Origin of the sequence: Tumebacillus flagellatus (assembly GCF_000714935.1) — a bacterium.
Lineage (GTDB): Bacteria > Bacillota > Bacilli > Tumebacillales > Tumebacillaceae > Tumebacillus > Tumebacillus flagellatus.
Window position 1 is genome coordinate 1 of sequence record NZ_JMIR01000003.1, and the last position, 113,231, is coordinate 113,231.

Consider the following 113,231-nt stretch of genomic DNA (forward strand, 5'->3'; position numbering starts at 1 on the left):
ATTCAGAGAGCAACTTCCCCCGAAAGCGCACCTCCCCGCCGACCTGCCCGCCGTAAAACTCCGGCACCAAGCCGTTCAACGCGCGCAAGAGCGTCGACTTGCCGCAGCCGGACGGGCCCGCCAGCAACACAAATTCGCCCTGGCGCACCGACCAATCCAGATCGTCGAGCGCCGGGCGTTTCGCGTCCGGGTAGCAGTAGGTGAAACCGTTGAGGGAGAGTTCATGAAGTTGCATCGGGGTTTCGTCTCCTTTTTTTCAGCAAAAGCGGCGGGAGCGCCAGCAGAATCAGCAGCGCCGCCGCGTGCGCCAGCGTCGGCCACGGCCCTTCAAAGCCGATCATCGTGCGGATGCTCGGGTAGAATTCCATCGACATCCACGCCGTCGACCACGACCAGACGACGAGTGCGACCACGCCCAGAAAGCAAAGCCACGCATACAGATCAAACTTGCTCCATCGCTCCTTGGTGTACGACGTGCGCTTGCCTTGGCCGAATCCCCGCGCCTCCATCGCTTCGGCAACTTGCCACGAGCCTTCCAGCGAGGACAGCAACAGGACGTTCAGCAACGGACGGCGCGCCGCAAGCCGTTGCAACACACCGCCCTCGTCAAACTTCACGCCCCGCGTGCGCAACACATCGCCGATCTGCTGCGATTGCTCGCTGAGATACGGAATCAAGCGCGTCGTCATCATCGCCGTGACGGCGGAGCGCTTGGCGACCTTGGCGGACAAGCCCAGCGCTCGGTCCGCCGACAGCCAGTTCCTCATCAGCGCGAAGATCGCAAAAAACACCAGCATCCGAAGCCCCATCACCAACCCGTACAGCAACGCTTCCCACGTGATGCGAATCTGCCCGAGGACGGGGAGGTTCGCCGTGCGGCAGAGCAACGTGGCGCCGTTTTTGTTGACGAGGGTGTTGATGACGAGGATCATCAGCAGGATCGGAATCGAAAATTTCAGCGTGCGGGCGTACGTGCGCACGCCTCCGTGCAGGACGAGCGCAAACAGCAAGACCAGCCACTCGACACCGAGGTACAACGGATGGTTGGTCACGACTGAAATCCAGATCAACAGCACCGGGTACAGCAGCAGCGTGACCGCATGGCCGCGCGGTGTTTTTTTCAAGGGCGAAGTCATTCTGCGACAGGGACGGCGAGCGCGTTGCCGCTGTTCACGACGACGCCGATTTTGCCGTGAAGTTTGCCAGGGCTCGTCGTCATGATGTCGATCGCTTGGTCAAGACCCGCTTCCGTCGCGCCGATCACAAGCCACGTCGGCGTCGTGCTTGCTCCGCCGTTGCTGCCCGCCGCGAGGATCGCCGCCTGGCCCGTTTGATCGGTCGATTTGCCTTGGTACGTCAGGAGTTGCACGCTGTTCGCGCTGAACTTCGCGTACAGACCGGTGTGCGTCGGCGAGCCGAACAGCGTCTGCACAGCCGCTTGGTTGCCGAGTTCGCTCCACGTGCCGAGCACGATGACGTTTTGCGACGGATGCGCGACATTGCCGTCCGCGTAGGCCGCCGTCTGGACGTTGCCCGCTCCGAATCCGCGCAGCGCGTTGGCGAGGCGGTCGGCGTCGGAAGCATGGTTGCCGCTGTAGTAAATCGTCGTGCCCGGTTGCGCTCCGTTGTAGCCGGTCGTGAACGGATGAGGATAGGACGCGACCACACACGGCGTGCTGGACCCGTCGCCCGCCCAATCGTGATAATCCCACCAGACGCTGTCGCCCGCTTTCGGTTTGACCGCGTCCGCTCCGACTTGCGCGACGGTGCCGTTGACGTAGTAAAACCAGTCGCGCTTCTTGCGGGTGAAGATCGATTTGTTCGTATAGCCGGACTTCGTGCCGTTGATGCCGTTGACGAACGACCCGCCGTACGCCGTCTCCACGTCCAGATGATCGCGCATGGTGTCGAGCAGCGTTTGCTCGCTCGACATCGCCACCGGTTGATCGAAGACCGTGTTCGAGCCGAAGTATTCCGTCACGCTGAGCTCATATTGCCCGGAAGGCGTGCCTCCGGACGTTTTGCTCCCGCCTGACGCGCCGCTTCCGCCGGAGCCCGCGCTTCCATTGGAGGAAGCGCCTGTGCCGGTGCCGCTGTTTCCAGTGGAGCCGTTACTTGCGCCCGTACCCGTGCTCCCAGCGGAAGAGGAGCTGTTGCCTGCGGAAGTTGCGTTTGCCGAGTTCGTTCCCGCGGTGTCTTGCGCGGCCGGTTTCGTGTCGGCGGTTTTTTTGGCATCGGCAGCTTCTTGGGATTTTGGTTCTGCTTCCGGTTTTTTGTCTTCTGCGACCGGTGTCTGCACTTCTTGCTTGGGGAGCGCGTCCTGTTTCGCGGCTTCAGACGGGGTTTTGCCGCACGCGGTCCCGACCAGCGCAAGCAGAACGAAAAGCCCAAGACCTGTTTCTTTCCTCATCGCGGTTCCAATCCTCCTCTGCTTTCAAGAAAAGCTTTCAAGAAAAAGGAGCGAGGCCCGCGTCGAGCCTCCACTCCTCCTTACGTATATGTCAGTCGTTGTCTGCTCAGTCGTTGCCCAGAGCGCCCAGCACCACGGCGACTTCCGCACGGTTGGCGTACGCTTTCGGACGGAACGTGTCGTCGCCGTTGCCTTTCATGTGGCCGGACTTCACGGCAGCTGCCACGTACGGTTTCGCAAAGTCGGACACTTGCGCTGCGTCATCGAACGCAAGGGTGCTGTCCGCGAGCGGCGCTTTTTTCGTCAGACGGTCGATGATGATCGCCAGCTCTTCTCGGGTGACCGGGTCGCCCGCGCGGAACGTGCCTTCCGCGTCGCCCGTCATGATGCCGAGGCGCTCCACTGACTGAATGAACTTATTGCAGGGGTCATCCGACGCCACGTCCGAGAATTGCTTTTCGCCGCCAAACTCCAAGCCGCCGGCAATCGGCGCGATCATCTTCGCCAGCTCCCCGCGCGTCACGGCACGGCCCGGCTCAAAGTGACCTGCACCGTCGCCGACCACCATGCCCGCATGCGCAAATTGCATAATGTTTCCTTTCGCCCAGTCGTAGCCGTCGAGGTCGGAGAATTTCGCGTTGTCATCGCCGGCGAGCAAGTTCAAATCGCCGGTACGGATGAGCAGCGGCAGGCCGGTTGCCGGATCGACTTTGTCGACTTTCAGGGTCAGGAGACCCGGCGCGGTGACTTTCACGTTGGCGACGCCGTCCTTGTCGGTGAGGTAGTTCACTTCTTCGCCGTTGACCGATGCGCCTTCGACCGGAACGGTCGTGACCGTCGCGTTCCAGTTTGCGTCATACGTGGTCTTCTGCGCGGTGACTTTCACTTGCACAGTGTCGCCGACTCTCGGCTGTTGGTTGGAGATCTGCACTTTCGGGTAGAGCGTTTGCGTGTAATCGGAGAAGCCCCAGACGACTTCGTCGCCGTCGTGCAGTTCCGCTTGATCGGCCCCGACTTGCGCCGCTTCGCCGTTGATCCAGAACAACCACGAGGTGTTGTCGTTGATCGACTTCCCGGCGATGTCGCCGATTTTGTCGACGAACACGCCGAATTGGCTGGTCGTCGCTTTGTATGCAAATCCGTCCTTCGCCGCGATGTCGACCAAAGCGCCCAACGCGTTCGGCTTGTCCATCCGAATGGTTTCGCCGGCGGTGTTTTGGTACGACTCTTCGCCCACGCTGACGTATTCGGTTTTGCTGAACCCGTTCGGGCCGACGACGCGGACTTTGACATGCGCGGTGTGTTCGGATGCCGCGTGCACGCTGAGTGCCGGAGCCATCAGGCCTGCGATCAGTAGCGAAGATGCAGCGAGTTTCACGAGCTTGTGGTTCATTGAAGTTATGCCCCTCTCCCAGTCAAACATCTACAAATGAAACAACAAATGAAAAAACTCCCAAGCCGATCGGCCGGGAGAACAGTTCAGAAGTTATGTACCCTGAACCTTCCCTCCGAAGGCAACGGAAAAAATGCCGTCCACTGAAGCAGGTCTCCTGGCTCACGGGTCAACCGACGTCCGCCCCTTCTCATGCCGTTGCTTTCACAGGCACAATGGGAAACATGCGAAGTCGTAACCGTTTACAGTAGCGGGGGCTGCAGCGGATTTGCACCGCTTTCCCTACACTTCATGGCATCCTTGCTATGATAATACAAAACTAGTGTATCATTGCGTGAAAAAAAAGACCAGTGCCGCCAAAGGCATGGTCTCTTTTTCCAAACGGAATTACTGCTCTTCGTACTTGTCGAAGCGCATGTGCGGGACCGCTGCGAGCGGCAAGAACGCCGAGCGCCCGTTGATCAGCGAATGGTCGATCAGCGAGTTGTACGAGTGCACGAGGTCGAGCACGCGCTTGAAGTCGCCTTCGTCGTTGAAGTTGCCTTCCAATTGCACGTCGAGCAGGCCCATCGCGAACTTGCGGTCTTCCTTCGCTTTGTTCAGCGCGCCTTGCAGACGCGTGACCATCTCTTGGTTCTTCATCGCTTCTTGAGCTTTCAACTCAACAGTAAACGCGCCGATGGCGAAGTTTGCGGCTGCAATTGCGGATTGGATCACCATAAACTCGTTGCTGCGCAGAATTTTTTCTTCTTGGGTTGCCATGTGCAATCACCTCGCTTCCCATCTTACCCCATTTTCTCTAGCCAATCAACGAATAGCCGCCGTCGACGATCAGAGTTTGACCGACGATCATGCGGGACTGTTCGGAGCAGAGGAACAGCACGGAGTCGGCGAGGTCTTCCGGCGTGATCATGCGGCCGGCGGGCGTGCGGTCGATCGCCGCTTGGATCATCTCTTCGCGGTTCGGGAAGTGCGTGAGCGCGTCGGTGTCGACAGCCGCTCCAGAGACGGCGTTGACGACGATCTTCTTCGGAGCGAGTTCGACGCCGAGGTAGCGGACGATCGATTCGAGCGCCGCTTTGGACGTGCCGACGTTGATGTAGTTTTTGAGAGCAAAGCGGGAGCCGAGCGACGAGATCGCCACGATTGAGCCGCCGCCGCGCGCTTCCATCATCGGAACGGCGCGTTGCGCGAGGAAGAGCAGAGCTTTGGCGTTGATGTCGAGCGTCCAGTCCCAGTGTTTTTCCGTGACTTCCATCGCCGGGAGTTGCACGCCGGATGCGGCGTTGGAGACCAAGATGTCGAGGCCGCCCATCACCTCTTGGATTTCGTCGAACATCAGTTGGTGCTTCTCCAGATCGCCGACGTTGGCTTTGATGATATGGCAGCGACGGCCGAGGGCTTCGATCATCGCTTTGGTTTCTTCAGCAGGCTTGCGGTTGCGGAAGAAGTTGATGACGACGTCTGCGCCTTCCTCTGCCAATTTCAACGCAATCGCACGACCGATGCCGCGGGAGCCTCCGGTGACGAGTGCAATTTTGCCGGTAAGAGATGACATGATGTGGTACCTCCGGGAGAGTGAATTAAGATCAGGTATTAGGAGTTCTATGTACGAGTTGATTATATCATTCCCGCCGGAGGAAGTCGATTTTACGAAAAAGCCAACTCTCGGAAGCGGGAGAGTTGGTTTTTGAATCCGCTATTGGAGTTGATCCGGGAAGAACTCCATCTCCGGATAGTCAATTTCGTGGTGCTCCAGCATCTCTTTCGGAGCAAGCGGGTCGTCCAAGTCGACGGTAAGTCCGTACCGTTTTGCGAGTTTGGCGAGGGCGAGGACTTCGACGGCAAAGTATTGCTCAGGGGATTGGTGATATTCAGGATTTTTTCTGTGAGCCTTCAGAAGTTCCAACAGCCCATTTTCCACTTGATTGGCGTCTCCTTTTACGATCCCGTTCAATACAATGCCAAACCCTGAATGCAACTCTGCATCAACTTGTTCATCCTCTTCCTGCACGTCTAAGCTTTCAAGATGAAGCAACGGTTTTATATGCTTATCCGCTTGATTTTCATCATGCAAAATTAGAAATTTCAGCGCATATCCTAGATGATTGGAGAACGGGTGCCCGTATTCATGTTCCACTTCGGGACGACCTCCAAGCTCTTGAGCAAATGATACAATCAATTCTTCATTGTCGCTAAGGATTGCCCAAAAAAGCTTTTGAAAATTACTCATCGAAACGTACGACTTATTGACAATCATCGTTTTTTCGTCAAATGCGCGCAACAAAAACATTCGCAGCACAGCTGCCTGATAGAAGTATTGTTTGGACTTGGAAACATCTCCATGTAAAAGGAGTTCGCACATCGCCAACTCTGCATAACTGCTTGAGATCGAGCTATAAGTTGAGTCGATGAAATTCTCTTTGACCCGTTTCTGTTTCAATTTCTCAATTGCAAGGCGGATCGAATCCTTGTGGTCTTCCATGATCTCCGGCAACAAGTTCCAGTGCTTATCTTTCTTCAAGAAATCCCGCTCCTTACTGTCCAAATCCACCTGGATCGGAGAACCATTTGTTGAAGCCAGTCGATTTGAGACGATTGAGTTTAGTTCGTATCATATCAAAATTATCTTTAAGCAACTTCCCGGCTTTTCTGACATCCGGATCATCAGAACGCATCATCTTGGTGATATTTTTCTCAATCCATTCACGACTCATTTGTTTTGCACCATCGACAGTCTTTCCAAGTCTAGATGTTCCAAACTTTGACTCATTCACAATGATATCTATTAGAATGTCCTCAATATCACCATCTTTGCCGTATTTAACATACACCCCGTCAAAACCGTTATTACTACCAACTTTTGAAGGAAGTTTTTCATATCCAGCTTTTTTCAGCACCACGTCTGCGAGTTCTTCAGCGATTTGTCCCTTCTCTGCATTACTTGAAGCAGTCCCCGCTCTTTTTTTCAATTCTTGATACTCGGGATTTTTAGTTGCCAACAGCATTTGGTCATTCTCAAGGTTCAGATACCCCGAGACCGCCACTCCGGCCCCGTAGAGGGCTTCCGCAGCCGAAAGGGCTCCCACGACTGCAAGGGCTGCTCCCTCTGGAATTCCAACCCCGGTGGAAGACAGCAAGACTCCGCCGCCTTCCTCAACGACCGCTTCCATCAAGGCGCCGATCGCACCGACCACGCCTAGACCGACTGCAACCTCGTCCCCCAGAACTTTCCCCTGGAGGTACTCGGTGCTTCGCAAGTCAGCCTCATCATCAAATAACTTCTGCAAAAAACCAAACGTCGCGTTATTCCCTAACGCATAAGCCGCCCCTCCCAGGAATTCAAGGAAGTGTTTGCTCTTCTCCTTCCAAGTCGATGAAGCAGGTGCCGGTACTTTCGAATAGCCGTTGATCTTATCTTGTAAAGCATGAAAAACCAAATGATCCGAAATCGTCTGAATCTCTCGAAACGCTCCAGCAGCTCGTTGATCTGCCGCCAACGCTTCCATCTCCGCTGCATAACGGAGGTCGTGCGCTCGTTGTCGAAGATAATGAGCTTCCGATTGATTTTCCTGCCTGCTCTCGTCAAGATACATGAGTTGAGACTCCATTTGACTGGCTTGTCTTCGCAGTTCGAGAATGGAGTCATAGCTGGTTGCAAGGGTACCGAATTCGCTGGAAATCCGCTCTAACGCACCGGCAGCTTTCAGGAAATCACCATGCAAGAGCTCGCAGACTTTTTGGTAAACTGCAGACGCACTGCCCCGCCAAGAACTCTGCAGGTTCTGCGACTCTGCCAAAAAACGGCCTGCTCGCCCCCTCAAATCATCCGCTCCTGCGGAAAAGCGATTCGCGGCGTACCGAAGGTTGTAGGGGTCTAGTTGCAACACAGATAGATCACCCTTTTTTTGTCCGTAATTATAGCAAAAAAAGCCAACTCTCTGAAGCGGGAGAGTTGGCTTTTTGGATTCCGTTGCGTTTGGATACCTACTGCTTGGTCAGCCCTTGCACTTTCGTCAACTCGGCTTTCAGCGACGCGTCGAGGGTTTGCATCAGTTTCAGCGCTTCTTGGTTGTTCGCTTCGATCTTGGCGGCGATGTCCTTGATCTTCGCGGAGTCGGCCGTCTGGACGGCGTCGTGGAGTTGCTTGTGCAGGTCTTTGCCCGTCTTGCGGAGGTCTTTCAGCTTGGTCATCGAGTCTTCGGAAGACTTCAGGTCGGCTTTGATCTGCTTCTTCAGATTCTTGTCGGTAGAAGTATCCGCGAGGTCTTTGAGTTGCTTGTGCGTTTCGCGGATCGACTTGCCGGTTTCCCATAGCTGCTTCTTGGTCGCTTTCATCGCTTGGAAATCGACGCCGGAGTCCTTGATCGCCTGTTTCTGCTGCTCGGTCAACTGAATCTTCTTATGCTCGCCTTGGTGCCCGTGCTCTTGCACCTGCTGAGTTGCCGACGGGGTCTGCTGCGTCGTGGAAGCGTTGTCATCGGTCGCTGCAAACGCCGCCGCGCCGCCTCCCAGTGCCAAAATCGCCGCCAACGTTGTGCCTGCGAGAAGTTTTTTCATAACCGTATTGTCCACCTTTCGTCATGTAAGTGAGTTCCTCTTGACTTCAGGTTACCCACCGAATGTGGAATAAATATGGAAATGAAATAGAAAAAACAGCCCCGCCAAGGAGCTGTTTTTTCTGAATCGTCTAGTTCTCATGCCGACTGCCTAGTGAGTCCCGAAAGGCTTCGTCTCGCCCATGACCATCTCGCAGTACTGGGTCTCCGTTTTCAAGAGACGCGCGACCTCTTCCAGCCGGTCGCCGCTGCGGAACACCGCCAGCGTCCGCCCGTTTTGGACTTCGTTGCACGCTTTGGAAATCGAGGCTTCCGGAATGCCGTAGGAACGCAAACGGTCTTCCACCGTCACCATCGTGCGCTGATGGTTGGTGCCCGGCAGTACATTCAATTGCGGTGCTTCGATCTCGCCTTGCACCGGGGTCGTATCGGACACGATATTTTGGATAAACGGCGTCACGCCGGGGTAGAAGCCTTCGAGGCCGTCTCCATTTTCGTCCCCTTTGTTTTGCAGGTAGAGCACCGTGAAGTCGTTCATCCCTGCTTTGAACAAGTTCTGAACAGAATCATGAGCTTGCTGGTAACTCGAAAACGCAGCCAATACAATCGGTTTTGCCATTTGAGTTTCACCCTCTCTCACACGATTGCTTCTAGTATCTGTGAGAGCGCGGTTTGCTATTCTCGAAACGGCAGCTCACTCCCCGTTCGCCTCTTCCCAAACCTTGGTCCAGCGCGCCCGTGCTTCCGGGTCGAACGGGCCCTCCTGCGCTTCGAACAGCGCGACCAATTCGGCGGTCGCTTCGGCGATTTTGTGCAAGATGTCGGACGGGTACTTCATCGCGTGCGCATGCTCGGTCAACTCTTCTTCGTCCACCACTTCGTACACGCCGTCGACGCTTGCGATCAGGTCGACATCGTAGTCGATGAACTTGTACAGATTGCGCTCTTCTTCAAACTCCACCGGGCTTGCCACGTTGCAATAGTACGCCGTTCCTTCCTCGCGGCAGAGAACCGCGACGTTGAACCACTTCTCCGGGTGCACCCAATAGATCACCGGAAACGGGCTCGACCACTCGCTGCCGTCCGCTTCCACGACCGGCGTGTGGGGCTCAATCCACATCACGCCGCGTTCACCCGGCAGCTCGTACAACTTCACCCAGCGCCGATGCTCCCGCCCGTCATGTTTGTACGCTTGCATCCAAACCTCTCTCATGCGAACTCCCATCTCCTCCAGAAATTCTCCCTATCTTTCCTCCGTGCCGGCTGATAGAATGATATCTTGTTGACATAACAAAAACTCTGCCAGACGAAGGAAGGTGCATCTCGATGTTGACCATTCTGACTGTACTGCTGCTCATCGCCGTCCTGATCTCTGCCGTCCTCGGTTATGCGCATTGGAACACGTTCCGTCCGGTGGTCCGCGAAGTCGAGATGACGATGGACGCGCGACTGGGCGACCGCGGTGAACTGCGCATCGTTCAGCTTTCGGACTTGCACATGGAACGCCAATCGATCAAACCGGAGCTCATGGCGAAGATCATCGCCGACAGCAACGCCGATTTGATCGTGATGACCGGCGATTATCTCGATAACTACGACAACCTCGACAAATTCATGCTCTACCTCGACGAACTGAAAAAAGTCGAGCCGCAGCACGGCATCTGGCTGGTCTGGGGCAATCACGACCACTATCTCGGCGAGCGCATCGAAGAACTGGCGGAGCTGATCACCGCCAAAGGCATTCGCGTGCTCGCCAACGAGTGGGACTGCATCGAATTCGACAACCAGCGTCTGAACATCATCGGTATCGACGACTTCTGCCTCGGCAAGTCGGACATCGCGCGCTCGTTCGACGGCGTGCAAGACGGCTGGAACCTCGTTCTCTCGCATGACCCGAACATCGTGCTGCATCTGGAAGAGCATCATAAAGTCGACTTGCTCCTCTCCGGCCACTTGCACGGCGGGCAGTTCAAAGTCCCGGGCGCTTTTAAATTGTTCCCGATGGGAGAACTCCCGAAACACAACGTGGTCTCCGGCCTGCACATCGTCAACGGAAAAAACGTCTACATCTCCGACGGTATGGGCCAAGCGGCGTTCAACCTCCGCCTCGGCACCCGCCCGGAGATCACCGTTCACACCTTGCGCGCGGCGTGAGGTGTTTTTTGTAGATGTAAGAAAGCACGCGGAGAGAGTCTTCCGCGTGCTTTTTTCTGCTTAGAAACCGGTGGAAATGTACTTGATTTCGAGGAACGGCTCCATGCCGTAGTGACCGCCCTCGCGGCCGAGGCCGGATTGCTTCATGCCGCCAAACGGCGCTTGCACCGCGTTCGCCGGCATCGGATCGTTCAAGCCGACGATGCCGTATTGCAGGCCTTCGCTCATGCGAATCGAACGGCCGAGGTCGTTGGTGTACACATACGCAGCGAGGCCGTAGTCGGAGTTGTTCGCGCGCTCCAACACGTCTTCCTCCGTTTCAAACGTGAAGACCGGAGCGACCGGGCCGAACGTTTCTTCGGTCGCGATGCGCATCTCTTCGGTGACGCCGGAGAGCAGGGTCGGCTCGAAGAAGAAGCCTTGCTCGCCGTGACGCTTGCCGCCGCAGACGACGGTTGCGCCCTTCGCGACCGCATCTTCGACGTGCAGGGTCGCTTTGTCGAGCGCTTGTTGGTCGATCAGCGGACCCATCGTGGTTTCTTTCTCCAGACCGTGGCCGAGTTTAAACTGCTTCGCGATCTCTTCGGACGCCGCTTTCACGAAGTCTTCCGCGATGTTTTTGTGCACGTAGACGCGGTTGGTGCAGATGCAGGTCTGACCTGCGTTGCGGTATTTGGAGTTGATCAAGCCGAAGACCGCTTTCTTGATGTCCGCATCGTCGAACACGATGAACGGAGCGTGGCCGCCGAGTTCAAGCGATACGCGCTTGACGGTTTCCGCTGCGTTTTTCGCGATCAGTTTGCCGACTTCGGTGGAGCCGGTGAACGTCACTTTGCGCACGCGCTTGTCGGTGGTCAGCATCGTGCCGATCTCCGCCGGATTCGACGTGGTGATCAAGTTGATCACGCCCGCCGGGATGCCCGCTTGTTCCGCCAATTCGACGAGGCGAACGGCGGTCAGCGGCGTTTGTTCCGCCGGTTTGAGCACGACGGTGCAGCCTGCCGCCAGCGCCGGAGCGACTTTGCGGGTGATCATGCCCGCCGGGAAGTTCCACGGGGTGATCGCCGAAACCACACCGACCGGTTGTTTGAGCACGGTGATGCGCTTGGTCGGCTCAAGATGCGGGATGGTTTCCCCGTGTACGCGCTTCGCTTCTTCCGCGTACCATTGCACGAAGCCTGCCGCGTTGATCACTTCGCCCTTCGCTTCCATGAGCGGTTTGCCCATTTCGGACGTGAGCAGCGCCGCGATCTCGTTGCGTTGCTCCATGATCAAGTTGTACCACTTGTAGAGCATTTGCGAACGCTTGTGTGCCGGAGTTGCCGCCCAAGCCGGGAACGCGCGGTGCGCCGCTTCAATCGCTGCGTCTGCATGAGATGCGTTGGCGTCGGCTGCGTGGCCGACCACTTGACCCGTCGCCGGATCGGTTACTTCAAAAGTGGAATCGGTTGCGATCCACTCACCGTTTATGTAGAGCTTGCTGGTCGTTGTCATAGTCGAAAAAGCCCTCCTTTATTGTCTTCACAATGAATGTCAGGTGTGTTGGAGAACGAACACCGGATATCCCCGCTCCCACCACTTGAGCAGGATGGCCCACCGCTCGCGTTCTCTCTCTGCACTGTTACACTTCTCGAATGAATCCGCTTTCTCCTCCACGATTTTCAGACATTCCTCAGAAGGTTGTAAAAAGTCGAGGAAATGCCCCGCACAGTGCGACAGAACGAATTCTACGCCGTCAAACACCAACTCTTGCCCCCGCTTGTAGTCGAACACGCCGCCGCCCGCGCAGAACGCGCTGTCCGCTTCCTCCAGCAACGCGCTCTCCTTGATCTGCGGCAACAGTTTCGGATGCAGAGTTTGAATCGACTTCTTCCACGCTTCGCCCTCGGCGTCGTCGAGCGCGATATGCTCGGCGCCAAACGTCACCGGGTCGAGCGAGACGATCGGAACGATCGTGTACTTCACCGCCAACCACCTCCAAAAAAAGCGCAGCCCTCCCGCGAACGAGAGGCTGCGTTGTACAGTTGCTTTTGTAGCAAAAAGCGGTTACTTTTTCTTGCCGATGACTTTCCCGGTGCCGGACGACGACTTCGGCGGCGTGACCGAACCTTTGGACGAAGAAGAAGACCCGGACGACGAAGAAGATCCAGACGACGAAGACGAACCCGATTTCGAGGAAGAGGACGACGAAGAACCGCTGCTGCCGGAGCTGGACGGATAGCTGTAGGACGAGCTCTTCTTGGGGTACGACTGGCTCGGGTATTTCGAGTAATAGTGATATTCCGCATAGCCGTGGTACGACGGGTACGAACGGGAGCCCCAGTTTGACCCGAACATGTTGCCGATCAGCATCCCGGTCAGGAACGGCGACAAGTAGTTCGGATCGTAGTGCTTCTGCACGTATTCCTTGGTGTCAACTTCGATCAGCGAGTCGCTTTGCTTCTCGCCGTCTTCTTGGACGTGGATGATGTCGTTGCCGTAGACGAGGAACATGTCGTTGTCGTCTTGCTTGGACATCTCATCCGGTTTCTGTTGGTCGGCGATCTTCTTCGCGACATCCGGCACGCTGGTGTTCGCGGCGCGGTAGACTTTTTGCATGTTCGAACCGGTGCCGTCTGCGCTCTCCAGGCTGTATTTGTTCTTAATGTAATCCTGTGCGCTCATGCTGGCGCTGGAACTGCCCGTGGAGCTGCTTCCGCCGCATCCGACCAGCACCAAGGAACAGGCGAGCAGCACAGCTGTCATTTTGGTTGCTGTTTTCTTCATACCTCACGCTTCCCCCGTTTCTACTCCCCTTAATTCTCCCACGTTACTCACAGGTTTGGCAAGACCTGTATGTAAGTGGAATTTAGATTGAGCAAATTCACTCCGTAAAAACTTCCTCTCACAAATCCCCCACAGCGATGACGTCACCATGTACAACCCGATGGCGACAGGCGCTTTCCATAGAAAAAACACCATCATCACGGAAACGAACAGAATCGGCACGATCTTGGGCATCACCGCCGACACCGTCTCATCCGGCGGAATCAGCGGAACGAGCGAGCCGAGCGCGCTGACAATCCCGATCACAAACGGCATGATGTGCGCCGCATCCGCTTGGTTCAGCGCGTGCGCCCACGGCAGCAACACCGTCGTGATGTCGCTTCCAAAGTGGGTAAACACCGCGTAGACCGCCGCAAACACCGGCATCTGCAACACCAATGTCCCGAGCATCGAAAACGGGTTGAACTTGTGCTCAACCGTCAGCTTCATCGCCGCTTCTTTGAGCTTGTCAGGGTCGTCCTTGTGTTGTTTCTGCACTTCCTTATACGCTTTCGAGAAGGCGCGGTTGCGGTGCGCAAACCGCGCTTGCCGGACTGATAACGGGAACAGGCACACCCGGACGATCAAGGTCAGCAGGATCACAGCCAATCCCCAATCGTGCACCGCGTTCTCGATACCGGCCAGCACCGGCCGCAGAAGACTTGCCAAGTACAAAATCGGTCCCCAGTTGCTCATCTCCGTTGTTCCCTACTTTCGTCCTGATCACAGTTGTTAGGATCAAAGTCAGCGCTTGCGAATCACCCGGCCTGTGCCGCTGGAGCTTTTCGGCGGTTTGACAGACGGAGTGGTGCGGGAGGGCGACGTATACGGCGGCGTGTACGTGCCCCCGCCCGTCCGTCCCCGATACGTCGGATCGTAGCCGACGCCCGTGTACCCGCCGCCTCGATAGCTTCTCCATCCGCTGCCGAAGATGTTGCTGAGCAGCGACGCCGCGAGAAACCCGTTCAGGAAACTCGGGTCATAGTTTTGACGGACGAATTCCTTGGTGTCCACTTCGATCAGCGCGTCTTCCTTCTTATTCGGGTCTTGTTGGACGTGGATGAGAGTTTGCGGATAGACGAGAAACATCCGCTCGGTGCTTTCCTTGGACATCTCATCGGGCTTCTGCTCGTCGGCAATCTTCTTGGCGACATCGGGCACCGTTTGCCCCGGTGCCCGGTAAACTTTCTGCTGCGTATCGCCGGAGCCTTTGACGTCCTCCAGCGCGTATTGATTCTTGATAAAATTTGCTGAGTTCTCCATTCCACAGCCGACTGTAAAAACGGTGAGTGCCAATGTGAGTGCGATCGTTCTCGTCAGCCTCTGCATGCGCAAGAACCCCTTTCAGGATTATTCGCTGCCCGGGAGAATCATGACTTCGCTCGGTTTGACTTTGCCGCCGACGCGAATGATGATCTCGCCGCTTTGCCATTCAAACAGCATCGCTTTGCCGTCGTCGGAGAGATGCATCCACCAATAGACGATGTCGTAATGGTTGAACGCGCTGGCCCCTTGCACGTTGACGGTCGCTTCGCCGCGTGCCGCTTCAAAGTACGACTCGTCGTCATAGATCATCTCGTGGTTGATCTCTTCCGGATTCTCCAAGCGGGCATCGAGTGTTTCATAGAGAAAAGCACGGATCGACTCTTTCTGCTCGACCATGAGGTAGCCGTTTTTCGGGCCGGACAGCACGTATCCGGTCTTGACCTGACCGCCGCTGCGGTAGGTGGTGATGCCTACTACTTTATAATCCTCCAAGTCATACGAAACGATGTCACCGATTTGCAAGTTCGTCAGGGTGCGTTGGACGACTTGGGTGCCCTCGTTTTGGTTTGCTTTCCAGATATTCTTGATCCGATCAAAAACGCTCATCGTGGAATCGCTCCTCGCTCCAAATAAAGTTCTGCTAGTTAGCTATACGAATCAGTTCGGCTCCGGTTGCACAAGTTCCTGTCCTTTTTTTGGCGGACTTGCCGTATAGATGAAAATCAGTCACAATAGGATCAGGTATACATACATGCACAAAGGAGATTGAACATGAATCAATTGTTAGCCGGTAAGAAATTTCTCATCATGGGCGTCGCCAACGACCGCTCGATCGCTTGGGCGATTGCCAAGCAACTGCACGAAGCAGGCGCAACTCTTGCCTTCTCCTACCAAGGCGACCGTTTGGAATCCCGCGTGACGAAGCTCGTGGAAACCACGATGCCGGGTTCTACGATGGTTCAGGTCGACGTGACCCGCGACGAGGAAGTTGCAAGCGCATTTGCTCTGCTCAAGGAACAATGGGGCACGATGGACGGCCTCGTTCACTCCCTCGCATTTGCCAAAACCGAGGAGCTCGAAGGCAACTTCGTGGATACGTCCCGCGAAGGCTACCTGCTCGCGCAAGACATCTCGGCGTACTCGCTGGTCTCCTGCTCTCGTTATGCGAAAGACATGATGCCGGAGGGCGGCACGATCATCACCATGACCTACCTCGGCGGCGAACGCGTCGTCGCGAACTACAACGTCATGGGCGTGGCGAAAGCAGCGCTCGACCAGAGCGTCCGCTACCTCGCAGCCGATCTCGGCCAGCACAACATCCGCGTCAACGCGATTTCCGCAGGCCCGATCAACACGCTGGCAGCCCGCGGCGTGCGCAACTTCACGTCGATCCTGCCGCAAGTGGCGGAGAAATCCCCGCTCAAGCGCAACATCACCCAAGAAGAAGTCGCCAAGACCGCGCTGTTCCTCGCGTCCGATCTCTCTTCCGGCATCACCGGCGAGATCATCCACGTCGATGCCGGCTACCACATCATGGGGTAATCGATTCAACTCTCTTCTACTTGTAGATGCCAAAAACCGTCCAGCCCTCGTGGCAGACGGTTTTTTTTTTTTTTCAAAGCCGGATCTTGTCGGGGATGATCTGCGAGTTGGAGCGGATGCGGTACACGCGCTCGCTCTCGTCATAGTCGATCCGCAACGGCTCGTCGATGTAGAAATAGGTCGCCCGGTCCACGACGACGGTCAGCCCGTCGCCCTGTTCGAACGCTTCGTCGCCCGCTCTCGGCTCATCCAGAGCCAAGTCATACTGGTAGGTCGCGCTTCAGCCGCCCTCCATCTCCAGCAAAAAACGCACTGTCACGCGCCCGGTTGCGTCGTCGCGCCATCCGAGCAGTTCCTGTTTGGCGCGTTCGGTGACGGTCACCATGCTCATGAAGAATTCCTCCTCTCAATCTTTCGGATAGGGTGTCTCCCGGCGGCACAACCTAACCGACAGGAGGTGAGTGTGCATGTATGTAGGACGCACGATGGAACAACTGCAAAATCTGCCGTACGCACAGTGGTCGATGGAAGAATTGGCGTACCACCGCGACGTGATGACCAACTTGCAAGATTGGCTGAACGAAACCGGAATCTCCACCCTGACCAACGTGGAGGAAGAGATTCAAAACCGCGGCGGTTTTCCGAAGTACGGCGGCGATTATGACGGTCATGGAACTACCATACACTATGATTGATCCACGTGCCAGACGTGGGTTTTTTCTTTGAGCTTTGTGAACATCCTCGTGCTGATCGGGCTTCTATGGAGAAGGAATTCGACGAAGATCGTTATCAAGGCCTCCACGACAACAACTCGTCGATTTCGGCGTAATCGTAAAAAAACCGCCTTCCCGTTACGGGAGGGCGGTTTTTCATCGTATCGGCAGTTCGCTTCGTGGTTGCGCCGGAAGAAACCGCCCTCCCTGCGTGAGAGAGCGGTTTTTTCTAGTTGATCATGGGGAGGCTCAGGATGAGTTCCGCCCCTCCGCGTTCGTGGTTGCGGGCGGTGATCGTGCCGCCGGATTGGTCGACGATCGCTTTGACGATCGCGAGGCCCAGTCCGGTGTCGCCCTTGTCCCCTTTGTAGAAGCGGGCGAAGATCTGCTGCTGGTCTTGGTCGGGGTTCACGAACCCCTCTCCGTCGTCATGGACGGAGACGATCAGTTGCCCGCCGTCTTGACGCAACGTCACGGTCACGTGCGAACGGGCATGTCGAACGCCGTTGCTGAGCAAGTTGATCATCGTCTGCATCAGCTTGTCGCCGTCCGCATGCACCCTGTACTCACCCTCGCCCAACACGTCGATCACGACGCCCTTCTGCAACGCCAGCGAGTTCACGCGCGCCACAGAGTCTTCCACCAGCGACGTGAACTCCAAGTCGACCGGTCGGAAACTGTCTTCGAGCGTCTCCAACTTCGAGAGGTAGATCAGCTCGTCGACGAGCTTTTTCAACCGCACCGCTTCTTGCGAGATCACTTCAAGCCCCGTGTTCGCTTCCTCTCCCGTGAAGATGCCGTCCTTGATGCCCTCCGCATACCCCTGAATCGCCATCAGCGGCGTCTTCAACTCATGCGACGCGTTTTGCAAAAAACGCCGCTGCCCCTGGTCGTACCGCTTCAACTCTTCGACCATCGAAGCGAACGTCCGCGACACGTCCTCCAACTCGTCCCCCGTCTGCACGATCGGCGGCGGTGAGAAATCGCGCTTGGCGAGACGGCTCATCTGGTTTTGCAACAGGCGGATCGGCTTGGCAAGCGACCGGGACAACCACAGACCGAGCACCATCACGACGACGCTGGTGATCAGAAACCCCTTGAGCAGCGACTGAATCAAGTCCTTGGTCACCAGCCGGACGTTCTCAAGCGGTGTCAGAAACACGGCGTCCAATCCCTTGTACTGCGCTTGCGGCATGTTCATCGCGTGAATCAGGTACTGGTTGTTGCCGACCTGCTGCACCGATTGCAGCGTATCGTTATCCGACCCGTCGTTGTCGATGCCGGCAAGTGACACCGGGAAGAGATCTCCCACTTGCAGCCCTTCAACGTTGGTCGCTTCGACGCGGCCGGTTTTCTGGTTGACGATGACCACGGCGAGGCTCATCGTGCGCGTCGCAAACTGGATGCGCAGGCGCGACGCTTTCTTCGCCAATTGCGATTGGTCGTCGTTGCCCGTCGTCAAATCGATCGTGTTCAAAAACGTCCCCGCTTCGTACTGCAGCGAACGAAACGCTTCGTCGGTGATCGCCTGCTTGACCAGCGCGTAAAAAAGCACGCCGCCCACGCTCAGCGCCACCACCGCAATCAAAAGATACGAGAGGATCAGCTTCTGGCGAATCGAGGAGCGGCGCGTCATGATTCTACTTTGTAGCCGTAGCCCCAGACCGTTTTGATCTCACAGTCGGAACCGGCTGTCTTCAATTTCTTGCGCAGGCGCTTCACGAGGTCGTCAATCGCCCGCTCGTCGCCTAGATAGTCATAGCCCCACACCTGCGTCAACAGCTGCTCGCGCGTGAACGCTTTGTTGACGTGGCGGGCGAAGAAATAAAGCAGGTCGTACTCTTTGGTTGTCAGCGGCACATCCTGTCCTTGACAGACCGCCCGGCGCTCGTCCGGGTACAGGGTGAGGTCGCGCAGCAGGAGTTCGTTCGCTCCCGTGTTCTCCTGTTGCGCCGCTTGCTGGAGTCCGACGTGGAAGCGGCGGAAGACCGTCTTGACCCGCGCCAGCAGTTCGCGCGGCGAGAACGGTTTGGACAAGTAATCGTCACTCCCCAGTTCCAAGCCGACGATGCGGTCGATCTCGTCATCCTTGGCGGACACCATGATGATCGGAATCTGGCTTTGCGCGCGCAGCTTGCGGCACACCTCCAACCCGTCGATCCCCGGCATCATGATGTCGAGGATGAACATGTCGGGCTTTGCTTCTTCAAACGCCTGCAACGCCGATTCGCCGTCGCCAAACCCGCGAACGTCATAGCCTTCCGCTTCCAAGTAGCGCATGACGATTTTGCGGATGTTCTCATCATCGTCGACTACGTAGATTTTCTTCTTGGTCTCTTCCATGAGCTATCCTCTCCCGACGAACAGGTCTTACTGCTTCGGTTTGATCTCGCCCATCGCGCGCAACACGCGCTTGCGGATCATAAAGCCAAATCCCGCCATCAAGACCGCTACGGCGAGAAAGACAAACGCTTGGTTCCATCTGATATAGGCAATCGAGATGCCAACCCCTGCAAAGGACGCCATGACGATCAACGTCCAGATGAAGAAGAAGATCTGGAATTTTTTCGCCATCGGCGATTTGTAGATGAGAGACATGATGTGTTTCACTCCTTCAATCACATAGAAAGCAAGATACATAGGTATCATACCATAAAAAAGCCCCTCACTGAAAAAGTGACTCACCGTACAGACAACGACGCCGGGATCAGGTACTGTCTTGGTTAAGTACCCTTTCGAAAGGAACGATACCACTATGAACATTCTCATCGTTCTTCCTCCCAACAATCCCTCCGGCGGCAACTGGACGTATTCGGGCCGTCTGCAGCGGGGGTTGGAGCCGCAGGGCATCCACATCAAGCGTTTGGCGCTCGATGAGGTGACTCCGGAGGATTATCAAGCGGCTGATATCATTCACTCGTACAACGCGTATTTGACGGGGCGTCAGGTGGCGCCGATCGCAAAGCAATATAGCAAACCGATGGTGTTGACGATGACGGGAACGGATGTCAACGAGCATCTCAAACATCCGGAGACTCGACCGAGCATGGTGGAGGCGGTGGAGTATGCCTCTGCGATCGTCTGTTTGACGGATGCGGCTGTGCAGAATCTGGCGGAGGTGTATCCGGCGGCGAGCGGCAAGGCGATGACGATCAACTTGGGCATCGATTTGCCGCAGGGCGCGGGGAAGTCGCGCGCGGACTTTGGCATTTCCGACGATGAGTTTGTGTTCCTGCTGGTGGCGGGGATTCGTCCGGTTAAGCGGCCTTTGAATGCGTTGGAGCCGTTGGCGAAAGTTCACGAGAAATTCCCGCAGGTGCGTTTTTTGTTGGCGGGGCAGAATTTGGATGCGAAGCTGTTTGCGGAGATTGAAACGGCGTTTGGGAAGCACGCGGAGTTTGCCCGCTATCTGGGTGGAATTCCGTATGAGGAGATCGCCGATCTGTACCGGGCGGCCGATGTGGTGATGAATACGTCGTCGTCGGAAGGGCTGTCTCATGCCCTGCTGGAAGCAATGTCTCTGGGGCGCGCGATCTTGGCTTCGAATGTGCCGGGGAACCGGGATTTGATTCAGGATGGGGTGAACGGGTTCCTCTATTCGGACGGCGATGAATTGGTGGAAAAAGCGTCCCTGCTTTGCACGGATGAGGCGGCTCTCGTGAAGGTGAGCGAAGGGGCGTTGGAGACGATCCGCGAGCATTATTCGCTGGAGCGCGAGTTGGCGGCGTTTCGGAAGATGTATCAGGATGTGGTGGAGAAAAAGGTCTGCGGGGCGAAGTGATAAGGACACAGGCTTGGCTGGGCGGCAGCTGCGGTTATTCTAGAAAGCCCCTCCTTCGGCGAAGGAGGGGCTGTTGTTGTTCTCTGGAGTTGTTTTGTGGCTTAGTGAATTGCTTTTTTGCGGAAGCGACCGCCGGTCACGTCGGAGACGTGCTCGATGGCGATGAACGCCTGCGGGTCGATTTCCAACACGATGCTTTTTAGTTTGGCAAGCTCCAAACGGGTGACGATGACGTAGAGCAGTTCTTTGTCTTCGCCGGAGTAGCCGCCCTTGCCGTAGATGTGCGTCACGCCCCGACCCAGACGGTACTGGATCGCGTCGGAGATATCCTCCGGCGACTCGGCGATGATCGTGACCGACTTGGACTGGTCAAGACCTTCGACGGTGATGTCGATCATCTTGAACGCGATGTAGTATGCGATCAGCGAATACATCGCATGGTCCCAGCCGAACACGAACCCGGCGCTGCCGAGAATGAAGATGTTGAAGAACATGACGATCTCCCCGACGGAGAACGGCAATTTGCGCGTCAGAAGGATCGCCACGATCTCCGTTCCATCCAACGATCCGCCGTAGCGGATGATCGTACCTACCCCGATCCCCATCAGCACGCCGCCGAACACGGCAGCCAGCAACGGGTCGACCGTCAACGCTTCCACCGGCACGAGCAGCGAGACGAACACCGACATGAACGCAACGCCGATCAGGGTGGTCACGGCAAATGTCCGCCCGATCTGTTTGTACCCGATCAATAGGAACGGGAGATTTAACACGAAGAGAAACAGTCCGATCGGCAATCCGGTCAGATGACCCAGGAGGATCGAGATCCCCGTGATGCCGCCGTCAATGATCGAATTCGGAACTAGGAAGATCTCCAGCCCCACCGCAAAGATCAAGGAACCCAATACGATGAAAAACATCCGTCTCAGATGATAGGATACGGGTTGGCGCTTGTGCGCCCGAGCGGTCCGTACTTGCGCGGCTGCTCCGTCTCCGATCGCCGCCGTGGCGGAGGTGTGTTCTGCTGCGACTTCAACTTGTGTCTTGGTTTGGTTGTTCTCTTCCATTTCTCTCTCCCTTCTGGTGCTCCATCTGTTCCGCCGTGCGGTCCAGATGACGAGTGATCAAACTCTTGGCTAAAACGGTGTCTCCTGCACGCATCGCTTCGTAGAGCGCGCGATGCTCGTCAAGGAGACCTCCCGCCCGCTGTTCCTCCATCCAAGCCTGCCGAATCACGCTTCGAATCGTCTCGGTCAAGGTGTTCATGAGGTTGTGCAACACATGATTGCCTGATGATTCCGCGATCGCGAGGTGAAATTGCAAATCGGCTCCCACCCGCTCTTCGACCGTCTGCTTGCCGCTCACCGCTTCCATGCGCATCAAGGCAGAGCGCACAGGTGCCAACCGCTCTTCGCCTTGGCGGCGGAAGCGCTCGATCGCCATCTCGACGGCGCCGATCTCAAGCAGCGAGCGCACCTGCAACAAACTGCGAAGATCGCCGCGCCCCAGCAGCAGCGCGGCGTTCATCGGCTCGGTGACCATCGTCTGCACGTCGACATTCTGCACAAACGTGCCCTCGCCGTGGCGCAGGTCGATCAATCCCATCCCGACCAGCGTCGAGAACGCCTCGCGCACGGTCGGACGGGACACGCCGAACTCACGCGCCAAGTCGATCATCGGCGGCAGTTTGTCACCCGGTTGCAGGTGGCCTTGCTCGATCATCCGCTTGATTTGCTCCGCGACTTGCTCGTATGTTTTTTTCGACTTGGATCGGTTGGTTTTCACGGGGCGTCCCTCAGAGCTTTCAGAATTTGATATCTCTATTATACACGAGTTTTACGATAGGAACGTCACCAATTGATGCGCGATGGCGCGATGTCCAGCATCGTTGGGGTGAACGGGCAAAATCGGCGAACGCAGCGCGTCTTCCACTCTCCCCGTCCGGTAGCCGGAAATCAATTCCGGAGCCCGTCCGTCAATCGCGGTTGCCGTGGGCGCGAGGAGCACGCCCATGCGTTTGGCTGTCTCCGCCGTCACCGCGTTCAACGCCGCCACGCCCTCGACCGCGACTTTGGAATTCGGAAACGGATTGTACTGCGTGCAAAGCACGATACGGCCCGCACAGACCGATTTCAGCCCCGTCACCAACGCTCCTAAATTGCGACCGTACTGCGCAAGTGCAGCTTCCACAGAAGCAGCCGGCGCCCCGCGCAACACGCGCAGTCCCGCAAACGCCAAATCGTTGCCGCCGATCCAGACGGTCACGACAGAAGCTTTGCGCAGCGGGCACACCGGATTTCCAAGCACGGCCGCTGTCAGGTCGCCGGAGGTCCAAGCCGGCTGTGCCACTACGTCCAACACGGTCCCGCCGTGCTTCACGCCCGCCTGACGAGATGCCAAATTTACGTAGCGATGCGACGGTGAGCTCGCATTCTCCCCGTAGGTGATCGAATCGCCCAACGCTGTGTAGCTAAGCATATGATGTCCCTCCCTTGCCGAAAAAAAATGAGTTCTCTCTGCAAGATATGGGACTCTCCTCCACTTTGCTTGGACGCTGCCAAAAACGACCGGACCCTGTGCGTGTCCGGTCGTTTTTTCTGCCAACTTCTCGTTACCCGTTGAGCGCCCGCAGGTGGAACTGTTGCCGCCAGCGCGCCAAATCGTCGGCGCGCGATTCGCTGGTCTCCGGGTGCACGGCGTTCGTCAGCACGACGGACGTGGTTTTCGTCATCGGATCGCACCAGATCGAAACCCCCGTGCCGCCTGAGAGCCCGAACGAATTCGACGGGGCCGCCGCTCCGACCGCACACGCGTCTCCCGCCAGTTCCCAGCCGAATCCGAACCGCTTCCCGCCCGCTTCGGCGTGCGCCGACGTCGCCAGCGTCACCAGCGTCGCATCAAAAAACCGCTCCCGCCGCACGATCCCTTTGCGCACCCACAACTCGGCAAACTGGTTCAAGTCGGCCGCCGTGGAAAACAGCCCCGCATGCCCGCCGACGCCGTCCAATCCGTAAAACGCGTTGCCGTCCAGCACTTCTCCGCACACCGTGTTGCCCCGCCACGGGAAATCCGTCCCGTCGCACACCCGGCGCTCCTGTTCGTTGCCGATCTCCGTCGCGGCGCACTCTTCGGCGGGCAACCCCTCGCCCGCAAACGAAGTCGCGTGCATGCCGAGCGGATGGAACACCAATTTTTCGCACACGTCCGAGAGCGGCATGTCCCAGACCCGCTCCAGCAAAAATCCCAACAGCATGTAGCCCAAGTCGCTCTGCATCGCCCGCGTGCCCGGCGCCGTCTCCAGCGGCGTGTCCGCGAGTTGGCGCAAGTACGCTTTCAAGCCGCGCGCCTGCAGGTAGAACGGCTTCCAGCCGGGCAGCCCGGAGGAGTGGGTCAAGAGATGGAACGCGTTGATTTGCGCTTTGGTGTAGCGGTCGATGCCCGTGGCAAACTCCGGCAAGTAGCGAACGACAGGATCGACCAGTGAAAGTTTGCCCATCTGCACCGTGCGCAACGTCGCCGGCATCGTCGCGACCACCTGCGTCAACGCCGCCAAATCAAAGCGCGTGTCCAACTGCATCGCCCGGTGGTTCGGCGTCAATTCCGCCGCGCCGTGCGCCTCGTAAAAAACCGGCTCTCCCTGCATCGACACACACGCGACCACACCCGGAAACACTCCGCGCTCCAACCCTGCTCCAATCGTCCTCCGCATTGAAATCCGTCTCCCTTCACGAAATCTAGTGTTCTGATTTCTATGAAGCGAGCAAGAAAAAAAGACCAAGCCGCGCGGGCCGGGTCTTGGGATCGCAAGAGGGAAACCTATTGTTGTTCGCCTTCGTACACGCGAGCAACTTTGGTCATCAGCTTGGAGACGTCCGCATCGTTCATCGGACGGCCTTCGCGCTGCAGCTTTTCGCCGATGCGCTCCAGTTCTTCGTGGAGAAAGCGCAGAATTTCGTACTTGTTGCTGCCTTGCTTGACGGAGATGGAGTTGGTTTTGAGCTGGTCGACGAACGGAACTTCGTTGTTCTCGTTCGGCACCGCGTTCGCCACCGGCATCGACTTGTCATAGATGGCTACGATGCCCGCGTTGTTGACGACGAAGTAGATCGAGAAGTACGGGTTGTTCATCGAAGTCGGGCCGAACGCGAACGTAGCGGAGACGCAGCGCTCCATGGATTTGATGTCATAGTTGACTTGTACAGGCGGGTTCATCGACATTGGGTTCATCCCTTCTTGAGTGACGGTATCTTAGCAAGCGGAGTTGGGACCCGCTTCGTTAATCACCATAAAGCTGTCTTCGTACGAATCGTAGTCCACGGTGATGCTCTCGACAAACGACGCGGCAAACGCGTCGATGGCGAACTTCAAGCCGCGAACTTCGTGAAACTTGTCATGCTCTCTTGGTTCATCCAGAACCAAACGAAACTTCATGCCGCCTCAGCCGGGCGAAACTTGTACGCGGATGACGACTTCCTCGTCCGCTTCTTCCTTCAAGATCTCCTGGATTTGCTCCAGTGCGAGATCGGTGACTGCGATCATGGGCAGTACCTCCTCTGTGTCGTTCTAGTTTGATTTTACATAGTTTTCACGATTCATTCAAATGGATACGACGAATGCTTGGTATTCTAGAGTCAGAAACCATGGCAAAGGGGATGTTCTCATGGAAGGAAACGCAAGAAACTGCGGGGTTACGATCCATCAACGGTGCCGGGCTCCGTACCTGTTAGGGTGCCTCCTGCCGCATACCCTCATCCGTCCGGACCGGTTGCTTTCCTCGTCCCTTGAGGCGCGCGTCACCTTTGCAAACGGATTTCCGGCTCTGGAACTGCACGCGGGCATCACCGACCTCAAAGGTCATCTCCACCGCTTCCAATTCGTCGTGTCTTATCTTACGCACCAAGAATTCATCATGGCGCTGATGGAAGCGTCCACGCTCTACCTGCTCACCGGCACGGATCACCCCGTCTCGCTCGACCAGCGCGTCCACGACGGCGGCGTTGCCGTGGAAATCACGGAAGCCTTTCGGGAGCAGCTGCAGCGTCCCGTGTTGGTTCGCCAACACGCCTGACTCTAATATCCGCCTTCGTCAAAAAGCACTCGGCCGCGACCGAGTGCTTTTTTTGATCTAGATCAGCCCGCCCAGTTGCTTGACGACCTTCTGGTGGGCGACGGGGAATGCGTAGGATTCCAACTCGTGCAGCGGCACCCATCGGACGTCCTCTGTGACGCGCACCGTGCCGGAGAGCAGCGCGCACTCAAACACGCGCATGTTCCAATGCAGGTGGCTAAAAGTATGTTCGACTTGCGCAAACAGGTGTTTCGGCTCCACGACGACGCCGAAGTCTTCGCGCAAGTGTTGACGCAGCGAATCTTCCAGCGACAGCCCCTCCACGCGCTCGCCGCCCGGAAACTCCCAAAGTCCCGCGAGCAATCCCGTGTCGGGACGACGGCGGATCAGCACCGCGTCGCCGTTGCGCACCAGCGCGGCCGTCATGTCGACCGGGCGCGGGGGTTTTTTCTTCTCTTTGACGGGCAGGTCTTCCTGCACCCCCTCGGCGAACGCTTGGCAATACGCTTGCACCGGACACGTCTGACAGCGGGGGTTTTTCGGTATGCAGATGCGCGCGCCGAGTTCCATCAGCCCTTGGTTGAACGAGGCGGCTCGTCCGGTCGGGATCAAGAATTCGGCGAGGTCTTCGAACGTCTTGCGGGTTTTCGGCTTCATGATGTCTTCTTCGATCAAGTACAGGCGCGAGAGCACGCGAAACACGTTGCCGTCCACCGCCGGAACGTCGCGGTCGTACGCGATCGACTGCACCGCTCCGGCCGTGTACGGGCCGACGCCAGGCAGTGCGCGCATCTCGTCGAGCGTGTCCGGAACGATGCCGTGGTGACGCTCTTTGACCACTTGCGCCGCCTTCTGCAAATTGCGGACGCGGGAGTAATACCCGAGCCCTTCCCAGTGCTTCAGCACATCGGCTTCCGGCGCGTCGGCGAGCGCTTCAATCGTCGGAAACCGTTCCAAGAACCGCTCCCAATAAGGAATCACCGTTTCCACCCGCGTCTGCTGGAGCATCACTTCCGACACCCAGATCGCATACGGGTCGCGCGTCCGCCGCCACGGGAGGTCGCGCTTGTTCGCTTCATACCAATCCAACAATGCTTTCCCGACTCCATCGCGAGTCGCCAATTTGTTCATCTCTGCGAAGTCCTCCGTGATGTGTACGCTTTACGCTCTGATGGCGTGACGACTTTCCAACTCTTGGCAGAACACCGAGACAAGCTCCGGGTCAAACTGCGTGCCCGCACAGCGGCGCAGTTCGCCAATCGCTGCCTCGATCGTCTTGCACTTGCGGTACGAGCGGTCGAGCGTCATCGCCGAAAACGAATCGGCAATCGCCAGAATCCGTCCCGCCAGCGGTATTTCCTCGCCGCACAAGCCGCGCGGATACCCGGTGCCGTCGTAGCGTTCATGATGGTGCATGACGCCGTCGCGCATCACCTGGCTTGTGTAATGCTTTGCGAGTATGTCGTGCGAGATCGTGACATGGCATTTCATCGACACATATTCTTCCTGCGTCAGACGGCCCGGCTTTTTCAAGATCGGGTCGGGGATCAAGACTTTGCCGATGTCATGAAATAGCCCCGCGACCCGCAACTCCGCCTGCATCGACTCCGGCAAACCGAGCGCCGCCGCGAGAATTCCGACGTACTCCGCCACGTCTTCGGAATGCTCCACGGTGTACGTGTCTTTATCTTTCAGGGAGAGGAGGTAGAGTTCCAAGATACGAGACGCGTTCTCAAGGAACGACCGATACGAAACCGTCCGGCGCTGCAGTTTCGCCACGCCGTCGTGTTCGGCTTGCTCCAACGCTTGCTGTGCGACTGCAACCAGCTCTTGGGCCGCACTCGCGTCGCGGGGATACTCCGCCACGCCGATCGAGACCGTCACCGGCAGAGCTTCTTCGTTTTTTTTTGCCAAAAAACGCTGTTCCCGCAAGCGTTGTTGCAGCCCCTCCGCGAGCAGTTCCGCTTCTTGTGCCGTCGTATCCGGCAGCACGACCAAGAACTCGTCTCCTCCGAAACGCCCGATGAAATCGCCGGAACGCAAAGCGCGGCACAACACACCTGCCACGCTCTTCAACACCAGGTCGCCCGCTTCATATCCGTAGTGCTCGTTGATCGGCTTGAAGTCGTCCACATCCAGAAACAGCACAGACACCTCGTGCCCTCCTTCATGCGCCTCCAAGACAGCCTGCCGCAACAACTCGTTGATTTTGCGGTGTCCGTACAGTCCCGTCAGCAAACAGTTCTCTTGGAAATCCGCTTGCGACGGACGCCGGCGTCGTTGCAACATCCGGTATTTCATCGAAACTCCCCCTTTCTTTTTACTTTAATTTTTTTCGTCAAATTACGACATGGTTTTCACTTATTCGATTTCCATCTATATTCTCCTGCCGCCTCTAACAGAAATCCCGATTCCCCAAAAATCTGAAGGTTCGGATTGACTCACCAACTTATCCCAGCTACTATTAGAGATACGCTTTGCCGCAACTTATGTATTTTACAATTTCAAGATATAGAGGAGGAGACGATCGCATGGTCTCCGTTTTGCGTATCGGAAGTTTCCGCTGCGTCTGGTTGGCGCAAATCTTTTCCGAAACGGGCGATTGGATTCGCAACATGGCCCTGCTGTTTTGGGTCTACCGCGTTTCGCATGGCTCCTCGCTCGCGGTCACGGTCATCACCGTGTGCGAGTACGCTCCCGTGCTGCTCGTCACGCCGTTTGCCGGCGTGTGGGTCGACCGCTTGAACCGGGTGAAGACGATGATTGCGTCCGATTTGCTCCGGGCGGCGGCGATGTTGCTGCTCGCGCTCGCCCTGCTCACCGATTGGTTGCCGCTCGCCTATCTGGGCGCGCTGCTCGCCGGGAGCTTTCAATCGTTTTTCGACCCGGCGCGCACGGCGGTCGTCGCCGGCATCGTGCCGAAGGAACACTCGATCGCCGCTACTTCTTTGACCCAAGTTACGCGCAATACGTTACGGGTCTTAGGGCCTATGATCGGTACCGGCGTGTTCGCGCTGTTGGGCGTCTCGATGTCGTTTGGCATCAACACGGTGACGTTCCTGCTCTCGGCCGTCTGTCTAACCGGCCTGCTGAGGCTCCCGCTGGCGTTTGAGCCGCGCCCGCGCCGCCGCATTGCGGCGGAACTCGGCGAGGGATTCCGCTACACCGTCGGACACCGGATGCTTCGTCCGATGCTGATCGCCGGGATGACGCTCGGCATCGGACTCGGTTCGTACAACTCGCTGCAGATCTTTGTCGTCACGTCGGCGCTGCATCTCGACGAGCGCTATGTGGCGATTCTCAACTCCGTGCAAGGCGTGGCGATGCTCACGTCCGCCCTCGTGATCGGCACGATGGCCAAGCGCCTCCAACACCGCCATAAACTGATCATCGCCGGACTGTTCCTGATCGGCATGGGCATCGTGCTCGTCGCCTGCGCGCCGAACTTGTGGGTCGCAGCACTCGCTCGGCTGATCGTCGGATTCGGCGGCACAACGCTCAACATCGGGCTGGCGTCGCTGATCCAAACGTTTGTCGCAAGTGAGTTCCTTGGACGCGTCTCGGGGCTGCTGGAGCCGATCATCATCGGCACGATGATGGTCTCCGCCGCTCTGGCGGGCGCGTTGCTGCGGGAGGTTTCCGTCGTCTGGCTGCTCGCGGGCAACGGCGCGATCGTGCTGCTGGCAGCCTTCGTCGCGCTGGTGTTGTTCAAGTCTGCGGAATCGGCATCCCCCGTCGCGTCCTCCACACCGGCGTCCTCGTAACTTCGGTTGCGACGGATGCTTTTTTTCTATACACTGGTGCACAGAAGGAGTGATTCGGCGCATGTTATTGGACCTCGGCACAACCGCCCCCGATTTTAAGATGGACAGCACCAAGGGTCCTGTCCGCCTGTACGACTACAAGGGCAAGAAGAACGTCGTCTTGATCTTCTATCCGATCAACAACACCCGCACCTGCCAGGCGCAGCTCTCCGCCGCCCGCGACGCGCTTCCGCAATACGCGGAACTCAATACGGTGGTGTTCGGCGTCAACCCCGGCAAACCGGAAAAGCACCGGAAGTTCGAAGCCAAGAACAACTTCGGCTTCCCGCTGATCTACGATGAACGCTGGCAGTTGGCGTATCACTTCCGCATCCCGACCCTGATGGGGTTCATGCAGGCGCGGACGGTCTACATCTTGGACAAGAACATGATCGTGCGCTACGTGTTCCGCGGCTCACCGACGTCACTTGAGCTGTTTGAGGTCATCCAAGGCATCAACGACGGCACCCTGCCGATCCCGGAGCCGCCGCAACCGGCTGACGAAACACCCGCCGCCAGCAAAAAATAAGCCCTCCCAAACCAAACGGTCGTACGAAAAAAAGCGGAGTCCGCACAGGACGCCGCTTTTTCATGACTACGATGCAGTTTTGAGCAACAGTCCCATCCTCCTGAAGGGCTTGGTGACGCTTTCACCGGTCCAACTTTTCGAAGAGACGTTCCAAATAACCGCAAAAGTTTGTTAATTCTTCATGCGAAAAGTCGCCCAGCATCTCTTCCGTGAATTCGTTGCGCGGGCCCTCGATCGCGTTCATGAACTCCTTGCCTTTGTCGGTGAGGAGGACTTTGGTAACGCGGCGGTCAAACTGATCCGGATGGCGAGAGACGAAACCGTCGCGCTCCAAGCGGTCGACCATGCCGGTCATGTTGGCTTTGGTGACGAGCAGGTTTTTGCCCAACTCGGTCATCGTCATGCCTTGGCCGCTCTTGCACAAAACACTGAGCAGTGTCCATTGTTGCTGAGACAGCCCATAGGCGCCTGCCAACCGAGGCGAGTTTCCATGCTTGATGAGCAAATTGTTAATACGAATGAACATATTAATCAAGTTCGCTCGTAACTCCTCGTCACGATTCAAAATATTCATCTCTTAATCTACCCCAAACCTGTTTTTTTATTTATGTGACATACAATATAATACCACACTTCGCCAAACGGCACAGCGTATCTTCTCAGAAAAAGTGTAAAAAATAAGCGCACGGGAGGTGGTAAACATGTGGGAAATGATCACTGACATGATGCCTCGTCGCAAACGCGGTCTCAACACCGTCACGGCGATGGTGATCGGTGCTGGCGTCGGCATCGCCGCTTGGGAAATGATGCGCCGCAACAACGTGGCGGGCGACTCCACCGACGATATGTCGCGCATCGCGGACTCGATGATGGACGCGATCGACATGGACTAACCCGAGTCCTGAGCAAGACCAAACGAAAAACCCCTGTCCATGCGGACAGGGGTTTTCGTGTTAATTTGTGACTTCGACGAAGATGCTGCCGTTGTCGGAGCGCACCGTCAGCGGGTAGGTTCCCGCTCCCATCTGTTCGGTGATCAGAGCGCCGGACTTGGTCGCGCTGCCGGGGCTTTGCTTCGTCGGGCCTTTGATGACGCCCTTGTTCGTCTCGCCGAGGAATTTGAGCGAGGAGTCCTTGGGCAGGTTCAGACTGACCTTCGTGTTCGTCGTCGTAATCATCCACGGCCCGGTCACAAGACCTGCCGCGAAACGAAATTCACCGTCTGTGACGGTGGCGGTCACCGCCGCTTCCAGATCGGTCACCGTCAGCAAGCCGTTGCGGGAATGCAGGACGACGTCGCCGTCCACCGACGTGATCGTCATCTTGCCGTAGTTGGCGGTGAAATCCAATTTCCCGCTGACGTTTTGCACTTGCACGTCGCCGCCGTCCGAATTCACGACGAGATCTCCGAGCACGTCGTTGACCGCCGCACCGCCTCCCTGAGCCGTGACGTTGACGTTTCCGGTCACGCTTGCGGCACTCACCTTGCCGTTTTGCGAAACGGCTGTCAGCGCGCCCGTGAGCCTGTCCACGGAGACCGTGCCGTTTTTGGTGGCGAGGTTGGCGTTGCCGTTGTAGTTCCCCACTGTGATGTCGCCGCGCTGCGTGCGAATCGACAACTCCGTGCCCAGAGGCACTTCCACGCGCAAGTCGACTCGGCGCGTGTCTTTCGTTTCGTCGCCTGCGGGCTTGTCCGCGCGAACGGCGACCGTCATCGTCTCGCCGAAATCGACCACGGGAGCGAGCGACAGCGCTTGCGTCTGCAACATCGCGTCATCCGTTCCGGTGACATGCGCGGTGCCCGAGATGCGCATCACGCGCTCCTGCGTCCCGACGACTTCGACTTTGCCAAGCGGGTTTTGAATCGCAACAACGCGCGTGTCTTGGCGCAGCGTCGCCGCAAACTTCGGAAGCTCGATGTCTTTTTGCGTGACGGAAAAAAGCGAAGTCGGCGTCGGAGCGGGCGTCGGTTCCTCCTGCGCTCCAACGGCTTCCTTGGTCGCTCCAAGGTAGAAGTTGACGGAGAACACAGTGACGAGGAACAAAAGCCCAAGCGAACGCCCGTCGAGCTTCAACCGTTCCGGCAGGCGCTTGCGTCGAATCTTATACACACTGTACACCAGTTCTGCCAACAGACCTCCCGCGACGAACGGCCAATAGTTCAAACTGCCCAAAAACCAATGCCGGTCGGTCGAGAACAGGTCCAGGAAAAGCAAAAGACCAAGTGCGAGCAAGGTGCACGCACTGGTCAAAGTTCCAACTCTACGCATGATTGCGTTCTTCACTCTCTTCTCTGGGCACAAACGAAATGTCCTTGCCCTTTAAAATCCAGAACCCGATCGCCAGCAGCACAAGCGCTGAGAGGAGTTCTCGTATCGTTCCCCTCACAGTGTAATCCATCGGGACCATGTTAAGCAAGTTGCTGACGATTCCCATCATCGCCAAGATCGCGAGCAACCAGCCGAGGTGTCTGTAGGTGACGAAGCGCATCATCTGCGGGATGACCGGTTTGTCTTCGATCGTCGCGCCAAGGTTAATCAAGGAGCGGTACTTCAGAGCGTCAAACTGGCTGTAGAACCACAGGATCGGGAAGCCGAGTCCCAGCGGGAACGTCACGACGCTCGGAATGATCGCCACGAGGAAGATCAGGCCGAAAAACAGCACCATCAAGTTCAACCCGCGCTTCTCCATGCCGAGGTAGTAATGCCCGAGGCCCGGCAGGCAGGAGAACAGCACGGTCAGAAATCCGCTCTTGATCGGACGGTTCAGGTCTTGGTCTTTGTCGCGGACGGCTTGCACCGCTTGTTGGTGCGGCGGCACGGAGGCGCCTGCTTTGCCGGCGGCTTGCAGTTCCGGGCGCACTTGCGGGCGCTCCGGGACGGCTTGGGCTTTGAGCAATTGCTCGGCGACGCACGACTTGCACAGCGCGTCTTCTCCGACTTCGATGATGCACTCGGTGCAGATCAAGTGATGGCAGACGCGGCATTCGCGCGCAACCGAGTGCTCTGGATGATAGTGGCAATGCATGGATGGTTCCTCCTCACTTTGTCAACTTGGCGGTCCATTCGCTGAACCAGGCGTGGACATTCACGTACATCGCTTCCGTGCCGGACGACACGGTTTCGACTTTGTTTTGGATGGTGTGCACGACGGAGTGGTCGCCGGCTTTTGCCGATTGGTACGACCCGAGCATCATAAACCCGGTGACGACCGCTGCGGTGACAAAACGCGTGAAGGCGTCGAGTTTCGGAGAGAAGCGGCGGCGCTTCGGCAGGACCGCGACGTTGTCGGGCACGCTCTCAGGCGCAACGGACACTCCAACAGACTCCGTGGCCGAAAGTTCCCCCATCACCCGGTCGGCAAATCCGACCGGCGGAAGTTCCAGTTCAAACAGCTCTTCCTCGAATCCGAGAGCCGCGACTTCTGCCAGCTGCTCCGCACAGAACTCGCAGACCTCCAAGTGCGCGTCGGCGAAATCACGTTCACGATCGTCGAGATCGTCCTCCAGATACCTGCACAACAGGTTCCCGCTCAAGTGGTTCATCCGCTTCTCCTCCTCTCAAGGCCGTGCGCATCATCTGCTTGGCCCGGTACAACCGGGTTTCCACGGTGCGCGGCGAAATTTTCTGATCTTCGGCAATGTCTTGGTAACTCATGTTCTGGAAGTGGTACATGACCAGGATGCTGCGGTACTTCTCCGGCATCTCCTCGATCACGCGCCGGACTTCCGCTTGGGTCTCCCGCCGGATCAGCGCTTGATCCGGTCGTTCCACCCCCGTGTCGGGAATCCACGCGGCCTCTTCGACCTGCGCGGTTTTTTCCTGCCGCACGCCGTGCTTGCGCTTCCAGTCGATCGAGCGGTTCGTGGCGATCTTGCAGATCCACGTCTTGAAACTCGCTTCTTCCCGGAAATCGCCGAGCGTCCGATAGGCTTTGAGGAATACATCTTGCGCAATGTCTTGTGCTTCGGTGCGATCGCGTACCATGCGGAGAGCAATCGTATAGACCAAGGACTGATACCGCTCCACCAGCAAGCGATAGCAGGTTTCATCCCCCGCCAGAACTTCGCGAATCAATACCAAATCGCTTGCTTCCTGCATGCGGTACCCTCCCTCCTCTCGTGATTGCCTGCTCGCACCTATACTGACGCAAGAGAAGTCGCGAACCCTTCATTTTTTAGAAAAAAATCCGGGAGCCTGATCCGCCCCGGATTTTTCGTGTTTTAGCTCAGCGCCGCAAACACCAACACCAGCACCAAGATCGTCAGCGCCGTGCCGGCCACGTTCAACAACAGCCCGGTCAACGCCAAGCCGCTGCCCTTCATCTCCACGGAACGCTGCTTCACTTGGCGGATCGCCAACGCCCCGAGGACGATGCCGACCGGACCGGTCAAGAGACAGACGAAGTTCAAAAACGGAACGATCGCCGCCAAGAGGGTGCATCCGCCCAGCACCACCGACGTGATGGCGAGTCCGGAAGTCGGTTTTACGCGTCGTACTTCAGTCACTACTTCTGCCAAACAAGGACACCTCGTTTCGAATGCTACTATTCTAGCATAAAGTATACGAAAAAAACGCCGCGCTTCCAATTGGAAGACGCGGCGTTTTCTGTAAGAACCCGCAGAGATTAACGGGAGTAGAATTCGATGATGAGGTGCTCTTGGACCGTTTGCGGCATCTCTTCGCGGTGCGGGAGACGAGCGTAGGTTGCAGCCAGCTCGTTCTCGTTCCAGTCGAGGTACGCCGGACGCGCCGGAGCGTTTTCGAGAGCTTCCTTGACGACGGAAACGTCGCGGGATTTCTCACGCAGCGAGATCACGTTGCCCGGACGGACTTGGAAGGACGGGATGTCCACTTTCGAGCCGTTGACGAGCACGTGGCCGTGGTTGACCAGCTGACGAGCGCCTGCGAGGGTGCGCGCAAAGCCCGCTTGGTACACGAGGTAGTCGAGGCGGGAGTTCAAGATGCGCAGCAGGTTTTCGCCGGTGATGCCCTTTTGACGAGCTGCTTCTTCGTAGTACGAGCGGAATTGCTTTTCCAGCACGCCGTAGATGAACTTGAGTTTTTGTTTCTCTTGGAGCTGAACGCCGTATTCGGAAACTTTCTTGCGCTTGGTCGGGCCATGTTGACCCGGCGGGTACGGACGCTTGTGAACCGGGCATTTCGGGGAGCCGCAAAGAGCTTGACCCACTTGACGGCAAAGTTTGTGTTTCGGACCAGTGACACGTGCCATATCTGTTATCTTCTCCCTTGTTTCTTAAATGGTGTTGTTATCGTGTAAAGCCTCGGTTTGCTCCATCTGCTGGAGCAACCATGCGACAGAATCGGTGATCTGTGCACCCGCTGTCGTCAGTTTTGACAACTCCTCTTCCGTCTCTTCGACGACAGCCGCGAGGAGGTAGATGACGTCATTCGGGGTAAACGCGAGCACATCCGGCTCACAAGTCTCCGACAATATTACAGGATACACTTCCGAACCTATTTTGACAAGTACCTTGGTATGTACGTGACAGCCGTTGCCTTGCCAATTCGTCACCAAAACGTCGACTTCCGCAGGAAATTCCCACTCTGTCAAAACGTGTTCAATGCAGTCGAGGATCGGTTGCGGGTCTTTGTAATGTCCAATGGCCCAAGCTCGCTGCTTGACCAATCCTGCGATGCGGTTTACACGCATGGAGACCACCTCATCCGTCTGCTTTCGCCCACTGAGAATGATTATCAATTACATTTCGTGTCCTCATTGTACCGCACGCTGAGGAAGTTGTAAACGAACATTTTTCAGGATTGCCAGAGCTTGGGATTAATATCCCTCTGTTTGGCGGAGGTGGTTTTTTTTGTTTTTGGCGAGGTAGGCGGCTTCGATGTCGTCCGGGGTGAAGCCGAGCCTCCCGCCAAGCGCCAGCAGTTCGGAAAAAAGCATGGCGTACGTGTCCGGAGAGGGGGTGGCAAGCGCGACGCAATGGGTGAGCAGAGTTTGGAACTGCGCGGTCAACGCCGTGTTGCGATCTGCGTTGACGTCTGCATCTCCGTTCGCTGCAAAGCGTTGCGTTTGCGGGATCGCGACGTCGCGGTAGCCGAGGTCGAGTCCGAGCCCCAGCACGAAATGCAGCGCGTCGACGTACTCTTCCAAGACTTTGGGTTGCGGCGCCGAACCTTTCCGGCTCCAATACTTGAAGCATCGCGTCTCGTTGGCGAGTTCGCAGAGCTCGACTTGCAGGGCGAGGAGCTTCTTTGGAAACGTCTCCTCCCGCGTCAATCCGTGCTCTTCGAGAATCCGTTGGTCCAGCACCTGTTGAATCTCATACAAGCGTTTGAAGTTCATGATGTCTCTCCTCGAAACAAAAAAGTAAGGAAGCCGCCGCAAGGCGACGCTTCCTTACTTGGACATTTTAAAGAACGAGCCGGTCGCGCTCCCGATGATCTTGCCTTGGTCGTCATAAACGCTCGATTCGAGCACGGTGACGGTGCGGCCGTTTTTTTGGATGGAGGTCTTGCAGGTAAGGGTGCCGTTTTTGGCTTCCTTCAAGAAGCGGACATGCAGGTCGAGCGTGACGGTGCGCACGTCCGTCCCGTTGACGCGGAAGCACGTTCCGCCCATGCAGGTGTCGATGAACGTGCTGAGAATCCCGCCGTGCAACATCCCGTAGCGGTTGGAGATCTCCGGGCGCACTTCCATCGTGTAGACGTACGCGTCGTCCTCTTGTCCGACATAGCGGTACGACATCATCTCTTCCACATACGCCAAGGGCGAGGTGTTGGAGCGGATTTTCGCTTCGAGCAGACGCACCATGAACGCTTGGTCGTCCTCCGAGAGCGAATCAAACATGGAAAGCACATGATCGCGATTCGTCAACAGTAACGCCTCCTAACGAACCGATGCTTTCGCCCAGTCTTCCACGTTCCAGACTTGGGTAACCCAGTCCTTGTAGAATTCCGGTTCGTGGCAGACGAGCAGAACGGTGCCGCGGTAGTTTTGCAGAGTTTTCGCCAATTCTTCCTTGGCGGCGACGTCCAAGTGGTTCGTCGGTTCGTCAAACAGAATCCAGTTCGACGGCGTCAGCATCAGCTTGCACAGACGCACTTTCGCGTGCTCGCCGCCGGAGAGCGCCGTCAACTTGGACGTGATGTGCTCGTTGCCGAGGCCGCAGCGGGCGAGGTTGGCGCGCACGTCTTGGTTTTGCATGTGCGGGAAGGCGTTCCAGACGTCCTCCAGAGCGGTTACGCCCGGAGTGGCGTTGACTTCCTGCTCGAAGAAGATCGGAGTCAGGTAATCACCGCGCTCCACTTCACCGGAAAGCGCCGGAATCATGCCGAGGATCGTCTTCATCAGCGTGGACTTGCCCATGCCGTTCATCCCGGTGATCGCGATCTTCTCGCCGCGCTCCAGCTTGAACGTCAGCGGCGGGAGCAGCGGACGGTCGTAGCCGATCACGAGGTCCTTCGCTTCAAACACCAGCTTCGAGGACAGACGGGTCTCTTCGAAGCGGAACGACGGACGCGGGTACTCGACCGGTTTGTCGATGCGCTCGATCTTGTCGAGCATCTTCTGGCGGGATTTGGCGCGGCCCGACGTGGAAGCGCGGGCTTTGTTGCGCTGGATGAAGCTTTCCATGCGGCGGATTTCGTCTTGCTGGCGTTCGTAGGCGTCCTCTTGCTGGGCGCGTTTGGCCAGATAGACTTCGACGAACTTCTCGTAGTTGCCCGTGTAGCGGGAGAGCTTGCCGCCTTCGAGATGGAGGATGACGTTGACCACTTCGTCCATGAACTCCACGTCATGGGAGATCAAGATGAACGCGTACGGGTAGTTTTGCAGATACGTCGTCAGCCATTCGATGTGCTCGACGTCCAGATGGTTGGTCGGCTCGTCCAAGAGCAGAACGTTCGGCTGTTCGAGCAGCAGTTTCGCAAGCAGAGTTTTCGTGCGCTGACCGCCGGAGAGGTCGGCGACGTCGCGGTCGAGGCCGACGGCGTTCAAGCCGAGACCTTTGGCGACTTCCTCGACTTTCGCGTCGATCATGTAGAAACCGGAGTTGTCCAAGCGGTCTTGGATATCGCCCATGTCCGCCAAGAGCTTGTCGTAGTCGGCATCCGGTTCCGCCATTTGCATGCCGATGTCGCCGAGTTCCTTCTCCATGTCGAACAGCGGCTTAAACGCGTCTTTCAACACGTCGCGGATCGTCATGCCCGGTTGGAGCGACGCGTGCTGGTCGAGGTAGCCGACCGTCGCGCGCGACGACCACTCCAATTTGCCGTTATCAGCTTGGAGCTTGCCGGTCAAGATGTTCATCAGCGTGGATTTGCCGGCGCCGTTTGCGCCGACGAGACCGACGTGCTCGCCGTTGAGCAGTCGGAAGTTGACATTGGAAAACAGGTTGCGGGCACCAAAGCCGTGCCCGATATCGTTAACGTTTAAGATACTCATCTCGTCCGTGATCCTCCTACAAAAATCGACCTCACACTAGTTTAACAGAGAAACCCCGCGGGAGGGTAAAAAAGTCTCACCTTTTTTCTTGAAAAAATGTACCTGCGCGCGCTCGGCTTGCCAACTGATTTTTCGATATACTACTTGAGAGTACCTATGAAAAGGGATGAACCCTGCAATGAACTTCAACTTGAGCGGCAACACGATTCTCGTCACAGGCGGCGCGTCCGGGATCGGACTGGCGCTTGCGGAGCGTTTTTTGAAAGCGGGCAACACGGTGATCAACGTCTCCTCCGGGCTGGCGTTCACTCCGATGGCGTCGGCGCCGGTTTACAGCGCGACCAAAGCCGCTATCCACTCGTTCACGATGAGCCTGCGCTACCAAGCGCAAAAGCAAAACATCAACGTCATCGAAGTCGCCCCTCCGGCTGTCAACACCGACCTCGGCGGCGTCGGCCTGCACACGTTCGGGGAGCCGCTGGACGATTTTGCCGACGCGGTGTTTGCCGGGTTCGAGCGCAACCAATTGGAAATCGGCTATCGAATGTCGGAGCGGGCGCTCCGTCTGTCGCGCGATGAGATCGACGAAACGTTCCAAGCGCTGAACGACCGCATCTCCGGCGCAAACCACTAAAGCTCGACCCAAAAGCAATCCAAAAAAGGAAGCCTCCACGCCGGTGCTTCCTTCTCTTCATAGCAAACGAATAAGGAAGCCTCCCGACCGGAGGCTTCCTTTTTCAGCCCTGCGCTTCGATCTACGGCAGTTGCCCGCCGTTAACCAAAGACACAAACGAATTGTAGTCCGCCTGCACTTGCGCGGAGTAGTTCTCGGCAAGTTGCGAGACGGTGGTTTTGAATTGCGGCCAGAGCGCGATGGCGTTCAGCGCGCCGTCTTCGAAGTTGTAGGATACATACGCGGAGTTGTAATCCTTGTCTGCGCGCGCATGGGCGTACGCCAGCGCTTGCGCAGAAGCTTCCGCGAAGTTCTGGAGGTCGGATTTGCTCTTGAAGTCCGCCGGGTCGAGACCTTTTTTCCAAGGGGAGATGCGGTGCACGAAGTAAGAACGGGTCGAACTCTTCAGAGAGCCCACATGGTCGTCGACGTGGTTGAGCAACGCCAAGTTTGCCGTGGCGGTGCGGGTGCCGTGGGTGGCGAATTGAGACGTGTACAGACTTTGCGAGACGGTGTGCACGTGGAAGAGGCTCGGCAGGCGCTCTTCTTTGACTTCCAGAATCACATCGTCGCTTTGTGACGTGGTTGCGCCCTCGACGAGGACGTAGTATTTTTTGACCCCTTGCGAGCCGAGGCCGGAGTTGAGGCGGACGGCGAGGTCTTTGATGTTGAAGTACGACGAGCTTTGCGTCGACGCAAACGACGAGACGCTGGACAAGTAGCTCGACCAGTTCGATTTCACTTCGGTGCTGTCCGTCGAAGTCGGCACTCCGAGATCGGGGTTCGCGAAGTTGAATTTGCGAACGCCGCCCGCGGTGGTCGTCCACTTCGAGAGCAACGTCGAGACGCTGTATTTACTTTCCACATCCGCGATCTTGTTGTCCATGAAACCGGTCAGAGCGGATTTGTCGAGGTAGAGGTCTTTTTCAGTGGAGTTTCCGTTGACGGCGCTCAGTGTGGATTGGTAGGTGGCGAGGAAGTCGCCGACCACGTCGCGGATGTCGGAATCGCTGAGCGACGCGCCGAGCTCCGGCTTCATCAACCACAGCGACGTCGAATAGCGCAGCAAGTCCCAATAAAACGGCCCGATGTACGACTCGTCAAAATCGTTCAAGTCAAACACAACCTTGCCGTTGTCGTTGTCAAAAAAACCAACGTTTTGCGAATGGAAATCGCCGGACAGCCACGTTTGCACGTTCGACGTGGTCTTCCACTGCGCAGGAACCGGAATCACGCCGGTGTCGAGGTCCGCGTAGTAGAGGTGGTTCGTCGCGCGGTAAAACGCAAACGGCGAAACTTTCATGTCGGCGTACTTCTGTTGCTTCAGCGCCGTGTCGCTGTAGAACGAGTTGGCGTTTTGGATCTCCGTCTTCACATACTGGGTGCGCGTCGATGTGTTCGTGAACGCGTCGGCCGGCTTGGCTTGAGCAAGCGGAAGCGCGGCGGTGAGCAGCACCAGTGCGGCAAGGTGTTTTTTCTTCATGCAGAGAGCCCTCCCATGTGGAATCTACCTCCACGATACTAGATTCACAACACAAACAGGGAGTTTCCAATAAAACAACAAAATACATTAACACGACCTCCACAAAGAAGCGCGGACTCCCGAGGGAAATCCGCGCTTCTCACTACTCCGATGGAGGTTTTTTCTCGACCAACCGCAACGGAGGGTTCTCCTCCGGGCTGTCTTCGTCCTGCTCGACGAGAAACTTCAACATCGCCAGCTTGTTGTCCCAGAACTGCTCAAAGTAATTCAGCCAGTCCTTCAACTCGCGGAGGTTGTCCGGCTGCAGTTGATAGCGGGTCTCGCGCCCGACTTTGTGATGCGAGACGAGACCGGCGTCGGAGAGGATGTGCAGGTGTTTGTTGACGGCGGTGCGCGAGATCGAGAAATGTCCGGTCATCTGCGCCACCGACATCTCCTGCTTCCCCAGCAACTTCAACAGGGTGCGGCGCGTCGGATCGGCAATCGCTTGAAAGACATCGACCTTCGCGGCAGACGACATTTACGCCTCGACGATGTCGCGCAACTTGTTGGCGACGATGTTGTCCCAACCCATGTCCATATGCCCGCGAACGACCGTATGCGGTTGACCGTGTTCCGTGGACATGTTCTCATCCCAGCCGGAGTGAATCAAGTTGAACTCGGTCTTGTTGTCGCCGAGGTCCTTCAATTTGAAGGTCAAGTGCCAGTCCTTGCCCCAGTCAAACCCGAGCAGATGCGGCGCGTCCAATTCGGTGACTTTGCAAGGCGACTTGCCGAATTGACCGGCTTCGAACGTGAATTCATAGCCCATCTCCGCTTTCATGTCGTTTGGCATGAACCAAGACGTGATGCCTTCCGCGGTGGAGACAGCTTTCCATACTTTTTCAATCGGAGCGTTGAAGACGACAACTTTCGAAATATCTTCCATTGGTAGAGTACCTCCAGCAGCAATCTGCGTTGTTGTTTTGACACCCTGAGGTGTTATTTCGATTATATGAAACCCATAGGTGTCACGTCAAGAGGGAGTCGGCAATGGAATGTGAAAATACCACATCGCGAACACCGTGCACGCCACGCACACACACCACGCCAAGAGTACCCGGGTGGCGTGCAAACGAATCGTGAGCAGCATCATCAGCCAAATTCCCAGCGACCAGAGGTAATTCCAGCCGTTGTGGTACGTGATCAAGTTCAGTTTATAAAAAACCCATTCGGGCACACCGTTGAGCAAAAAGAACGCCAGCACATACATGGCCTGCCGAGTCCAACGGAACCCAAACGGATAGCGGGCGAGATACCAAAGCGTCATCGGGATCAAGTGCAGAAACTGAATCTGAAAATCGATGAACACGTGATAATGAAACAGCAGATTCTCAGGATAGCGCCACAATCCTTTGTCGAAAGTAAGCACCAATTCAATGAGGTCCCACATGCAAATAAAGAGAGCAGTCGGATAGTGCTCCCGCCATTTTTTCCGTTCGCCGAAGAACCAAAAGCCGCCGACCCACATGAGATTCACGACGATGACGAACCCTGCTTTCACCCACTCCGACATCTTGCTTCCCTCCCGTCTGACGGGAATAGTATGCGCAACCATCTCATAATCAAGCGTGCGCCGGGCACGATGTGTTGAAATCGTAACATCTGCCGCTCCAGTTGCGGAAGCAGGAAAAAACCAAGCAGCTTCGGGTTGCTTGGTTTTTTCTATTGTTATTTCGAAAGATAGGTATCTATCTCTACCAAAATCCCCCTCGAACTCATACGTTATAGCGAATCGATTCCTTACCAGAGGGGAGTATCGCCCGTGAGAACGATCGTGTTTATCGGTTCCAATAAATCCGGCTCCAGCTGAGAAGCGATTCGAGCGGCGGAGAAACTGGGTTTTCTGACAGTTTTGTTCACGGACAAGGAGCCGTTTCTCAACGAGCGTTCCAGTTTCCCGGATGTCCACCAAATGATCTTGTGCGACCTGTCCGACCTCCGCGTGCTGGAACAAAACATCAAACAATTGCAGAACAACGGACGGCAAATTGAACTGATTGTCTCCTTCCTCGAATCACATGTCCACACTGCCGCGCTCTTATCGGAGAAATTCTGCAGGTCGATCCTCTCCACAGAGGCCATCATGAAGATGGAAGACAAGATTCTCACTCGAAAAGCTCTGCAACACACTTCCTACTGCCCCTACTTCACCACGTGGGAGCCCCAAGAATCGCTGTCCGCCTGTCTCCAACGCACAGCGAGCCGCCTGCCGCTCGTCGTCAAATCCCCCACCTCCACCGGCTCCAAAGACGTGCTGAAAGCGGAAACCCAAGCGCAATGGGAATCCGCCCTGACCAAGATGCGCACGAAGTTCCCCGACCAAAAACTGCTGATCGAAGAATACCTGGACGGCCCGCAATTTCTCGTCGAAGCGGTCGTCGTCGAAGGCGAGACACACATGGTTGCGGTGATCGAGCAGGACATTCGGTTGTTCTCTCGATTTATCGTCATGGGCTACGATGTACTGACCTATGCGGACATGGACCGGGAGTTTCGCGAGGAAATCAAGATTGCGGTCGACGAGATCGTGGAAGGTTTCGAGATGCGAAACGGAGCATTGCATCTCGAAATGCGCTATGTGAAGGGCGCGTGGAAGTTGATCGAGGCGAATCCGCGCATTTCCGGCGGTGCGATGAACCGGATGATCGAAGTGGCGAAAGGCATCAATTTGCTGGAGGAAACCTTAAAGTTTCTTTTGGGAGAAGAGCCGAATTTGACCATTCGGCAGGAGCGAAACACCTACACGCAATATGTGACGGTGAACCAGACCGGCATCTTGGAATCGGTGTCCGGACGCAATCGGGCGGCGCGGATGGAGGGAGTGGCCGAAGTGTTTCTCAAACCTCGCCGCGGGCAAAAAGTGCGCTATCCGGAGTCGATGGGGCATCGGTACGCGTATGTGATCGCCACCGGAGATTCCCGTGCACAAGCCCGGGAGAACGCACGACGGGCGGCACGGGAAATTCAGTTCCACACCCGTTAGTTTTTTTCAAAGGAGAGCGAAGATCGTGTGTTTGATCGGTTATTTGCACACTCGGAAAGACCCTCGCAAGATCGGCAAACTGTACGCGTTCGCCGCGACAGCTTTCGCGGAAGGCGAGACCCTGTTTTACTTCACGTCGGGGCGCGTGAACCTGGAGACGCGCACGATTCAAGGGCTCGTCTTGGAAAACGGTGACTGGGTGGAGCGGGAATTCCCATTCCCCCATGTCATCTACAATGACAGCAGCCCCGGCTCCGAAACCGGAGAAGAGATCATCGACGAGTTGCGGGAAATCATCCCGTTTACCAGCCACTCGGTCGGGGACAAGATGACGGTGTATGAGAAATTGATGGACGGCAAGACGTTCGCGTACTACCAGATTCCCTCTCGCGAAGTACAACATCCGGAGGAGGTGCTAGACTTCATGCGAGATCACCGCGAGGTGATCTTCAAGCCTGTGTGGGGGCATAAGGGGCTCGGGGTGGTGCGGCTGACTTCCTTAAACGGCGGTGAGCGCTACCAAGTGACCGAGCAGGAAGAGACAACGGTGGTCGAAGAAGCAAGCCTGCGCGAACTTTTGGCGGAACGGTTGCAGGAAGTCTTGCATCTGGTGCAACCGTTTATCCTCTCACGGACGAAATCGGGACAAGCGTTTGACTTCCGCATTCACGTTCAGAAAAACGGCGAAGGCCGCTGGGTGAACACGGCGACATACCCGCGCATCGCACCGCCGGGAAGCGTCGTGGCGAACTTGAGCAGCGGCGGGTATACGGCGATGCTGGAGTCGTTTCTGGAACAGGAATTCGGAGCGCAGGCGTTTGATATGCGACGGACATTGGAAGTGTTCGGGACACAGTTGGCGGCGCACATGGACGAGGTGTACCGCGAGGAGTTTGACGAGCTCGGCATCGACATCGGGCTTGATCAAAACGGGAAGATCTGGCTGTATGAAATAAACTGGCGACCCGGCGTGCCGCCGACGTTTTATCTGGAGTTGGACGTGGCGAGAAATACGATTCAGTATGCCGCTTATCTGGCGAAGAAGCATGCCAAACTGGTTCGATAGCCAAAAAGCAAGCATCCCGAGCGAGTTCCGGGAGCTTGCTTTCTTTTATATCGGAAAGGGTTCTCTGTAAGCTGAGGGTTTGTTACAGTTCGATGTTCTTGATCACGCGTGCCGGATTCCCGCCGACGACGACGTTGTCCGGCACGTCCTTGATGACGACAGAGCCGGACGCGACGACGACGTTGTTCCCGATCGTGACGCCGGGGTTGATGACCGATCTCCCGCCGATCCACACGTTGTCGCCGATGGTGACCGGTTTGCCGAATTCAAGCCCGGAATTGCGCTCCACCGGATGGAGCGGGTGTGTCGCCGTGTAGATGTGCACGCCCGGCGCGAGGAAGCAGTTTTTGCCGAACCGAATCTCGCAGACGTCGAGAAACACGCAATCGAAGTTCGCATAGAAATTATCGCCCACATGCAAGTTGTACCCGTAATCGCAACGCAGAGCGGGCTCGATGAAAATCGTCCCTTCGACGGTGCCGAACAGTTCCTTGAGCAACTCTGTTCTCCGTTCGATCTCCGTCTCTTCCGTCTGGTTGTACAGCCTCGTCAGCCTGCGCGCGTTCAGGCGTTCCTTGATCAACTGCGGGTCCGCCGCATAGTACAGTTCGCCAGCGATCATTTTTTCTTTCTCTGTTTTCATACTGATCTTGTCTCCTCCAAATCAATCCAGAATCGCTTGTTCACGTTGCCGTCTTCTTCGATGAAATCGACGTCTTGCACACCGCCGTTGTTTCGTATCGTGCGCTCCGAAGCAAGATTATCCGCATTGCAAACGACGAGTGCCTTGGGGATTCCCAACTCGCGGGCTTTCTCCAGAGACAGTGCCAACAGCCGGGTCGCATAGCCTTTGCGTCTTTCGGACGGGCGGATTCCATAGCCGATGTGCCCGCCGCAGTTGAACAAAAACTCTGTCAGCGAATGCCGGATGTTCACCGCACCGACGACGCGACGGTCTTCTGTGACCAGCCAATACGTCGAACCGGGAACCCAACCTTCCGGAAGATTGTCCGTTTTTTCGTCATCCTGCAACGCTTGCAACATCTTTGGAAAATCGGCAGGGTCCCTTCGGATGACCCACGGGATCATGTCTTCCCCGCTCGCCACCCATTCTTGATAAAACTCCACATACGCCTCCTGCAAGTCCGCAGTCGGCCTGACCAGTGACACGTTCATTTCCGTCCAGACTCCTTTCCCTTGCTGCTTACACGCTCACCGAATACAAGCGAACCCTCTCATCTCCGCCCGGGTACGGGATCAGCTGCTCAAACTGCAACCCCAGTTTCTCCAGCAGTTTGCCCGACGCTTCGTTCTCTTCGGACGTAAACGCCGCAATCCGGGTGAAGCCCAACACGGATTTGCCGTATTCCATCACGGCAGAAGCCGCTTCGTACGCATAGCCCTTGCCCCAGTAGCGCGGCAGAAACGCGAAGCCGACATCCGGATCTTCCAAAAAATCCCGCTTGGCAAAGCCGCAGATGCCAATCGGGATTCCGCCGTCCTTCAACTCGGTCAAGTAGAAGCCGTAGCCCCATTTGGCGTACTGCTCGATCGCCCCGCTTGCAATTCGATTGCGCGCTTCCTCCACGGTTCTCACGCCGAAATCGCTGATGTTTTGAATCCAAGACGGGTCGTTCCAGAGTTCCAACATGAACGCCGCATCTTCAACCGTTTGGCGGCGCAGGATGAGTCGTTCGGTTTCAAGTATTTTCATCTGTCATGGCTCCTTTGACTTTCACTTGTCCTCGGTCTTGCATAGAATATGTAAGAAATGAGGTGAGTCCGCCGTGAATGACACGTACCGATATGCGGTCGGGTTTCTTATTTTGCTTCAGGCTGCCGTATTTTTAAATCTTGGACAACCCAGAAACACCGTGACGCGATTTGCCTCCACTTTTTTTACGTTATTCATCGTGATCTTCCTCTTGAATCAGGGGAGGTTGGGCGGTTTCTACCTCTTGCTTGCCTTGCTTGCACCCGAGTTATCGAACCCCGCTGTGGTCGGACCCCTGTACATGCTTGTCTTTTTTATTTTACGGGATGGGAGGCAGTGATCCAATCCTGTTTTGAGCAAATTCGGACTGTCACCCTCGAAGGGTCGTGGGCGTATGGTGTGGATGTGAGTGTTTCCCGCTCAACACCCAAGAAAAGAGGGAGATTGCCGTGGCAGATAGACCGAAGATCAAGAAAGTGAAAATGGAACTCGTGCTCGACCGGGAGCAGCGCGAATGCCTGATCCAGATGCTCAAAGGCGACTGCGAGTGTGTCAGCCTCGACAACGTCTGTTTTGAATACTTCGAAGTCGAAGATATCAAAACCGACTGCTGCACATTCGAAGGCTTCGAATGCAAGGACGGCAAGATCAAGTGCCTGAAGATGTCAGCCTGTGAACCGAAGTGTTGTTGACAATCATCATCGTGGAAAGATTGTTATAATAAGGAATGGAATACAGAAATCTCATGCGACTGGAGCTTGATCACAGTGAAAATCACAACGTTTTTCATGTTTGAAGGCAATGCGGAAGAAGCCATCAACTTCTACACTTCGATCTTCGACAACTCCGAAATCCTGAAGATGACCCGCTATGGTCCGAATGAGGCGGGCCCGGAAGGCACTGTGAAACATGCTGCCTTCACGCTAAACGGACAGGAATTTATGTGCATCGACAGCCACGTGAAGCATGGATTTACATTCACCCCTTCCATGTCCTTGTATGTCACCTGTGACACAGAAGAGCAGTTGGATCGAGCCTTTGCGAAGCTGTCGGAAAGCGGCTCCATCCTGATGCCGCTCGCTTCTTATCCTTTCAGTAAAAAGTTCGGCTGGGTCTCCGATCAATTCGGCATCTCCTGGCAATTGACTCTTGAATAGACGTCGAAAACAAACCAGGGCAAGCATCCGTATGAAGTCTCGATGCTTGCCCTTTCCATTTACAAACTCGTTTCTAAAGCGATTACCAACCGCAAACAACCGAGCACAAGATCGTGCACAATACGCCCGTGTAGTAGGGGTCGTATTGGTCTTGGATAGGTGACGCTGCTCTTTCGGGTTTCTTCACAACCACGTCGAGATCAAACATATTTTCCATGTAAACACCCTCCTCAAGTACGATTTGTAGCTGAGTTCGGATTATCAGGGAGTCTCCCAATCGAACCAGCCTTATCTATACCATAACATAATTGAAATATAAAATTCAACAAAACTTACTGAATTACTTATGTGTGTAATGATTTAAACGCCAACTGTCTGTTCATCTCCTTGGCGCGACATCAAAAAAGCAAGCATCTGCAGTGTTCTGCTTCATGCTTGCTTTGGCCGCAATTTTCATATGGAATTCTGCTTATCGAAGGACGTCTTCTGTCGTCTTGATCTGCAATTTCTCTCCATTGGCGATGGCGTCCTTGCCGGGGTCCTTGACGTACGCCTTGCCCGCTTGGATGACGAGAGCGGAGGTGCCTTTGGGCAGAGTGAGGCCGAATGGTTTTTTGGCTCCGTTGCTCCATTGAGGAGGGCGTCGCGAGCCAGGTCGGACGCGGCGGCGACGGCGAGCTTCACGTCTTGCTTCTCCAGCAAGTCCTCAATGACCGCCGCATGCGTCCACGCCAGCAGCACGTTCAAGTTCTTCATCTTGCCGTACAGCTCGTTGTACTTCGCCGGGTTCATCTGCAATACCTTATATTTCCCATAGCAGATCTTGCGAATCTCCTCGGCCATGCCGGGGATTTTTTTTCGGTGATCTTCTTGGAATCGTCCACGCCGAGCGCCTGCAACAACGGCACCGCTTCCGGGTCGACGATGACACCCGCCGTCACGAGCGGGCAAAAAAATCCCCCTTGGCGGATTGATACAAATAGTACCGAAGAGGATAGAAGAGAAAAATTAGTGGTACACGATGCACCCCTTTTGTTTGAGGGTTTGTAGAATCTGAGTCTCTTTCAGGTTGCGATTCCAACGTAGGTCGAGTTTTTCAAGGTCGCGCAAATTCATGAGTGAACTTGGAAGCGTTTGCAATTCATTTCCTCGCAAGTCAAGCTCGATGAGATTTTGTAATTCACCGATCTCATCGGGCAGTTCGTTTATTTTGTTATTTCTAAGGTTTAGGCTTCTTAGTTTTTTTAAAGCACCTATGGACTTTGGTAATGTTCGTAACTCGTTGTTGCTTACATCGAGTATACGAAGCTCGTCCAGCCCCCCTATACTTGCTGGCAAGCGAAGCAACTTATTCCCATACGCATGTATTTCTCGTAACCCGCGTATGTTTGTGATTGATTCTGGGAGTTCTTCAAGATCATTGTTGTACATTCGCAATTCGATTAGGCTCGCCATTCTCCCTATGTTTTCGGGAAGTCTTTTTAAGTTGTTATCGGTTACATTCAAGTATTTCAGATCTATAAGGTCTGCGATTTGAATCGGGAGTTCTTCAAGCTGATTATTACTTAGATAGAGAAAGGAGTCCAACCCCGATAACATACCTATTTCCGCAGGCAACTTTCTCAACTTGTTATGACCCAGATCGAGCATCCTCAAATGGATTAAGTTTTTGATTAACTCCGATATCTCTTCGATTTCGTTTCCCGCATAATTGAGCACCTCCAGTTCTGGATGGCGGTAGACAACTTCGGGAATCTCTTTGATTTTGTTGTCGTAAAAGCTCAATTCAATAAGCGGGGTATTGCCTGAAAAGATTTCGAGTGGTGTCTTGGTGAGCCCTTTACTGTTAAAATTAAACCTCATCTCTCTCGCTCCTTGGCTAGTCATTATACATAAAGACTTCTTCTGTCGTCTTGAAATGCAGTTTTGCGACATTGCGAAGTGCTTCTTTCCCGTTCGATTGAACGTAAGTGCGTCCGACCTGCACAACCTGTGCATTTGCTCCCTTTGGGAAGGTAACGCCGTGTTGCTTCTTGGCATCTTGATGCCAGCGCAAGAATGCGTCCCGTGCCAAGATCGAAGCGGCGGCGACCGCGATGTTCTGTTCCGCCTTTGGGACTTGGATCAACTCAATGGTACGCCCTAACTTTTTCAGTCGGGTGTTAATGTACTTTTCGTCCGCGAATTTATCGGCAATGGCAAGTTTGACGTACTGGATTTCCAACAGGCTCTCCAACACCGACACATGCGCCCAAGCCAGCAACGAATTGAGATTCTTCCCCTCGCCCTTCATTCGCTCGTAGAGGTCGTTGTACTTGGACGGAACCAACGACAAGATCTTGTACTTGCCATAGCAAATTTTCCGTATCTCAGTAGACATAGACTGAATCTTCGCGTCGTTGATCTTCTTGCTATCATCCACGCCAAGCGATTGCAGCAACGGAACGGCTTCGGGGTCGACGATAACTCCAGCCGTCACCAAGCCACCGAAAAAATCCCCCTTCCCGCTCTCGTCTGTGCCGATCCACGGCTCTTCATACGCAAACTCAACATCCGGCAGCGGCTTTTTGTCCTTTTTTGCGGGTGCCGAGGTAGATGCAGCAGAACCGGCACTCCGCCCCTCCATCGCCGCCGTCACACTCTCCAACGCCGATTTCGCTTCACCGCCCCCGCCCTGCACGACGAGTTTGAGACCTTTCTTCCCGAAATAGACGTTCAACTGCGCCGTCGTCCCCCCGGCGCGCACTTTGAACTGCCGCCCGTACGGGATGTCCTTCTGCTCCAAAATTTCCAACCCGTTCTCCTTGCACAACGCCTCTGCCCGCTGACTTGCCGTGGCGAGATCCACAATCTTCACTCCGGTTCCTCCCTCGTTCGTTTCGCGCAATGTCTATTTCACCCAGTCTACCATGTCCCTTCTTATTCAACCACTCTGTTCACAATGTGTGCTCTCATACATCATGACCCTTTTTTCCGGAGAAGATATTGACAAAGTCGTTTCGAATGTCTACGATCAGAAACGTAATACCCCTTAATTCCAATTCGATAACTAGGAGATATATCAGAATGAAGAAAAAATTCACGCTTCTCGCAACTTCTGTCCTCGCTCTTTCCCTCGTCCTCACCGCATGCGGCACGTCTGACAACAAATCGGACGGCAACAACACCGCCGCGTCCGGCAACTTGCTCGACCAAGTGAAATCGGCCGGCGTGCTGAAGATCGGCACCGAAGGAACCTACGCACCGTTTACGTTCCACGCGGCGGACGGCTCGCTGACCGGCTTTGACGTCGACGTCGCAAGCGAAGTCGCCAAGCGCATCGGCGTGAAACCGCAGTACGTGGAAACGCAATGGGACGGCATGTTCGCGGGTCTCGACTCCAAGCGCTTCGACATGATCGCCAACGAAGTCGGCATCCGCCCCGACCGCCAGGAGAAATACGACTTCTCCGACCCGTACATCGTCTCCAAAGCAGCCCTGGTCGTCTCCAAGGACAACACCGACATCAAGACCTTCGCCGACCTCAAAGGCAAGAAAGCAGCCCAGTCCCTCACCTCCAACTACACCGACATCGCCAAGAAAAACGGCGCGGAAATCGTCGGCGTGGAAGGCTTCAACCAGGCGGTCGACATGCTGAATTCCAAACGCGCCGACGCCACTGTCAACGACAGCCTCTCCTTCCTCGACTTGATGAAGCAGAAACCGGACACCCCGCTGAAAAAAGTCGATGAACAAGCAGAAGGCGGTCAAAGCGGCCTCATGTTCCGCAAAAACAGCAAAGAACTCGTCGACGCTGTCAACAAAGCGCTCGCCGACATGAAATCGGACGGCACCTACCTCAAGATCTCGCAAAAATACTTCGGTGCAGACGTCTCCAAGTAAGGAGCCGACGCCTCTATGGATGACCGCAGTCAACGCATCCTCGAAATCCTGAGCTCGTCGTTCTGGCCGCTGCTCAAAGCCGGCATCGAGTTCACTGTTCCGCTCGCCATTCTCTCCTTCGTGCTGGGCCTCGCCGTCGCGCTGTTGACCGCGCTGGCCCGGCTGTCGGGGAACCGCGTGCTGTCAGGCATCGCCCGCTTCTACGTCTGGATCATTCGCGGGACGCCCTTGCTTGTGCAATTGTTTATCATCTTCTACGGCCTTCCTTCTTTCGGTGTCACCCTCGCCGCGTTCCCTTCGGCGGTGATCGGCTTCACGCTGTCGGTCGGCGCATACGGCTCGGAGATCATCCGCGCCTCCATCCAATCGGTTCCCCGCGGGCAATGGGAAGCGGCGTACTCGATCGGCATGACGTACCGCCAAGCCCTGCGCCGCATCGTGATTCCGCAAGCGACCCGCGTCGCCGTCCCGCCGCTGGCGAACTCGTTCATCTCGCTGGTGAAAGACACGTCGCTCGCGGCGGCGATCACGATGACGGAGATGTTCCGCGTGGCGCAGCAGATCACGGCGACGACGTACGAACCGCTGGTGCTGTACTCGGAAGCCGCTGTGATCTACTTGGTCTTCTCCACCGTATTGTCGTGGCTGCAAGGCTGGCTGGAAGTGCGCTTCTCCCGCCATGTGGCGAAGTAAGGAGGAACCGGGCATGATTCAAATTCGCAACCTGCACAAATCGTTCGACCAACTGGAAATCTTAAAGGGCATCGACCTCGATGTTCAAAGCGGTGAAACGGTCGTCATCATCGGCCCGTCCGGCTCCGGCAAAACCACGTTCCTGCGCTGCTTGAACCTCTTGGAGACGCCGACGTCCGGCGCGTTGACGCTTGCCGACCGCCATTTGCAGTTCACCCCCGGCCGGCCCGTCGCCAAAAACGAAATGCTCGCCCTGCGCCGCGAAACGGGCATGGTGTTCCAGAACTACAACCTGTTCCCGCACAAAACGGCGCTGGAAAACCTCATGGAAGGCCAGATCACCGTGCTCGGCCGCTCCAAGTCGGAAGCCCGCGAGAAGGCGCTGCGCCTCTTGGACAAAGTCGGCCTCGCCGACCGCGCCGACATGTACCCGCACCAACTCTCCGGCGGCCAGCAACAGCGCGTCGGGATCGCGCGGGCGATGGCGATGGACCCGAAAGTCCTGCTGTTTGACGAACCGACGTCCGCCCTCGACCCGGAGTTGGTCGGCGAAGTGCTGAAAGTCATGAAGGAACTCGCCCAAGAAGGCATGACGATGGTGATCGTCACGCACGAGATGAAGTTCGCACAGGATGTCGCCGACCGCGTCGTGTTCATCGACGGCGGCGTCATCGTCGAGCAAGGGCCGCCCGCCGAAATCTTCGGAGCGGCGAAGCACGAGCGGACGAGACAATTTTTGAATAAGCTGAGCCTCTAGGCGCTAAATTGAAGCAGGCGGAACTTACCGTCTGCTTTTTTTGCGGGAAATGCGATAAGATAGAGGCAAGAGAGAGGAGAGTGGGTTCATGACTCTGTTTACCATCATCTTGGTCTTCCATTTGCTCGCCGTCGTGGTCAAACTCGGCGTGCTGTTCTATATCCCCCGCCTGAAAACGGTCGAGCAAGTGCAAAGCTTCCTCGCCCCGTACAAAAAAATCGACCGCGCCGCCGACATCACCCTCTGGGTCTCCGCCGTCGCGATGATCTTGACGGCCGGCTGGCAAATTCTCTTGCAGCTCTGGCTGTTGGTCTCCATGCTGATCTACGCCCTGATTTTTATCATCGTCAAAAAAGTCATCCTCGGCCGCATGAACTCCATCGTGGAAACCAACAAAGTATTCGCCCGCGAAGAGATGTCCAAACTGCGTTTTGAAAACGCCTGTGTCATCATCACCGCCGTCGGTCTGTTCGGCGCAATCGGCTACTTGATGGCGAACAAGCCCTTTTAAGAAACTGCACAACACAGCATACAAAAAGACCCTCCGGCATGGAGGGTCTTCGTTCGTTTAGGATCGTTTTCGGCGGGCGTTCTCCCGACCGATCGCACCGGCCTTCTTCCAGCGTTCCTTCTCCGCGATTTGCGCGCGGACGTCGTTCTTGCGTTCGAGGTACGCCAGTTCGCGCTGGAGCTTCACATAGCTTTGGTAGCGGTCGGCGTCCAGCGTCCCGTCCGCAATCGCTTGCTGCACGGCGCACCCCGGCTCTTGGCGGTGTTCACAGTCGCGGTAGAAGCAGTTCTCCGCCAATTCTTCCACGTCGGAGAAACTGCCGGTCAGCGAACTTTCATCCGATTCCCAAAGTTGCAGTTCGCGCATTCCCGGAGTGTCGATCAGCAGGCCGCCCTGCGGCATGCGAATCAGTTCGCGGTACGTCGTCGTGTGTTTCCCGCGGTCGTCGCCTTCGCGAACGCCGCCGGTCTCCATGCGCTCTTCCCCGCAGAGACGGTTGACGAGCGTGGACTTGCCGACGCCGGACGAGCCGAGCAACGCCACGGTCTTGCCTTCACCCAAGTACGGAGCGAGTTGCTCCAAGCCTTGGTTCAACTCCGAGGACACAGCGTGAATCGGCACGCCGAACGCGACGCTCTCCACATCGGAAATCCGCTCCTCCACTTCGTCGCAGAGGTCCATCTTGGTCAAGATCACAACCGGAGTTGCGCCGCTCTCCCACGCCGCCACCAAGTAGCGCTCCAGACGGCGGACGTTAAAGTCGTTGTTGAGCGCCATGACGAGAAACACCGTGTTGACGTTCGCCGCCACGATCTGTTCTTCCGTCACGTTGCCCGCGACTTTGCGCGAGAACTTGGAGAAGCGCGGCAAAATTCCGTGAACGGTCGCTTTGCGCTCCTCCGGACGGGCGGAAATCACCACCCAGTCGCCCACGGCGGGATAGTCCTCCCGGCCGAACGCGGTGTGCCGCAGCTTGCCGGAGACAGAAGCGAGCAAGTCGCCGTGTTCCGAATAGACGCGATAGAGATGCTTATGTTCGAGGGCCACGCGGGCCACCGTATAGTCAGCGTTGCTTGCAAACGGAGCGAAGTGCTCCATGAAAGTTTCGTTCCAACCCAGAGCTTGCAGGTTTGTAAAAGTCAATTGGGATTCCTCCAGAGGATGTGATCGATTGGGTCTTGCACAACAATCGGTCACAGAGTCATCCCCTAACCACACCAATTCCGAAATTAGAGGATGTCTGCAACCTCACAGTACTTTACAGATACGACAATCAGTTTCATCATCTTACATCACTCCTTCGGAAATGGTAGAAAAAACAGGTAAATTTGGATGTATCCTCTTCTTAGTATACCCGCTTTCGCACGATTTCGCCACTGTTGCAGAGTGTAAACTTTTTACTTATATTAGTAAGTGCAACCCATAAATCTCCCTTACTTATCACGAGGTGCTGTCATGAAGAATTTGCACAACAAGTTGATTTCGCAACGAGCACTCGAACTGGGCTATTCCTGCCGCCTGCTGGTGGAGGACGAAGAAGATTTTTTGGAACTTTCCAACGGAGAGCGCACGGTCATCGTGAACAAGACCCGCTCCCACCGCCTGCCCGCCGTCGCGGGGCTGATCACCAAGAACAAGCGCGTCTGCTCGGCGCTGCTCAAACGCCATGATCTCCCGGTGCCGGACGAGATTTCCGTCCGTTCGTGCACCCAAGAAGCTCTGAATTTTCTGGACTCTCACGGCACGGTCGTCGTCAAGCCCGTCGACACCAACCGGGGTGTCGGCATCACGATGGATGTGCGCACACCGGATGAATTGAAGCAAGCGATCCAAAACGGACAAGCGTACGGACGCGATTTGCTCGTGCAACAACAAATCCACGGCCGCGATTACCGCGTGCTGGTGATCGACGGCGAGATCGTCGGCGTTTTGGAAAACCGCCCGCCGCAAGTGACCGGAGACGGACGCTCTTCCGTGTACGAATTGATCCAAGCGCTCAACGCCGACCCCGCCCGCACCGCCGACAAGGACGAGTTCAAACCGATGCTGGTCGTGCAGATCGACGAGGAAGTCAAACGCATCCTCGCGACGCAAGGCTTCAGCCTCTCCTCCGTCCCTGCTGCCGGCACCACGATCTATCTGCGCAAAAACGGCAACGAGTACACCGGCGGCATGAACATCGACCGCACCGACGACCTTTGCCCGGAGAATGCCGCCATCTGCCTCGAAGCGGCGCGCGTGCTCGGGCTTGACGTGGCGGGGCTGGACATCCGCACGCCGGACATCTCGCGTTCAATGCGCGAGACGGGCGGCACGATTATCGAAGTTAACGTGCTCCCCGGCATGAACGGTCATATGTTCCCGGCGCAAGGCACGCCGAGGGACTCGATCGGGAAGTACCTCCAATATCTGTTTCGTGTCTCGTAAAAAAGGCACACTCCGTCTCAGGAGTGTGCCTTTATGTTTGCCTCTACTTGAGGTCTTTGAGCACTTCGAACAGTTCATCGTTGTCCGGTTGCTCCCCAATCGGGTGCACGTCGATGAAGCGAACGATGCCCTCCTTGTCGATGATGAACAGGGCGCGCTCGGAAATGCCGTCCTCGCGCAGAACACCGAACTTCTCTGCAACTGCACCGTGCGGCCAGAAGTCGGAGAGCAGCGGATAGGAAATCCCGCCGACCGATCTTTGCCACGCCTCATGACTGGGGATCGAGTCTACGCTGATACCCAGAACCTGGGTATTGTGCGCTTCGAAACGGGACAGATCGTCCTCGTACGAAGGCATTTGCGCGCCTCAGACCGGTGTCCAGTCGAGGGGATAGAACGCGATGAATACATTTTTGCCACGGTAGTCCGACAGGTTGACCGTGCGGTCACCGTGTGCCTTGAGCGTGAAGTCCGGTGCCTTGTCGCCGACTTTCAGCGTCTTGGTTTCGGTTGCGCCTTTGGGCATGTCATATCCCTCCTTGTTTCAATTCCTGCATCGTGTTCGATTTCGCTTGAACAGGAGACAGTCTGCCCGAAATTTCCACCGCCGATACGCGGTGTTCGCGACAGAAAGCGGTTAGCTGTATTGCGGGAGAACTTTCTTGCGCTTGTTCACGAACTTGTCCGCCCCTTGCGCCACGAGAGCGCCGTCGGCGGCAGCGATCACCGCTTGTTTAAGCGGCGTGCGGCGGGCGTCGCCCCCGGCAAAAATCCCCGGTGCGCTGGTTTCCATCAGCTCGTTGACGACGATGTAGCCGTCCTCGTCGCGCTTGACGGTGTCGCCGACCCAGTCGGTCGCCGGTTTGTTGCCGCCCGAGTAGATGAACACGCCGTCGCAGGGAATCGTCTCCGTCTCACCGCCCGACTTTTCCACGAGCACGCCTTGGAGCTTGCCGTTTTCCTCGCCGAGGATCTCGCGAACTTTGTGCCCCCTTAGAATCTCGATGTTGCCGTGCCCGTCGAGGTCGTCGAGATGGGCTTGGCCGCGCAGTTTCGTGCCCGGCATCAAGAAGTAGATCTTGGTGGCGAACTGCGCCAGCGTGGAAGCGTCCGACACCGCTTCTTCGTCATCGCCGTAGACGACGACCGTCCGCTGGTTGTAGAACGCGCCGTCGCATGTCGCGCAGTAGGAAACGCCGCGCCCTTCGAACAGGTCTTCGCCCTTGAGCTTGCTCGTCCGCCCGCGTGCGCCGACGGCGATGAACACCGACTTCGCTTTGATCGTCCCGTCCGCCGTCTGAATTTCCTTGATCTCGCCTTGGTCTGTCAGCCCGAGCACGTTCGTGCGGGCGAACGTCGCGCCGAATTCCTTGGCTTGGCGGCGGATGCGGTCGACCAGTTCCAGGCCGGTCAACTCTTCCGGCACGCCGGGGTAGTTCGCGATCTTGTGCGTGATCGCAAGCGCACCGCTGGCGGGCGCTTTGTCGAGGACGAGCGTTTTCAACTTGCCGCGCGCCGCGTAGACGGCGGCCGAGGCGCCCGCAGGCCCCGAGCCGATGCAGACGAGGTCATACGTTTCGCCCAGAATCTCGTCTCCCATCTTGGTAAAAATCTCCGTATCCAGTTGTTTTTTTTCCTCGGTGATCCCTTGCTTGTCACCGCCCGCCACGTTGGCGGTACCCTTGTCCTGCTCTTCGGTGATGCCGAGCAGGTCGCGCATCTTGTTCGGACGATAGCCGATGACCGGCGTGTCGTCCAAGAACGTCACCGGCGTGGAAAAAATCCCCCGGTCGTGCAAGTCGTTAAAAAACGCTTGGTTCTCCGTCACGTTGCGCTCTTCGTACTCCAATCCCCAACGCTTCAAGTCTGCCTTGATCTTGGCGCAGTAGTTGCAACCGGTCGCAGTGTAGACAACGATTTTCACGGCATGACCTCCTCTGGGTGAATGAATGATGCCAGTTGGACTCTCACCTCTTATCCTTCCTCAACCCCCAAGCCCCCAAACAGGAAAAAAGGACTGCTCAATTGAGCAGTCCCGCGTATTTCATCATGTTGAGAATCATCACGGCCGACTCGGCGCGCGAAGTGTTTTTGGTCGGAGAAAGCGTGCCGTCTCCGTTGCCGTTCAGCAGTTTCGCGGCGGAGAGCGCGTCGATTTTCGCTTTCGCCCACGGCGCGATTTGCGAAGCGTCTTGGAACGCAATCGGCGTGCCGCCGGTTGGGGCTTTGCCTTTGTATTGCAGGGCATTGTAGATCATCGCCGCCGCTTGGTTGCGGTCGACGAGGTTGTCCGGTGCAAATTGGCCGTTGCCAATCCCGGTCGCGATGCCCGCTTTGACAGCCGCTCCGACATTTCCGGCGTACCAGGCGTCCTTCGAAACGTCCGTATACGAAGCTGTCAGTTCCGGCTGCGGCTGCAAGCCGAGCGCGCGAACGAGCAGCGTCACCGCTTCAGCGCGGGTCAAGTTGCCTTCCGGATCGAAGTGCTGCGGGTCTTTGCCGCTGATCACGCCCTTCGTCGCCAGTTGCTCGATGATCGAGCGTCCCCAATGGTTTTGGATGTCGGCAAACGTAACCACCGTAGGAGTCGGCGGCGGAGTCGGGTCGGGTTGACGCTCCGCATACGTGCGGGCGGCATACACCGATTCAAACGTGGAGAAGTAGATCGAGCCGTGTACGTCAGACCCCGGGTTTTCCGCGACGATGTCGAGGAAGTCCAGTTTCAGCGGGAACTTCGCGGTGTCCGGCAAGCGGAACGTCACGTACTTCCACCCGTTGAAGTTGACGCGCGGCTGGTTCGTCGCTTGAATCGTCGAGCCGTCCGGGCGTTCAAACGACGCGACCAGTTTCAAGTTGGAGTTGTCTCCGTATACCCACACCCCGACGCCCATCGGGTTGACGGTCGCGAGATCGGCGGGGCTTGGAATCGCCACCGTGTCTTTCGGATAGAACACGAATTGCTTGAGCCCCGTTCCGGCGCCGAACGCGTAATTCGCCGCCAGCGACGCCGGGTTGCCGCCGTGAACTTGCGCAGTCGAAGCGCTCAAGTTGCCCACGTCGCCCCAACGGGTGCTGAGCGTCCATTCGCCGGCGTTCGCCATCGAGTTCAGCGTCTTGGTGACATAGCCGATCCCGAGCGTGGAGCGAGCGGTCACACTGCCGACCGTTGCGTTGACGGTGACCGTTCCTTTTTGATCACCCGCCGTGAACAGACCTTGTCCGTTGATCGTGCCAAGCGATGCGTCCGAGGTGGAGAATTTCACCCACTCCGGCTTCATGGCGAACTTCGAGCCGTGGAACGTGCCCGTGACGGTGAAGGATTGCGTTTCGCCGTTGCCGAGGTCAAGCACAGAAGGCGAGATTTGCAGCGTGTCGACTTGGTCGAACACGGTGACGGGAACAGCCGTCGTCGCGCCATTGGAGGCTGTCGCGATGATCTGCCCGCTTCCGGCGCCGTTGCCCGCCGTAAACGTGCCGTCTGCCGAGATCGTGCCGAGCGTTGCCGGTTCCACTTTGTAAGTGACCGTTTCGTTTGGCAGCGGGTTGTAATTCTCGTCGCGGACGTAGGAGGAGATCTTCTGCGTCATCGTCTTGAACAGCTCGACAGGATTGCCGTTGTTGGCGGTGACGTACGTGGCTTTGCCCGGAGCCGACGTGCTGTAGACGAAAAGCCCGTTCGCCACGCGGCGCTCCACTCCGTCAGACGGAGAGTTGGCGACGGTCGCCTTGGTATCGCCCGCTTGGCGCACGACCATGTCGGTCGAACCGCCGCCGTCGAGCAGCATCGCGTCGGAAATGCCGCGCGATGCGAAATAGTTCGCCATCTGCGAATAGGTCAACCCGATCGATTCGCTGGAGCGTCCGTCGACCGCCACTTGCAGCATGTGCCGGCCGTCCGACGTGATGCCGACGCCGGTCAGCGGACCGCGATAATTCGGCGTGGAATCCGGCTTGACCGGGTCGTTGTACCACGAGCCGCCCTTGAGCAAGATCGGGCCGCCGCCGATGGAATACTTGAGGTTGGAAGAGTCGGGATTGGTGCCGTACGTCATCTTCACGATGTCGCCAGGCTTCATGTTCCCCGTCACAAACGGAACGGCGTCCGTCCCTTGAGCGATCAGTTTGACATAGCCCGGATACGGCAGTTCCATCACCGTCTGCGCGGGCAGAATGTCGTGGACTTTGTACTGCCCGTCGCTCGGCAACTTCTCCAAAACGACGACGGTGGCGTTCGTGAGCATCTCCCAGAAGCCGAGGTCGCGGGTCATCACAATCAAGCCGTTCGGATAGCTCGCCGGGTGGACGTTCAGGCCGGAGAGATAGCGGTATTCGTTGTTCGCCGCCGTGATAAGGCCTGAGAATTTGTACTTGTCGATCACGATTTTGTTGTCGCTTGTGATCCCGAGCACCGCCGCGCTCGACGGGCTGTGAATCAAGTTGCCGTCCCGCGTCGACATGCCAAGCGCCATGCCGGAAGCCGACTGCTCGAAGTAATCGCCGTTCGTCCCGGCGACCGCGCCTGTGCGCACCGCCATCTGCGAAGTCGTTTCGTTGCTTTCGTTCTCCAGATTGTCGTGCGAGAGAACCGGGCGCACCGCCACGTTCGGGTCGGTGAGGTCGGTCCAGGTCTCATGGAGCACGATCGGACCGGAAGAGGTTTGGTAGCTGTACGTTTGGTACGTGACACCCTTAGTCACGATCATCTTCGGCGTCTCGGTGGAACTGATGATGGACGGCCAGCCGTAAATCTGCGCAACCGAAGCGGCAGAAGCGGGCTGGATTACCGCAGACGAGGTGCCGAAGATGAGCGCGAAACTCAACGCCCAAGCGCCGGTTCGCTTGAGTCCTTGCTTCCATAACATTGCTTCTCTCTCTCCCTCCAACTAGTGAATCGTTTGGTAGATTTCAGTCTACTATTGATTCTCGTTGAAGACCATAGGGAGATAGTCTTAAAAAAAGCACTCCTCCCGCAATCCGGCGAGTGAGTGCTTTTTTGATCGATTTAGCGTTTGGTTTCTTGACTTTCGAGGTATTCGATGCGCTCGGAAATCGTCGGGTGCGTGTAGCGGAAAAACTTCACGATCTCCGGCGGGTTCGGGTCGGAAAGCGACAGTCGGGCGAGCTTTTGGAACGAATGGATGCCCGACTCCGGGTTCTCCGTGACTTGCACGGCGTACGTGTCCGCCGACGACTCGTAATAGCGCTCGACGAAGTTCTCAAGCGGCGACGAAGCGAAGGAAATCACCGAGATCAGCAACAGCCCGAGCGGCACCGCCGACAGATCGTGCGCGTGCTGAATCTGCCAGTGCTCGCCCATCCAGCGCACGAGACGGCGGAACGCATGCGCGATCAAGTAGACCATCGCCAGTGTACCGGCGACCGTTCCGGCAAAGCCCCACAAGATATGATGCTTCACGTAATGCCCCATCTCGTGCCCCATGATGAACAGGATTTCGTCGTCGTTCAATTTCTGCAGCGTCGTATCCCAGAGCACGATGCGGGCGCTGGGCCCGATGCCGTTGACGTAGGCGTTGAGGGCGTTGGTTTTCTTCGACATGTCCACTTCGTAGACGTTGTCGCTCGGGATGTTCGCTTGGTGCGCGAGGTCGAGGATCTTGGTTTTCAGCTCTTGGTTTTGCAAAGGTCGGAAATCGTTGTACAGCGGGTCGACGACGATCGGTTGGATGATGATCACAAACGCCGTCAGCGGAATGGACACCAACCACATCCAAAGCCACCAGCGACGGGGGCTTTTTTTCAAGAACAGCCACGCCAGCCAGATGACGGGGATCGTCATGACGGTGTCGACGCCAAGCGAGATCAAGCTGTCTTGCAGCCATGCGCCGCCCGTCATGTTGGAAACGCCGTAGTTGACGTCGACGATGTGCTTGTACCAATCCAGCGGCATCTCGATCAACGTGACGAGAATTTGAAACAGCACGGTGTAGACGGTCGCTTGCCCAAGTGAAGATCGTGTAAATATCCGCACGGCTCGGTCGCGCATCTTCGCGGAAAGACCTGCCGCCAGCACGAAGAGGAGCACGACCCAATGGAAGCCGACGCCTGCGAAGTAGAGCGCGTCTTTGAGGCGGGAGTAGTCTTCGGTGCGCTGGTATTCGGCGGTGCTCATAAACGACAGCGGATTCGCCTCGTCTCCGGTCGGCGTCTGCACCACATGCCCGGTATCTTTGAAAACATAGTACGCCATTCCCAAACTTCCCAAGAGAATCAAGAAGCAGACGGGAAGTGTCAGATTCGCACGAATCGATTTCATCGCATGTCCCCCCTGGATCATCCTATTCGCAATCTCCGGTCGTCATTCATGGTAGGATAAGGAGAGGAGGTTGATTCCAATGTCAAAACGAGAAGTGACTCTCACTATTATTGTCCGTTCCACGGAGATTGACGTCAACGGGCATGTGAACAACGCCAAATATCTCGAATACCTCGAATGGGGCCGCGAAGAGTGGTACGAAGTGAACGGGCTGCATTACGATGTGTTTGCACAGATGGGAATCCAGACGGTCACGGTGAACATCAACATCAACTACCGCAAAGAGTGCAAGCAAGGCGACCAACTGACCATCACAACCGCTCCGGAACGCATGGGCAACACGTCGTATTCGCTCAAGCAAGAGATTCGCAATCAAGCGGGCGAACTGTGCGCCGACGCGGTGGTGACGTCCGTGGCGATGGACATTGAAACCCGCAAAGGAAAGGCAACGCCGGACACTTTGAGAGTGTTGTTTAACAATTAGATTTAGTGATTTGTGAATTGAAATTGAATGCTCTTCGTGTGATAATACTTGAGGTAGTTGCACAGAAAATTATTTAACAATTGAGGAGCAGTTGTTGCATGGAAGATGTTTTGACAAGTGCAGGAGAGCAGACGTTATGGTCAGGGCTGGCGAATCGGACGCAGAACGCGTTCCGGGCGGTAAGCGGTACACTGTACCTCACCAACCGCAAATTGTCGTTCGTCGTCCATCCGTTCGACTCGAACGTGTGGGGTCAGAACTGGAGCGCGGAACTTCACGAGATCAAAGCGGTCGACTTGCATCCGATCGATTTGAAAGACCTGTTCGGCGGCGGATTGCGCAAGCGATTGCGTGTGGAAATGGTCGACGGAAGCGTGGAGTTGTTCGTCGTCAACCATCTGGAGCGGGTGATCGCGCTGCTGAGACAACAGATCTGCTGATTGTCTCTTGGGCTTCTAATAAAAACATAAGAACTTGTAACAGGGCAGATACTACCACCGACTGTATGTACACGAGAGAAACGTGAGATGCAAGGAGGAGTTCTGCCGATGCGACGCATGTGGCTGATTTTGTTTGTCTTGGTGTTGGGAGTCTCCACCCCCTACGCTGTGAAGCGGTGGGAAGCGGGAGCGGCGGAGAAACGGCCGACCGCGCTGGAAGTGGTGTCAAACGGCGCCGTGCAGCCGTTGCAGGACGGGTTGTATTCGTACAAGGGCATCGACACGCGGCATGATCTGCAGTGCGTGGAGTACGCCGAGCGGTTTTACACGACGCTGTACCCGCAGAGTTTTCCGTTTCACAACTCCGGCCCCGGCGCGTATGACATCTGGGAAGGCGTGGCGGAGAACAAGGACGTCGGCGGTTGGGCGTCGCACCGACAGTTTTTTACCGCGTATGAGAACGGCACGACCGTTGTGCAGCCGGACGACATGCTGCTGTACGACCGCACGCGCGGCGGCGGCTGGGGGCATATCGCCATCATCGCGGAAGTGCACCCGGATGCGGTGGTGATTCTGGAGCAAAACTCCGGTCACGACACCCGCAAAGTGCTGCCGCTCGTCGAGAACCGCATCCTCGACCGCGGCGTCAAAGGCGTGATTCGCCTCAAAACCAAGGACAAGTAAGAGACCCTCCTGTTGGAAGGTCTCTTTTTCTACCTTTCGATCGGTTTGAAAAAAGTATGAAAAAACCGCCCGACTCTGCGGTGGGCGGTGGGTTGTGACTCGTCATGGTTACTCGTAATGGTGGAAGTTTCCTTCCGCTTGGTCGATTTGCTCAGCCAGTTCGAGGAAATCCTTGCCGTTGATGACTTCGGTGTCGTCCGTGTAATGAGACGGAAGCTTGCCGCGGTGTACCAGCTCTTGAAGTTCAGCCACTCTCATCCCCGTACGATCGGACAATTCAAACAGCGTGTATGTCTTGTCCTTCTGAATGCGATGGTTGGTCATGACACCATTCCCCTTCCACATGGTACTCTCACACAGTTTAAGATACCAAGGTGGCGTCGAACTTATGCTGGTGGAATCCTCAAGATGTATCTCTTAGTTCAGAACACGCGCACGTTGGAACAACGGGTCGTTCTGCACTTTCACTCCGATTTCCGGGTCGACGTTCGCTTTCGACGAGATCGTCCACGCGGCGAGTTTCGTTCCGCATTCAACCGCTTGCGTCAAACCAAAGCCGTTTGCCAACCCGTGCACGGTGCCGGAGAAGAATGCGTCTCCCGCCCCGGTCGTGTCGACCACTTTGACCGGCTCGCACGGCACGAAGCCGAACTCGTTGTTCTCGCGGTCGTAGAACACGCTGCCCTGCTCGCCCATCGTGATAACGGCCGTTCGCAGCCCGCCTTGGGTCAGTTCGCGAGCGGCCATCTTGCACTCCTCCGGAGAGGTCAGCGTCAAGCCGAGGAATTCCTCCGCTTCGGCTTTGTTGCAGATGAACAGGTTCAGTTGGTTGATCATCGTCTTGCGCTGCATCAACACTTCCAAGTTGCCGACAATGCCGTAGACCGGCTTGCCGTATTGCTTCGCCCAGCCAAAAATCTGATTGACGACACGCTCGCCGAGGTCGAACTCCAATACAACGGCGTCGGTGTTCTTGACGATCTCTTCGCCCTGTGTCTCCAGAAGGGTTTCCAACGGTTGCAAGTTCGGTTTTTGCGAAATGGAAGAAGCCAAATCTCCATCATAGTCGAGAACGGCAAGCCACATGCCCATGCCGCGGTCTGCTTTCACCACGCGGTTCGTGTCGATGCCGAGCTGCTGCAGATCGGCCACCACGGATTCGCCTTGGGAGGTGATGTCCACGGAGGACACAAACTCCACTCGGTTTCCGGCACGTCCGATCGCTTCCGCAACGTTGCGCCCCACGCCGCCGTTGGCAAACTCAATATTCCCTACGTTCTTGCACTCCGCGTTGATCTTGGCGTTTGCATAGCCTTTGATGTCTACGAAAACGGTCCCGATCACTGTAATCGTCAAGGTTTCGTCCTCCCTCTGTGTCATCCCCTATAGTAATTCTATTATACTGCGCCTTTCGACATAACCCAACATTTTTTTACACATTCTATAAATTAGTTTGACTCCCATCTCAACAAAAAGAACTCCCTCCGCTTCCGGAGAGAGTCCTTTTTCAATTATTTGTAGAGAACGACTGCGCCGACAGACTTGTTGCCCGCTGCACCGTTGACGCGAACTTTCAAGCCGTAAGAGGTCAGGTCGCGGCCTGCATCCGGCATGAACGGGTTTGCAAAGGACTTGGAGTCGTCAAACAGCGACTCGCCCGGCAGGCTCGGGTATGTCAGCGTTTGCACGCCCGGGTAGTTCAGGTTCAGACCGGAAGTCGGAGCGAGACCGAACGCCGCGTCTGCGATTTGGTAACGGGTCGATGCGGTTGCCCCGGTGCTCCAGACCATGTTCTGGCCGAGGTGAGCGTCGACGACGCCGAGGAAGCCTTTGCCCGGATGGGTGCCGGTCCAGTTGTCGGTGTAGGAATCGTCCACATACCAGACCACGAGGCCCGGATCGTAAGACATCAGGGACGCGCCGCGGCGCAGGTGCGCCAGACCTTGGTCTACGCCCGCTTGGTTACGCCATTCCATCAGGTAGTAGTGATCGGTGTATTTGTTGCCGTCGTTTTTCGTGAAGCCGTTGTAGGTGAACGCATCGGTCGCTTGCTCGCCGTCCTCGTTCAGAACGGTTTTGCCGTCTGCCGTGACTTTGATGTTGTCGACGAAGAAGCCGTCATAGTTCGTGCCGGCGTCCGTCGCATAACGGAAGCGCAGTTGGATTTTCTTGCCCGCGTATGGCGAGAGGTCGAACGTTTGGTTTTGCCAGCCGTTCGATTTGCCCGTGAAGCCCGGAACGGAAGAGATGATGTTCGGGTAGGACTGCGGGTCGATGTCGGAACGGGTGTTGGCGTTTGCGAGCGATTTCCAAGAAGCGCCGTTGTCGGTGGAAACTTGGACGAATCCGTAGTCCCACGCTTCTTCGATGTTGTACCAGGTATCGAAGTTCAGAGACGCTTGCGCCTTGCCGGTCAGGTCGACGGCGGTGACCATGTTGCGGTCGATTTTGTCGCCGTTGCCGCCCCAGAAATCATGCGCGCCGGAAAGCGGTGCGAGCATCGGGGTTTTCTTCTGCGGCAAGTTTACGCGCAACTGGGTATAGTTCTGACCGTTCGGAGAGTTCGCTTGGTCGAGCAGGAACTGTGACCCCTTGGTCGAAATGTCGTTCCAGTTGACGACTTTCTGAGACATCCAGTTGCCGCCGAGAGTCGCTTGGAAGAACTGCTTCGCCCACGGTGAGAAGCCGGTCGGTTCCGCGCCAGGGATGTCGCCCGCCCAAGAGCCGCTCGCCATGATCGACCAATAGCCGATCGCTTCGCCGGTGCCGGAGTAGACCGTGTCATACTCGTCCGGCAGTCCGAGGTTGTGACCGAATTCGTGCGAGAAGACGCCGGTTGCGCCGTCTTCCGGCATGACCATGTAGTCATAGAAGCCCGGCAATCCTTTGCCAAGACCGTCCGGATCATAGAAGACCGCCGAGCGGTGCGACCAGATCGCGTTGTTGCCGAGCTTGCCGCCGCCCGCTTCTTGGCCCATTCCGGAGTGAATCAGCATCAAGTTGTCGACGAGGCCGTCCGGCTCGTGCGTGTTGCCGTCGCCGTCGAGGTCGTGCGGATCTTCTTGGTCGTAGTCTTGCAGCGGAATGCCTGCCGCCAGCGCTGCGTCGTACACGTCCTTGACGAACTGTTTCGAGCCGCCTGGCGTGACGTTGTCATGGCCGCCCTTGGGGTTGTCCGCCCCGTAGTACGCCGCCGTGTGCGGAACTTTCAGCCAGCCGTACGCTTTGCCGTCGACGGTGAACGTGCCGCCCGATTGCTGGAGGTAGAATTGGCGCTGCGACACGAGGTTTTCGCCGTGCGGGCCGGTCAAGCCGTTTTTGCCGAAGATCATGTCTTCGTAGTGTTGCAGGGTGTAGTCGGAGTAGTAGTTGTCCGATTCGCCAGGCTTGATTTGGTTGTGCTCGAAATCTGCAAATTCAACCGCGAGAACGAGCACTTTTTTCGTTTGAACCGGGCCGGTGTAGGCCGTTTCTTGAACCGGGTCCGGCTGTTTTTTATAATGTCCGTTTTTGTTGCCGTTGCCGTTGAGCAGGCCGTTGTTGAAGCCCTTGAACTTCGATTGGGTCGCAGCGTTTTGCGCTTTGACTTGAGCGGCGAACGGATCGTTACCTTTTACGTCGTAGTCGGTCTTGCTTTTCAGTTGGATGTACGATTGGAGCGCGGCTTGTTTCTCTGCGTCCGTCGCGTCTTGGTTGATGATCCCCTGATTGATCAACGACTCAAGAAGTTTATCTTCATTGACAATATTCATGTCGATATCGCCGTGAGTGTCCGCTTGAACCAGAGCTGCCGATGCTGCTCCAGCGTCCGTTTGCGGTGCTGCGAACACGTTGCCGGTAAGCAGCGTACTTGCCATCATCGCAGTCGCGACGCCAGCAGCCACTTTTTTCTTTCTCTTTGCCATGTCATTGCCCCCTTGTCTTAGAAACCCTTTTATCTGTGTGGTGCAACGACAGTATAATTGACGGAAAATTTAGAGTCAATAGATTTTTATCAAAAATTTTTATATGTTTAAAATGTGTCTGATTTTTTATACCACACAATTTCCCTCGCTGAAATCTTGACGAAACTTCACTTTCTAGGCAATGTTGTAAGGGGAAGTACAACAGAGAGGATTCTTATATGAAAAAAATTCTACTGGGCGTCCTGTTGGCCGCCGTTGTGTTCGCGCCGCTGCATCTTCCGACCCAGACCAACGCGTTTCCCAACCAAGACAAGCATCACGCGATGCTTCGGTTAGAAGATGTCGGTCCGGGCGGGTCGTATGAAACACTGGACGACTTGGGCAAGCTGCGCGCGATTTTCGAATATCTGGAAAGTCAGCATGTCCCGTTTCATGTCGCGACCATCCCGCGTTCCAAACACATCCAACCGGACGGCACTTGGTATGAGAAGGGCATCGACGACCCGAACCCGGATGACACCGTAAAAGCGTTTATCAATCTGTTGCGCGACGCGCAAGATCACGGCGCGGTGCTCGGCATGCACGGATACACGCACCAATACGGCGACGCCAAGCGCTCGGATCACAACCAAGACTCGGGCACCGGCTTTGAGTTCAACGTCAAGGGGGCCGATGAAACCCTGACACCGGAGTACGCGTCGGACAAAATCCAAAAGAGCCTCGCCGCGTTCTACAAAGTCGGGTTCGTGCCCGGCTTTTGGGAATCGCCGCACTACAACGACACCCGCGAACAAGAGGAAGTGTTCCGCTCCTACATGGGGGTGCTCTACCAGCCGGACTTCCGCTCGCTGCGCTCGTTTAAAGACATGACGATGTACGAGACGGAGAACACGTTCGGCTCGCCGACGCTCGGGTCGGCGTACATTCCGGCTCCGCTGAAGTACATCACGGACGCAGCCAGCGTCACCAACGTGCTGAACCGCCTCGATACGTATCGCGGCCTCGGCGCGATGTACTACCATCCGTTCCTCGAATTCCCGTTCCTCGAACCGGTGCTCGGCAAGGACGGCAAGCCCGTCGTGCGCGACGGGCTCCCGGAATATCGGTATAAGTCGGGAGCGCCGTCCAACCTGCATCGGTTGGTCGACGGATTCCGCGAACGGGGATTTCAATGGGAATCGATCTACGACGTGTTGCCGTACACGCCCGCGCACCGCGTGGAATTGCCGCTGGGCACAGAAGCGCACGACCTGCTGCTCGGCCACGTCAGCGGCAGCCGTTCCACAGACGTTGTGGTTCGCGACCAGAATCGCATCCAAGTGTTCACCGGCAACTACGAATGGCCGCGCAACCGCACGCAACCGGCTGGGCGCGAATGGTTGAAGACGACGTTTGCTCCGTCTGAGCAATTCCTGCTCGGCGATGCCGACTCCGACGGACTAGACGACCTGCTGGCGTACGACAAAGCCAACGGCACCCTGCGCCTCTTCCGTTCGAACGGTTCGAAGTTCGAGGATGCCCGAGCGATCGGCACGCTGCCCGGCGGTTTTGATCTGGTCGCCATGGCGGATCTCAACGCCGACCGGCACGCCGACTTGCTGATGCGGCGCGGCGACGAACTCTGGTCGGTCTGGAACTCCAACGGCCGTTTTGCCGACGCGCGCAAAGTCACTTCCCTCCCGCACGATGCGATCGTGCGCTGCGGCGATTTCAACGGCGACAAGCGCGACGACGTGCTGGTATACTCGCCGGAGTTGCGAGAGATTCGCATCTACAGCCTCACGTCCAACAACAACGCATCTTGGGACGAGATCGGGCACACCGCCGTTCCTCATTCGGAAAAAACCACTCAGTTGCTTACCGGAGACGTCAACGGCGACGGACTTACCGACGTCACGATGTACGACCCGGAGAGCGGCATCTGGCAAGAGCTCGACAACACCGGGAGCGCGAACTTGAAGCCGCACGACAACCTCTACGGTCCGTGGGCGAGCGGCGAGCACACGGCGTTTGCCGCAGATTTCGACGGAAACGGGCGCAGCGACATCGCCGCGTTCGATCCCGTGCACCACACGCTCGACCTCTCGCTGTCGTTCCGCTCGAAGACACCGCAACCGTAACAACGAAATATGCAGTTCATGCAACAAATCAAAACATCCGGCCTTGAAATCTTCAGGGCCGGATGTTTTTTTATGCGATGTAACGCAAATGCAAGTGAAAACGGTTACGACGGAACCTCAATTCCGTTCACCTTCCGCCAATTGTTTGAACATTCCATAACTTCCGCATACAATGAACCCAACACGGGATGTCAGATTACCTGACACAAACTTTTCATCACATCATCTCATCGAGGAGCGTGATTCAAGTGAAGAAATGGAGATGGGGGCTCGCGTTGGCGGCGGCCGGGCTGACGATGCCGACGGCGGCGTTTGCCGACGACCCGTCGGTCACAGACGCCATCCGAGCGGTAGACGCCGTTTGGGTGATCTTGGCAGCCGTTTTGGTGTTCTTCATGCAGGCGGGATTTGCGTTGTTGGAAGCGGGCGTCACCCGCATGAAAAACGCCGGGCACATCGCGGGGAAAAACGTGCTGAGTTTTGCGATCGCCACGTTGGTTTTTTGGGCGGCGGGGTTTGCGTTTTCGTTTGGAGACGGTACTTCATGGATTGGCACGCACGGGTTTTTCTTGGATACATCGGATGACTCGATCGGCAACCTGTTCTCGTCGCTCTCGTTCACGGACGTGCCGATGGGCGCGAAGTTTCTGTTCCAAGCGGTGTTCGCCGGCGTCTCGCTTGCGATCATGTGGGGCGGGATTGCGGAGCGCGCGAAACTGATCGTGTACTTCGTGTTCGGCACGCTGTTCATCGGCTTGATCTATCCGGTCATCGCGCACTGGGTGTGGGGCGGCGGCTGGCTCGCAAGCCTCGGCATGCAGGATTTCGCAGGCTCCACCGTCGTGCATTTGCAAGGCGGCACGGCGGCGCTCGTCGGCGCGATGCTGCTCGGTCCGCGCATCGGCAAGTACAACAAAGACGGCACTTCGAATTTGATCCCCGGCCACAACACGGTCTACGCGGTGCTCGGCGTGATCATTCTCTGGTTTGGATGGTTCGGCTTCAACGCAGGCTCGACGTTCATGGCAAAGGGCACGTTCTTCCCGTATGTCGCGATGACGACGAACCTCGCCGCGGCGGCAGGCGCGGTGGCAGCTCTCCTCACCTGCTGGCTGGTCTTGAAAAAACCGGACATCGGCTACATGCTCAACGGCGTGCTCGCCGCGCTCGTCGCGATCACCGCGTCTTGCGCGTATGTCAAACCGTGGGCAGCGGTCGTCATCGGTGCGATCGCCGGCTGCTTCATGGTCTTCTCGGTGCTGTTCTTCGACCGCGTCGCCAAAGTCGACGATCCGGTCGGCGCCTTCTCCGTCCACGGCGTCGCCGGGATCTGGGGCACGCTGTCCACCGGTTTCTTCGCCGCTCCCGACCTCGTGGAGAAACTCGGCGTCGGGAAACCGGGACTGTTCTACGGCGGAGGATTTACGCAACTGGGCGTGCAAGCGCTCGGGTTGGTCGCTTCGTTTGCGTTCGTGTTCGCCGCATCGTTCCTCGTGCTCTACGCGATCAAAAAACTCGTCGGCCTGCGCATCTCCCGCGAAGAGGAGATCATCGGCCTCGACGTGTCGGAACACGGCGCATCCGGCTATCCGGAACAATTGCCGCACGGCGGAGCGTATCTGAAAGCCCGATAAAAGGGAGGGATCGGCGATGCAGCCGGATCAGGCAGACACCTGGACCTCGATTCGCCAACGCCTCGATACGGCGGAGCGTCTTGACGACCTCCGCCGTCTGCGCGAGCTCATGCCCGGCGTCGCCGAGCGCTGGTCGGTGCGCGGAATGCCGACGGCAAAGCTCTGCGCCATCGTCAATCTCTGGCACGACCTGCTGATGCGCCGCACCCTCGACTTCGCCTTGCAAGACGCGGTAAAAAACGGACTTGGCACACCTCCCGCCCCGTTTTGCTGGCTGGTGCTCGGCAGCGGCGGGCGGCAGGAGATGACGCTGCACCCCGATCAGGACAACGGATTGGTCTACCGGAGTCTTGCCTCCGATGAGCAGGGACGGATGCGGGAGGGGGCGTTTTTTCAACGGCTTGGCGAGAGGGGGAACGCGCGGCTGGAAGAGGTCGGGTATCCGTTTTGCGACGGGTTTGTGATGGCGGCGAATCCGCGCTGGAACGGCAGCGTCGAGCAGTGGAAGACACAGTTTCGCGAGTATGCGGACTTCCCCGATTGGAGCAACACGAGATTGCTGTTGATCGCGTCCGACGTGCGGCCGCTCGCAGGAGATGCGTCGCTTGCGCACGAGTTGCGAAAGTGGCTGGTGGAACAGGTGCCGCAGATGGCGTACTTGAAATGGCAAACGGCAGACCGCTGCCTCTCGCAGAAAACCGGACTCGACTTCCGGGATCGCTTTCGCACGGAGTTGTGGGGCGAGCGCGCCGGACAGTTGAACCTCAAGGACGGCGGGTATCTGCCGCTCGTCAACTCCGTCCGCCTGTGGGCGTTGGCGCACGGGATCGTCGAAACGAACACCGGCGGGCGGATTGCGGAGTTGGTCGCGCGCGGCGTCTGGACGGCACAACAGGCTCGTCCGGTGCAGGAGGCGAATGAATACCTGCACCACTTGCGGCTGTGGGGCAACTACGTCCGGCCCGATGCGTTGCCGGTCGGAGAGGTGTTGCCGTTGAAGTCGGTTTTGAAATCGGTGCGGGTGCTGCAAAAGCGCACCGCGAAGTTTTTTGTGAAACCCAGATCAAACGGATGAGGAGGAGGGGGCTTGTGTGGAGTCGAATCGATTTGGTTTTTTCCGTCGGTTTGTGAAAACTCCGCTGCAAGAGCTGCTGGCGTCGACAACGCAAGCGGAGATGAGTTCCCAGGCCCTCTTTCGGCACACTTTGCGGGAAGCGAAAACCAAAGCGGCGTGGGAGATGCGGCTGACGGACGTGCGGTTTGTCGTCGTCGATACGGAGACGACCGGGTTCCAGCCCGGCGACGACGCGCTGCTCTCCATCGGGGCGGTGGAAGTGTTGGGACACCGCGTGCAGCGGAAAAAACTGAACTCGCTCGTCCGCCCCGACCCGCCGCAAGCGATTCCGCCGCACGTCGTCCAGTTGACCGGTCTCACCGACGAGGCGGTGGCCGCCGCGCCGCCGCTTCGGGACGTGATGCTGTTGTTTTTACAATTCGTGCACGATGCCGTTCTCGTCGCCCATCATGCCGGGCACGACATGCGCTTCCTCAACGCGGGGCTGAAAAAAACATACAAAGCCCAGTTCCCCCACCGCGTCCTCGACACGGTGGACGTCGCCCGCTGGCTGCATCCGGAGTTGACGTCGTTCACGCTCGATGAGTTGCTGGCGTTGTACGAGATTCCGGTAGTCGGGCGGCATACGGCGATTGGAGATGCGCAGATGACGGCACAGTTGTGGTCGTGCTTCGTCCAAGAAGCGTTGACGCGGGGCGTTTCCTCGCTCGGCGACTTCATTGAGCAGGTTGTCTTGGCGAAAAGAGCGTAGTTTCACTTCCTGTGGAACGGCGCTTTTTTTTGCGCGGGTTGGAAGCGGTGCAACGCTAGTAAAAAAGAGTCTGCCAATGACGGCAGACTCCTTTTTTAAAAAGCAAAGTTAGCGGTGCAAGACTCCCGTGTACTCGGACGCCGCACGAACCGCTTCCCACTCGGCGTCGTCTTCGATGTCGCGCAGGGTGTACCAGTCGTCACCGAGGTCGTCGAGCTTCATGAGATAGCCTTCGCGCTCGTCGGAGAGGCGCTGCGCCAACAGATAGCGGGTGTTGTTCACGGCGAACAGTTTGACGATGTCGTAGTCAAACACCCCTTGGTCGTTGATCTCCAGATGCAGTTGTTGCCCGACGAGGTTGTCGAGGTTCTCCTCCATCAATCCAATCTCGTTTCTCATCGCGATCTCTCCTCACTTCATCTTACGCAGCGGCAGCAAACTCACCAGCTCCGCTTCCTGCAAAGCCCGCAGGTCTTCAATCGCCTGCACCGAAACGTGCTCATCGGCATCGGCAAGACCGTAGTACGGGAGCAAGATGCGTTCCCGGAAGCGTTGAAGTTGCTTTTGCACCTGCGGCTGGCGGTGGGCTTGGTGGTGGCAGGGACCGTCGAGACAAATCCCGTTGTCCGCCGTGCCAAGCCCCCCTTGCGCGCGCGGGAGGATGTGGTGCACTTCCCGACCCGGCCGCCCGCAAAGCACGCAACGTTCGCCGTCCCGCTCCCGGATGTGCGCGCGCACCGCCGGATTGAAGTCGTTGCGCTTCATCAGTTCCGCCCGTTGTTCACGCGCTTGTTTGCGGGTGGACGTCCGCTCTGCCATGCGCTAGTTGCGGACTTGCAAGAGCGCCGCGCCGATGACGCCCGCGTCGTTTCCCAGTTCGGCCAGCGTGATCGCCGTGCCCGCCGTCACTCGCGGCAGAGCATAGCGCGCAAACGCGTCCTTCAATTGGTTGAGCAGCGTCTCTCCTGCCGCCGCCACGCCGCCGCCGACGACGATGACTTGCGGATTTAACGTGCAGCCGATGTTCGCCAGCGCAAACCCCAAGCGGTCAATCGCGTACGCCACGACTTCTTGCGCGACACGGTCGCCGCGTTCCGCGTGTTCGAACACGATGCGCGTGCTCAGGATTTCTTCTTCCTTAAGCGTTGTTGCTTCACCCGCAATCCGCTCCTGCGCCGCCGCCACGATGCCGGTTGCCGAGGAGATCGTCTCCAAGCACCCGATGCGACCGCAATTGCACAGTCGGCCGTTCGGGTCGATCGTGATGTGGCCGATTTCGCCCGCCATGCCGTTCGATCCGTGCACGATCTTGCCGTCGACGAGAATCCCGCCGCCGACTCCTGTGCCGAGCGTCACGAACAGCGCGTCATCAAAGCCCTTGCCGCCGCCTGCCCACGTTTCACCAAGGCCCGCAGCGTTTGCGTCGTTCTCGATCGCCACCGGGATGTTGTCGCCCAGGCGTTTTTTCAATTCGTCGACGAGCGCCACGTCGTACCAACCGATGTTGACGGCGCGCTCGACAAAGCCCGTCGCAAAGTCGATAAACGCCGGAACGCCCACGCCCACGCCCGCTACGTCGTCAAACGACCAGCCTGCGGATTTCGCGAGATCGCGAACAAATTGCGCCATCCGATCGAGCATGTGCGGTGTGCCCTGCTCCGATTCGGTCGGACGTTCTTCTTTGTAGACGATCGAGCCGTCTTCCAAAACGGCAGCTCCCTTGATCGTGGTGCCGCCCACGTCGAGTCCAATCCATTTGCGCATGATTTCCATACCCCCCTATGTAAAAAGAAGCCACATGAAAAACTTCCATGCGGCGTTGTTTTTTACTTGCCGTAATGCTCCAACACGGTCAGCACGTACATCGCGTGCGACCAAGTCAGCGGCACGACCCAGCCCGGGCCGCCGTGATCCTTGTCGACTTGCTCCGGCAAGAGGCCGGTCGCCGTCTGGTTGTCGAGCACCCATTCGAGCACTTCTTGCACGGTTTCACCGTCGTTGCGGCGGTTGGCGTCCAATCCCAGCCACAGCGTGCAAAGTACCCACGGATTGCCTCCTGCGTAGTGGTCGTCCTCGTAGCGGCGAATGCCGCCGACGCCCTTCTGCGTGCAGAGTTCGCGCACCGCTTGCGCCGTCGCCGTCACAGACGGATGTTCCGCGTCAAACAGCGCGAACGGGTACGACATTCCAAGCAAGGAAGCATCTACAATTGTATCATAGTCTGCAACGAAACGGTCATAGCCATGCTCGTCTTGGACGGTGTGCACGCCGAGTCCCGCTTCCTTGCGCTTGTTGTATTCGTGCTCCGGGACAAAGAGGTTAACGCCGCGGTACCAGCTTTGTTTCTCCACGTTGAACAGCTTCTCGACTTCGCCGCGGATCGTTTCCGCCGCGGAGGTATACCGCGAAGCTTGCTCCCCGTGTCCGAGATGTTTCGCGGCATCCGCGACGGCAAACAGCGACGCCGCCACCGCAGCAGACGAGTAGGTGTGTTGCGCGAATCGCTCTTCCCACAAGTCCATGCTCGCTTTGGGCATGCCGTTCTCCGCCAACGTCGCCAGCAGATGTTCCGCCCCGCGCTCCATCGACGGGTAGCAGACTTTGAGGAACTCTTCGTCGCCGGTGATCAGGAAGTGCTGCCACATGCCCCAGAGGATCGAAGCCGGTTCGTCCGCTTGGTAGCCCCACGCCGGCGCGAGGTCGCCGTTCATGTAGTGACGGTGATCCCACGAGCCGTCCGCGTCTTGCGCTTTCATCGCCCACTCGTAAAACTTGCGGCCGATGTCGTGGTAGCCCGCCATGTCGATCGCCGTGGTGATGTAGCCCGCGTCGCGTCCCCAGCAATAGCCGTAGCCGCCGCACTTCGTGTAGAACGGGTCGAATTCCGGCGCCGCGATCAAGCCGCCGTACACCGCGTCCGCCATCAGCGAGAAGACGAGCAGCGAACGACGGTACATCGTATCGACGCCCTCGATGCCCGTGGCAATCCGGCGTCCGCGCGCGAGGAAGTCGGCCGCCGCTTGCTCTGCCTGTTTGCGCAGCCCGTCCGCGCCGATAACGCGCGCGGACGTGAGCGCCGCCGCCGCTTCGTCACGGTTGTGACCGAACGCGATGAAGATCGGGAACTGCACGGTCTCCCCCGGCTGCAAGGTCGCCGTGAACACTTGCGCGCCGTCGGAACCGAGCGTCGTCGCCGGGCCGCTGTAGCCGTTCAATCGGCGGTTGTGCAAGCTCTGCGCCACGTTGCCGACTTGGAAGCCGAACGGTCGATCCGCCCCGCCGATCAACGCCCAATACTTGCGGCGGTAGTGGCCGATCGCGTGCGTTTGGTTGTCATAAAGAACCGATTGGTAAATCGGGCTCTCTTCCATATGAAAGTCGGTCGTGTACAGCAGATCGACGTCCAACGCTTCCGACCCGTTGTTGGTCACGTGGTACTGACGCACGATCACGTCCAAATCGGCCGCCGCGAAATCGTACGACACAACGCCGACCGGAAGCCCCGTCGAAGAGTACGTCGTTTCCACCACGTTGGTATCCGGGACATAACGCTGTCCGTGCACAAACGCGCCGCCGTTCAAGACGTGCAGTTCGCCCGCGCCGTTCAGGCGCAGGGCGGCTTGCGTTTTGTTGATATGTTGGGCATAGTCGATGGTCGGCCAGAACGCGCGGACCAGTTCGCCGCTTGCCGTCAAGCAGGCGAGAATGCGTCCGTTGCCGATCACGGAATCGATCAGGTAGGGTTTGGATTGGATATCGGTCATGGTCATCTCCCTTTATGAACTTCGCATAAAAAAAGTCACCCCTCCGTCCAGGGGGAGTGACTCTCGATGCAGATTAGAAAATCGCAACTTCGGTCTCGGCGTTGAAGATGTGGATCTTGTCGATGTCGAGCGCCAGGGTGAAGTTCATGCCCGGCTTGACTTCGCTGCGTGCTGCCACGCGCGCGACCATCGATTGACCCGCCGCTTGCAGGTAGACATAGGACTCCGAGCCGAGGTTCTCGACGACTTCGACGCTTGCGTCCACTTTGGAATCCGGGAAGGTTTCCAAGAAGACCGGCTCGTCGTGGATGTGCTCCGGACGGATGCCGAGGATGACCGTTTTGCCGACGAGACCCGCTTCCTTCAGAGTGGCGGTGCGGCCTTCCGGAAGCTTGACGTTCAGGCCCGGTGCGCGGAAGAACAGCACGCCCGCTTCTTCGGTCAGCTCGCCGCGAATGAAATTCATCGCCGGAGAGCCGATGAAGGACGCGACGAAGACGTTGTTCGGGTGGTTGTAGATCTCTTGCGGCGTGCCGACTTGCTGGATGATGCCGTCCTTCATGACGACGATGCGGTCGCCCATCGTCATCGCTTCGGTCTGGTCATGGGTAACGTAGATGACGGTGGTTTGCAGCCGTTGGTGCAGTTTCGCGATCTCCGCGCGCATCTGTACGCGAAGTTTCGCGTCCAAGTTGGACAGCGGCTCGTCCATGAGGAAGACTTGCGGTTCGCGGACGATGGCGCGGCCGAGCGCCACGCGCTGGCGTTGACCGCCGGAGAGCGCTTTCGGTTTGCGGTCCAGCAGGTGCTCGATGTCGAGAATCTTCGCAGCTTCGCGAACGCGGCGGTCGATTTCTTTCTTGTCGATCTTGCGCAGTTTCAGACCGAACGCCATGTTGTCATAGATGTTCATGTGCGGGTACAGCGCGTAGTTTTGGAAAACCATCGCGATGTCGCGGTCCTTCGGGTGCACGTCGTTGACGACGCGGTCGCCGATCCACAGCTCGCCGTCGGAGATTTCCTCCAGACCTGCGATCATGCGCAGGGTGGTCGATTTGCCGCAGCCGGACGGGCCGACCATGACGACGAATTCCTTGTCCGCAATATCCAAATGGAAGTCCTTCACCGCGACCACATCGCCGGTGTAACGCTTATATACGTGTTTGAGCTCTACTTTTGCCATTGGGAGGTCACTCCTCGCTCCATGTATTTGGTACTTGTAGTGTAGCTCTTAGCGGACATTTCTACCATTGGGCATCTTGAACAAAACCTCTCCTCCGCTTTTGGTCAAGATGCCCGACGCAACGTCAGCGCCATCCACAGCGTCCACGCTTGCAAAGGTTGGCGAACATCGTACCCGGTCAATTCTGCGATGCGGTCGAGGCGGTAGAGCAGTGTGTTGCGGTGGATGTACAGCGAACGGGCGGTGTCGGCCACCTGCTGCCCGTGCTCCAGAAACGCAAACACCGTCTCGCGCAATTCGGATGAAAGCCCGGCAAACACATCCTCCGGCAACACCTCTTGGAGAAATTGCGCTTGGATGTCGGAAGGCAATCCGTGAAACAGCCTCGAAAGCCCGAGTTTGCGGAAGTCGTGCACCCGCTCCTTGCTTCGATAGAGACGTCCGGCGTCGAGCGCAAATTGCGCTTCTCGGCGCGCATCCGGCAACTTGCTCCACGTCTCGACGGGCGCGGAAAAACCGGCGCGAAACAACGAGAACAATTCCGCTCCCAACGTGTCCAACCATCCGGAAAGCTCTTCGGAAAAAAACAAACCTTCCATCATCTCCTGCGTATTCGACGGCTCCAACGTCTCCTTCGCCAAGACACGAGGACGCCCGCTCCCAGGTGTTTCGTTCGTTTCCTGCGCAGGCAAGAGCAGATAGATTCGTTTTTTCCCATCGGTGGCGATGGCGCAGGGCTCGACGCTGACGAGTTCACGTAACATCTCGACAGCGTCAGCCAGATCAGCCGGCTCCCCGCTGGCAGAATCGCGTTCGACGGTGATCACACATGCTCCGGCAGCAGTCTGCCAACCTGATGTTTCCAATGCGTTTGCAAGGACGGCGGGGTCGGGCTCGTCCGCGCCGGATAGCCAGCGTTCGATCACGCCGCGCTCTCCCCCGCGATCCTCAAGCATTAGGTCGAGCAGAGCACCGACGGCGGGCGGCAAGTTTACTTCGGGGACGAGCAGGACAGACTGCCCGTCCAACGGAATCTGCCAGTGCCCGGTACGGCGAAGAGGCCATTCCCCTGCCTGGGAATGGCCTGTTTCGACCGTGCCGTATGGAAGTAAGATTTCCGCCAACTTTTTGTTGTCGAGCATATTCAAACCTCCTGCGACTCGGAGACTTAAGATACGGCAGCTTCCACTCCTTCAGACGGAGAGTTCGAAGACGTGACGAAGCCCATCTTCTCCCATCTGCGGGAACGCCAGCGCCAAAGCATAAACAATCCGCGGAACCACTCGTCGGCGGCAAACGCAATCCACATGCCGAGCAGCCCCATGCCAAAGTGGATGCCGAGCAGATACGAAAGTCCCGCCGAGATGCTCCACATGGACAGGATGCCCATGTAAACGGGAAACTTCGCGTCCCCCGCGGCGCGCAACGACGCGATGACAACGAGGTTAAACGTCCGACCCGGCTCCAAGATCAGCGTCATGAGAATCAACTTCGACCCCAGTTCGATGATTCCTTGGTCGGTGGTGAACAGCCCGAGCAACTGATGGCGGAAGAGCGAGAAGATTCCCGCCATCAGCACTGCGACGACGAGCGCTACTTTGAGGCTTCGCATGCAAGCTTTGTACGCTTCGTTTTTTTGTCCGGCTCCGACGTAGTGTCCGACCATGATCTGCGTCGCTTGCCCGACGGCAATCGAGAACAGGAACACGAACATCATGATGTTTTGCGTGTACACTTTCGTCGTGAGCGCGGCGGTGCCAAGCGAGGAAATGAAGTACGTGATCAACACTTGTGAAGCGTTGTACGACAAGTTTTCGCCCGCAGCCGGCACGCCGATGCGCAAGATGCTCGTGAGCGCATAGCGCGGGAAATGGAGAAGCGCGCGAAACGGCAGGTCGCCGTTGACCCGCTTATAAAGCAAGATCGCGATGGCAATCAACCCGACGGTGCGGGCGAACGCGGTCGACATCGACACCCCGGCGACGCCGAGCACCGGCAGATCAAACGGGCCGAACAACATAAAGTAGTTCCCGACCACGTTGAGGATGTTCATCCCGATCGTCACATACATCGCGTCGCGGGTGAAGCCGTGACTGCGGACGATCGAGCCGATCGTCATCATCACCGCGCCGACGAACGAGAAACCGCCGACGATGTGGATGAATGGCATGGCGAAGTCTTTAAGTTCGGGCGGCAGGCCCATCCAGCGCAAGAACGTATCGCCGAACAGGAACAGCACGCCGCTCATCAGCAAGCCGAAAATCAAGTTGACGGCGATGGCGACGACAGCGACTTCCGACGCTTTTTTCGGTTCTTTGGCTCCGAGAAACTGCGAGACGACAATCCCCGACCCCATCGCGACAAAACCATACAACACGATGACAATACCGAGCAGTTGGTTGGCGACCCCGACAGCCGCGACGGCATTGTCGGAGAAGCGGCTGAGCATCAGCGTGTCGGCGTTGCCCATCAACATCTGCAGGGTAATCTCAATAAAAATCGGCCAGGTCAGCGCAAACAACGAAAACTTGCGCACCGTTTCTCCTGTTTTCGTCAAGAATCTCAACCTTTCTAGGTCCGAAGTAAGGCAACCCCAGTATACACGGAATTTGTCACATCGGGTATCTGCATTCGCTATTTCCCCGGAAATATGTCGAAGAAAAAAGCCACCCAGAAGGTGACTTGTCGGATACTTGCTTATGATCCTATGCGCGGTCTGCGCGGGTCAATGCCGCAAATTTTTCCTCGTCCAAGCCGAGGATCAAGTTCCCGTCATGTTTGACGATCGGGCGTTTGACCAGCGTGGGTTCGGTGGCGATCAGTTCGGCGAGAGATTGCTCGTCCATCGCGTAGAGTTCGTCCTTGCGCTCTTGGTACACCGGCGAGTTCGGGCGGAGCAGGTCTTGGACGGTCAGCCCGAGGGTGCGGGAAATTTCAAGGATTTCGGCGGCGGTGAGCATGTTTTCTTCCAAATTGCGCTCGACCGTTTCCGTGTTGGCAAAAATCTCGCGGGTCTTTTTGCTCTTGGAGCAGGTCGGGTGGTAGATGACTTCGATCAAGGGCAGGGCCTCCTCTTGGTTATTCTGCAGGAACTTCGAGTACAATTTTGCGATGGCGCTGGAGAAGTTCTTGAGCAATGACTTCTTCTTCGTCGGTGAAACCGAGATGGACGATTTCTTCGATGGCGGAGTGGTTGAAGACGAAAGTTTTCTCCGGGTTGATGAACCCCTCCGGATAGGGTACCCCGACATAGTCGAATTGTTCGCCGGTTTCTTCTTTGTTCAGGCAGCGTCCGTAGATCATCAGGCGCTTGGTGCCGCGGTGCAGGCGGACGAGAGTGCCAAGCGGTAGGTAGTCGGTTTCGAGTTGTTGGGTCATGGGAGTGCAGCTCCTTTTTAGTAGTCTTCTTCGATGTAAAGATCAGGGTGACGACGGATGAGGATGTAGCGGTAGATCATGACGACCGCGAAGGCCATCCACACAAGGCTCATGAGATACAAGATACCGACTCCAAGCAGCGCCCCTTGCCAGTGGAAGAACGAATAAACAACATGGCCTACCAATACGCCAATCGAGCTGAAGCTGACTATTAGTTTATAGTTGACTCCCCCATCAAAAAAAGTGCCCCGTTTGACTTTCCCTACAACGTAAGAGCAGGTTGCAACCAGCCCTAATAGTACCCCTACAACGAAAACAATCCCGTAGAATGGCGAATGCAAATTCTGTCCCGAGTAGAGAAACTTCTGAATCAATACAAGATAGCCAACAGAAGCAAAGGCAGCAAATACGCCTAAATACAAGCGAGAGGCAATCTGACGTTTCTTGGGATTGATGATGATCCAGAGGGCGAAGAGATGTAGCAGAATGATGGGCGGCACCAAGAGATTGCGGTAGAGTTCTACATAAGGATCTGCATAAATAAACAGCAACATTAAGATGTCCACAAAAAACACCAAAAAGAAAATTACGGCACCACGCAAAGAGGAGAGAGGGAGCGAATGATTTAGAAACTCAGACAGCGAACTGATATCCACTGTGCTGGAGTTGAGAGATTTGACAAGGTCGTTCGCTTCTTTTTTGCTGATATCAAAAAACTTGGCAAGTTCATCAGCGTCTCGTTTTTTCATGTCAATACCCTCCTTGGTAATACATATAGCTTCCTGGAGGATACACGCTGCTTTGCACATCCCAGCCACACTTTGTCAAATTACCGACTGAGTCGATCGCTTCCTCCAAACCGTCTTTCATATGATCGCCGATCGATTTGCCATTCACATAAGTTCCGTCGGTTATCAATGAGCAGAAATACCCGACAGCGAAACCTCCAACGGCTCCAAGCAACGTGCCAATCGGGCCTCCAATCGCTGTCCCGATCGCAGCACCGGTATACGTCGCTGCTGCCATCGAAACTGCACCAACTCCGACATCTACAGTGGCTTCCGCGACAATATGACTCGTGCTCTTGCCCTCTTGAATGTTTTCATAGAGATGAGTCCCTGTATCAACCGCGATGCTTGCATATCCCATAGCTGTGCCGAATCCTTTGATATCTTTCATGGCTTGCATCGTGACAACTCTAGGTTCTGCAACTGTCATCGCCTGTCGATAATTTGGAGATTTGGGCGTGTAAGTACCATGCCCTTCGATACCTTTCAATTGCGGATTATTGATTTCATAAAAAGTACCTTTCTTTAATTTATAACGTTTGGCACCATACCCTTTCTTGTAATCTGCGTACCCATTAGCAACATCCTTCAAGCCCCCTGCGTTAGCAACCGTTTTCGAGAAACCTACCAAAGGAGCCGACCAGTCGATATTGAAAGCTTCATCATACGATTTGAAACAATGCAAATTCTCCACCATACCCGAGAGATCGTTAAAGGAGTCCTCGGCACTTTTGTTCGCTTGGAATTCAATCGTTTGCGATTCGGCAACGAGCGCAGCGCGGCGATTCAGGTAATAATGAAGATCGCTTCGATAGGAAGCTCTCCGTTCCGGATCATCGGTGCTGTTGATGCAATGATGCAGATAGTCGATCTCTCCTTGCAAACTCTCCGACTGTTGAATCAAGCTGTTCACCTGATCCAACTGTCCCGCCAACGCATTCAACGTCCCGGCGATTTTTTCAAAAATCGTTCCTGCTGTCCGCAGATCTTCGAACATGACATCGGACACAGCCGAAAAACGGAGCGCCGCGGTACCCTTCCATTCCTCCATCGTCTGGGTCTGATGCCCCTTCAACCGCGTCACTTTCGCGGCAAAATCTTGAGAAGCCCCGCCAAAGCGATAGGCGCCGTTTCGAATCGCATACGTGTCTGAGATACGTGTCATCACATCCAACCCCCAACAACACAACCAGTAATCTAACTTGAATATAGCAAAATTTTACCTATTTAGGAACTCCTATAAAAACACTGTTCAAAAAAATACCCCGCTGCAACAGCGAGGAACGTTAGCGAAATTTAGTAAGATCGGCGCTTTCTCCTTTTCCTTTTTGAAGTCTTCGCGGCGTTTGACAGCCCCGCCGCAGCTTCCATGATCCACTCCGGGTTCTGCCGCATCCACTTGTACTCCCGAAAATTCGTAAGCGCCGTCGTCTGTAAACAGAACGTCAAGAAGAGATACGCTCCCGCAAACCATCCGTACATCCCCCCCCCCCCAAAACACCGTGCGCCCCAAAAACGACAAGGCCCGCAGCGTAGAGGTACTTACGGTATGTTTCAGCCCCTCGCCAACGCCAAACCCACAGGAGCACATACACCCCTCCGGCGAGGTAGCAATACCACAGCGTCCTCATCCCTTGCAAATCATAGACAAGCTTCATCGTGAGGATCAGGTACCCTGCCGAAGCAACCGCCCCCAATATCCCTTGGAACAACTTGGCTCCCACCCGCTGGCGACCTGCCGTCATGTACAAGCCGATCCCCAAAACGTGCAAGACAACCAGCGCCGGCACCGTCAACCAAAAGCAGAAATAGGTAAACGGAGCCCAGATCACCACCGGAAGCCACGAAAGATCCAGCAGCAACAGCACCGTCACGAGAACAGTCCGCTGCGCACCGGGATCATAAGCAAAACGAAGCCGCTTCGCAACGCTCGGCATCCCTTCCTCCCCAGGCTCGGATTCCGCCTTCGCCCAAGGTCTGCCAAACCTCACATACTCCGGATGCTGCCTCATCAGCCGATAGCGGAACACTTCCGCCGCCGCATCCGTCATGAGAAACCCGACGCCCCAGAACATATCCAGCACCAGCTCGATACCCGGATTCCCTACCCACTGATACATCAAGAGCTGTGCCAACATCCCGGCACCGATATACAAATGGATCCCTCGGTACGGAAATGCCTCAAAGCTCCGTCCCTCTTTGTAGAGTTTGCTCGTGTACGCTCTCCGCACATGCCCGCGATAGATCCAATAAACACCGCCCGCATACCAGAGCAAACTCACCACCGAGTAGTGCGGAAACGGAACATCAATGAAGTAATAGTTGAATTTCTGCTCCAACACCCAAATTCCGTATACCGCCACAAACCCATACAATCCGTTAAACAACGTGTACAGTTCCTTGCGCTCCCGATGCATCCACAGCCAGATCGCAAATGCGTGCAGCAATACGATCGGCGGAAGTAACAGATCCAGATACAACCGCGCCACCGGCTGGATAAACAACAGAGGAACCAAGAGGAGATCCATTGTCCACACGACCAACAGCAGCGGAAGATGCGGTTTGATGTCTTCTCGTTTCTGAAGGTATCCCGCCAAGTACCCCGATTGAATTTTCTTCTCCGCCAAAACCTTCCCCCCATACCCCAAACTTTCTGTCTCGAATATGTATAATCTAGCAAAATCGGGCATAGACTTCTAGCAACAGACTACATAAGGGAGTGCAGCCCAATGAAAAAACCTCAATCGAAAAATGCCCTCATTCTCGCGTTCATCCAAAACCGCATCTGCGAAAACACCCTGCGTCAATCCTTGAAACAAGCCCGATAACGCCACTCTGCCCGCAAGCAAAAAAAGAACACCAACTGCTCATTTAAGCAGCTTGGTGTTCTTTTTTGTCTGCCGCGCGTTGGTGCGAGGAATTCGAGCGCGCGGAGTCCGGACGGCATGTGCGTGCCTGATTATTTTTTGATCAAACCGATTTCGACCAGACGTTGGTGCAGGAAGCCGCCGGCGGTGATCGCCGGGTACTTCTGCGGGTTCTCTTCCGTCACGCAGGACGGGATGACGTCGAGCACGCAAGAGGAGTACGGGTGGACGAAGAACGGCATGGAATAGCGCGAGGTGTTCTCCCCCTTCGGATTGACGACGCGGTGCGTGGTCGCCGGAATCACTTCGTTGGTGATGCGGGAGAGCATGTCGCCGGCATCGACGATGATTTGGTTCTCTTCCGCTTCGACCGGCAGCCATTCGCCGTCGCGGGTCAGCAGTTCCAGACCCGAAGCGGTCGCCGAGCACAGCAGGGTGATCAAGTTGATGTCTTCATGTTCCGCAGCGCGCACCGCTTCCGGGTCCATGTGCGGCTCAAGCGGCGGGTAGTGGATCATGCGCAGGACGGAGTTGCCTTCGTGAATCATGTCGGAGAAGAAGTTTTGACGCAGATCGAAGTGAATCGTCAGCGCTTCCAGCATGTTGCGGGCAACGCGCTCGAGTTCACGGTAGAAGGAAAGCGAGTCTTTGCGGAAGTTCGGAATCTCTTCCGGCCAGACGTTCTCCGGGTAGTCTTCATAAAGAGCATGGCCTTTGGGAAGCTCTTGGCCGACGTGCCAGAATTCCTTGAGGTCGCCGACGGTGCGGTTTTTTGCGTGTTCTTTGCCAAATCCGGTGTATCCGCGTTGGCCGCCGGAGATTTGACCGTACTTGTTCTTGCTCTCAAGGTCGAGACCGAACAGGTTCTCGATGTTGGTGTAGTTTTGGTTGATCAGACTCGGGTCGATCCCGTGACCTTCGAGGATAATGAAACCGCAATCCATCAGACCGGCTGCGAATTCTTCGGCGAAACGACGGCGTTCTTCCGCCTTGCCGTGGGTGAAATCTTTCAAGTTTAAGGTGCGGATAATCGTCTTGCTCATGGCGGCCTCCTTAGCTGTAAGCGCTTACGATTGGTTTCGTTGTTTCTTTTCCATTAATAATGTAGCACGGCGGGAAGAGGTCTGACAACTGACCTCTTGCAAAAAAAGTAGGACTTGCATTTGCGAGGTTTCGTTGTTATACTAAGTTTTGTGTTTTTACCTTGCTCCTATACAGGGGCCAACAGTCCAAAAGGAGGGCTAACGATGAGAGCCTATGAAACTATGCTGGTCCTGAAAGCGGACCTCGAAGAAGCTGCTCGCGATGCAGCCATCGAGAAATACGAAGGCGTCGTTGCGAAGGAAGGCGGCACTGTTCTTCCGACCACGAAGCTCGGCAAACGCCGTCTCGCTTACGAGATCAACAAGAACCGTGAAGGGTTCTACGCGCTGCTGAACTTCGAAGCGAACACCACGACTCCGGCTGAACTTGAGCGCCTGCTCAAGATCGACGAGAACGTACTTCGCTACCTGACCACCGTCAAAGAACAGTAATCCCAAATTCCGGAACAACGAGGAGGAACGAATCATGGCTGAACAACGTGAACAACGCGAACATCGTGAACCGCGCGGCGGCTTCAACAAGAAGCGTCGTGGCAAGCGCCGCAAAGTCTGCAACTTCTGCGTCGACAAAGTAAACCACATCGACTACAAAGACATCGGCCGTCTTGGCCGTTACGTTTCTGAGCGTGGCAAAATCCTGCCGCGCCGCATCACCGGCAACTGCGCAGCTCACCAGCGCGCTGTAACCGTCGCGATCAAGAACGCTCGCGTCGTAGCTCTGATGCCGTACACCAGCGAAGTCTAAGATGTGAATTGGAAAGAGGAAGTGGCTTACGGGTCACTTCCTTTTTTTATAGGCTCACCCTCAGAACTTGTCGCTCCTTGTCGTAATGTGTAGTTGGGGGGATGAAGAGATGACAAACATCGATTTGTTGAAGGATACAGTTGGGAAAACGTTACGAACCGCGATGGGAGAGCTTGGATGCCCGGACCTGCCGATGGGGTTGTTTTCGGACAAGCAGGTTGCGTTTTTACGTGAAGGAATTCAAGATTTGCCGGCAGACGACCTCGAATTGGAACGCCTGCTGATCGAAGGAGCCGCGAACGGGAAAGTGATTCGTTCCGGGCAGACTCCGTTGGGGCAGAATTTGTTTACCGTTCGGTTTCGTGTGAAGAACGTCGCATGTGTGATGACGTTTGCGTACTACCGCGACGAATGGGCGCTGCATCATATTGAAGCGTTGCAGACGCGCTTTCGAGAGTGGAACCGCTTGCTGTTTGGCGGGGTGATCGGCTCGGTTCTGACCGCCGTGGTCACGTTCGTGTTCTGGGGGACCGGCTCTGGGGATCTGGTCGCAGAAGCGAAGGCGAAAGGCTATGTCGTGATGACTGAGCAGCAGTACGAAGAGAATCTGGGTGGTAAAGAGGCGACTCCGGCTGCGGGCGCTTCAGCGGGTGCAGATGCGAAAGCTCCGGCGAAAGAGGCCGGTTCGACTGCGAAGACCGCCGAGACGCTGGAGTTCACGCTGGGCGATGGCGCGCCGCTGGATGATCTGCTCAGTTTCATGAAGGACAAAGGGTTGATCGACGATAAAGCGGCGTTCAGTCAGGCATTGACGGAGCGCGGGATTGATACGCAGATCAAGCCGAAGACATACGCGTTTAAGAAAGGGATGTCGCAGGAGGAGCTTTTTTCAGTGCTCCAGAATTGAGGCATCACCGAGTTTGGGAAACCGCCGTTGAATGCGAAACGGCGGTTTTTTGGCAACTGTTTATAACAAATCGAGTGTTGCTGCACGTGTAAATTCTCTGCTAGTATTAGGGCACAGGGTGACTCTCTCCACCCGAATTGGAAGTTTCGCATCGATACGTCCCGCCTGTACGGGGGCTGTTTTTCACCACCAACACGTCAAGGGAGAGATTGCTACCATGTTTGCCGCCGACAACTCACAACAAAAACCGACCACGGAAGACTTGCTCTACCACCTCATCGGCATGGTGTCCCAGCTTCAAACGGACATGACACAAGTGAAGGCGGACATCCAGCGCCTCGACCACAAGCTCAACGTCGTTCAAGTCGAAGTGGCAGCGCTGCGCGAGGAGTTTACGGAAGTCCGGATGTCGATGGTCACCAAAAGCCAGTTGGCTTCCATCTTGAACTAATCTCTTCACACGCATCAACACGCATCAAAATAGCAAAGGCACAAGACCCCGCCGGGACTTGTGCCTTTTTGCGCATCATTCCCCTTCCCCTGTCGCATACTACCCTCAATAGAATGGAAAATTGAGGAGGATTTGCCGTGCCTGTGATCGCTGGAGTCGGAACCGCCGTTCCTCCGCACCTCATCACCCAAAACCAATGCCGGGACTTCGCTCGCCGACTGTTCGGCGGAGCGTTTCGCGACATCGACCGTTTGTTGGCCGTCTTCGAATCGGCGCAGATCGAAACCCGCCACTTCGCCGCCCCCATCGAGTGGTTTGAAGCGTCTCACTCCTTTGCGGAAAAAAACACCCTCTACCTCACTCACGCCGTCAAGCTCGCCGCCGAAGCCATCCGCGCCTGCTTGCAAAAAACCAACCTCGCCCCGGAGGACATCGACCACCTCGTGTTCGTCTCCTCCACCGGCATCGCAACCCCGAGCCTCGACGCCCATCTCTTCAACGAGCTCGGCCTGCGCCAAAACCTCAAGCGCACGCCGATCTGGGGACTCGGCTGCGCAGGCGGCACCGCCGGTCTCGCGCGCGGGTATGATCTCGCCCTCGCCCACCCGGGCGAAACCGTTCTGGTCTGCGCCCTCGAACTCTGCGGCCTCACGTTCCTGCACGGCGATCGCTCCAAGAGCAATTTGATCGCCACGTCCCTGTTCGCCGACGGGTGCGCCGCCGTCCTGCTCTTGGGAGACGACGCCGCCCGACAACACCCTGAGCTCGCCGAAAACGCCCCCCGCATCCTCGGCAGCGCCTCCACGATCTGGCCGGACACGATGGACGTCATGGGCTGGGATGTGCAAGAAGAAGGCCTCAAAGTCGTGTTCTCCAAAGACATCCCGTCGATCGTCGAATCGAAGATCCGCCCGCAGATCGAGCGCTTTCTGCAAGACCAACAGCTCAGCCGCGCCGACCTGCGCGCGTTCATCGCCCACCCCGGCGGCATGAAAGTCCTGCAAGCGTACCAAGAAGCGCTGGACTTGCCGGACGAGTTGCTCCACTACTCGCGCACGATCTTGCGCACGCACGGCAACATGTCGTCTTGCACCGTGCTGTTCGTGCTCGCGCAAGAACTGCAAAAACCCCATCAACCGGGAGAGCACGGCCTCGCCCTCTCGCTTGGCCCCGGCTTCTCCTGTGAGCAGGTGTTGCTCCAATGGTAAACTGGTTTCTTCTCATCGTCGCGTTGGTGGTCGCCCAACGCCTCGGCGAACTGCAACTCGCCAAACGCAACGCCCACTACATGCGCGCCCTCGGCGGGTATGAAGTCGGAGCGCAACATTACAGATGGATCGTGCTGTTGCACGTCGCGTTTTTTCTGTCGTTAACGGGCGAAGTGCTGGAGCGCGGGCGGTTGGACCAGCCGCCGTACTTCGCGCCGTTTGCATTGTTTATGCTCGCCCAAGTGTTACGGCTCTGGATTTTGCGCTCGCTCGGGAAGTTTTGGAACACGCGCATCTTCGTGTTGCCCGGAAGCGAACCGGTGTGCCGGGGGCCGTACCGCTTCATGAGGCATCCGAACTACACCGTAGTCGCGTTGGAACTGTTCGCCCTGCCGCTCGCCTTTGGAGCCCCCGTGACCGCCTTCGTATTCTCCTTCCTGAACGCCGTCGTCTTGCGCGTGCGGATTCGGACGGAAGAGCGGGCGCTGGCGGAAGTGACTGCCTACGGCGAGCAGATGGGCGCCCTGCCGCGCTTTCACCCCTTCGGCAAACGCTAAACAACGAACCCATGCCAAAAAAGCCGCCCGGCGCACGGCACGGACGGCTTTTTTGCTGGAGGTTACTCTTCGCCTTCCGCCGGCGCCGCTTCGACGGCGATGGAATAGGCGTCAAGCAGGGATTCGAGCACATACGGCTCCGGGATGCCGACGAGCTCTTGGTGCTCGCCTTCCCCTTCGACCTTCATGAGCAGCGTGTCATCCTCGTTGACGAGCAGGACGTAACTTTGGTCGTTCATCTCCAAAAGCGCTTCCACGCCAAACTCGCGCTGTTGTCCCTGCGGGTCTTGAACCACGATCACATCTCGCATCATCGTCAACACCTCCCACGACTAGAGTGCCCGAAAAGGAGCTTGTCACTCGTGAAGCGTTAGGCGGCGACGCGCTTCGAAGCCCAAAAGCCTGCCGCCGATGTGGCGATGACCGAGACGATATGAAAGCTGTACGTCGGCAACGACAACGGTTCCACCCAAGCGGCGACGAGGTTCTCCTCTAGAATCATCGAGCAGCCCGTCCACGTCAGCACGGCGACGCCCGCGAACATCAGCCACGGGAAGCGCGTCAGCAAGCGCACGATCATCCCGCTGCCCCAGAGGATGCACGGAATCGAAACCAAGATACCGAACAGCAACAGCATCATGTTGCCTTTGGAAATCCCGACGATCGCCAACACGTTGTCCACCGACACCACCAAATCGGCCATCACGATCACATACACCGCTTGCATCAAACCGCCGCCCCGGCGCATGTCCTTCATCTGTTCATGATCGCCGAGCAACTTGAACGCGATGTAGAGCAAGAAGAGGCCGCCGATCAACTTTAGAAACGGCGTGCTGAGCAGCACCACCGCCACCAGCGACAATACGATGCGCAAGCCCACCGCGCCCATCGTGCCCCAAAAAATCGCGTTCTGACGCAGTTTGTCCGGAAGATGACGAGTCGCCAAGCCGATCACCAGCGCGTTGTCCACCGACAGGATCGCGGAGACCAGCAGAATTTCCAAGCCGAGAAACAGTTCTTGCACCGACTCTCCACCCCCCAAGGAAGTTGTCCTCTGTTCTTACACTATTCGGGGAAAGAGCGGAACATGCGGATCGCATAGTCGCACCAGTCAATCCATGTCTGGATGAAACGCATGCCGAAGTCGAGCGTCAGCGTTTCGCCGATCAACTCATACGACGGCGGCGCGTCCGCAGACCCGAGGTGGAGTTCTCCCCACTGTTTCATGGCGTTCAGCACTTCGACGTGCGTCTGCCGCGATGCTTCCAGGTACTGAACGGCTTGATCTGGCGGGATCAGATGAAACAGCGAGACGCGCAAGAGAGTTTCGTTTTTCATGCTGGGCGGTTTCGGGGGTTCCGCCATCCAGCCGAGCAAGTCTTGCAGGCCGTGGTCGGTGAGGGTGTAGACTTTTTTGTCGGGACGTTCGTGCTGTTGCACGAGGTCATACGAGACGAGCCCTTCCTTCTCCAGCTTTTGAAGCTCGCGGTAGATCTGGGTGTGGTGCGCGTTCCAAAAGTGGGAGATGTGGCTGTGGAACTTTTGGGTCAAATCATAGCCGGTGAGATGTTCTTTGGAAAGCAGGCCGAGAACGGCGTAGCGCAGTGCCATGCAGAATCCCCTTTATTATTTATGTATACAAACATTATACAAATCCATTGCGAAGCTGTCACATCAATGCTAAGATAGTATTGCCTTTCAATATGTGACTATACACATAGTACATCAGATGAGGAGAGGGTGGAACCAGCGCATGAATTTTTTGACCCGTATTTCGTTGAAGAATCCGGTGGCGATCTTTATCTTGTCTTTTTTGCTGATCGTCGGCGGTCTCTTCTCGTTCCAGTCGCTGAAAGTCGACCTGCTGCCCAACATCGAGTTCCCGCAGTTGTCGATTTCGGCGGTCTATCCGGGCGCATCGCCTGAAGATGTGGATCGGCAGGTCACCAGTGTTTTAGAGAAACAACTGAAAACCGTCGAGGGCGTTGACAAAATGTCCTCGCAGTCATTTGAATCGATGGCGTTGATCCAGTTGGAGTTCCCGATCGGGACGAAGATGGACGACGTCACGCAACAGGTGGAAACGCTTCTGCGCAACGCCCAGTTGCCGGAGAAGGTCGAGCCGAAAGTGGAACGGTTTTCGTTCGGTTCGTTCCCGGTGCTCAACGCCGCCGTTTTTGCCAAGGACGGGCAGAACGCGCAGCAAGTGCTTGCGGACGACATCCAGCCGGAACTGGAGAAGATCCCGGGCGTAAACTCCGTCTCGGTCGGCGGGACGGAATCGCAACTCGTCAACATCCAAGTCAACAAGTCCGAAGCGCTCAAGCGCGGGCTCACGCTGTCCAAGATTCAAGACGCGATCAAAAGCAAGTTCGTCTCGATGCCCGCCGGGTCGGTGGTCAACGATTCGATTCTGATCCCGATTCGCGTGGAAGAGCAACTGGCGACAGTTGCCGATCTGGAGAATCTCAAACTCGACGTGCAGGGCGCAACGTCCGCTCCGACGGCAACGGCCGGCGGCATGCCGGGCGCGGGCGCCGGTCAGCAAGCTCCGGCCCCTGTCTTGCTCAAAGACATCGCGACGATCAAAACCGAAACGGCGCGTCCGGAAATCACGCGCTTCAATGACAAGGTCGCCATCGCCCTGGCGATCACCAAGAAGCAAGACGCCAACACCGTCAGCGTGGTCGACCAATCGTACACGGTCCTCGACAAGTTCAAAGACAAAATCGACTACTCCATCGTATTCGATCAAGCCGACGGCATCAAGAAGTCGGTCTCGTCCCTGATCCGCGAAGGGTTGCTCGGCGCCCTGTTCGCCTCGCTTGCCGTGCTGTTGTTCCTGCGCAACATCCGCGCGACGATCATCGCCGTGCTCTCGATTCCGCTCTCGCTCTTGGTGTCCTCGATCTTCCTCGCCCAAGCGAACATCACGCTGAACATCATGACGCTCGGCGGCATGGCGGTCGCGGTCGGGCGCGTCGTCGACGACTCTATCGTCGTCATCGAGAATATCTTCCGCCGCTTGAAGCACAACCCGGAAGGCCTCGATAAAAAACAACTCACCCTCGCCGCGACCCGCGAGATGCTCAAAGCGATCACGTCGTCGACGCTGACGACCATCGTGGTGTTCCTCCCGCTCGGGTTTGTCGGCGGCGTCACCGGCGAGTTCTTCCTGCCGTTTGCGTTGACGATCGTCTTCGCCCTGATCGCGTCGCTCGTCGTCTCGATCACGTTGACGCCGGTGCTTGCGAACTTCTCGTTTTCAAAACTTAAACACGAGGAGCGCGAAGGCAAACTGCAAGCATGGTACGGCCGTGTCATCGAAAGCTCGCTGCGCCGCAAGTGGCTGGTCTTCGTCATCTGCATCCCGCTGCTGCTCGGCTCGTTCGCGCTGGCGGGCAAACTCGGCTTCGTGTTCCTGCCAAACGAGAAACAAAAAACGATCATCGCCAACGTCGCACTCCCCGCGTCCACCGTCATCGACAAGACCAACGCCGTGTCGCTCGACGTGGAGAAGATGCTGCGCGAGCGCAAAGACACGATCCAAAGCGTGTTCGTCGGCGTCGGTTCCCGCGACTTCACAACGGGACTGAAGAAGGAAAACACGTTCCAATACTACATCTCCCTGAACGAAACGGCGGACACCACCGCCGAAGTCAAAATCCTGAGCGACAAGATCAAGGAGATCGTCGGCAAAACGTCCGACAAAGCCACGATCACCGTGCAAGAGATGTCGACCGGAGGTCCGCCGACCAACAACAACGTCGACATCGACCTCTACTCCTCCGACCAAGCCAAACTGCAAGAGGCTGCAAACTTGGTGCAAGATCAGATGAAAAAACACCCGGAACTCAGCTACATCAAGTCCAACCTGCAAGACATGCAGCGCCAATGGGTGATCAAGATCGACAACGACAAAGCGACGGCGGCGGGCGTCTCCGGCTACACCGTGCTCGGTCTCACCGCCGACCAAACCCGCCCCGTGTCGATCGGAACGCTGCAACTCGACGGCCAAGACCGCGACGTGCAACTGTCGTATGACAAACCGCTCGCGTCCAAAGCCGAACTCGAAGACCTCACCCTCTTCGGCACGCACGGCCCGGTCAAACTGCGCGACATCGCCTCCGTCCAAGAGGTGGACACCGTCTCCGCCATCCAGAAAAACGACGGCAAAGTGTTCGCCCGCGTCTCTGCGACCGTCGAAGGCAACAACGTGCAAAAAGTGTCGGCCGACGTGCAAAACGATGTAAAAACCAACGTCAAACTGCCGGACGGCGTCTCGCTTATCACAGGCGGCGGCTCCGACGAAACGACCAAGACGTTTGAGCAGCTCGGCCTCGCGATGGGCATTGCCGTCGGTCTTGTCTACCTCGTGATGCTGTTCACGTTCGGGCAAGCGCGCATCCCGTTCGTCATCTTGACCTCGCTGCTGTTCGTCCCGACCGGCGCGCTGATCGGACTCTACCTGACCGGCGAACCGGTCTCGATCTCGGCGATGATCGGCGTCTTGATGCTGATCGGGATCGTCGTCACCAACGCGATCGTCCTCGTCGACCGCGTCGGACAAAACCGCGGGGACGGCATGCCGATTCGCCAAGCGTTGGTCGAAGCGGGCAAAACCCGCCTGCGCCCGATCTTGATGACGGCGTTTGCCACGATCTGCGCCCTGCTCCCGCTGGCGTTCACCGCCGCCGAGGGCAACCTGATCTCGCGCGGCCTCGCCGTCGTCGTCATCGGCGGTTTGACGACCGCGACGCTGCTCACGCTGATCATCGTGCCGGTGATGTACGAACTGTTCTTCCGTCGTCAACACAAACGCGAAACCCAACAGGCACACTAGCAAAAAACGACGCCAAAAAGACGCCCCCGCGTGGAGGCGTCTTTTTTCGTTTAAAGGTGTTTCTCGTCCAGTTCTTGCAAGAACGCATCCAGCCATTCCAGCTCCGCTTGGTGGTGCAGCCATCCGTTTTTGAGGATGTGCAGGGTGCTCCAATGCGCCGGTTCCTCTGTGCGCGAGAGCTCCTGCGCCAGTTGGTCGCGAAGTTTGGCGATGTGCTTGCGGCGTTTGAGCAACGCTTTGCGGATCGCCGCGACCTCTCCGTAGCGGGCAAACAACAGAGCGGGATAGAGCGGGTGAACTTGCACCGACTCGCTTTCGAACTGCTTTTTCAACAGCTCTTGGAAGCGTTCCCGGCCTTGATCGGTGATGCGGTAGACGGTCTTGTCCGGACGTCGGCTGTCGTGGACGACCTCCTTGACCGCGATGTCGCCGCGCTTGAGCAACATCTCGAAGTTGTAGTAGATCGTCCCGATGTTGAGCTTGACCACCCTCTCCATCGTCCGCTCGCGGAGGATTTGCATCACTTCATACGGATGCAAGTCTTCCGAGCAAAGCAGGCCGAGGATCAACAGGGGGACCGGGGTTCGCGCTTCCCTCACATCGATTGGGTTCCCTGTTCTTGCTGTTTAGCCGCTTTGCGTCTGTGGTAGCCCAGTTCCCCGCGGTCTCCTGCCACAAAGCCCAAGATCACACAAACGACCGCAAGGCCCAGAATCGCCCAGAAGATCAGATCCACGCCGTCACTGAGCGCCATTTGCAGCTTGTGATAGAGCTCTTGCGGAATGTTCTGCCGGCCGGCTTCCGAGAAGATCGAGTGCGGGTCTTTGAGCAGAGCGAGTTGCTCCGGCGGCAATTTCGTGCCTTGCAGCGCCGCTTCGGTGGTGTTGGAGATCTTCGTGTTGACGATGATCGAGAGGAAGGAAACGCCCATCGCCATGCCGATGTTGCGGAAGAACGTGATCAACGAAGACGCGATGGAGACTTGGTCTTCGCGGACACAGCCTTGCATCATCGCAATCGGAATCGGGAACAGCGGACCCATGCCGAGGCCCAAAATGACCATCGCCCAAACCACGTAGGAGCTGGAGGTGTCCAGACCCAGTCGGGTCAACATCCACGCTCCGATGATCATGATGATCGAACTGACGATTTGAATCGGGCGGTATGCAAAGCGCTGCATCAACGCGCCGCAAGCCCCCGAGCCGAAGATCAACCCGAACATCATCGGGGTGACCAAATTGCCCGCCTTCGAAGCGGTGCCGCCGATGACCCCTTGAATGAACAGCGGGATGTACGACGAAGCGCCCAGCAAGACTGCCCCCTGGAAAAGCGCGGTGAAGTTCGACGAGACGACTCCGTTGTCGCGGTAGAGATAGAGCGGAATGATCGGGTCTTTCGCCCGCTTTTCCACAGCCAAGAAGACGATCAACAGCACGACGGCGGCCGCCAGCAACGAGATGATCTGCCAAGAGCCCCATTCATACTGACGACCTGCCGTAGCCAGTGCGTACATCAAAGACAAAATCGAAAGAGTAAGCGTGAAAGAACCGAGGTAGTCGATGTGAACTTTCTGAGAGGTATCACGGGTTTTGAGGTTTTTGTAGAGGACGAAGATGACGGCGAAGGAGACCAACCCGATCGGGATGTTGACGTAGAAAATCCAGTGCCAGGAGAGGTAGTCTGTGAAGTAGCCGCCGATGGTCGGGCCGATGGCGGACGAGAGCCCGAAGATCGCGGAGAAGATGCCCTGCATTTTCCCGCGCTGTTCACGAGGGAACAATTCGAACAGCATCGCATACGTGATCGGCATCATCGCGGCGGCGCCAAAGCCTTGCAGCGCGCGATAGCCGATCAATTGCTGCATCGAGTCGGCCGTCCCGGAGAGCAGGGAGCCGAGGATGAACACGAGCACGCCGAACAAGTAGAACTGTTTCTTGCCATAGAGGTCTGCGAGTTTGCCAAAGATCGGGATAAACGTGGTGGAAGTCAGCAAGTACGCGGAGAAGACCCACGAGAAGATGTCCAGACGCCCGAGCTCGGCAACGACCGTCGGCATCGCCGTGGATACGATCGTGTTGTCCAGCGAAGCCATGAACATCCCCAGCGCCATCGCGGTGATGATCAGCCCGCGGTTGGACATTTGCGGTTGACTCATGAAGAAGCCTCCAATCTTATTATTCAAATTTGAGTACCTGTCTACGTCTATCCTACTATGTTTAGTCGAAAAAGAAATATGCCAAAAGTCAGTTATTAAGTAAAATTGCAATACATTAAAATATATTCTTACAAGAAATCATTCTCAGAAAAAAGGGCAAGAAAAAAGGCCCCCGGTTGCCCGAGGACCTTTCACATTTGTAGGCGATAGCTTACAGCTTGTTAACGTTTGCAGCTTGAGCGCCGCGGTTGCCGGTTACGATCTCGAAGGAAACGCGTTGGCCTTCTTCGAGGGTCTTGAAGCCTTCGCCTTGGATTGCGGAGTAGTGAACGAACACGTCGTCGCCGCCTTCAACGGAGATGAAACCGTAGCCTTTTTCAGCGTTGAACCATTTAACAGTACCTTGTTGCATGTGTGAAATACCTCCTGCGCGTTCTGATGAACGCGGTGTTACCACTTGTTCGCAATTCTGTTTCAAGCATCCGTTGAAGCAAGATTGGCAAATGGCTGTCTCCTAGACATTTTTTATGATACCAGCAGTTTCCCGATTTGTCAAACACATTGTTAGATTTTGTAAATTGACTCGTACTTGGTTTCGAGGTACTCGATCAGATACTTCGGATTGATTTCTTCGCCCGTCGCGTCAAAGATGATTTGCGCCGGTTGGCGGCTCTTGCCGTAGCGGTAGACGTTTTCGATCAGCCATTGTTTCAGCTCCGAGGTGTCGCCGGCAGCGACTTTTTCGCGGTAGTCCGGAATCGCGCGGGCAATCGCCGCTTGGAACTGCGCGGAGTAGATGTTGCCAAGCGAGTACGACGCAAAATAGCCGAACGAGCCGCCCGCCCAGTGGATGTCTTGCAGGACGCCGGTGGTGTCGTTCTCCGGTCGGATGCCGAGGTACTCCTCCATCTTCTCGTTCCAGATGCGCGGGAGATCGGCGACGGCGATGTTGCCGTTGATCAGGTCTTTCTCGATTTCGTAGCGGATCATAATATGCAGGTTGTAGGTCAACTCGTCGGCGTCCACACGGATCAGGGACGGCTCCACGAGGTTGATGGCGTCGTAGAACTCGTCGACGGAAACGCCTTCAAACTGCTGCGGGAAACGAGCTTTGAGATCATCGTAGTAGCGGCTCCAGAATTCGCGGCTTCTGCCAATCATGTTCTCCCAGAAACGCGATTGCGATTCATGGATGCCCATCGAGGTGCCGGTCGCGAGGAACGTGCCGATCAAGTCCTTGGAGATGTTCTGTTCGTACATCGCGTGCCCGCACTCGTGGATGGTGCCGAACAGCGACGATTGCATGTCGTTCGGGTTGAAGCGCGTGGTGATGCGCACGTCGCCCGGGTTCAAGCCGATCGCAAACGGATGCGCGCTCTCGTCGAGGCGGCCCGCTTCAAAGTCGTACCCCAACTGGGTGAGGATGAATTCGCAGAACTTGCGCTGATCGGCTTTCGGGAACTCTTGGTTCAAGAAGTCGCGGCGGACTTGTTCGCGCTCGGAAATTTTCTTGACGAGCGCCACGGTGCGCTCACGAAGCGGCGCGAAGATCGCGTCGATTTTCGCCACGGTCATGCCCGGCTCGTATTGGTCGAGCAGCGTGTCGTATTTGTTTTCGTCGTAGCCCCACAGCTCGATGAACTCGCGAACCGTATCCACGATTTTCTCCAAGTGCGGGCGGAACGATTCGAAGTCGTTCTTGGCTTTCGCTTCTTGCCAAGCGTATTCGGCTTTGGAGGTCAGCACCACGAAATCTTGGTACTTTTGCGGCGGGATCTTCTTGGAGCGGTCGTATTCTTTCTTGCGTTCGAGGACGGAAGCGCGTGTGATCTCGTCAAGCGTTTCCAACACGTCCGGCTGGGTCAATTCGGCGAGGTATCGGCCCATCTCTTCGGAGACGCTCAATTTGAATTGATCGCCGGAGAGCATGCCGACGACTTCCGAACGCTGCTCCACGCCTTTCTTCGGAGTGCCGGTGCGCAGGTCCCAGAACATCAGCGCGGTCGCTTCTTCCAACTGCTTCATGCGTTTCACAAGTGCTTTGAAGTTCTCAATCGTGGTAGCAGACATTTGTTCCTTCCCCCATCTATGTAAGAATACTCCCAATGTACAGTGCCGTGTCGGAATTGTCCAGCAATAACAGGAACTTCCCGCCAAGGAAAAAAAGACCGCATCCGCCGGGGACACGGTCTTTTTCAAGTAAGAAGTGTTACTTCAAGAGGTCGTGAGAAAGCAGATAGTCGATGTTGGCGTTGAGCACGGCGGCGGCGTTGTCGGTGAGTTGGCCGGTCGTCACCCCTTTGTTCAAGATGTCTTGCAACTGCTTGAGGTGTTTCGTGGCTTGCGTCGTGTCTCCTTTGGTCAAGAAGCTTTGCACCGTATCGAGCTTGGCATCGATCGAGGTGTGGATGCCTTTGTTTTTGATCTGCTTTTCGTCGTCCAAGCGCGCGGTGAGGTTCTTGATCGTCGGGATCGACGTCTCGATGAGGAACGTTTGGTTTTGTTCCCAAACGTTGCCCGCTTTGTCGATGACGCGCGCCAAGATGCGGTGCGCGCCAAGGCCGAGCGGCAGAGCGTTGATCTCCGAGCCCGACGCGATGCGGTTTTCGTCCAAGATGAGGTCTTGAGACGCGATACCCGACACCGTGTCGGTGCCGGTCAGCGTGAAGGCCAGCGACCCGTCGATCATGATGTTGTGCACGGACGGCCCGCCGCTTTGCGTGAGCGTGGCGGTCGGAGCGGTCTTGTCAATTTTGACGGTGATCGTCTTGGCGTCTTCCACGTTGCCGCGGTTGTCCACCGAACGGTACGCGAGCGTCGTCGTCCCTTCTGTCGTCAACGTGAGCGGCGCTGTGTACGGCTGGAACGCCCCCCCCGGCGTCTGTTGGACTTCGATGCGGGCGACGCCGCTTTGGTCGTCCGTGGCGGTCAGCGTGACGGTGACGTTCTCGCGGAACCACCCGTCGTTGCTCGGCGAGCCGGACAAGCCAAACGACGTGACGGGCGGCACGACATCCACTTGCTCGAAGTCGTTCGGTGCCGTGACGCGCAAGAGGAAGCCGGCCTTCGCATTCGACGAAACGCCGGAAATGGTCACCGCTTGTCCCTCTCGGAACGGGAACGCCGTCTGCGTAAGTCCCGTGCGCGCGTCGACGCGAACGTGCGTGGTCGCTCCCGCCGTGTTCACCGCGTCAAATTCAAACGACCCCGCCGGCTGCGACGACGTGATGTTTTTGATCGTGACGTTTTGCAACGTGACTTGTTGGCCTTGATTTTGCTCGCTAAGCGCCGTGACGACCGTTCTGGCGGGCAGGTTGGCAGTTCCTTTTTTTCCATATAGAGCGGGTTGGAGATTTCCAGTTCGTTGTTGTACGGCACGATCGGGCCGGCGACGAGCACGCGGTCGCCCGGTTGATATCCGCTGGTGTTTTGGTACACGTAGACTCCTGCGGTGTCGTCTTGGATGTAGAACGCTTGACCTCCGTAGATGCCGGGCGGTGTGGTCACCACGCCTTCCACGGTAACGACGGTATTCGCCGGACGCGTGCGGGCATCGGAGACGGCGATCTTCGCCGGGATCGGCGGCTGGTCTTTGGGCAGCGCTTCCGCCGGAACGTCGCCGAGCGTGACCGTTTCCGTCTTCAGCGCGTTGCTGCCTTGGCGCAAGCGCAAAGTCGCGCCTCCGGTCGCACCCGGTTTCAGCTTCAGCGTCAAATCGCGGACGGCGTGTCCGAACCCGTCGGCCGTCAGCGCAAACGGCGCGCTGTATCCATAGGAAGCCGGGTACGTGCCGTCCGGGTTCTGCACCATCCCGATCTGCGTGCCGCCTGCCAAGTACACGCCGATGTTGAAGTTGCTGACCGTCGAGCCCGGCGAGAGGTTGTCGGCAACCACGCGGATTTGGAACTCCTGTCCGTTGTTCGGCAGAGTGGCTTGCTTCACCGTGGAGTACGTCGGGTTCGCAGCCGTAGCTTGCGCGGAACCGTAGGAGCCCGCTTTGAACGTCGACGGGTCGTACCATTTATAGCCCGTCTCCGGCGGCGCCCACGGTTCGGCAGCCGGTTCGGTCGTCGCTTGCGGAGTTTCCATCGGCAAGAGTTGCGTCGGCTGATCGAGCGGGATGCCCGCTTGTTCGAACGAAGTGTAAGATTCTTTTTTGGCGAGCCAGTTCACGAGGTTGACGAAATAGGCGGCGTCGTTTTGTTCTTTCCACCCGTCGTAGGTGGTTTTCGGCTTGCCGTTTTCTTCTTTCAAATATTTCGGCGTGGCGTCTTCCACCGGAGAGGAGTCGCCGATAAACGCCGCTTTGCCCGCTCCGACTTTGGCGATTGCGGAGAACGGACCTTCTGCCGTGCCCCCGCCGGAATAAACGCCTTGGTCGACCGCGCTCGCCCACGATTCGTTGGTTTGCGGCAGATAGACGAGGCCCTTCGCTTTTTTCGGATCGAGGATGGCGAGCGTGGAGCCTGCGTGCATCGCCACGGCGTTCACGCCTTGCGTGATGCCAAACGATTGCTCCGGCGGCACGATGTTGGTGGCGTTGATGTCGCCGAGCGCGTTATAGCGAAAGCGCACGCCGAAGTTCGTCGCCAGCCAGTCGGAGCTTTGGACGTTTTGCATGGCGGTGGAATTGCGCTCTTCGTCGCTCATGCCTTTCGCCGGATCGTCCCAGGCCCCGCGCCGGAAGCCGTTCATGACTTCGGAGGCGTCCCAGCGGTTTTTGTTGCGGTCGGCGTTGTAATGGTCCGCGATGAAAAAAATCGAACCTCCGCCTTGGACGTACTGGAGCATCGCTTGCTGCTCCGACACTTTATAAGGAATGTTCGCTTCGCCGATGACGAACACGTCGTACGGTTGCAGATCGGCGAGCGTGATGGCCGTGGTTTTGCGCAGTTCTTTGACATAGTAGCCCGCGTTGGCCAGGCCGTTGGCGAAATCGGAGAAACCGCCGTCGATGACCCAGTCCGCCGCTCCGGCCGTTTGGCCGTGCGTGTTGTCGAAGAGAATTTTTTTGCCTGCGTTTTCGTTGCTGACTTTCGGGTTCAAGTAGGGCGCCGGATCGTTCGGGCCCTCGGCGTGGACGCTGGCAGCCGGAATCAGCGGCAGGGTCAGCGTCATGGCGAGCAGCGCAGACATGGCAAGCCGTAGAAACTTCACTCGTAGATGCACCTCCATGCGGATTGCAAGATGAACGTAGTATCTGCAGTGAACAAAAAAACCCTCTCCCAGATTGGGAGAGGGTTTTTTTCACTATTGGAGGTACTTCATGGACTGCAGCGCGCGGAAGAGGATCGTTGCGCTCTGGGCGCGGTCCGCTTGCTGTGCCGGAGAGAATTGTCCTGCGTCGGTGCCTTTGATGATGCCTGCAAAAACGGCATAGGCAGCAGCTTCCTTCGCCCAGCCTTCGATTTGCGTGTTGTCTTGGTACGCGGAGAGGTACTGCGCTTGTTCTGCAGCGGTCAGCGATTTGGTCGCGCCGGACAGTTGCAGCGTACGGTAGATCATCGCCGCCATCTCTTCGCGGGAGATCTCTTGGTTCGGACGGAACGTGCCGTCTTCGTAGCCGGAGATCAGGCCGAGATCATGAGCGGTTTCCACGTTCGCCGCGTAGTAGGAATCGCCTGCCACGTCCTTGAAGGTGGAAGTTTCCGCGTTGCTCGGGAGCACGCCCAGCGCGCGCACCAGCAAGGTGGCGAAGTCGGCGCGGGTGACTCGCGCGTTCGGGTCGTACGTCGTGTCGGATTTGCCCGAGACGATGAATTTGTTCGCGAGGGTGTTGATCGCGTTCAACGCATAGGAGTCCGCGTCCACGTCGGAGAACGATTTGTCACTTTGCACGACGGTGTAGATCATGTTGCTGTGTTGCTTTTGGAACGTTGCTTGGGTGGAACCGTCTGCCGTGTTGAACACGGTCGGCACCGGATAAACTGCTTTGGTTTGCGGGTCGATCATCAGGCCTGCGAGGTGCCCGTTGCCCACGGAGGACGCGGAAGCCGGCAGGGTGACGGTCGGTTTGAGCGCCAGGTCTAGGCTGTGTGCTTGTCCGTTGGCGTCGGTTGCGGAAACTTCGACGGAGATCGGGTTCACGAGTGCCGCGGCCCCTTTGCCCAGTTTGGACGTTGCGTCTGCCGCCGAAGCGGAGTCAAGTTGGTTCACTTTGACAGAAACTTTCGAGGAGTCGAGAGAAAGTCCGAGCTTCTCGAACGCTTGCTTCACAGCGTCAACCGGAAGAGCGAGCGTTGCCGCGTCCGTTTTGAGGACGAGGCTCGAACCGGATTGAGCGGTCAGCGCTTGGAACGCTTTGGCGTCGAGTTCGGTCACGTTGCCTTGGCCGGTGAGATCGATGGTGACTTGCTTGCCGTTTTTCAGAGCGTCGGTGATCAACTCTTCCAGTTTGGTTTCGTTGATGACCGCTTTGCCGTTGCCCGGGATGACGAGTTTGTCATCGTTGGTCGGAGCCGGGTCTTTTTCCGGTTCCGGATTCGGAGTAGGCTTCGGGTCCGGGGTCGGCGTCGGGTCCGGAGTCGGGTCCGGAGTAGGCGTCGGGTCCGGGGTCGGGTCCGGAATCGGAGTCGGATCCGGAATCGGATTTGCGAGAACCAGATCACTTGCTTTCGTGGTGCGCAGCAGGAAGCCGTTGTTGGTGATCGAAGCTGCCCCGCTGATGTTGATGACGTCGCCCGCTTTGAAGTCCTGCAGGAAATTGTCACTGGTGTAGCCCGTACGGGAGTCGATGCGAACGTGCGTCGTGGTCTGATCAGCCGCGACCACATCGAATTCGATGTTTTTGAAGCTGTCCGGCGTGCCGATGTTCTGTACGGTCACTCCGTTCAATTGCACGTATTGCCCTTGGTTGGTGGCATTCACCGCGTTGACAACAGCCGGAGACGGAGCGCCTTGGCTTGCCTGAATCACGTTGACAGAACCTGCCGTCATGTTGCCAAGTTCCAGCTCTTGGTTGAAAGAGGTCAAATCGCCCGTGACAGACACGACATCCCCCGGGTTGACAACCGTGTTGCCTTGGTAGACGTACATGCCGCCGGTGCCGTCTTGCATGTAGAACGCTTTGCTGCCGTACAGACCGGACTTGGTCGTGACGGTACCTTGAAGCGTGACGGTGTCACCCAAGGTTTTCGCACGTGCCGTACCGACCGGGATGGCGAAGGAAGTCGCAACCGCAGCGCTCGGATCGAGCGTGATCGCTTTGGTCAGCACCGCGTTGCCGTTTTGCTTGATGCGGAAGTTCGCAGCACCTGCCGTCGCTGCCGAATTGATCTTCACCCACAGATCTTTGTAGGCATGCCCGTTGTTGTCATACGTAACGCTAAACGGTGCGCTGTACGCATACGACGTCGGGAACGTCTGCCCGCCGTCGACGCTCACTTTCGCAATCTGCGGAGTGCCTTGGTACAGGCCGACGGTGATCGAACTCAACGTCGTGCCCGGTTGTCCGCCGCTGAATTGCAGACGAACCGGAATCGGAGTGTCGGTATTGGCAAAAGCAGACGGCAGATACGCGTCATACTTGGCTTGATACTGGATGGTCGCACCGCCGTAAGAGCCCGGTTTGAATGTGGATTGATCGTACCACTTGTACCCTGCCACCGGTTGCGACCACGGTTCCGCTTGCGGTTCCGTCGAGTCTGCCGGGTTTTCCATCGGCAAGAGCGGAGTCGGATTGTCCAACGTCAGACCCGGATATTGATCCAGAGAGGTCTTGTCCGTTTCGGCAGTGGCCAACCAAGAAACGATATTGTTCAAGAGAGTTGCATCGTCTTCTTCCTTGAAGCCGTCGTACGTCGTTTTCGTTTTGCCGGTGTCTTCGCGCAGATACTTCGGCGTCGAGTCTTCAACCGCCGATGAGTCGCCGATGAACGCCGCTTTGCCCATCCCGACTTTCGAGATCGCAACAAACGGACCTTCCGCGATGCCGCCGTTTTCGTAGACGCCTTGGTCAACCGCATTCGGCCACGCGTTGGCGGAAGTAAGGGTCGGCAAATACGCGATCCCTTTTGCTTTGGTCGGGTCCAAGATCGCAAGCGTTCCGCCTGCGTGGATCGCCACGCGATTTACACCGTTGGTGATCCCAAACGATTGGTCGGGCGGTACGATGTTATCAGCCGCCAAACCAGGTTTCGAGGTATCTTCGTTCGCTGCATGGTCGATCGCATTGTAACGGAAGCGAATCCCGAAGTTTTGTCCCAACCAGTCAGACGACGTGACGCCTTGCATCAGAGAAGACGCCGCTTCTTCCGCGGTCATCCCTTTGGCCGGATCGGTCCATGCGCCGCGACGATAGCCGTTGTACACTTCCGAACCATCCCAACGGTTGACGTTGCGGTCTGCGTTGTAATGGTCGGCGATGAAGAAAATCGAACCGCCGTTATTCACATAGTCGAGCAGCACTTGTTGCTCAGACGCTTTGTACGGGTAGTTCGACTCCGCGGTGATGAACACGTCATAGCCCGCCAGATCGTCTGCCGTGATCGGCGAACTCTTGCGCAGTTCCTTGACATTGAAGCCGAGGTTTGCCAGCGAGTTGCCGAAGTCGGAGAAGCCACCGTCGATAACCCAGTCGGCCGCCCCGGCCGTGTTGCCGTGCGTGTTGTCGAACAAAATTTTCTTGCCGGTGAACGCCATGCCCGCTTTGCCCGCGATGGTCGGAGCCGGATCGTTCGGACCCTCGGCATGTGCCGCCGGAGTCAACCAGAAGGTTTGCGTCGGTGCCGCGATGGAGAGAGCCAACAAAATCGGTAGTGCCTTTCTCCTGAATGCTTTCATTTTTGTTCCCCCATGATTGCTTCTTTAGTTGATTGAATTTCTTCAATGCAGTCTCTATTCTACCATCCTTTCGTGTCGAATTAAATCGAGTTTTGTAAAATATTTTTATTGTCTCAGCACAAAAAAGACCAAGCCCCGCAAGGGACTCGGCCTTTTTTGTAAAAAAATTACTTAACTCCGTTTGCCAGCAGATACGCCACTTGCGCGCCCAGCACGTCGCCCGCGTGAGCGGAGATGTTGCCGTTTTTCGCGTAGGAGGTCAAAATGCTTTGCAAGTCTTGCAGGTGTTTCGCTGCTTGATCCGGCTTGCCTTTGTCGAGGAAGCTTTGCGCGGTGTTCAGCTTCGCGAGGATCGATTGCTGAATGCCGTGGTTTTTCACTTCGCCGTTGTCAGCCAGTTTTTGCAGCAAGTTTTGCACGGTGGTCACTTTGGTGTCGACGAGGAAGGTGTACGACACGGTATTGACGTTGCCCGCGTTGTCGATCGCGATCGCTTTCACGGTGTGTGCGCCAAGGGTCAGCGTGGAAGCGTCGATCGCCGTGCCGGACGCGATGGTTTTGTCATCGAGCGCCAGGGTCAAAGCTGCCACGCCGGAACCGGAATCGGTCGCCCTCAAGTTGAAGTTGAGCTTGCCGTCTGCCAGAACGTCATGGATCGCGCCGCCGTCTTGGGTCAACTTGATTTCCGGAGCGGTGCGGTCGATTTGGATCGTGACCGACTTCGTTTCGGACACGTTGTTCGCATCGTCGTACGCGCGAACGTCAACCGTGTTGTTGCCTTCGGTGCCTACGTAAACCGCTTGGGATGCGCCCCAAACTGTTTGCCATTCGCCGCCGTTGAGGCGGTATTCGATGCGATCCACGCCCGATTGAGCGTCTGCTGCAGAGAGGTTGACTTTTACAGCTTGGTAGTACCAGCCGCTAGCCGTCGGAGCTTGGTCTGCTTGCGCGTCTACGGTCGGAGCGGTTTTGTCCACGTCGACGTAGTAGGTTTGCGCTTGTTCTACGTTGCCGTAGATGTCAACCGCGCGAACTTGCACGGCGTTTTTGCCTTCATTGGAGATCGAGATCGGACCTGCGTAGGTTTGCCACTGATCCGGAGACAGCGCGTATTCGATATGATCGACGCCGCTGTCGTCGGTTGCACTCAGCGTTACGGTCACGTCTTGGTTGTACCAGCCGCTTTGTTGCGCGGTGCCGTCCACGGAGAACGAGGTCACCGGAGCGGTGGTGTCGACGATTGCAAAGTCGTTCAAGCCGCGCGGTTTGAGTTGGTACACGCCCTTGAAGATCGCGGAAACGCCGGTGATGTTGACCGTTTGGCCTTCATGATACGGGAACGCGCTTTGGGTCAGACCCGTGCGGCCGTCCACGCGAACGTGGGTGGAGCCGTTTGCGTTCACTGCGTCAAATTCGAAGGAACCGGTCGGAGTTGCGGAAATCACGTTCTTGATCGTTGCGTTTTTGATCGTGACGAGTTGGCCTTGGTTTTGATCGCTCAGCGCGGTCACTTCGGTTGCCGCCGGAAGATCAGCGGTGCCGGTCTTCTCGATGCTGACGAGATCGGCAAGTTCCAACTCGGTGTTGTACAGCGAGGTCGTGCCGGAGATTTTCACTTTGTCGCCCGCGTTGTAGCCCGCGGTGCTTTGGAACACGTAGATGCCCGCCGTTGCGTCTTGCAGATAGAACGCTTGGCCGCCGAACGCGCCCGGTTGAGTGGTCACAACCCCCTCTACCGTGACGAGTTGGTCCGCGCCAGCCGCGCGTGCCGCAGAGATCGACGTGGTCGCCGGAACGACCGGGCCGTCCTTCGGCAGCGGCTCAGCCGCAACGTTGTCGAGCGTTACCGCTTCGGTTTTCAGCGCGTTGCTGCCTTGACGGATGCGCAGGTTTGCCGCGCCCGTGGAGCCCGGTTTCACGCGCAGGGTCAGCTCTTTCGTCGCGTGGCCTTTCGCGTCTGCCGTCATCGAGAACGAATTCGAGTAGCCGTACGCGGTCGGCCAGGTGCCGTCTGCGTTTTGGACTTGTCCGACTTGCGTGCCGCCGTTCAGGTAGATGCCGACGTTGATGTTGCTGAGCGTCGCCAGCGGCGCAAGGTTGTCCGCCACGACACGGATTTGGAAGCTCTGCGCGTTCGGCAGAACCGCTTGGTGCACGGAAGAATAGGTCGGGTTGGACGGAACCGTTCCGCTCGCACCGTAAGAGCCCGGTTTGTACGTCGAGGAATCCCACCACTTATAGCCCGGGTCCGGAGCGGCCCACGGTTCCGGTTGCGGTTCGGTGGAAGTTGCCGGATTCTCCATCGCCAAAAGTTTCGTCGGTTGATCCAGTTGCAGACCCGGAACTTCGGTCAGCGAGGTGTAGCTTTCCTTCTTCGCAAGCCAGTTCACGAGGTTGGTGAAGTAGAGCGCGTCGTCAACTTCCTTCCAGCCGTCGTACGTGGTTTTCGATTTGCCGGTGTCTTCGCGCAGATATTTCGGAGATGCGTCTTCAATCGGAGAGGAGTCGCCGATGAAAGCAGCTTTCCCAAGCCCCACCTTGGAAATCGCGGAGAACGCACCTTCTGCCACGCCGCCGCCGTTGTAGACGCCTTGGTCTACCGCGCTGGCCCACGCTTCTTTGGTCGGCGGCAAGTAGACGAGACCCTTCGCTTTGGTCGGGTCGGTGATCGCCAGCGTCGAGCCTGCGTGCATCGCGACAGCCGAAACGCCTTTCGTGATTCCGAACGCTTGATCCGGCGACACGATGTTGGTCGCGTTGATGTCGCCGAGCGCGTTGTAGCGGAAGCGGACGCCGAAGTTTTGCGCCAGCCAGTCGGAGCTTTGCACGCCTTGCATCAAAGCAGAGTTCGCTTCTTCCGCTCCCATGCCCGCAGCCGGGTTTGCCCACGCGCCGCGACGGTAGCCGTTGAACACTTCCGAGCCGTCCCAACGGTTTTTGTTGCGGTCGGCGTTGTAGTGGTCGGCGACGAAGAACACGGAACCGCCTTGGTTCACGTAGTCCAGAATCGCTTGCTGTTCGGACGGCTTGAGCGGAAATTGCGGTTCCGCCATCACGTACACGTCATACCCCTGCAAGTCGGACAGCGTGATCGGGCCGGCCTTGCGCAGTTCCTTCACGTAGAACCCCGCGTTCGCCAGCGCGTTCCCGAAATCGGAGAAGCCGCCGTCGATGACCCAGTCTGCCGCGCCGGACGTTTCACCGTGCGCGTTGTCGAACAAGACTTTCTTGCCTGCGTTCTCATTCACCACTTTCGCTGCGATGAACGGAGCCGGGTCGTTCGCATTCTCAGCGTACGCCGCCTGCGTTCCCATCACCATCGTCGGCAGCGGCAAAGCCAGCGTCACCGCGAGCAAGGTGTGAAACGAGCGTTTTTTAAAAAACAAATCATGCACCCCCCAGAGCATTTTGAAAATTCTTCGATAACACTGCTATTTTAGCATGAACTTACCTCCAAAGTGTGAAGATTATTAAAAAAAAGAAACTCTCCTCTAATGTGCGAGAAGAGTTCTCTTTTTGTGCTTGCAAAAAAGTCCCGATCCCGAACTACATCAAGATAATTGCCGCCACCGTCGCGGCGAGCAAACCCGCCATGACGGGCAGGAAGTTGCGCCTGGTCAGCGATTCCGGGTCGATGCCGGTCACCCCGGCGATGTCGAGCACGCTCCACGGAACCAGCGTGCCGCCTCCGCTCCAAATCGACGCGACCTGCCCGAGCGCCGCCAGCACGGCGATGTCGATGCCCGCCGGCGTGCCGAGCGCTTGAGCGAGGGTCCCGATCATGACCAGCCCGGAAAAACCGGAACCGTCAAGCCCGGCGATGATGCCGACGAGGACGATGATGATCGCCACCGGCACCGCGGAGAGCGGGACGATCGTCGAGAGCGCTTTGCCCAAGTCGAACAGGAAGCCCGGCGCGCCGCCGCCCAGCACCAGCGGGGAAATCTCCGGCGACCCGAGGAAGAAAAACGCCGCGATCGGAATCACCGGCGCGAAGATCTTGATCGCAAACTTGAAACCCTCTTGCAAGACATCCATCAAGACTTTATGCGCCTCCAGACGGTACTCACCGATTGCCATCAGCACCAAGAGCATCAGCCCGCCGCTTGCCCGGTCAATTTCGGCGCGCCTTGGATCACGAAGTCGCCGGAGAGCGCGATGCCGTGCCCGAACAAGTTCATCGCCGCCGCGATTCCGACCAGCGGCAACCCGGCGCGCAACGCCCCCGGAATCAACATCGGCCCGACGGTCATCGTCGCCGGCGTCGGCCAGAGGAACGCGGAGAGTAAGCCTTTGACAGCGCCGATGCCCCAATACGCGCCCGACGGTCCCTTGAAAAGCTTGCCGATCGGCCGCAGCAACAGCGTATCGGCGCCGATCTTCTCCATCAACCGCAGCAAGGCGATCATCAGTGCAATGATCAAGATGATGTCAAAAAGCGCTTTGCCCGCCGTCAAGTTCGCCGTAAACAGCGTCTGCCCCGCCGCGACAAACGAGCCCTTATACACCCACCCGATCAAGATCGTCCCGGCGACACAGACGGCGATCACGCCCCGGCGCAAAAACATCCCGAGGATGACCAACAGCACGACAGCCAGATAGATCCAATGCGAGATCGTCAATTCCACAGGTACTCCCCCCTGTTTTGCAGGCGTTTGCCCTTCCTTGGGAGCAGTCTATGAAATGGGCTCGGCATTGGTGCGGAAGAATGAAAACTTTCGCAATCCTTCCAACCTAAAAAATAGAGGGAATTTCATAAAAAATGCAGAAACTCTTACTGTTGAATGATTCTCGCTTATATCTGAGGAGGACAAATAGATGAACACCCTGGACGCGTACCTGCATCTGGCAAAATTTCTGCCGGAATTGCTGGTCAAGCAAGACCTCGCCATCTGGGCGACCGATGAAGAGAAATTCCTGATCTTCGACATTCACGGACGCTTCGATATCCCGATCAAACCCGGCGACCCGCTGACACCGGGCGGCACGCCCGCAATCGTCGTGCAAACGAAGCAGAAGATCTCCCGCCTCGTGCCGCGCGAAGTCTACGGCGTGGTCTGCCAAACGACCGCCATCCCCGTCGAGGGCGGTTGCATCGGCATCTCGCTTGGCGTTGAGAACGAACACACGCTGCAAGAGTCGCTGCAAGACCTTCACCACGCGTTTGACCAGATCGGCAACTCCGGGCACAGCATCGCCGACAACGCCGGCGGATTGTCCGATTTCATGACGTCTCTGTTGCAGACGGTCTCGCAAACCAACGACGAGATCAAGAAGATCGACAACGTCGGCAACTTGATCAAAAACATCGCCGACCGCTCCCGCCTGATCTCGCTGAACGCCCTGATCGAGTCGGCGCGCGCCGGAGAGCAAGGCCGCTCCTTCTCTGTCGTCGCCAAGGAAATGCAAAAGCTCTCCGAAGAGACGGCGAAGTCGATCACCGACGTGCGCACGACGCTTACGAACATCCACACGCTGTTCTCGCAAGTGCAGAACCTGATCCACGAAGCGGAGGGCAAAGTCCGCACGCAATCCGCCGCCACCCAAGAGATCGCTTCGGCGCTCGAAGAAGTCGCCGCCACCGTACGCGACATCGGGATGCTCTCGAAGTTGATCTAACCCTGAATCCCCAAAACAGCAGCACGCCAAAAAGTCACGACCCGATTCCCGAGGTCGTGACTTTTTTAGGGGCTGAGAAAGCGCCGTTGCCTATTCGCGTCCGAGATGCTTGCGCCACGAACCACTCGCAACCTCCCGGCACCCCCGGCTGTCGTGCCACACGTAGACCCAACCTTCGCGGTTGTGGTGCAAGTCTTTCACCTGCACCCGGTCGTATTCATTGTCCGGATGACCCGGGCCGAAATACTCTTCGAGCTCGTCAAACTTCTTGAGACCCGCGCCGGTGATCAAGTACCACTCCCCGACGACCTCGTACCCGTTCACATCGTCGAGGACGAGCGCGGGATAGCCGTTTCCCGTGTCATACAGACGACCGCGCAACGTTCCCGGTTGAACCGCTTTCAAAAACGGGGCGATGTGATGATGATTCCGCTCGCCCGCGAGCACCGACCCGTAGACGAATACGTCGAACATGCTGCCTGCAACTCCTTTCCGTCTACAGCTTAACCGCATCTCCCATCATAGCAAACTATGTTCGAAAAAGAATCCGATTGCCTCAAAATTTTGTGTTTTTACCGAAACGAAACAAAACCCTGGAGGGGGCCTGTCCCCGCAGGCCGTTCAAGCCCCAGATCGCCAAGCCCCCGGCGACTCCTCCGCACAGAAACACGAGCATCGGAATGCCTTGGTCCGCCCCCGTCTGAAACAGCCAGCCGCCCGCCCCTTGCGACAGCCCGCCGCCCACCGCCATCGCGACCGACGCAAACCCGAAGTACGTGCCGTACACTTCCTTGTCCGCGAGTCTTGCCGTCATCTCCGACCCGGCCGGTTCCATGATCATCGTGCCGATCGAGAACAGCAAAAAGCCGGTCAGAAACAGCCCCATCCCGCTCGCCAGCCCCAACACGACCAAACCGCACGCCGTGAAGCCGAGGCCGATCCGCATCTGGGTGAGCAGCTCAAACTTTTGCAAGCGTCGGTTGACGGGAACTTGCAGACACAGAATCAAGGTCGCCATGACCAGATTCACCAGCGAGACCGCCCGCACGTCGCCGGTGATCGCCACCACCTGCATGGGAATCGTCAAAAACGACTGCATCGACATGAAGTAGTGTCCGCACATGACCGCGACAAACAGCAAAAACGTCCGGTCGCGCAACACAATCCGCCACATGGAAACGAACGGCAACGGCTGGCTCTGCACCGTCACTTCCGGCATCCGAATCTGCGTCAACAACGCCGCTCCGAAAAACAGCAGCCCGCAGGCGTACGAGAGCAAACGGAAATCCAAGTTGATCAGCATGGCGCTGAGCGGTGCCGAGAGCGCAAGTCCTGCTTGCGCGAACACTTTTCGTGCCGCATACACCCGGCTCAAATCAGCGGGATCGGCCAAGGCGGTCAACGCCGCATCGCGCGTCGGCTCAAACATCGCGCCCCCAAGTCCCGACACCGCCGCCGCCGCGAGCAGTCCGGCGGGGTGGTCAAACAGCCCGAACATCGCAAAGCCGATGCCCCGCACGAGCATCCCGAGCACCATCAGCCGCTTGTACCCGACACGGTCTCCCACCATCCCGGTCAAAAACGTCAATCCCTGCTGGCTGAACTGCCTCGTCATCAACAACACGCCCGCCAAAAACGCCGTCCATCCCAAACTGTGCGTCAAGTAATACGACAAGTAGGGAA

General features: G+C 57.0%; 119 protein-coding genes and 1 riboswitch (1 of these 120 running past the window's edge). Of the genes, 33 read left to right on the plus strand and 86 right to left on the minus strand.

Annotated features, from left to right (window positions below; all coding sequences use genetic code 11):
- The 11 genes from EL26_RS02825 to EL26_RS02875 all read right to left on the minus strand — a co-directional run.
- Positions 1 to 235 (minus strand): ATP-binding cassette domain-containing protein (locus EL26_RS02825; protein WP_038084335.1); only part of this gene is annotated, 235 nt, incomplete at its 3' end.
- Positions 222 to 1,124 carry an energy-coupling factor transporter transmembrane component T gene (locus tag EL26_RS02830; protein WP_038084338.1) on the minus strand — a complete coding sequence of 301 codons (903 nt, stop codon included), beginning with the start codon at positions 1,122 to 1,124 and terminating at the stop codon, positions 222 to 224. The genes EL26_RS02830 and EL26_RS02825, both read right to left, overlap by 14 nt.
- Before the next feature lie 8 nt (positions 1,125 to 1,132).
- A complete protein-coding gene (locus EL26_RS02835; protein WP_038084341.1) occupies positions 1,133 to 2,410 on the minus strand; it encodes a DUF4430 domain-containing protein in 1,278 nt (425 codons plus the stop codon).
- 106 nt (positions 2,411 to 2,516) lie between these two features.
- On the minus strand, positions 2,517 to 3,803 hold the full coding sequence (locus EL26_RS02840; protein WP_038084344.1) for an S-layer homology domain-containing protein: 1,287 nt from the start codon (positions 3,801 to 3,803) through the stop codon (positions 2,517 to 2,519).
- A gap of 130 nt (positions 3,804 to 3,933) precedes the next feature.
- Positions 3,934 to 4,134: riboswitch (cobalamin riboswitch) on the minus strand.
- A 56-nt stretch (positions 4,135 to 4,190) separates the two neighbouring features.
- Positions 4,191 to 4,565 (minus strand): hypothetical protein, encoded by a 375-nt coding sequence (locus EL26_RS02845; RefSeq protein WP_038084345.1) that lies wholly within the window; start codon positions 4,563 to 4,565, stop codon positions 4,191 to 4,193.
- A 37-nt stretch (positions 4,566 to 4,602) separates the two neighbouring features.
- Positions 4,603 to 5,361: an enoyl-[acyl-carrier-protein] reductase FabL gene (gene fabL, locus EL26_RS02850; protein WP_038084347.1), complete on the minus strand. Its 759-nt coding sequence runs from the start codon at positions 5,359 to 5,361 to the stop codon at positions 4,603 to 4,605.
- A 141-nt stretch (positions 5,362 to 5,502) separates the two neighbouring features.
- Positions 5,503 to 6,327 (minus strand): immunity 49 family protein, encoded by an 825-nt coding sequence (locus EL26_RS02855; protein WP_152559157.1) that lies wholly within the window; start codon positions 6,325 to 6,327, stop codon positions 5,503 to 5,505.
- Between the two features lie 13 nt (positions 6,328 to 6,340).
- Positions 6,341 to 7,693: a WXG100 family type VII secretion target gene (locus EL26_RS02860; RefSeq protein ID WP_038084351.1), complete on the minus strand. Its 1,353-nt coding sequence runs from the start codon at positions 7,691 to 7,693 to the stop codon at positions 6,341 to 6,343.
- 97 nt (positions 7,694 to 7,790) lie between these two features.
- A complete protein-coding gene (locus EL26_RS02865) occupies positions 7,791 to 8,363 on the minus strand; it encodes a hypothetical protein (RefSeq protein ID WP_038084353.1) in 573 nt (190 codons plus the stop codon).
- A gap of 150 nt (positions 8,364 to 8,513) precedes the next feature.
- The gene (locus EL26_RS02870; protein WP_038084356.1) at positions 8,514 to 8,981 is read right to left on the minus strand and encodes a hypothetical protein; all 468 of its coding nucleotides are present in this window, start codon (positions 8,979 to 8,981) and stop codon (positions 8,514 to 8,516) included.
- A 75-nt stretch (positions 8,982 to 9,056) separates the two neighbouring features.
- Positions 9,057 to 9,575: a DUF402 domain-containing protein gene (locus EL26_RS02875; protein WP_038084357.1), complete on the minus strand. Its 519-nt coding sequence runs from the start codon at positions 9,573 to 9,575 to the stop codon at positions 9,057 to 9,059.
- 113 nt (positions 9,576 to 9,688) lie between these two features.
- Between EL26_RS02875 and EL26_RS02880 the strand changes: the two genes are divergently transcribed.
- Positions 9,689 to 10,516, plus strand: coding sequence for a metallophosphoesterase (locus EL26_RS02880; protein ID WP_052035918.1), 828 nt, complete (start codon positions 9,689 to 9,691; stop codon positions 10,514 to 10,516).
- Between the two features lie 60 nt (positions 10,517 to 10,576).
- On the opposite strand, the gene EL26_RS02885 is transcribed toward EL26_RS02880, so the two are convergent.
- The 6 genes from EL26_RS02885 to EL26_RS02910 form a co-directional block, all read right to left on the minus strand.
- Entirely contained in the window at positions 10,577 to 12,010 is a 1,434-nt protein-coding gene (locus EL26_RS02885) for an NAD-dependent succinate-semialdehyde dehydrogenase (protein ID WP_038084359.1), read from the minus strand.
- Positions 12,011 to 12,049: 39 nt separating this feature from the next.
- The gene (locus EL26_RS02890) at positions 12,050 to 12,481 is read right to left on the minus strand and encodes a hypothetical protein (RefSeq protein WP_038084363.1); all 432 of its coding nucleotides are present in this window, start codon (positions 12,479 to 12,481) and stop codon (positions 12,050 to 12,052) included.
- An 81-nt stretch (positions 12,482 to 12,562) separates the two neighbouring features.
- A complete protein-coding gene (locus EL26_RS02895) occupies positions 12,563 to 13,282 on the minus strand; it encodes a DUF4247 domain-containing protein (protein WP_052035919.1) in 720 nt (239 codons plus the stop codon).
- 3 nt (positions 13,283 to 13,285) lie between these two features.
- The gene (locus EL26_RS23345; protein ID WP_052035920.1) at positions 13,286 to 14,017 is read right to left on the minus strand and encodes a YidC/Oxa1 family membrane protein insertase; all 732 of its coding nucleotides are present in this window, start codon (positions 14,015 to 14,017) and stop codon (positions 13,286 to 13,288) included.
- A 48-nt stretch (positions 14,018 to 14,065) separates the two neighbouring features.
- The gene (locus tag EL26_RS02905) at positions 14,066 to 14,650 is read right to left on the minus strand and encodes a DUF4247 domain-containing protein (RefSeq protein WP_052035921.1); all 585 of its coding nucleotides are present in this window, start codon (positions 14,648 to 14,650) and stop codon (positions 14,066 to 14,068) included.
- 21 nt (positions 14,651 to 14,671) lie between these two features.
- Positions 14,672 to 15,193, minus strand: a complete 522-nt coding sequence (locus tag EL26_RS02910; RefSeq protein WP_038084365.1) for a DUF4178 domain-containing protein — start codon at positions 15,191 to 15,193, stop codon at positions 14,672 to 14,674.
- Between the two features lie 165 nt (positions 15,194 to 15,358).
- Here EL26_RS02910 and fabI point away from each other — a divergent pair, with 165 nt between their 5' ends.
- Positions 15,359 to 16,129 carry an enoyl-ACP reductase FabI gene (gene fabI / locus EL26_RS02915; protein ID WP_038084368.1) on the plus strand — a complete coding sequence of 257 codons (771 nt, stop codon included), beginning with the start codon at positions 15,359 to 15,361 and terminating at the stop codon, positions 16,127 to 16,129.
- Positions 16,130 to 16,202: 73 nt separating this feature from the next.
- On the opposite strand, the gene EL26_RS02920 is transcribed toward fabI, so the two are convergent.
- Entirely contained in the window at positions 16,203 to 16,388 is a 186-nt protein-coding gene (locus tag EL26_RS02920; protein WP_038084370.1) for an iron-sulfur cluster biosynthesis family protein, read from the minus strand.
- Between the two features lie 208 nt (positions 16,389 to 16,596).
- On the opposite strand from EL26_RS02920, the gene EL26_RS02925 reads away from it, so the two are divergent.
- Positions 16,597 to 16,824, plus strand: a complete 228-nt coding sequence (locus EL26_RS02925; protein WP_038084372.1) for a hypothetical protein — start codon at positions 16,597 to 16,599, stop codon at positions 16,822 to 16,824.
- 247 nt (positions 16,825 to 17,071) lie between these two features.
- Here the strand turns inward: EL26_RS02925 and EL26_RS02930 are convergent, their stop codons facing one another.
- Genes EL26_RS02930 through EL26_RS02940 form a run of 3 tightly spaced genes read right to left on the minus strand, consistent with a single transcriptional unit; the run spans position 17,072 to position 19,440 of the window.
- Positions 17,072 to 18,478, minus strand: a complete 1,407-nt coding sequence (locus tag EL26_RS02930) for a sensor histidine kinase (protein WP_052035922.1) — start codon at positions 18,476 to 18,478, stop codon at positions 17,072 to 17,074.
- Positions 18,475 to 19,185 (minus strand): response regulator transcription factor, encoded by a 711-nt coding sequence (locus tag EL26_RS02935; RefSeq protein WP_038084375.1) that lies wholly within the window; start codon positions 19,183 to 19,185, stop codon positions 18,475 to 18,477. Before EL26_RS02935 ends, EL26_RS02930 begins: the two co-directional genes overlap by 4 nt.
- A 27-nt stretch (positions 19,186 to 19,212) precedes the next feature.
- Complete coding sequence (locus tag EL26_RS02940) at positions 19,213 to 19,440, minus strand: hypothetical protein (RefSeq protein ID WP_038084377.1); 228 nt, start codon at positions 19,438 to 19,440, stop codon at positions 19,213 to 19,215.
- A gap of 157 nt (positions 19,441 to 19,597) precedes the next feature.
- On the opposite strand from EL26_RS02940, the gene EL26_RS02945 reads away from it, so the two are divergent.
- Positions 19,598 to 20,623 (plus strand): glycosyltransferase, encoded by a 1,026-nt coding sequence (locus tag EL26_RS02945; RefSeq protein WP_038084379.1) that lies wholly within the window; start codon positions 19,598 to 19,600, stop codon positions 20,621 to 20,623.
- A gap of 101 nt (positions 20,624 to 20,724) precedes the next feature.
- On the opposite strand, the gene EL26_RS02950 is transcribed toward EL26_RS02945, so the two are convergent.
- The 6 genes from EL26_RS02950 to EL26_RS02975 all read right to left on the minus strand — a co-directional run bounded on the left by EL26_RS02950 (position 20,725) and on the right by EL26_RS02975 (position 25,054).
- Positions 20,725 to 21,690 carry a YitT family protein gene (locus tag EL26_RS02950; protein WP_081856936.1) on the minus strand — a complete coding sequence of 322 codons (966 nt, stop codon included), beginning with the start codon at positions 21,688 to 21,690 and terminating at the stop codon, positions 20,725 to 20,727.
- Entirely contained in the window at positions 21,656 to 22,408 is a 753-nt protein-coding gene (locus EL26_RS02955) for a FadR/GntR family transcriptional regulator (RefSeq protein ID WP_052035923.1), read from the minus strand. The genes EL26_RS02950 and EL26_RS02955 overlap by 35 nt, the downstream gene beginning before the upstream one ends.
- A 51-nt stretch (positions 22,409 to 22,459) precedes the next feature.
- Positions 22,460 to 23,101, minus strand: coding sequence for an SGNH/GDSL hydrolase family protein (locus EL26_RS02960; RefSeq protein WP_038084381.1), 642 nt, complete (start codon positions 23,099 to 23,101; stop codon positions 22,460 to 22,462).
- A 133-nt stretch (positions 23,102 to 23,234) separates the two neighbouring features.
- Positions 23,235 to 24,332 (minus strand): serine hydrolase domain-containing protein, encoded by a 1,098-nt coding sequence (locus EL26_RS02965; RefSeq protein ID WP_052035924.1) that lies wholly within the window; start codon positions 24,330 to 24,332, stop codon positions 23,235 to 23,237.
- 107 nt (positions 24,333 to 24,439) lie between these two features.
- Positions 24,440 to 24,841: a hypothetical protein gene (locus EL26_RS02970; protein WP_038084383.1), complete on the minus strand. Its 402-nt coding sequence runs from the start codon at positions 24,839 to 24,841 to the stop codon at positions 24,440 to 24,442.
- A gap of 30 nt (positions 24,842 to 24,871) precedes the next feature.
- Complete coding sequence (locus tag EL26_RS02975) at positions 24,872 to 25,054, minus strand: hypothetical protein (protein WP_038084385.1); 183 nt, start codon at positions 25,052 to 25,054, stop codon at positions 24,872 to 24,874.
- A gap of 229 nt (positions 25,055 to 25,283) precedes the next feature.
- Here EL26_RS02975 and EL26_RS02980 point away from each other — a divergent pair, with 229 nt between their 5' ends.
- On the plus strand, positions 25,284 to 25,691 hold the full coding sequence (locus EL26_RS02980; RefSeq protein ID WP_038084387.1) for a hypothetical protein: 408 nt from the start codon (positions 25,284 to 25,286) through the stop codon (positions 25,689 to 25,691).
- A 57-nt stretch (positions 25,692 to 25,748) separates the two neighbouring features.
- Here the strand turns inward: EL26_RS02980 and mutY are convergent, their stop codons facing one another.
- The gene (gene mutY / locus EL26_RS02985; RefSeq protein WP_038084389.1) at positions 25,749 to 26,822 is read right to left on the minus strand and encodes an A/G-specific adenine glycosylase; all 1,074 of its coding nucleotides are present in this window, start codon (positions 26,820 to 26,822) and stop codon (positions 25,749 to 25,751) included.
- A 30-nt stretch (positions 26,823 to 26,852) separates the two neighbouring features.
- On the minus strand, positions 26,853 to 27,992 hold the full coding sequence (locus tag EL26_RS02990) for an HD-GYP domain-containing protein (protein ID WP_038084391.1): 1,140 nt from the start codon (positions 27,990 to 27,992) through the stop codon (positions 26,853 to 26,855).
- A gap of 230 nt (positions 27,993 to 28,222) precedes the next feature.
- Here EL26_RS02990 and EL26_RS02995 point away from each other — a divergent pair, with 230 nt between their 5' ends.
- Both EL26_RS02995 and EL26_RS03000 read left to right on the plus strand, forming a co-directional pair.
- On the plus strand, positions 28,223 to 29,455 hold the full coding sequence (locus tag EL26_RS02995) for an MFS transporter (RefSeq protein ID WP_038084392.1): 1,233 nt from the start codon (positions 28,223 to 28,225) through the stop codon (positions 29,453 to 29,455).
- Positions 29,456 to 29,516: 61 nt separating this feature from the next.
- Positions 29,517 to 30,023, plus strand: coding sequence for a peroxiredoxin family protein (locus EL26_RS03000; RefSeq protein WP_052035925.1), 507 nt, complete (start codon positions 29,517 to 29,519; stop codon positions 30,021 to 30,023).
- 121 nt (positions 30,024 to 30,144) lie between these two features.
- Here EL26_RS03000 and EL26_RS24365 read toward each other — a convergent pair whose 3' ends face one another.
- Entirely contained in the window at positions 30,145 to 30,597 is a 453-nt protein-coding gene (locus EL26_RS24365; RefSeq protein WP_081856938.1) for a MarR family winged helix-turn-helix transcriptional regulator, read from the minus strand.
- A gap of 127 nt (positions 30,598 to 30,724) precedes the next feature.
- Here EL26_RS24365 and EL26_RS03010 point away from each other — a divergent pair, with 127 nt between their 5' ends.
- Positions 30,725 to 30,916 (plus strand): hypothetical protein, encoded by a 192-nt coding sequence (locus EL26_RS03010; protein ID WP_038084394.1) that lies wholly within the window; start codon positions 30,725 to 30,727, stop codon positions 30,914 to 30,916.
- A gap of 60 nt (positions 30,917 to 30,976) precedes the next feature.
- Here EL26_RS03010 and EL26_RS03015 read toward each other — a convergent pair whose 3' ends face one another.
- From EL26_RS03015 to EL26_RS03060, 10 genes are all read right to left on the minus strand, one after another.
- Entirely contained in the window at positions 30,977 to 32,293 is a 1,317-nt protein-coding gene (locus EL26_RS03015; protein WP_081856939.1) for a DUF4097 family beta strand repeat-containing protein, read from the minus strand.
- A complete protein-coding gene (locus EL26_RS03020) occupies positions 32,286 to 33,050 on the minus strand; it encodes a hypothetical protein (protein ID WP_038084398.1) in 765 nt (254 codons plus the stop codon). Before EL26_RS03020 ends, EL26_RS03015 begins: the two co-directional genes overlap by 8 nt.
- Before the next feature lie 13 nt (positions 33,051 to 33,063).
- Complete coding sequence (locus tag EL26_RS03025) at positions 33,064 to 33,567, minus strand: hypothetical protein (RefSeq protein WP_038084400.1); 504 nt, start codon at positions 33,565 to 33,567, stop codon at positions 33,064 to 33,066.
- Positions 33,506 to 34,123 carry an RNA polymerase sigma factor gene (locus EL26_RS03030; protein ID WP_052035927.1) on the minus strand — a complete coding sequence of 206 codons (618 nt, stop codon included), beginning with the start codon at positions 34,121 to 34,123 and terminating at the stop codon, positions 33,506 to 33,508. Before EL26_RS03030 ends, EL26_RS03025 begins: the two co-directional genes overlap by 62 nt.
- Positions 34,124 to 34,245: 122 nt before the next feature.
- Positions 34,246 to 34,542: a DUF4190 domain-containing protein gene (locus tag EL26_RS25295; RefSeq protein ID WP_038084402.1), complete on the minus strand. Its 297-nt coding sequence runs from the start codon at positions 34,540 to 34,542 to the stop codon at positions 34,246 to 34,248.
- A 107-nt stretch (positions 34,543 to 34,649) separates the two neighbouring features.
- The gene (rpsD, locus tag EL26_RS03040; RefSeq protein ID WP_038084404.1) at positions 34,650 to 35,255 is read right to left on the minus strand and encodes a 30S ribosomal protein S4; all 606 of its coding nucleotides are present in this window, start codon (positions 35,253 to 35,255) and stop codon (positions 34,650 to 34,652) included.
- Between the two features lie 24 nt (positions 35,256 to 35,279).
- Entirely contained in the window at positions 35,280 to 35,696 is a 417-nt protein-coding gene (locus tag EL26_RS03045) for a hypothetical protein (RefSeq protein WP_152559158.1), read from the minus strand.
- Positions 35,697 to 35,822: 126 nt separating this feature from the next.
- Positions 35,823 to 36,344, minus strand: coding sequence for a dUTP diphosphatase (locus EL26_RS03050; protein ID WP_038084407.1), 522 nt, complete (start codon positions 36,342 to 36,344; stop codon positions 35,823 to 35,825).
- 54 nt (positions 36,345 to 36,398) lie between these two features.
- Positions 36,399 to 36,875: a PaaI family thioesterase gene (locus EL26_RS23355; RefSeq protein WP_052035928.1), complete on the minus strand. Its 477-nt coding sequence runs from the start codon at positions 36,873 to 36,875 to the stop codon at positions 36,399 to 36,401.
- A 12-nt stretch (positions 36,876 to 36,887) separates the two neighbouring features.
- Positions 36,888 to 38,444: an ABC-F family ATP-binding cassette domain-containing protein gene (locus EL26_RS03060; protein WP_038084408.1), complete on the minus strand. Its 1,557-nt coding sequence runs from the start codon at positions 38,442 to 38,444 to the stop codon at positions 36,888 to 36,890.
- Positions 38,445 to 38,622: 178 nt separating this feature from the next.
- On the opposite strand from EL26_RS03060, the gene EL26_RS03065 reads away from it, so the two are divergent.
- Entirely contained in the window at positions 38,623 to 39,078 is a 456-nt protein-coding gene (locus EL26_RS03065; RefSeq protein WP_038084409.1) for an SDR family NAD(P)-dependent oxidoreductase, read from the plus strand.
- 121 nt (positions 39,079 to 39,199) lie between these two features.
- On the opposite strand, the gene EL26_RS03070 is transcribed toward EL26_RS03065, so the two are convergent.
- From EL26_RS03070 to EL26_RS03085, 4 genes are all read right to left on the minus strand, one after another.
- Positions 39,200 to 40,600: a DUF2252 family protein gene (locus EL26_RS03070; RefSeq protein ID WP_038084411.1), complete on the minus strand. Its 1,401-nt coding sequence runs from the start codon at positions 40,598 to 40,600 to the stop codon at positions 39,200 to 39,202.
- 142 nt (positions 40,601 to 40,742) lie between these two features.
- On the minus strand, positions 40,743 to 41,120 hold the full coding sequence (locus EL26_RS03075) for an ArsR/SmtB family transcription factor (protein ID WP_038084413.1): 378 nt from the start codon (positions 41,118 to 41,120) through the stop codon (positions 40,743 to 40,745).
- Positions 41,121 to 41,528 carry an SRPBCC family protein gene (locus EL26_RS03080; protein WP_038084414.1) on the minus strand — a complete coding sequence of 136 codons (408 nt, stop codon included), beginning with the start codon at positions 41,526 to 41,528 and terminating at the stop codon, positions 41,121 to 41,123.
- An 87-nt stretch (positions 41,529 to 41,615) separates the two neighbouring features.
- Positions 41,616 to 42,155, minus strand: a complete 540-nt coding sequence (locus EL26_RS03085) for a CBO0543 family protein (RefSeq protein WP_038084416.1) — start codon at positions 42,153 to 42,155, stop codon at positions 41,616 to 41,618.
- Positions 42,156 to 42,494: 339 nt separating this feature from the next.
- Here EL26_RS03085 and EL26_RS03090 point away from each other — a divergent pair, with 339 nt between their 5' ends.
- Positions 42,495 to 43,625 carry an ATP-grasp domain-containing protein gene (locus tag EL26_RS03090; protein WP_052035929.1) on the plus strand — a complete coding sequence of 377 codons (1,131 nt, stop codon included), beginning with the start codon at positions 42,495 to 42,497 and terminating at the stop codon, positions 43,623 to 43,625.
- 25 nt (positions 43,626 to 43,650) lie between these two features.
- Complete coding sequence (locus EL26_RS03095; RefSeq protein ID WP_038084417.1) at positions 43,651 to 44,691, plus strand: YheC/YheD family endospore coat-associated protein; 1,041 nt, start codon at positions 43,651 to 43,653, stop codon at positions 44,689 to 44,691.
- Between the two features lie 82 nt (positions 44,692 to 44,773).
- On the opposite strand, the gene EL26_RS03100 is transcribed toward EL26_RS03095, so the two are convergent.
- The 3 genes from EL26_RS03100 to EL26_RS03110 are packed head-to-tail and all read right to left on the minus strand — an operon-like array spanning position 44,774 to position 46,405.
- The gene (locus tag EL26_RS03100; protein ID WP_038084419.1) at positions 44,774 to 45,334 is read right to left on the minus strand and encodes a maltose acetyltransferase domain-containing protein; all 561 of its coding nucleotides are present in this window, start codon (positions 45,332 to 45,334) and stop codon (positions 44,774 to 44,776) included.
- Complete coding sequence (locus EL26_RS03105; protein WP_038084423.1) at positions 45,331 to 45,867, minus strand: GNAT family N-acetyltransferase; 537 nt, start codon at positions 45,865 to 45,867, stop codon at positions 45,331 to 45,333. Before EL26_RS03105 ends, EL26_RS03100 begins: the two co-directional genes overlap by 4 nt.
- A gap of 28 nt (positions 45,868 to 45,895) precedes the next feature.
- Positions 45,896 to 46,405, minus strand: a complete 510-nt coding sequence (locus EL26_RS03110) for a GNAT family N-acetyltransferase (RefSeq protein WP_038084425.1) — start codon at positions 46,403 to 46,405, stop codon at positions 45,896 to 45,898.
- A 449-nt stretch (positions 46,406 to 46,854) separates the two neighbouring features.
- Between EL26_RS03110 and EL26_RS03120 the strand changes: the two genes are divergently transcribed.
- On the plus strand, positions 46,855 to 47,097 hold the full coding sequence (locus tag EL26_RS03120; RefSeq protein ID WP_038084429.1) for a hypothetical protein: 243 nt from the start codon (positions 46,855 to 46,857) through the stop codon (positions 47,095 to 47,097).
- 66 nt (positions 47,098 to 47,163) lie between these two features.
- The gene (locus EL26_RS03125; RefSeq protein WP_038084430.1) at positions 47,164 to 47,562 is read left to right on the plus strand and encodes a VOC family protein; all 399 of its coding nucleotides are present in this window, start codon (positions 47,164 to 47,166) and stop codon (positions 47,560 to 47,562) included.
- Between the two features lie 788 nt (positions 47,563 to 48,350).
- On the opposite strand, the gene EL26_RS26635 is transcribed toward EL26_RS03125, so the two are convergent.
- The 3 genes from EL26_RS26635 to rnhC all read right to left on the minus strand — a co-directional run bounded on the left by EL26_RS26635 (position 48,351) and on the right by rnhC (position 50,419).
- Entirely contained in the window at positions 48,351 to 48,503 is a 153-nt protein-coding gene (locus EL26_RS26635) for a hypothetical protein (RefSeq protein ID WP_161780650.1), read from the minus strand.
- Positions 48,504 to 48,570: 67 nt separating this feature from the next.
- Positions 48,571 to 49,425 carry a leucine-rich repeat domain-containing protein gene (locus EL26_RS03135; RefSeq protein WP_038084434.1) on the minus strand — a complete coding sequence of 285 codons (855 nt, stop codon included), beginning with the start codon at positions 49,423 to 49,425 and terminating at the stop codon, positions 48,571 to 48,573.
- A 16-nt stretch (positions 49,426 to 49,441) separates the two neighbouring features.
- On the minus strand, positions 49,442 to 50,419 hold the full coding sequence (rnhC, locus tag EL26_RS03140; protein ID WP_052035930.1) for a ribonuclease HIII: 978 nt from the start codon (positions 50,417 to 50,419) through the stop codon (positions 49,442 to 49,444).
- Between the two features lie 209 nt (positions 50,420 to 50,628).
- Here rnhC and EL26_RS03145 point away from each other — a divergent pair, with 209 nt between their 5' ends.
- The 4 genes from EL26_RS03145 (at position 50,629) to EL26_RS03160 (ending at position 53,405) form a co-directional block, all read left to right on the plus strand.
- Entirely contained in the window at positions 50,629 to 51,444 is an 816-nt protein-coding gene (locus tag EL26_RS03145; RefSeq protein ID WP_038084436.1) for an amino acid ABC transporter substrate-binding protein, read from the plus strand.
- Positions 51,445 to 51,459: 15 nt separating this feature from the next.
- Positions 51,460 to 52,137, plus strand: a complete 678-nt coding sequence (locus EL26_RS03150) for an amino acid ABC transporter permease (protein WP_038084437.1) — start codon at positions 51,460 to 51,462, stop codon at positions 52,135 to 52,137.
- A 13-nt stretch (positions 52,138 to 52,150) separates the two neighbouring features.
- A complete protein-coding gene (locus EL26_RS03155; RefSeq protein WP_038084439.1) occupies positions 52,151 to 52,894 on the plus strand; it encodes an amino acid ABC transporter ATP-binding protein in 744 nt (247 codons plus the stop codon).
- Positions 52,895 to 52,982: 88 nt separating this feature from the next.
- A complete protein-coding gene (locus EL26_RS03160) occupies positions 52,983 to 53,405 on the plus strand; it encodes a hypothetical protein (protein WP_038084442.1) in 423 nt (140 codons plus the stop codon).
- Between the two features lie 57 nt (positions 53,406 to 53,462).
- Here the strand turns inward: EL26_RS03160 and rsgA are convergent, their stop codons facing one another.
- Positions 53,463 to 54,503 (minus strand): ribosome small subunit-dependent GTPase A, encoded by a 1,041-nt coding sequence (gene rsgA / locus EL26_RS03165; protein WP_052035965.1) that lies wholly within the window; start codon positions 54,501 to 54,503, stop codon positions 53,463 to 53,465.
- A 357-nt stretch (positions 54,504 to 54,860) separates the two neighbouring features.
- Here rsgA and EL26_RS03170 point away from each other — a divergent pair, with 357 nt between their 5' ends.
- Positions 54,861 to 55,832, plus strand: coding sequence for an ATP-grasp domain-containing protein (locus EL26_RS03170; protein ID WP_038084446.1), 972 nt, complete (start codon positions 54,861 to 54,863; stop codon positions 55,830 to 55,832).
- Positions 55,833 to 55,875: 43 nt separating this feature from the next.
- Here the strand turns inward: EL26_RS03170 and EL26_RS03175 are convergent, their stop codons facing one another.
- From EL26_RS03175 to EL26_RS03195, 4 genes are all read right to left on the minus strand, one after another.
- Entirely contained in the window at positions 55,876 to 56,358 is a 483-nt protein-coding gene (locus EL26_RS03175; protein ID WP_081856944.1) for a peroxiredoxin, read from the minus strand.
- Positions 56,359 to 56,469: 111 nt separating this feature from the next.
- Positions 56,470 to 57,756, minus strand: a complete 1,287-nt coding sequence (locus EL26_RS03185; RefSeq protein WP_081856945.1) for an FAD-dependent oxidoreductase — start codon at positions 57,754 to 57,756, stop codon at positions 56,470 to 56,472.
- 97 nt (positions 57,757 to 57,853) lie between these two features.
- The gene (locus tag EL26_RS03190) at positions 57,854 to 60,694 is read right to left on the minus strand and encodes an S-layer homology domain-containing protein (protein ID WP_038084452.1); all 2,841 of its coding nucleotides are present in this window, start codon (positions 60,692 to 60,694) and stop codon (positions 57,854 to 57,856) included.
- 140 nt (positions 60,695 to 60,834) lie between these two features.
- Positions 60,835 to 62,106, minus strand: coding sequence for a M48 family metallopeptidase (locus tag EL26_RS03195; protein WP_052035931.1), 1,272 nt, complete (start codon positions 62,104 to 62,106; stop codon positions 60,835 to 60,837).
- Positions 62,107 to 62,185: 79 nt separating this feature from the next.
- Here EL26_RS03195 and EL26_RS03200 point away from each other — a divergent pair, with 79 nt between their 5' ends.
- From EL26_RS03200 to EL26_RS03210, 3 genes are all read left to right on the plus strand, one after another.
- Positions 62,186 to 62,590, plus strand: a complete 405-nt coding sequence (locus EL26_RS03200) for an acyl-CoA thioesterase (RefSeq protein ID WP_038084455.1) — start codon at positions 62,186 to 62,188, stop codon at positions 62,588 to 62,590.
- A gap of 98 nt (positions 62,591 to 62,688) precedes the next feature.
- A complete protein-coding gene (locus EL26_RS03205) occupies positions 62,689 to 63,030 on the plus strand; it encodes a hypothetical protein (protein WP_038084457.1) in 342 nt (113 codons plus the stop codon).
- A gap of 108 nt (positions 63,031 to 63,138) precedes the next feature.
- A complete protein-coding gene (locus EL26_RS03210) occupies positions 63,139 to 63,714 on the plus strand; it encodes a CHAP domain-containing protein (RefSeq protein WP_038084460.1) in 576 nt (191 codons plus the stop codon).
- A gap of 108 nt (positions 63,715 to 63,822) precedes the next feature.
- On the opposite strand, the gene EL26_RS03215 is transcribed toward EL26_RS03210, so the two are convergent.
- The 3 genes from EL26_RS03215 to EL26_RS03225 form a co-directional block, all read right to left on the minus strand.
- On the minus strand, positions 63,823 to 64,038 hold the full coding sequence (locus tag EL26_RS03215; protein WP_038084462.1) for a hypothetical protein: 216 nt from the start codon (positions 64,036 to 64,038) through the stop codon (positions 63,823 to 63,825).
- Between the two features lie 93 nt (positions 64,039 to 64,131).
- Positions 64,132 to 65,070 carry a carbohydrate kinase family protein gene (locus EL26_RS03220; protein ID WP_052035932.1) on the minus strand — a complete coding sequence of 313 codons (939 nt, stop codon included), beginning with the start codon at positions 65,068 to 65,070 and terminating at the stop codon, positions 64,132 to 64,134.
- 155 nt (positions 65,071 to 65,225) lie between these two features.
- The gene (locus EL26_RS03225; RefSeq protein WP_038084463.1) at positions 65,226 to 67,619 is read right to left on the minus strand and encodes an immune inhibitor A domain-containing protein; all 2,394 of its coding nucleotides are present in this window, start codon (positions 67,617 to 67,619) and stop codon (positions 65,226 to 65,228) included.
- A gap of 218 nt (positions 67,620 to 67,837) precedes the next feature.
- Between EL26_RS03225 and EL26_RS03230 the strand changes: the two genes are divergently transcribed.
- From EL26_RS03230 to EL26_RS03245, 4 genes are all read left to right on the plus strand, one after another.
- Positions 67,838 to 69,739, plus strand: a complete 1,902-nt coding sequence (locus EL26_RS03230) for a DUF2334 domain-containing protein (RefSeq protein WP_038084465.1) — start codon at positions 67,838 to 67,840, stop codon at positions 69,737 to 69,739.
- A gap of 296 nt (positions 69,740 to 70,035) precedes the next feature.
- Positions 70,036 to 71,373: an ammonium transporter gene (locus tag EL26_RS03235; protein ID WP_038084743.1), complete on the plus strand. Its 1,338-nt coding sequence runs from the start codon at positions 70,036 to 70,038 to the stop codon at positions 71,371 to 71,373.
- Between the two features lie 16 nt (positions 71,374 to 71,389).
- Positions 71,390 to 72,448 (plus strand): DUF294 nucleotidyltransferase-like domain-containing protein, encoded by a 1,059-nt coding sequence (locus tag EL26_RS03240; RefSeq protein WP_052035933.1) that lies wholly within the window; start codon positions 71,390 to 71,392, stop codon positions 72,446 to 72,448.
- A 16-nt stretch (positions 72,449 to 72,464) separates the two neighbouring features.
- A complete protein-coding gene (locus EL26_RS03245; RefSeq protein WP_038084468.1) occupies positions 72,465 to 73,199 on the plus strand; it encodes an exonuclease domain-containing protein in 735 nt (244 codons plus the stop codon).
- A gap of 108 nt (positions 73,200 to 73,307) precedes the next feature.
- Here the strand turns inward: EL26_RS03245 and EL26_RS03250 are convergent, their stop codons facing one another.
- The 13 genes from EL26_RS03250 to EL26_RS03310 all read right to left on the minus strand — a co-directional run bounded on the left by EL26_RS03250 (position 73,308) and on the right by EL26_RS03310 (position 86,222).
- Positions 73,308 to 73,598 (minus strand): DUF1292 domain-containing protein, encoded by a 291-nt coding sequence (locus EL26_RS03250; protein ID WP_038084469.1) that lies wholly within the window; start codon positions 73,596 to 73,598, stop codon positions 73,308 to 73,310.
- Between the two features lie 12 nt (positions 73,599 to 73,610).
- Positions 73,611 to 74,018, minus strand: a complete 408-nt coding sequence (locus EL26_RS23360; RefSeq protein ID WP_052035934.1) for an HNH endonuclease — start codon at positions 74,016 to 74,018, stop codon at positions 73,611 to 73,613.
- Positions 74,019 to 74,021: 3 nt separating this feature from the next.
- Positions 74,022 to 74,963 carry an ROK family glucokinase gene (locus EL26_RS03260; protein WP_038084471.1) on the minus strand — a complete coding sequence of 314 codons (942 nt, stop codon included), beginning with the start codon at positions 74,961 to 74,963 and terminating at the stop codon, positions 74,022 to 74,024.
- A gap of 62 nt (positions 74,964 to 75,025) precedes the next feature.
- On the minus strand, positions 75,026 to 76,963 hold the full coding sequence (locus EL26_RS03265; protein ID WP_052035966.1) for a glycoside hydrolase family 15 protein: 1,938 nt from the start codon (positions 76,961 to 76,963) through the stop codon (positions 75,026 to 75,028).
- A 73-nt stretch (positions 76,964 to 77,036) separates the two neighbouring features.
- Positions 77,037 to 78,146, minus strand: a complete 1,110-nt coding sequence (locus EL26_RS03270; RefSeq protein ID WP_038084474.1) for an ABC transporter ATP-binding protein — start codon at positions 78,144 to 78,146, stop codon at positions 77,037 to 77,039.
- Positions 78,147 to 78,250: 104 nt separating this feature from the next.
- A complete protein-coding gene (locus EL26_RS03275; RefSeq protein WP_038084476.1) occupies positions 78,251 to 79,288 on the minus strand; it encodes a PucR family transcriptional regulator in 1,038 nt (345 codons plus the stop codon).
- Between the two features lie 26 nt (positions 79,289 to 79,314).
- Positions 79,315 to 80,703, minus strand: coding sequence for an MATE family efflux transporter (locus tag EL26_RS03280; protein WP_052035935.1), 1,389 nt, complete (start codon positions 80,701 to 80,703; stop codon positions 79,315 to 79,317).
- A 148-nt stretch (positions 80,704 to 80,851) separates the two neighbouring features.
- Complete coding sequence (locus tag EL26_RS25300) at positions 80,852 to 81,205, minus strand: arsenate reductase family protein (RefSeq protein WP_038084478.1); 354 nt, start codon at positions 81,203 to 81,205, stop codon at positions 80,852 to 80,854.
- A 19-nt stretch (positions 81,206 to 81,224) separates the two neighbouring features.
- On the minus strand, positions 81,225 to 81,524 hold the full coding sequence (locus EL26_RS03290) for a DUF4176 domain-containing protein (protein WP_038084479.1): 300 nt from the start codon (positions 81,522 to 81,524) through the stop codon (positions 81,225 to 81,227).
- A 17-nt stretch (positions 81,525 to 81,541) separates the two neighbouring features.
- A complete protein-coding gene (locus EL26_RS23365; protein WP_052035936.1) occupies positions 81,542 to 82,273 on the minus strand; it encodes a hypothetical protein in 732 nt (243 codons plus the stop codon).
- Position 82,274: 1 nt separating this feature from the next.
- Positions 82,275 to 83,477, minus strand: a complete 1,203-nt coding sequence (locus tag EL26_RS23370) for a WXG100 family type VII secretion target (protein ID WP_052035937.1) — start codon at positions 83,475 to 83,477, stop codon at positions 82,275 to 82,277.
- Between the two features lie 280 nt (positions 83,478 to 83,757).
- On the minus strand, positions 83,758 to 84,939 hold the full coding sequence (locus tag EL26_RS03305) for a hypothetical protein (protein ID WP_152559160.1): 1,182 nt from the start codon (positions 84,937 to 84,939) through the stop codon (positions 83,758 to 83,760).
- 332 nt (positions 84,940 to 85,271) lie between these two features.
- Entirely contained in the window at positions 85,272 to 86,222 is a 951-nt protein-coding gene (locus tag EL26_RS03310; RefSeq protein WP_038084482.1) for an isopenicillin N synthase family dioxygenase, read from the minus strand.
- A 204-nt stretch (positions 86,223 to 86,426) separates the two neighbouring features.
- Between EL26_RS03310 and rpsF the strand changes: the two genes are divergently transcribed.
- The 6 genes from rpsF (at position 86,427) to EL26_RS03340 (ending at position 90,150) form a co-directional block, all read left to right on the plus strand.
- Positions 86,427 to 86,714 (plus strand): 30S ribosomal protein S6, encoded by a 288-nt coding sequence (gene rpsF, locus EL26_RS03315; protein WP_038084484.1) that lies wholly within the window; start codon positions 86,427 to 86,429, stop codon positions 86,712 to 86,714.
- Positions 86,715 to 86,748: 34 nt separating this feature from the next.
- Positions 86,749 to 87,027, plus strand: a complete 279-nt coding sequence (gene rpsR, locus EL26_RS03320) for a 30S ribosomal protein S18 (RefSeq protein ID WP_038084486.1) — start codon at positions 86,749 to 86,751, stop codon at positions 87,025 to 87,027.
- A gap of 109 nt (positions 87,028 to 87,136) precedes the next feature.
- A complete protein-coding gene (locus EL26_RS03325; RefSeq protein WP_038084489.1) occupies positions 87,137 to 87,934 on the plus strand; it encodes an MltG/YceG/YrrL family protein in 798 nt (265 codons plus the stop codon).
- A gap of 217 nt (positions 87,935 to 88,151) precedes the next feature.
- On the plus strand, positions 88,152 to 88,385 hold the full coding sequence (locus EL26_RS03330) for a hypothetical protein (RefSeq protein ID WP_038084490.1): 234 nt from the start codon (positions 88,152 to 88,154) through the stop codon (positions 88,383 to 88,385).
- Between the two features lie 137 nt (positions 88,386 to 88,522).
- Positions 88,523 to 89,593 carry a type III polyketide synthase gene (locus tag EL26_RS03335; protein WP_038084492.1) on the plus strand — a complete coding sequence of 357 codons (1,071 nt, stop codon included), beginning with the start codon at positions 88,523 to 88,525 and terminating at the stop codon, positions 89,591 to 89,593.
- Positions 89,587 to 90,150, plus strand: a complete 564-nt coding sequence (locus EL26_RS03340; protein WP_038084494.1) for an isoprenylcysteine carboxyl methyltransferase family protein — start codon at positions 89,587 to 89,589, stop codon at positions 90,148 to 90,150. The genes EL26_RS03335 and EL26_RS03340 overlap by 7 nt, the downstream gene beginning before the upstream one ends.
- A gap of 62 nt (positions 90,151 to 90,212) precedes the next feature.
- On the opposite strand, the gene EL26_RS03345 is transcribed toward EL26_RS03340, so the two are convergent.
- The 3 genes from EL26_RS03345 to EL26_RS03355 are packed head-to-tail and all read right to left on the minus strand — an operon-like array spanning position 90,213 to position 91,761.
- Positions 90,213 to 90,464 (minus strand): DUF1292 domain-containing protein, encoded by a 252-nt coding sequence (locus tag EL26_RS03345; RefSeq protein WP_038084496.1) that lies wholly within the window; start codon positions 90,462 to 90,464, stop codon positions 90,213 to 90,215.
- A gap of 56 nt (positions 90,465 to 90,520) precedes the next feature.
- Positions 90,521 to 91,174, minus strand: a complete 654-nt coding sequence (locus EL26_RS03350; protein ID WP_038084498.1) for a YjbE family putative metal transport protein — start codon at positions 91,172 to 91,174, stop codon at positions 90,521 to 90,523.
- 41 nt (positions 91,175 to 91,215) lie between these two features.
- On the minus strand, positions 91,216 to 91,761 hold the full coding sequence (locus EL26_RS03355; protein WP_038084499.1) for a PadR family transcriptional regulator: 546 nt from the start codon (positions 91,759 to 91,761) through the stop codon (positions 91,216 to 91,218).
- 142 nt (positions 91,762 to 91,903) lie between these two features.
- Between EL26_RS03355 and EL26_RS03360 the strand changes: the two genes are divergently transcribed.
- Positions 91,904 to 94,993: an efflux RND transporter permease subunit gene (locus EL26_RS03360; protein WP_038084501.1), complete on the plus strand. Its 3,090-nt coding sequence runs from the start codon at positions 91,904 to 91,906 to the stop codon at positions 94,991 to 94,993.
- A 50-nt stretch (positions 94,994 to 95,043) separates the two neighbouring features.
- Here the strand turns inward: EL26_RS03360 and EL26_RS03365 are convergent, their stop codons facing one another.
- The 10 genes from EL26_RS03365 to EL26_RS25990 form a co-directional block, all read right to left on the minus strand.
- Positions 95,044 to 95,592 carry a PadR family transcriptional regulator gene (locus tag EL26_RS03365; RefSeq protein WP_052035938.1) on the minus strand — a complete coding sequence of 183 codons (549 nt, stop codon included), beginning with the start codon at positions 95,590 to 95,592 and terminating at the stop codon, positions 95,044 to 95,046.
- Positions 95,589 to 97,148 (minus strand): MDR family MFS transporter, encoded by a 1,560-nt coding sequence (locus EL26_RS03370; RefSeq protein WP_038084503.1) that lies wholly within the window; start codon positions 97,146 to 97,148, stop codon positions 95,589 to 95,591. The genes EL26_RS03365 and EL26_RS03370 overlap by 4 nt, the downstream gene beginning before the upstream one ends.
- Before the next feature lie 211 nt (positions 97,149 to 97,359).
- Entirely contained in the window at positions 97,360 to 97,560 is a 201-nt protein-coding gene (locus EL26_RS03375) for a cold-shock protein (RefSeq protein ID WP_038084505.1), read from the minus strand.
- A 152-nt stretch (positions 97,561 to 97,712) separates the two neighbouring features.
- Entirely contained in the window at positions 97,713 to 99,218 is a 1,506-nt protein-coding gene (locus EL26_RS03380) for a carboxypeptidase M32 (protein ID WP_038084507.1), read from the minus strand.
- A 139-nt stretch (positions 99,219 to 99,357) separates the two neighbouring features.
- Entirely contained in the window at positions 99,358 to 100,401 is a 1,044-nt protein-coding gene (locus EL26_RS26565; protein WP_052035939.1) for an OmpL47-type beta-barrel domain-containing protein, read from the minus strand.
- A complete protein-coding gene (locus EL26_RS03385; protein ID WP_152559161.1) occupies positions 100,332 to 102,305 on the minus strand; it encodes a hypothetical protein in 1,974 nt (657 codons plus the stop codon). Before EL26_RS03385 ends, EL26_RS26565 begins: the two co-directional genes overlap by 70 nt.
- Positions 102,306 to 102,398: 93 nt before the next feature.
- A complete protein-coding gene (locus tag EL26_RS24865; protein ID WP_152559162.1) occupies positions 102,399 to 105,929 on the minus strand; it encodes an S-layer homology domain-containing protein in 3,531 nt (1,176 codons plus the stop codon).
- A gap of 167 nt (positions 105,930 to 106,096) precedes the next feature.
- The gene (locus tag EL26_RS03395; RefSeq protein ID WP_152559163.1) at positions 106,097 to 109,315 is read right to left on the minus strand and encodes an OmpL47-type beta-barrel domain-containing protein; all 3,219 of its coding nucleotides are present in this window, start codon (positions 109,313 to 109,315) and stop codon (positions 106,097 to 106,099) included.
- Between the two features lie 160 nt (positions 109,316 to 109,475).
- Complete coding sequence (locus tag EL26_RS03400) at positions 109,476 to 110,024, minus strand: hypothetical protein (RefSeq protein WP_038084509.1); 549 nt, start codon at positions 110,022 to 110,024, stop codon at positions 109,476 to 109,478.
- The gene (locus EL26_RS25990) at positions 110,024 to 110,557 is read right to left on the minus strand and encodes a hypothetical protein (RefSeq protein WP_038084511.1); all 534 of its coding nucleotides are present in this window, start codon (positions 110,555 to 110,557) and stop codon (positions 110,024 to 110,026) included. The genes EL26_RS03400 and EL26_RS25990 overlap by 1 nt, the downstream gene beginning before the upstream one ends.
- Before the next feature lie 190 nt (positions 110,558 to 110,747).
- Here EL26_RS25990 and EL26_RS03410 point away from each other — a divergent pair, with 190 nt between their 5' ends.
- Positions 110,748 to 111,548 (plus strand): methyl-accepting chemotaxis protein, encoded by an 801-nt coding sequence (locus EL26_RS03410; RefSeq protein ID WP_038084513.1) that lies wholly within the window; start codon positions 110,748 to 110,750, stop codon positions 111,546 to 111,548.
- Between the two features lie 90 nt (positions 111,549 to 111,638).
- Here EL26_RS03410 and EL26_RS03415 read toward each other — a convergent pair whose 3' ends face one another.
- Both EL26_RS03415 and EL26_RS03420 read right to left on the minus strand, forming a co-directional pair.
- Positions 111,639 to 112,022, minus strand: coding sequence for a gamma-glutamylcyclotransferase family protein (locus EL26_RS03415; protein WP_038084515.1), 384 nt, complete (start codon positions 112,020 to 112,022; stop codon positions 111,639 to 111,641).
- 82 nt (positions 112,023 to 112,104) lie between these two features.
- On the minus strand, positions 112,105 to 113,231 hold the 3' portion of the coding sequence (locus EL26_RS03420; protein ID WP_038084517.1) for an MFS transporter. 103 nt of this gene lie beyond the right edge of the window; the window shows 1,127 of its 1,230 coding nt (coding positions 104–1,230); its start codon lies off the right edge, out of view; the stop codon is at positions 112,105 to 112,107.

Bases quoted from the DNA above. Each gene is read 5' to 3' on its own strand.
- EL26_RS03145 (WP_038084436.1), top strand. From the start codon at position 50,629: ATGAAGAAAAAATTCACGCTTCTCGCAACTTCTGTCCTCGCTCTTTCC.
- EL26_RS03250 (WP_038084469.1), bottom strand. From the start codon at position 73,598: ATGAGAAACGAGATTGGATTGATGGAGGAGAACCTCGACAACCTCGTC.
- rpsR (WP_038084486.1), top strand. From the start codon at position 86,749: ATGGCTGAACAACGTGAACAACGCGAACATCGTGAACCGCGCGGCGGC.
- EL26_RS03085 (WP_038084416.1), bottom strand. From the start codon at position 42,155: ATGTCGGAGTGGGTGAAAGCAGGGTTCGTCATCGTCGTGAATCTCATG.
- EL26_RS03080 (WP_038084414.1), bottom strand. From the start codon at position 41,528: ATGGAAGATATTTCGAAAGTTGTCGTCTTCAACGCTCCGATTGAAAAA.
- EL26_RS03410 (WP_038084513.1), top strand. From the start codon at position 110,748: ATGAACACCCTGGACGCGTACCTGCATCTGGCAAAATTTCTGCCGGAA.
- EL26_RS02880 (WP_052035918.1), top strand. From the start codon at position 9,689: ATGTTGACCATTCTGACTGTACTGCTGCTCATCGCCGTCCTGATCTCT.
- EL26_RS02975 (WP_038084385.1), bottom strand. From the start codon at position 25,054: ATGAAGTTTCGTTTGGTTCTGGATGAACCAAGAGAGCATGACAAGTTT.
- EL26_RS02960 (WP_038084381.1), bottom strand. From the start codon at position 23,101: ATGCTTAGCTACACAGCGTTGGGCGATTCGATCACCTACGGGGAGAAT.
- EL26_RS03400 (WP_038084509.1), bottom strand. From the start codon at position 110,024: ATGCTCTTGGTGCTGATGGCAATCGGTGAGTACCGTCTGGAGGCGCAT.
- EL26_RS03105 (WP_038084423.1), bottom strand. From the start codon at position 45,867: ATGAACGTGTCACTGGTCAGGCCGACTGCGGACTTGCAGGAGGCGTAT.
- EL26_RS03225 (WP_038084463.1), bottom strand. From the start codon at position 67,619: ATGGCAAAGAGAAAGAAAAAAGTGGCTGCTGGCGTCGCGACTGCGATG.
- EL26_RS02865 (WP_038084353.1), bottom strand. From the start codon at position 8,363: ATGAAAAAACTTCTCGCAGGCACAACGTTGGCGGCGATTTTGGCACTG.
- EL26_RS03265 (WP_052035966.1), bottom strand. From the start codon at position 76,963: ATGACCGATATCCAATCCAAACCCTACCTGATCGATTCCGTGATCGGC.
- EL26_RS23345 (WP_052035920.1), bottom strand. From the start codon at position 14,017: ATGAGCAACTGGGGACCGATTTTGTACTTGGCAAGTCTTCTGCGGCCG.
- EL26_RS02995 (WP_038084392.1), top strand. From the start codon at position 28,223: ATGGTCTCCGTTTTGCGTATCGGAAGTTTCCGCTGCGTCTGGTTGGCG.
- EL26_RS03370 (WP_038084503.1), bottom strand. From the start codon at position 97,148: ATGAGTCAACCGCAAATGTCCAACCGCGGGCTGATCATCACCGCGATG.
- EL26_RS03150 (WP_038084437.1), top strand. From the start codon at position 51,460: ATGGATGACCGCAGTCAACGCATCCTCGAAATCCTGAGCTCGTCGTTC.
- EL26_RS02925 (WP_038084372.1), top strand. From the start codon at position 16,597: ATGTATGTAGGACGCACGATGGAACAACTGCAAAATCTGCCGTACGCA.
- EL26_RS03210 (WP_038084460.1), top strand. From the start codon at position 63,139: ATGCGACGCATGTGGCTGATTTTGTTTGTCTTGGTGTTGGGAGTCTCC.
- EL26_RS03050 (WP_038084407.1), bottom strand. From the start codon at position 36,344: ATGAACTTCAAACGCTTGTATGAGATTCAACAGGTGCTGGACCAACGG.
- EL26_RS03010 (WP_038084394.1), top strand. From the start codon at position 30,725: ATGTGGGAAATGATCACTGACATGATGCCTCGTCGCAAACGCGGTCTC.
- EL26_RS03045 (WP_152559158.1), bottom strand. From the start codon at position 35,696: ATGCGTGTAAACCGCATCGCAGGATTGGTCAAGCAGCGAGCTTGGGCC.
- EL26_RS03230 (WP_038084465.1), top strand. From the start codon at position 67,838: ATGAAAAAAATTCTACTGGGCGTCCTGTTGGCCGCCGTTGTGTTCGCG.
- EL26_RS03135 (WP_038084434.1), bottom strand. From the start codon at position 49,425: ATGAGGTTTAATTTTAACAGTAAAGGGCTCACCAAGACACCACTCGAA.
- EL26_RS03235 (WP_038084743.1), top strand. From the start codon at position 70,036: ATGCCGACGGCGGCGTTTGCCGACGACCCGTCGGTCACAGACGCCATC.
- EL26_RS03025 (WP_038084400.1), bottom strand. From the start codon at position 33,567: ATGAACCACTTGAGCGGGAACCTGTTGTGCAGGTATCTGGAGGACGAT.
- rpsF (WP_038084484.1), top strand. From the start codon at position 86,427: ATGAGAGCCTATGAAACTATGCTGGTCCTGAAAGCGGACCTCGAAGAA.
- EL26_RS02905 (WP_052035921.1), bottom strand. From the start codon at position 14,650: ATGCAGAGGCTGACGAGAACGATCGCACTCACATTGGCACTCACCGTT.
- EL26_RS03345 (WP_038084496.1), bottom strand. From the start codon at position 90,464: ATGATGCGAGATGTGATCGTGGTTCAAGACCCGCAGGGACAACAGCGC.
- EL26_RS03215 (WP_038084462.1), bottom strand. From the start codon at position 64,038: ATGACCAACCATCGCATTCAGAAGGACAAGACATACACGCTGTTTGAA.
- EL26_RS24865 (WP_152559162.1), bottom strand. From the start codon at position 105,929: ATGAAAGCATTCAGGAGAAAGGCACTACCGATTTTGTTGGCTCTCTCC.
- EL26_RS03170 (WP_038084446.1), top strand. From the start codon at position 54,861: ATGAAGAATTTGCACAACAAGTTGATTTCGCAACGAGCACTCGAACTG.
- EL26_RS02930 (WP_052035922.1), bottom strand. From the start codon at position 18,478: ATGACGCGCCGCTCCTCGATTCGCCAGAAGCTGATCCTCTCGTATCTT.
- EL26_RS03070 (WP_038084411.1), bottom strand. From the start codon at position 40,600: ATGAAGAAAAAACACCTTGCCGCACTGGTGCTGCTCACCGCCGCGCTT.
- EL26_RS02945 (WP_038084379.1), top strand. From the start codon at position 19,598: ATGAACATTCTCATCGTTCTTCCTCCCAACAATCCCTCCGGCGGCAAC.
- EL26_RS03375 (WP_038084505.1), bottom strand. From the start codon at position 97,560: ATGCAACAAGGTACTGTTAAATGGTTCAACGCTGAAAAAGGCTACGGT.
- EL26_RS03340 (WP_038084494.1), top strand. From the start codon at position 89,587: ATGGTAAACTGGTTTCTTCTCATCGTCGCGTTGGTGGTCGCCCAACGC.
- EL26_RS03200 (WP_038084455.1), top strand. From the start codon at position 62,186: ATGTCAAAACGAGAAGTGACTCTCACTATTATTGTCCGTTCCACGGAG.
- EL26_RS03415 (WP_038084515.1), bottom strand. From the start codon at position 112,022: ATGTTCGACGTATTCGTCTACGGGTCGGTGCTCGCGGGCGAGCGGAAT.
- EL26_RS03060 (WP_038084408.1), bottom strand. From the start codon at position 38,444: ATGAGTATCTTAAACGTTAACGATATCGGGCACGGCTTTGGTGCCCGC.
- EL26_RS02970 (WP_038084383.1), bottom strand. From the start codon at position 24,841: ATGTCGATGAACCCGCCTGTACAAGTCAACTATGACATCAAATCCATG.
- EL26_RS02950 (WP_081856936.1), bottom strand. From the start codon at position 21,690: ATGGAAGAGAACAACCAAACCAAGACACAAGTTGAAGTCGCAGCAGAA.
- EL26_RS02845 (WP_038084345.1), bottom strand. From the start codon at position 4,565: ATGGCAACCCAAGAAGAAAAAATTCTGCGCAGCAACGAGTTTATGGTG.
- EL26_RS03325 (WP_038084489.1), top strand. From the start codon at position 87,137: ATGACAAACATCGATTTGTTGAAGGATACAGTTGGGAAAACGTTACGA.
- EL26_RS02870 (WP_038084356.1), bottom strand. From the start codon at position 8,981: ATGGCAAAACCGATTGTATTGGCTGCGTTTTCGAGTTACCAGCAAGCT.
- EL26_RS02935 (WP_038084375.1), bottom strand. From the start codon at position 19,185: ATGGAAGAGACCAAGAAGAAAATCTACGTAGTCGACGATGATGAGAAC.
- fabL (WP_038084347.1), bottom strand. From the start codon at position 5,361: ATGTCATCTCTTACCGGCAAAATTGCACTCGTCACCGGAGGCTCCCGC.
- EL26_RS03260 (WP_038084471.1), bottom strand. From the start codon at position 74,963: ATGCGCAAATGGATTGGACTCGACGTGGGCGGCACCACGATCAAGGGA.
- EL26_RS03030 (WP_052035927.1), bottom strand. From the start codon at position 34,123: ATGCAGGAAGCAAGCGATTTGGTATTGATTCGCGAAGTTCTGGCGGGG.
- rpsD (WP_038084404.1), bottom strand. From the start codon at position 35,255: ATGGCACGTGTCACTGGTCCGAAACACAAACTTTGCCGTCAAGTGGGT.
- EL26_RS02885 (WP_038084359.1), bottom strand. From the start codon at position 12,010: ATGACAACGACCAGCAAGCTCTACATAAACGGTGAGTGGATCGCAACC.
- rsgA (WP_052035965.1), bottom strand. From the start codon at position 54,503: ATGGAGCACTTCGCTCCGTTTGCAAGCAACGCTGACTATACGGTGGCC.
- EL26_RS03240 (WP_052035933.1), top strand. From the start codon at position 71,390: ATGCAGCCGGATCAGGCAGACACCTGGACCTCGATTCGCCAACGCCTC.
- EL26_RS03310 (WP_038084482.1), bottom strand. From the start codon at position 86,222: ATGAGCAAGACGATTATCCGCACCTTAAACTTGAAAGATTTCACCCAC.
- EL26_RS23360 (WP_052035934.1), bottom strand. From the start codon at position 74,018: ATGGCAGAGCGGACGTCCACCCGCAAACAAGCGCGTGAACAACGGGCG.
- EL26_RS02980 (WP_038084387.1), top strand. From the start codon at position 25,284: ATGGAAGGAAACGCAAGAAACTGCGGGGTTACGATCCATCAACGGTGC.
- EL26_RS03205 (WP_038084457.1), top strand. From the start codon at position 62,689: ATGGAAGATGTTTTGACAAGTGCAGGAGAGCAGACGTTATGGTCAGGG.
- EL26_RS03380 (WP_038084507.1), bottom strand. From the start codon at position 99,218: ATGTCTGCTACCACGATTGAGAACTTCAAAGCACTTGTGAAACGCATG.
- EL26_RS03330 (WP_038084490.1), top strand. From the start codon at position 88,152: ATGTTTGCCGCCGACAACTCACAACAAAAACCGACCACGGAAGACTTG.
- EL26_RS03100 (WP_038084419.1), bottom strand. From the start codon at position 45,334: ATGAAAACAGAGAAAGAAAAAATGATCGCTGGCGAACTGTACTATGCG.
- EL26_RS02940 (WP_038084377.1), bottom strand. From the start codon at position 19,440: ATGTCTCTCATCTACAAATCGCCGATGGCGAAAAAATTCCAGATCTTC.
- EL26_RS03110 (WP_038084425.1), bottom strand. From the start codon at position 46,405: ATGAAAATACTTGAAACCGAACGACTCATCCTGCGCCGCCAAACGGTT.
- EL26_RS23370 (WP_052035937.1), bottom strand. From the start codon at position 83,477: ATGACACGTATCTCAGACACGTATGCGATTCGAAACGGCGCCTATCGC.
- EL26_RS03275 (WP_038084476.1), bottom strand. From the start codon at position 79,288: ATGCTCGACAACAAAAAGTTGGCGGAAATCTTACTTCCATACGGCACG.
- EL26_RS03155 (WP_038084439.1), top strand. From the start codon at position 52,151: ATGATTCAAATTCGCAACCTGCACAAATCGTTCGACCAACTGGAAATC.
- mutY (WP_038084389.1), bottom strand. From the start codon at position 26,822: ATGAACAAATTGGCGACTCGCGATGGAGTCGGGAAAGCATTGTTGGAT.
- EL26_RS03015 (WP_081856939.1), bottom strand. From the start codon at position 32,293: ATGCGTAGAGTTGGAACTTTGACCAGTGCGTGCACCTTGCTCGCACTT.
- EL26_RS03270 (WP_038084474.1), bottom strand. From the start codon at position 78,146: ATGGCAAAAGTAGAGCTCAAACACGTATATAAGCGTTACACCGGCGAT.
- EL26_RS02835 (WP_038084341.1), bottom strand. From the start codon at position 2,410: ATGAGGAAAGAAACAGGTCTTGGGCTTTTCGTTCTGCTTGCGCTGGTC.
- EL26_RS23365 (WP_052035936.1), bottom strand. From the start codon at position 82,273: ATGAAAAAACGAGACGCTGATGAACTTGCCAAGTTTTTTGATATCAGC.
- EL26_RS03290 (WP_038084479.1), bottom strand. From the start codon at position 81,524: ATGACCCAACAACTCGAAACCGACTACCTACCGCTTGGCACTCTCGTC.
- EL26_RS03020 (WP_038084398.1), bottom strand. From the start codon at position 33,050: ATGCATTGCCACTATCATCCAGAGCACTCGGTTGCGCGCGAATGCCGC.
- EL26_RS03065 (WP_038084409.1), top strand. From the start codon at position 38,623: ATGAACTTCAACTTGAGCGGCAACACGATTCTCGTCACAGGCGGCGCG.
- EL26_RS03195 (WP_052035931.1), bottom strand. From the start codon at position 62,106: ATGAAATCGATTCGTGCGAATCTGACACTTCCCGTCTGCTTCTTGATT.
- EL26_RS02875 (WP_038084357.1), bottom strand. From the start codon at position 9,575: ATGAGAGAGGTTTGGATGCAAGCGTACAAACATGACGGGCGGGAGCAT.
- EL26_RS02910 (WP_038084365.1), bottom strand. From the start codon at position 15,193: ATGAGCGTTTTTGATCGGATCAAGAATATCTGGAAAGCAAACCAAAAC.
- EL26_RS03160 (WP_038084442.1), top strand. From the start codon at position 52,983: ATGACTCTGTTTACCATCATCTTGGTCTTCCATTTGCTCGCCGTCGTG.
- EL26_RS03360 (WP_038084501.1), top strand. From the start codon at position 91,904: ATGAATTTTTTGACCCGTATTTCGTTGAAGAATCCGGTGGCGATCTTT.
- EL26_RS24365 (WP_081856938.1), bottom strand. From the start codon at position 30,597: ATGAATATTTTGAATCGTGACGAGGAGTTACGAGCGAACTTGATTAAT.
- EL26_RS03355 (WP_038084499.1), bottom strand. From the start codon at position 91,761: ATGGCACTGCGCTACGCCGTTCTCGGCCTGCTTTCCAAAGAACATCTC.
- EL26_RS02840 (WP_038084344.1), bottom strand. From the start codon at position 3,803: ATGAACCACAAGCTCGTGAAACTCGCTGCATCTTCGCTACTGATCGCA.
- EL26_RS03075 (WP_038084413.1), bottom strand. From the start codon at position 41,120: ATGTCGTCTGCCGCGAAGGTCGATGTCTTTCAAGCGATTGCCGATCCG.
- EL26_RS03190 (WP_038084452.1), bottom strand. From the start codon at position 60,694: ATGTTATGGAAGCAAGGACTCAAGCGAACCGGCGCTTGGGCGTTGAGT.
- fabI (WP_038084368.1), top strand. From the start codon at position 15,359: ATGAATCAATTGTTAGCCGGTAAGAAATTTCTCATCATGGGCGTCGCC.
- EL26_RS02895 (WP_052035919.1), bottom strand. From the start codon at position 13,282: ATGAAGAAAACAGCAACCAAAATGACAGCTGTGCTGCTCGCCTGTTCC.
- EL26_RS02990 (WP_038084391.1), bottom strand. From the start codon at position 27,992: ATGAAATACCGGATGTTGCAACGACGCCGGCGTCCGTCGCAAGCGGAT.
- EL26_RS02965 (WP_052035924.1), bottom strand. From the start codon at position 24,332: ATGCGGAGGACGATTGGAGCAGGGTTGGAGCGCGGAGTGTTTCCGGGT.
- EL26_RS03000 (WP_052035925.1), top strand. From the start codon at position 29,517: ATGTTATTGGACCTCGGCACAACCGCCCCCGATTTTAAGATGGACAGC.